Raw genomic sequence first — 115343 nt, forward strand, 5'->3', positions numbered from 1 at the left:
CTGATTTCTGATTGTTGCTGTGCCATGATTAGTTTTCCTCCTTTTTAGTTGATTTTACATTTCTTCTCTTAGCAGCGTATTCTGCAGCATACTTATCCATCTTGAAAGTCAAGAAACGGATTACTCGTTCGTCACGACGGTAGTTAACTTCCAGCTTCTCGATTACAGACGGTTCTGCTTTGAATTCAATCAGCTGATAAAAACCTGTAGATTTTTTCTGAATTGGGTAAGCCAACTTCTTCAATCCCCAGTTTTCTTCATTGATGATCTCCGCACCTTCCTGAGTCAGGATAGCTTTGAACTTCTCTACCGCTTCCTTCATCTGAACATCAGACAAAACGGGAGTTAAAATGAAAACGGTTTCGTATTGATTCATACTATTCGTTAATTAAATTATTAATAATGATTTTTATTTGCGCGGCAAAGGTACGACTTTTAAACCAAGAAACCAAAGTTTCTCAACGATTTATGCAATAAAGATTCTTAAAAATAAGGAATATTCTCCCTGAAGCGGTATTTTCCGCTTTTAATCTACCTGAAATATCGTATATTTGCAAAGTTGTTTAAACAATAATTACATGATAGAACAATTCAACTTTGACATCCAACTGATTTTTGCCATCCTAAATGGAAAGGTATCTGCTGCCATCAACCGTAAGTTAATCCGTAACTTCCGGCTGAACGACATGGAAATCACGCCTGAACAATGGACCGTACTACTCTACCTTTGGGAAAAAGACGGGGTAACCCAACAAGAATTATGCAATGCAACCTTCAAAGATAAACCGAGCATGACCCGATTGATTGATAATATGGAAAAACAGCACCTGGTCATACGGGTACCTGATAAGAAAGACCGACGAACCAACAAAATCCACTTGACGGACAACGGAAAGAAACTGGAAGAAAAAGCACGGTTCATCGCCAATAAGACCTTAAAAGAAGCATTGCATGGACTCACGCTCGAAGAACTGAGGGTGAGCCAGGAAGTACTCCGTAAAATATTCACCAATACCAAGGATTAAAAACAGCTTTTCCAACCACTTTAAGCAGGCAAGAAGTCTAAAAATCATTACATTTGTCAAGCTTTTATAAAAGCTACTATATATCTGCTTGAATTTCCGTTTTTTTTCACGAAATAATTTTTTGGATAGAAGAATTATGCTTTAATTTGTAACCATGAATAAATAAACCATAAAAAGAAGACACACATGAAAAGCTTATTACAGAATTTAGGAGTGATATTGGTCATCATTGGTGCTGTAATTCTCATTGCATGCTATGCAGTGGGCGACGTAAACAACAACGCCGTATTAGGAGGTTCCTTGGCACTTGTTGTGATAGGATTGATTGTTTACATCGTCATGAACAAGAGAATTACAGACTGAGATATGTCAGTACACAAACAGCAATAAAAAAGCCTGAATCAAAAAATTCAGGCTTTTTTATTGTATAACTGTTCAATCTACGGATTATTCACCTTCCGGCGTAATCAGTTTATATCCTTTTCCATGGATATTAATAATCTCAATTGAATCATCTTCCTTCAAATGCTTACGCAACTTGGTGATATACACATCCATACTTCTTGCATTGAAATAATTGTCATCAATCCAGATTGTCTTTAAAGCAAAGTCACGCTGCAGAATTTCATTGGCATGTGCACAAAGCAGCCCTAACAGTTCAGACTCTTTCGTAGTCAATTTTGTCTGTTTGTCACCAATAGACAGAATCTGTTTCTGCGTATCAAATGTAAAGCGACCAATCTTATATACCGTACTTTCACGATTACGTTTGCCACGCACACGACGCAAAATCGCTTCAATACGGAAAGTCAACTCTTCCATACTGAAAGGTTTTGTAATATAATCATCCGCTCCAATCTTAAAACCTTCCAGGATATCTTCCTTCAAGGTTTTTGCCGTCAAGAAAATAATAGGAACTTCTGAATTAGCCTGACGAATCTCCTGCGCTAAAGTAAATCCGTCCTTTTTCGGCATCATCACATCTGTTACAACCAAATCATATTTACTTTTCAAGAAAGCTTTAAAACCAGCCTCTCCATCCGGAAAAAGGTCAGCATTGTAACCCTTTGCCTGTAAATATTCTCTCAAAAGCATGCCAAGATTCTCATCATCTTCGCATAACAAAATACGCAATTTGTCGTCCATATCTTATTCTTCTTTAAATAGTGGTATCGTAATTATAAACTTAGTCCCTACATTCAGTTCACTTTCAGCCCGGATAGCCCCCTTGTGATCGGTAATAATCTTTTTCACATAAGCCAGTCCCAGTCCGAACCCTTTCACATCGTGCAAGTTTCCCGTATGCACACGGTAGAACTTATCAAATATCTTCTTTAAATTTTCTTTCTTAATGCCAATGCCATTATCCTCAATGGATATACACAACTTACCGGTTTCATTCCATGTCCGAATTTTCAAAGCGATATCCCGGTCCGGACTCTTGTATTTCACTGCATTATCCAGCAAGTTGAAGATTACATTCGTAAAATGCATCTCATCCACAAAAATCACAGGATCTTCAGCATTTAATTCCGCATCCAGCGTACCGTTATTCTTTTCCACCTTCAACCGGAACGTATTGACCACCCCGTTAATCAGTTCATGGGCATCAATCTCTTTCTTCTTCAACGTCACGCTCTGCCGTTCAAACATGGACATCTGCAGCACTTTTTCTACCTGAAACCGCAGACGCTTGGTTTCATCATTAATGACTCCGGAAATATGCTTGAACATGACAGGCGACTTACCGACCGCAGGATCATTCAGCATCTGTGCTGCCAACGAAATGGTTGAAATCGGCGTCTTGAACTCATGAGTCATGTTGTTGATAAAATCATTCTTTATTTCTGTCAGACGTTTCTGGCGGAAAATGATATAGATGGTGAAAATAAAAGTAATCAGCAACACCACCGTAAAAATGATGGAAGGAATCATGAATTTCACCGAACTGAAAATATAGTTATCCAACGTCGGGAAAAAGATGTTCACAAAACCCATCTTAGCCGGAGGATCTTTCTCAAAAATCAATCGGGAATAAATCTTTTCATCATCATGCACATAATCCGAACAACGATAGACTTCTTTTCCATCCCGGTCTGTCACCGAAAAATGATAAGGAATGTCAATCCCGTTATTAAACAATTCTGTTTTCAAGAAATGATCCAGCTGCTTGAAGTTTATTCTTTCCTTCAGTGGTTTGTCACTCGCCGTGTAAAGAATATTATACACCACTTCATCCAGCAGCGCACGCTGATACACATAACGCTCCTTCAAGACTTCCTGCAAAGCACGTGAAGTCTGCGGAATCGTTCTCCCAGTAGAAATCATCACCTTCGGCACATTAGCCGGACGGTTCATGATGGTTTTCAGCTCAAATGTAGAATAAGTAGAACCGTCGGGAGCCGTAATGGTGTATTGATGATGCTCCACTACATTTTCTCCCGCATCGTTTCCCTCCTGATACCGCTTTGACAGGAGGGCTGCCCGTTCTTGCGCCGCCACATCTTTTTCAAGATACTTCTTTGTCTCTACCAGTTCCAGGTTATGCACGGCTTTACCCAGGCTGCGATTCACATTTTCCTCAAACTGACTGCGACGCATCTTGACCATCTCTTCAATATAGCTCACCTGCAAATAAAGCAAGCTTAAAAAAGACAGTCCCATTACCACTCCTAATATCCAAATAGTAGATTTTTTCATATGGGCAAATTTAACAACCTCCTGAATACGGCACCAGCCACTTAACAAGCTTTAAGCAGGGGTTTGTCGTATATTAACCGAAATTCGGATTTTACTTTATAAAACATTCATCATCCTCACTTTTTCACACACGCACATTGCAAAAATAATAAAACATTAGATTAATAACAAATAAACAAGCCAGTTTGTTTAAGCTAAGTTAAACAAAAAAATGCCGTGTTTTTAAGAAACACGGCATTTTTATCTACAAAAATCACAACTAGCAATTATGCTTCGTCTTTTTCCTGTTCTTCAAATTCTTTCATCAACTTAGTCTGTACATCCGTCGGAACCAGTTCGTAGCTGGCGAACTTCATGATAAAGGAAGCCCGGCCACCCGTCAATGAACTCAATGCCGTCGAATAGTTCGACATTTCCTTCAAAGGAACTTTGGCACTCAGTTTTTCATAACCTTTTTCGCTGGTCATGCCCATAATCATACCACGGCGTCCTTGCATATCACTCATCACGTCACCAAGCTTGTCACTGGGTACAAATACTTCCACATCATAAATCGGTTCCAGAATCTTCGGACCGGCATTTTTGAAGGCTTCACTGAAGGCGTGACGACCTGCCAACATGAAGGAAATTTCATTGGAGTCTACCGGATGCATCTTTCCATCATATACGATAACCCGTACGTCACGTGCATAAGAACCAGTCAGCGGACCTTGCTCCATACGGCTCATGATACCTTTCAGAATAGCCGGCATGAAACGGGTATCAATGGCACCACCAACCACACTGTTGACAAATACCAGTTTACCACCCCATTCAAGGTCGATGACTTCCGTACTCTTCACATTCATCTTGTATTCCTGTCCGTTGAACTTATACGTTTCCGGAGCCGGCATGCCTTCATAATAAGGTTCTACAATCAGATGTACTTCACCAAACTGTCCGGCACCACCCGACTGTTTCTTATGACGATAGTCAGCCCGTGCAGCCTTAGTGATGGTTTCGCGATAAGGAATCTTCGGTTCATAGAACTGTACTTGCAATTTTTCATTGTTTTCCAGACGCCATTTCAACGTACGCAAGTGGAATTCTCCCTGCCCGTGTACCAGAATCTGACGCAATTCCTTCGACTGTTCCACTACCCAAGTCGGGTCTTCTTCCCGCATACGGTTCAATACCGCCATCATTTTTTCCGTATCGGCCTCATTGACCGGCTTGATGGCTCTGGTATATTTCGGATTCGGATACTTGATGAAGTTGAATCGGTTTTCGCAATCCTTACTGTTCAGGGTATTTCCAGTCTTCACATCTTTCAGTTTCACCGTACACCCGATATCTCCTGCACGCAGTTCATCCACCTTCTCACGGGTCGCACCTGCGCAGACATACAGCTGGGCCATACGTTCCTTCGAGCCACGGTCGGCATTGTTCAAGTCATCCCCTTCGTGTACCACACCACTCATGACTTTGAAATACTGCACGTCACCGATATGGGGTTCTACGGCAGTCTTGAAGAAATAAAGAGAGGTCGGACCATTCGGATCAGGAGGTACAGGTACACCACGAGTATTGTGTACCACAGGCATTTCGTTCACGAACGGAACCACATTACCCAGGAATTCCATCAAACGACGGACACCCATGTCTTTTCCGGCACACACGCAGAATACCGGGAACATTCCTCTGGCAGCCAGTCCCTTACGAATTCCTTCACGCATTTCATCTTCGGTCAGTGATTCTGCCTCAAAGAATTTCTCCATCAGACTTTCATCGTGTTCGGCAGCAGCTTCCACCAAAGTCTTATGCCATTCCTGTGCTTTTTCCATTTCCTCTGCCGGAATATCTTCAATGGTAGGAGCTCCACCATCCGGTCCCCAGGAATATTTTTTCATTAAAAGTACATCAATCAACGAATTGAAGCCAGGTCCTGTACTCAGCGGATACTGAACCGGGACAACCTTAGAGCCATAATTTTCTTTCAACTGTTCGAGTACATGGTCAAAATCACATTTTTCACTATCCAGCTGGTTCACCAGGAAAATCACCGGCTTACCTAATTTCTCGGTATAGCGGAAGTGGTTCTGAGTACCTACTTCCGGACCATATTGCCCGTTCAGCAACAGGATGGCAGTATCAGTCACATTCAATGCCGTAATGGCAGCACCCACGAAGTCATCACTTCCCGGACAGTCTATAATATTCAGTTTCTTTCCATTCCATTCTACATGAAACACAGTAGAGAATACTGAATACCCGTATTCCTGCTCTACCGGGAAATAATCACTCACCGTATTCTTGGCAGTAATTCTTCCACGACGTTTTATAATACCACTCTCATAGAGCAAGGCTTCTGTGAGAGTGGTTTTACCTGAGCCATCATTACCGAGAAGGGCAATGTTCTTAATTTCGTTTGTCTGATATACTTTCATGGTATTTCAAGATTTAGTTTAGTAACAAAAGGATATGCGTTTCATATCTCTTATTTTTTAACGAAGTGCAAATTAGAGATTATAATTCAGAAAAGCAATAAAAAGTTTCGTGTTACTAAACTATGTTTTCAGACATACTTCGCCGAAAGTTTTTCTTCCTTCCCACAAATTATCCGTATCTTTACACCCACAAAACGTACGCTTACAACACACAATCATGGCTGGAATCTATCTTCACATCCCCTTCTGCAAACGACGCTGTATCTACTGCGACTTCTTTTCTACGACCGAAAATGAAAAGAAAGAGGCCTATATCCAGGCGCTTTCCAAAGAACTGGAACTCCGAAAAGAATACCTCGGGGGAGAAACCATAGATACCATTTACTTGGGAGGCGGTACCCCGTCCCAATTAGAAAAAAAGGATTTTATCCGATTGTTCGACTATATATATAAGGTATATCCGGTAAATCCCCAAGCCGAAATCACGCTGGAGGCTAACCCGGACGATTTGACACCAGAATATGTGACCATGCTCCGCACCCTTCCGTTCAACCGTCTGAGCATGGGCATGCAGACTTTCAAAGAAGAAACACTCCGCCTGCTTCACAGACGGCACACCGCCGTACAGGCTCAACAGGCTTACCAGCGCTGCCGGGAAGCCGGATTTCAGAACATCAGCATCGACCTGATGTACGGTCTGCCGGGAGAAACATTGGAAGACTGGCAGAAAGACCTGCAAACGGCCATAGACATGTACCCGGAACACATTTCTGCCTATCACCTGATTTATGAAGAAGGTACCCCCTTATGGAAACTGAAAGAAGCGCACAAAGTGGAAGAAACGGACGAAGATTTAAGTGTTACCTTGTTCAAGGAACTGATTCATACCTTGAAAGCCCATGGGTATGAGCATTATGAGATTTCCAACTTCTGCCGGCCTGGATATTATTCGCGTCACAATTCCAGCTACTGGACCGGGAAAAAATACTTAGGATGCGGTCCGTCAGCCCACTCTTACGACGGGATTTCCCGGCAATGGAATGTAGCTTCCCTTTCCCAATATATACAAGGAATACAACAAGGAACTCCCTTCCAGGAAAAAGAAGAGCTCGACCTCTATACCCGCTACAACGACTTTGTCATCACCCGCCTGCGTACAGCTTACGGAATCCCGACCGATACATTGAAAAACACATTTGGAGAAACGCTATACAACTACTGCATGCAGATGGCTGCTCCACATCTACAGCAAGGCCTGCTCACCTGCGACCAACACATCCTGAAATTGACCGAAAGTGGCATATTTATCTCCGATGGAATTATGAGCGACCTACTTTGGGTAGATGATTAAATTATTTTAACAGTCTTCGCATAGGGATTTTTCTATATGCTTGCGTTTTCATAGTGAAACCCCTAAAAACAAATGTCATGGAAACTCAAAAAGTAATTCTGCCTTTCTTTTATGCGTTGTTCCTTCCGGACTTTCCTCAGGAAAACAAGTCCGATTCCCGCCTGACGGAAAACGATGAAAAATCACACTCCCAACCAACCCATTCTACACCTCAAATCACGTTGGAAAAGAAATAAATCACACAAGACAACTTCTTATTCATTCAAACTTACCAAAAAAATCCCGGAAGAAGACGGAAGTACCACTTCCACCTCATTCCGGGATTCCTCTTATTGCTTAATAAACGTATAAAGTCCCCTTATTTGGCCAGACTGTACACGATGTCCATAATCTGTTTGCCCAGTTCTTCGGCAGCTTCCATGGTAGAAGCTTCTGAGTATACACGGATAATCGGTTCTGTATTGCTCTTGCGGAGGTGTACCCACTTGTCAGGGAAATCAATCTTCACGCCATCGATGTCATTGATTTCTTCGTTCTTGTACAATTCTTTCACCTTCGCTAAAATAGCATCCACATCGGTTTCCGGAGTCAAATCAATACGATTCTTGGCAATGAAATAGTTCGGATAAGTGGCACGCAGTTCGCTCACCTTCTTTCCTTCATGTGCCAGATGACTCAGGAACAAAGCGATACCTACCAAGGCATCCCGTCCGTAATGAGATTCCGGATAAATCACGCCGCCGTTTCCTTCTCCACCAATCACGGCATGAGTGGCTTTCATCTTGGCTACCACATTGACTTCACCCACTGCAGAAGCATTGTATTCCATGCCATACTTGCGGGTTACGTCACGCAGCGCACGGGTTGAACTCAAGTTGGATACCGTATTGCCCGGTGTATGTTTCAACACATAATCGGCTACAGTAACCAAGGTATATTCTTCTCCGTACATGGCTCCATTCTCACAGATAATAGCCAGACGGTCTACATCCGGGTCTACTACGAAGGCTACGTCACACGTTCCTTTCTTCATCAATCCCATGATGTCGCCCAAGTTCTTTTCCAACGGTTCCGGATTGTGCTGGAAATCACCTGTCGGTTCGCAGTACAACTTTTCTACGTGCTGTACGCCCAGCTGTGCCAGTAACTGAGGAAGAATGATACCTCCCACTGAGTTTACACAGTCGATAGCCACGCGGAAGTTAGCCTTACGAATAGCCTCCACGTCCACCAACTTCAAAGCCAGCACACTGTCGATGTGTTTCTGGTTGTATGTATTGTCTTCACGGTATTTACCGAGATGGTCTACATCGGCAAATTCAAATTCTTCGGCAGCCGCAATACGCAGCACTTCGTTTCCTTCTGCCGCATTCAGGAACTCTCCATGTTCATTCAACAGCTTCAGGGCATTCCATTGTCTTGGATTATGGCTGGCAGTCAGAATGATACCACCGCAGGCACCTTCCATGGTCACCGCCAGTTCTGTGGTCGGAGTAGAAGCCAATCCAATGTTGACCACATCGAATCCCATCCCCATCAATGTACCACAAACTACATTTTTCACCATCTCTCCGGAAATACGTGCATCACGACCTACTACAATTTTATTGCTCTTGATGGTCGTAGTTTTCCGAATCAATGTGGCATAGGCGGAAGTGAATTTCACAATGTCCAACGGATTCAATCCTTCACCGGCATGGCCGCCTATTGTACCACGAATGCCGGAAATAGATTTAATTAATGTCATAAATAAAAGGTTTTAATTATTTAGGTTATCTTGTCATGTTATAGGTTAGTTCATAAAAACAAGGATACACCGATTGAGTAGCCGAAGATGTTCCTTCGCTATGGGGCACAATCAGTCTCACACGGGCAATCTTGTCAGAATTATTTGTCCGGCTCGGCTTCAGGTAACGCAACGGAATCAGCCAGCCTGAAGGAACTGCTACCGTGCCATACGTACCATACATGCTGTAAGAATCACCGCGGGTAAAAGAAGCGGAATAAGATTCACCGCTGATGGTCAGCTTAAAGTCTTCGCCATTAATGGTATAAGAAGGATTGGCCACGTGCATATTGGCCAGCAGCGTATCACCTGCTGTCATGCCCAAATCAGATCTTGTCTGAAGCGCCACTTCTACAAAACGAGCCACCATGTCGTACGTACCGTTTCCCAGCACTTCTTTTCCCGGCCCCCGGTTGTCCACATGCATATAGACTCCGCTTTCATCCAGCAACACATATTCATTTTCTTTTGTGGTAGAATCCTGAGCCGCAAATTCAGCTTCCGAAATGACCTTGATGTCATTTTCCAAAATATACTTGTTAATGGCATCGGCCTCTTCTTCCTTCATCTCAGCGTAAGTCTTTCCGTTGTTACAACTCTGCAAAGCAAGCATTATCAGGCCCGTTACAGCCAAAAGCAAATAGTTCTTTTTCATATCATCTGTATCAATTTACGAAGGCAAATGTAGTAAAATGTCTTCAAAACATCCTTTCTCTTTTACCCAAATATGTATAATATTGTCAAGTATAAGTTATTTACACTAATTTTTCAACAGCAAGCTTTCATATTTTACCAGTGCCTGCTTAAACAAATCAATGGCTTCATCCATGCTGCCATAGAACTCTCCTCCCGAGGCGTTCAAATGTCCGCCACCGTTAAAAAATTCCGCAGCCACTTTGTTACAGGGGAATGCCCCTACCGAACGCAGTGATACTTTTATCATGTTTTTATCAGTATCTTCCCGTAAGAATACGGAGAAGCAGATACCTTTCATCTGAAGCGGCATATTCACAAAACCTTCCGTATCTCCCTTCACATACTGGAATTTACTTTGTTCCGCTTTCGATAAGCAAATCAGTGCCGAACGGAATTGCGGATACACCTGCATCTTCTCATACAGCACATAACCCATCAGACGCAGACGACCTTCGGAGTAAGTATTGAACACTTTCCGGTAGATTTCGTCTTTATCGATTCCTTTTGAAAGCAACTCACCGATAATGAAGTAAATCTCCCGGTTATTGGAATTGTAGGTAAAACCTCCTGTATCCGTCATCATTCCAGTATAGATACATTCAGCTCCCTCCAAGGTTATGTCATCAAAACATCCCAAACGACAAATCAGGCGGAAAATCAGTTCGGAAGTCGAAGAGATTTCCGGATGAGAAATAGTGATCCGGCAGAAAGGTTCCGGATTCAAGTGATGGTCAATCATCACCTTCCGGGCCGGTGCTTCCCGTACTGCATCCGCCATCTGGTCAATTCGCGACAAAGCATTAAAATCCAAGCAACAGATAACATCGGCTTCCGCAATCAATTTATTGGCAAACTCCGTATATTTGTCATAACGGATAATATCTTTAGCTCCTGGCATCCAACGTAAAAAATCAGGAAAGGCATTCGGTACAATCACGTTGACTGTTTTCTCATGTACAGACAGGAAATGATACAGGCCCAATGAAGAGCCCAATGCATCACCGTCGGGAGATACATGCGTAACAATCACGATTTTATCAGCCCGGTCAAAATAGGTTTCCACCTTGTCGATGTTCGCCTGAAGAATCACTTTTGACAACATATTCTTTTTCTTAAGCTTATACTGTTTTTGAAGCAGCAAAAGTACAAATTTATTTTCAGAAACTACAGTACTATGGAATAAGAACCTCGCGCAGAAAGGTCAGTATAAGATATTTTAAGTAATTGGCATTCTTTTATCCACATTTCCCGGTAACCTTCACTCAGGGAAGCATCCAGAACAACCCGACGGATAGCAAACAATTTACGGAGATGCGATGGCCGACCTTTGAATCCTTTGCAGACATACACATAATCCAACGGCAGACGCCGCGAAGCTTCACACGCACTCCAACGCCCGTCTTTCAAGACTCCGATATGCAAGGAGCCGATGTGCATCAGCCCGGAATCGGAACGATGGACGGCCACTGTATATCCTCGACGGGTATATACCTCCGCACGGGAAAAATACAAATGGGTAGAATCCGGATGTACACTGTCCAGCCAGCCCCACACGGCAAACAGATTGCAAATCACCCCCAATGAAATCCAGTGCCAGGCTCTGCGCTCACGGCCGGCCGTCCACAACCCATACAGGCAAACCAAGATTCCAACCAACAAAAAAGCTTGTTCCGCAGACAAATACACCGACGTAATCTGAGAACCCGACAGGCTCTGCACCCCTCTCATCGCTGTATTGAGCAGCTGTGTAGCCAGGTCCAGCAATGTTACTGCGCCGCTTCCCACCCAAGGCACCCAAGAAAGAGCCAAAGCCCCCAATGCCAGTATCAGGATACACATGGCCAACGGAGAAACAATCAGATTGGCCAGCAGAAAATACGTCGGGAAAGTACCAAAATAGCAAAGGACAAAAGGCAAGGTACCTAACTGCGCCGACACCGACAAGCAGAGCAGATTCCACCCATAACGGAACAGCCGGTTCTGTATCTGTAATAAGTGTGCACACAGCGGATAAAATGCCAGGATGGAAAAGACGGCTGCAAACGACAACTGGAAACTGAGGTCGAACAAAAAGAACGGGTTGTAGCACAACATCAAGAAGGCGGCCAGCACCAGCGAATGAAAGCCCGAGAAACGCTCTTCCGTACATAAAGAAGCCAAGGCATACAAACTGAACATCACCACAGCCCGCATCACCGAGGAACTCAACCCTGAAATGAAAGCGAATCCCCACAACAAAGCGACCACCAGCAACATCCGTACCTGCCGTCCGTACCTCCAGTACGTCAGCGGATACAACACAAGCAAAAGGAATCCCGAAAGAATGCCCACGTGCAGTCCGGACAAAGCCAGCACATGACTGGCCCCTGCTACACTATATACCTGCTTCAAATCCGCACTCAACTCACTCTTGTCTCCAATGGTCAGGGCTGAAATCACAGCTTGCACGTCTTCCTCCAAGTGCCAGCTCCGGTAAATTTCCACGACCTTCTGCTGGCAGACTTGGGCCTGCTGCATCCACGTCAGCGTATGAGGACGGCCCGTACACCTCCAGTTACCGGCATACGCCAATCCCGTTCCACTGATGCCTTTCCGCATCAGATATTCCCCATAATCAAATCCCGTCAGTTCTTTTTCCGAGAGAGGACGAGCAATCTTCGCATAAAAACAAAGCGTATCGCCACAGGCCAACGGTTCCATCAAAGAATCCGGCAACCACGACAACAGGATACGGCGGCCCACCCGCTGCCATTGTTTTCCACCGAGGTGCCTCCCTTCCACATACACTTCCGCCCGCAAGGTTTTTCCCTTCACTTCGGGTACCGTCTCCACGATTCCTTGGTAAACCTGCGCTTCCTCCTCCCATGCATACCCTACACTGTCCCGCTGGTGCATCACCAAAAGGCCTCCCAATATGAAAAAAGCCAGTCCGACTATTCCTCCGAAAAGCCAACGCCATCGCCAGGAAAATCCAGGGAGCAGCACTGCACACAACAAAAGGCACCCTACTCCCAAGCCTGTCCAGAAAGGCCATACGATGCCCTCCGGCAAGCACCTGTCGAATACAAAAATTCCGGTTGCCATACAGAAGGTCAACCGGAACAAAGGGTATACGATCCAAGAAGATGAAGTTTTCAATCTTTATTCTGCATTTTTCAACTGATGAATGGCCTCACACATATCCGGTGCACGAAAGACTGAACTTCCGGCCACCAGCACGTCGGCACCCGCCTTTTTCAACAAAGGTGCATTCTGCACATTGACTCCTCCGTCCACTTCAATCAGAGCCGATGCCTGACAACGGGCAATCATTTCACGCAGCTGTGCGATTTTCTTGAAGGTATTCGGTATGAATTTCTGCCCGCCGAATCCGGGGTTTACGCTCATCAGCAACACCATGTCTACATCCATGATGATGTCTTCCAGCATAGCAACCGGAGTAGCCGGATTCAGGGTCACCCCTGCCTTCATTCCTGCTTCCTTGATTTGCTGTATCACCCGATGCAAATGCGGACATGCCTCATAATGCACATTCATCATCATGGCTCCCAAAGCTTTCACCTCCGGAATGAACTTTTCTGGCTGCACAATCATCAGATGCACATCCAAAGGCTTCTGGCTAAGCTCTGCCACATATTTCAAGACCGGAAAGCCAAATGAAATATTAGGCACAAACACACCGTCCATAATATCCAAATGCAGCCAGTCGGCCTCACTTTGGTTGATTTTTTCCAGGTCACTCTTCAAATCCGCAAAATTTGCAGACAGCAAAGAAGGAGCTACTTTCATATCTTTCATTGATTTATTTTACTAATCCCACTTATCTTTACAAAGGTAGTCATATCTTTTAATAAATCAAGAAGAAAACCTTATTTAGTCAGATTCACACGCAGTCCCAGCTGCAGGTTGAAATTAAACGGATGCTCTTTCCTGATGGTCTCCACCCCACTATGGTCATCAAAATAATAGGCCACTCCCGGTTCCAGATAAAGCCCTAACCGGGAAGTAAAATTCACCTGAGCACCCACCGCGGCAGCCACCGACCATTGCAGCGGTTTATCATCCAACGAAACATTTTCAGTCACGTGGTTTCCTCCATTGGTCACTGTCACCCTTTCCAATTTTCCTGATACACATTTTTCCACAGCTCCTCCTGCCGACGCATAGATTGAAAGCCAGTTATTTTTCCAAATGGAACGATGCAGTCTTACCGGAATCCCAATATAATGCAATTTCTGAGTTTCTTCTACATACGACTTAGCACCTGAATGAATGTCAGAAGATAGCAGCGTATAATTCAGTCCGGTCTCCAATGCCCAGTCCTCATGAAAATACCAAGCCACCGAGAAACCGACCGTCACCGGCATGTGATGTTTCACACTGGTCTGAGGAGACTGAATCGCATTTTCCAGCAGCACCTGACTGTAAGCCAGTCCACTGTTTTCTGACGGAGAAATAGGCGAAGCAGAAATGGTGCGATAAGCAGAGCGTGACACAAAGCTACCCATTCCGTCAAAAGTATTCAATGCGCTGTAGGGCGTATTTCCCGCCCCCACTCCGATAGAGAAGCCTGAAGACTGGGTTGCTTTTTTCTTTGCAGCCACGGCATTCTGTTTCATGCGTTTTTGGTCGGCCACCCGTTGTTGCTGCAATTGTTGATTACGGCTTTGCGTGGTCTGTACCGTCGCCCTACTCTGTTCAGGTTCCTCTTCTATCGCCTCAGCCGGCTGTTCATTTTCCACCGCAGGCACTGCCTCAACCGACAAAAGGTCGACCGGTTCCGGTATCTGTTCCACTTCTTCTCCCACACTTCTTCGCAGGGAGGCAGACGGCACAGCATGAATGGAGACCGGTTGTACGGAAGGTTGCGCCCCACCGCTTTCCAGCCCAAACGCATCCGCCATCTGTTCCTCGACCCTCACCGGTTCAGTTTCCGGCAAAGGTGTCTTTTCCACTTCTACCGCCAGCTCCTGCCGCTGGAAATCAGCCTTCGGCGAAGACCAGAACCAATAGGTCAAAGAGGATACGAGCAGCACCAACACTGCAGCGGCAGCTGCTACTTGCCAACGTCTCCATATAGGAATCACCTTGGGAGTCTGCCGCACCTCCAGTTCCTCGGCCAGCGTATCCCACAGGCCTTCGGGGAGAGGTTCGGTATATCCCTCCATCCGGTTACGTAAATGCTCAGTCCACTCTTTCTCGTTCTTCATGCCTATAAACTCTTTCTATATTCATTTATTTTTTTCGCCAGCAAAGTCTTTGCACGATAATACTGCGAAGAAGATGTATGTTCGGTAATACCCAGCATCTGTGCAATCTCCTTGTGGCTTTTCTCTTCAAACACGTATAAGTTGAATACCGTACGATACCCGTCGGGAAGTTCCGCAATCATTTTCATCAATACCGACCGAGGGATGTCATTCATACCTTCCTCCGCCTCTTCCGTATCAGGAAGCTGTTCCATCAGTACTTCCTGCTGGGCCAGCTGGTTCTGTTTCCGCAAAGCACCCAATGCTTCGTTCACCATCACACGTGACAGCCACGCCTTCAATGACCCGTTACCCTGATAAGTGAACTGACCGATGGATTGAAAAATCCGAATAAATCCATCATGCAGCACATCCTCCGCTGCGTCCCGGTTACCCATATAACGGAGACAAATGGCCATCAGGGAGCCTCCATACCGCTCATACAACTCCTTGCGAGCCTGATTGTCGGCCTGCTTGCATTTCGATGCCAATTCTTCTTCCGTCATATCCAGCTTATCGTGCTTTGGTTAATAAATGATGAACACACAAAAATACTGCACCTTTTCTAAATAAATTCCTCATGAAATCGTTTTTTAACGAAAAGAAAAGATACAACGTATAAAACAAAAAAGGTGGCAGGATGTGTCTAACTGCCACCTTCTATTTTCTTGCGATTTTTTCTATTCAACAAAAGAATCTTCCACATGGCGATACCCACGCAGGAAATCGGCCACGTCCATCCGTTTCTTTCCGGCCAGCTGCAACGACAACACCCGCAGGAAACCGTCAGTCGAAGCAATGTGGAAATAGGTTTTCTTGTCTGTCACCACCGTGCCCGGTTTCAAGGTATGCGGCGTGAAAAGTTTTTCGGTCTCAAATATCTTCAACGACACCGGAGCGGCCTCGCCCTGATGCAGTTCTGTCCATGCGGCAGGATACGGAGAAAGTCCGCGCACAAAGTCGTACACTTTCTTCACTCCGGCAGTCCAATCAATACGGCAGGTCTCCTTGAAGATCTTCGGAGCCGGGCGCAATTCTTCTGCCTTAGCCAGCTGCTCTTGCGGTGTAGTCTTGACCTTGCCCTCCAGAATGGCATCCACGGTTTTCACTACCAGGTCACCACCCAGTTTCATCAGCTTGTCGTATACCACCTCCACATTGTCGGTATCGGCAATCGGGATACGTACCTGATCGATAATTTCACCGGTATCGATTTCATGTTTCAGGAAAAAGGTCGTAATTCCGGTTTCAGTCTCTCCGTTGATGACCGCCCAGTTAATCGGAGCAGCTCCACGATACTGCGGTAACAAAGAGGCATGCAGGTTGAACGTTCCTAAACGTGGCATGTTCCATACCACTTCCGGCAGCATACGGAAAGCCACCACAATCTGCAAGTCGGCCTTCAAGGCTCTCAGTTCTTCCAGAAACTCTTCGTTTTTCAGTTTTTCCGGCTGGAGCACCTTCAACCCCTGCGATACGGCATACTGCTTCACCGGACTCGCCTGAAGCACGCTGCCATGCCGTCCCATCGGTTTGTCGGGCATCGTTATGACTCCCACCACCTGATAGCCTCCCTCCACCAGCCGCTTCAAACTTTCCACGGCAAATTCGGGAGTACCCATATATACGATTCGTAAGTCTTTCTTTTCCATATTTCTTGTTGTTGTTTATTCTGCTGAAAAGTCCACCATCACCTGACGGTAGGTCGACAGGATGCGTGACTTGGACACAAAGCCAATGTATTTACCCTCTTCATCCACTACCGGAAGATTCCAGGAGCCAGTCTTGTCAAACTTGTCCATCACTTCTTCCATGGAGTCCGTAGTAATGATACGTGCCTTGGGAGCCACCATGAAATTCTCCACATGGTATTTATGATACAGTTCCTGACGGAAGATGATGTTACGAATGTCGTTCAGAATCACCACCCCGAGCAGTTCGTTGTGCACATCCACCACCGGAAACAGGTTACGAGCGGATTTTGAAATGGCTTTCACCATCTCGGCCAAGTCCATATCCGGACGCACCACTTGGAAATCGGTTTCAATCACGCTTTCCATGCTCATCATAGTCAGGGCCGCCTTGTCCTTGTGATGGGTAATCAGCTCGCCGCTCTTGGCCAGACGCATGGAGTAAATACTGTGCGGCTCAAATACAATGATGGTCAAATAAGAGCAGACGGACACAATCATCAATGGCAAGAACAAATCGTAACCTCCGGTCAGTTCGGCAATCAGGAAGATGCCGGTGAGCGGTGCATGCATGACACCCGACATCAGTCCGGCCATTCCCATCAGGGCGAAGTTCTTTTCCGGAATATACGTACCGCCCAAACCGGATTCATTGCAGACATAGGAAAAGACAAAGCCGGCGATACATCCTAAAAACAAACTCGGTGCGAAAATACCACCACAACCGCCACCTCCGTTGGTGGCACTGGAAGCAAATACCTTGAACAGGATGATCAAAATCAGGTAAAGCACCAGCAAATGCGAGTTGCCGTAGAACAGAGAGTTGTTCATCACCGTATCCCAGTCGGCCGAAGAAGTTCCGTTGAGCAACAATGAAATGGTATCGTATCCTTCACCGTAAAGCGGCGGGAACAGGAAAATCAAGATACTCAGCATCGCCCCACCGATGACAAACTTCACGTACGGATTGCTGTAACGGCGGAAAATGTTCTCAATCCAGTTCATGGAGCGGGTGAAATACCAGGCTACCAGTCCGCAGAAAATACCCAGTGCAATGGCGTAAGGAATACGCTCCAAAGAGAATGGATAGTCCAGGTGAAACTGGAACATGGCCTCCGTACCCGTCAGCAGGTACGACACGGAAGCAGCTGTCACACTCGTAATCAGCAACGGCAGCAGCGAAGCCATGGTCAGATCAATCATCAGCACCTCCAACGTAAACACGACGCCCGCAATCGGCGCCTTGAAAATGCCCGAAACGGCTCCAGCGGCTCCACACCCTACCAGCAGCATCAGCGTCTTGTGGTCCATACGGAAAATGCTACCCAAATTCGAACCGATGGCAGAACCCGTCAGCACAATCGGCGCCTCGGCTCCTACAGATCCACCACAACCGATGGTGATAGCCGATGCAAAAATAGACGACCACACATTGTGCCGCTTGATACGGCTCTGCTTGCGCGAAATGGCATACAAGATTTTAGTCACACCGTGGCTGATGTCATCGCGCACCACTTTACGGATGAACAGTCCGGTCAGGAAGATACCTACTACCGGATAGACCAAATACAGCCAGTTTACCCCCGTGGAATCGAAATTCTCCGTCAAGAACTCCTTGATGTATTCCACCAGAAATTTCAGCAAAAAAGCGGCCAAAGCCGTAAAGATTCCTACCAGGAAACTTAAAATCAAGACGAACTGCTTATCTTTTATGTGTTTCTCCCTCCAATGAAGAAATCCCTGCAGCAGTCCGTTTTTCTCATCTACCACTTTCATGAAAGGAAGTATTTATTCTCTAATAATCTTTACTACGCCCCCTTTGCCCAGCTTGATGATGCTGGACGGTTTCGGATGTCCGGTTTCCTCCCGGCGATAATCCACCACATAATCCACCGCCTGCTTGATTTCCTCGCTGATTTCACTGAACACCGCGGGAGCCGGCTGTCCGCTGATATTGGCCGAAGTAGAAACGATGGCCTTGCGGAAACGGAAACACAGCTGTTTGGAAAACTCTTCCGAAGTGACGCGGATGCCCACACTTCCATCGGCCGCAATCAAATTGGGAGCCAGGTTGCGTGCCCCATCGTAAATGATGGTCAGCGGCTTGGTCGTCATTTCAATCAAGTCCCAAGCCACTGAAGGCACATCCTGTACATAAAAATCCACTTTTACCGGACTGTCCACCAACACCAGCATGGCTTTGCTGTCGGCACGCTGCTTGATTTCAAACACACGCTTCACCGCCTCCTCGTTCGTGGCATCGCATCCTATCCCCCACACGGTATCCGTCGGGTAGAGAATCACCCCTCCCTTCTGCATCACCTCGCAGGCTTTCTTAATTTCATCTTTCATCATAATATCTTTCGTTTTTGTGGTCAAAAAGTCACTAAATGCGATTTTACAAACAGCAAAAATACAAATGATTTTTAGGATATCCCAAGAATGTTTTGTTTTTTTGCAGAAAAGCTATCAGCCCTTCCATGAATACCGAACGGAAAATCATCCACATAGACATGGACGCTTTCTATGCGTCGGTCGAACAGCGCGACCATCCGGAACTGAGAGGAAAGCCCATTGCAGTGGGACATGCGGAAAAACGGGGCGTAGTGGCGGCTGCCAGCTATGAGGCCCGCAAATTCGGGGTACGTTCGGCCATGTCGTCCCAGAAAGCGAAGAAACTGTGCCCACAACTGATTTTCGTGGAGGGCCGGATGGAGGTGTACAAAAGCGTATCGGCACAGATACACGAGATTTTCCACGAATATACCGACCTCATCGAACCCATCTCGCTGGATGAAGCTTTTCTGGATGTCACGAACAACAAGAAAGGAATTCCCCTGGCGGTGGACATTGCCCGGGAAATCAAGCAGCGTATCCGCCAGGAACTTCATTTAGTAGCTTCAGCCGGCGTATCTTACAATAAATTTTTAGCTAAAATCGCGTCCGACTACCGGAAACCCGACGGCCTCTGCACCATCCATCCCAACCAGGCAGAAGAATTTATCCGTCATCTGCCCATCGAAGCTTTCTGGGGAGTAGGCCCTATCACGGCCAAAAAGATGCACACGCTGGGCATCTACAACGGAGACACCCTCCGTCAATGTTCCTTGGAAATGCTGCAACGGCAATTTGGAAAGAACGGCCTCATCTATTTCAATTTCGCCCGCGGAATTGACGAGCGGCCCGTGGAAGCCGTCCGCATTCGTAAGTCCATCGGCTGCGAACACACGCTGGAAAAAGATATTTCGGCCGAGATGGCCCTCATTATCGAGCTGTATCACGTGGCGCGTGAACTCATCGAGCGGCTGAAAGCCAAAGATTTCAAGGGAAACACCCTCACCTTGAAGGTGAAATTCGACGATTTTTCCCAAATCACCCGCAGTGTCAGTGTCAAGCACCCCCTGCAACGTCTGGAAGAGATTCTTCCTTTGGCCAAACGGTTGCTGAAGGGGGTGGACCACAGCCAGCACGCCATCCGCCTGGTGGGATTGTCGGTGTCCAACCCAAAAGAGAATTCAACCGAAGAGCTCCCGTCACATTTCGAGCCCATACAGTTAAGCCTGGATTTTAAAGAAGAATGATACTTTAAGTATACCCAATATAAGTCTCCAAGCCCGACAAACCGACAAAAGTTATCACAACAACGTGTTTCTAATAAAAGCCTCGCGCTTGGCCTGCCTCAAAAGAGACAAAGCCAAGCGCGAGAAAATCATACTATCAAGCTGTTATTTAAGATTTACCTTCAGCTTCTTCATAGCCCCAAGTCTGTTTAAGCAGTTCATCCGCATTCAAAACAGTCACATCTACCGGCCACAACAACTTATAAGTTTCATTACTTTTCAATACCGGAGTGGCGGTGCCACCGTTCTGGGAAGGATAACCTGCTTCAGCAGAAAAAGCCAACGGGTTATTATTCGCGTCATGCAAACGGACGATATCAAACCAACGGGTACCTTCTCCCACAAATTCTTTGTCACGTTCGTGCAGGATGGCCAACTCATTTTGAGCATACGAACCGTCTGTATACGCATATTCAGGACCGTATGCATTTCCATAAGCACGCTGACGAATCTGATTGATATAGCTTGCACAAGTACCATTCAAACCATTTTCCACCTCGGCCATCATCAGCAATACATCAGCATAACGGAACATAATGACATCCGAATCATAATAACGGGTTCCATCACTATCCAGATGTCCTCTCATTTTCAGCATAGAAACACCCATTTCCCGTGTAGCAGGGTCTGCCGTGGTGTAATATTCAAAGAAGGTAGCTGCCCGACGGGTATCCTCTTTGTCGAATGTCCGTACGAAACTTTCTTTATATTCGTAACGCAACAAACCTGAGTTGGCTGATTCCAAGGGGTCTGTGTGGTACAAATTACCATCCTCATCATACATCTGTCCAATGAACAGTCCCGGTGAATAAAGGAAATAATCGCCCCACCCTGAGTTCGTGGCTTCATTTTTATCGAAGTGCATGGTCAGGATGATTTCCTTATTACGCTTATTATTGTATGAAAAAATATCACCAAAGTTGTTTTCCAGTTCAAATTGTCCACTTGAAATGATGTCTTGCAATGCCTGACGGGCAATCTGCAAATCGGCCTGCCCTGTGGCAGTATGCGCTCCGGAATAATCATTGGTATTCACCTTGGCAGACCACAAATAAATTTGTGCCTTTAAGAACAAAGTGGAGAAACGCGACCAGGTGGCACGATCCAATTTATCATTTGAACCAAAAGCGGTTTCCGATTTACCAATCTCGTCTTTCAAGAATTGCATGGTCTTTTCTGCCGTGGCACGCTCCATATACATGCTGCTCGGATCCACACTACCGTCCAACAATTTCACCTCTGTTTCCAAAGGAACCCCACCATAGGTACGGTAAAGCATGAAATAATAATATGCACGCATGCCATACGCCTGACCTAAATAGAAATTACGTGAACTTTCACTCAGGAACGTACATCCATTTTCTACCTCTTGAATAAAATGGTTCAACTGAAGCAACTTGTTGTAATAGCCATTCCAATTAGTGATACCTGTACTGGTAGTCGTCAAGGCACTGGTTACAATGGTAGCCCTATCCAGTGAGGTACCTAATGAAGAAGTACCATCCCTCAACGTACCCCCACGAAGTTCACCTAACACCACAGGCGATGTATAATCGTCTCTCAAAAGTTTGTGCAGTCCATTCATAAACGTGGCAACCTGTTCTTCATTCTGCCAATAGTTACCTGTTGCGGCGTAGTCAATCGGAGTCAAATCCAATTCATTACATCCCGTCAGAAAGGCTGTTGCCATAAAAAGTGAGAATATAAATTTTTTCATCTTGTTGTCAATTAGGAGTTAGAAACTTACATTAAGTCCGAATATAACGGAACGCGGCAAGGCATATGAACCATAAGAGCTGGCTCCATATTCTGGAGTAGCCATATTCTTAGCCGGAGTGAGATAACCCAGGTTCTGTCCGGAAACGGAAACCTGTACATTCGTCATTTTCAGTTTGTTTATCCACTGCTTAGGCAAGCTGTAAGACAAGCTAATCTCACGAATTGCCAGATAATTACCTTTGTAAATGAACATAGATGATTCACGGGCATAATTACGCTTACCAAGCTGGTCGGCATAACCGTACATAGGATACTGACCGCCAGGATTATCAGTAGACCAAGTATCAAATACCAAATCTACCGTATTATAAGTTCCCTGCATGTTACCCATAATCCACGGAGTACGATAGTCTATGACAGAATGTCCCAATGCATAGTCGAAGCGTGCATTTAACGCAAGTCCTTTCCAAGTGAATGTGGTGTTGATACCACCCGTCCATTTCGGAATCGTATTGCCGACTTTCACCTTGTCAAAATCATCAATCACGCCATCGCCATTCACATCTTTCCACTTCACGTCACCGGGCTGTATAGGCAAACCAGCCGATTTTTCCGCATCACTCAATGCAGCCCAAGCGTCCGGACCATAAAGCGGCTTATTGTTTGAGCCATTGTTTCCCGTAGAACGGTCAACCAGATTACCCGGAATTTCATCATAGCTTTGATAAATACCTTCGGCCTGGAATGCGTAAATATCACCAGGAGACTGTCCTTCCTGATAACCGCCTACCCACATGGTCTCAGTTCCGTTACCTGTATACACTTCCACTGCATTCTGGCGGTTGCGCAGAAGTCCGTTATACGGCAAGGTGATGATTTTATTTTTATTGAAGGCACCGTTCAGGTCAACATCCCATTTGAAATCACCTGAGTTGATAATGCTGGCATGTACTTCAAATTCAAAACCTTGGTTCTGGATTTCACCGTTATTAGACAAATACTGACTCACACCTACATGAGAAGGCAAAGGAATGTAAGCCAATTTATCTTTCGTACGACGGTTGTAATAGGCCATACTCACTGTATAACGGTTATCCAAGAAACCTAAATCGAGACCTACTTCAAACGTATAGGATTTCTCCCAACGCAATCCCGGATTAGGCAACGTACTCAGCAAAATAGCGGTAGAACCATTATAATTCGTCTGGGTTCCATAAGCTCCCTGTAAAGTATAGTTGCCGATATAATTGGTATCCAAGTTACCGTTGGCACCATAACTTGCACGCAGTTTACTATAGGTCAATACATTTGACCATTTTTCCATAAATTCTTCCTTACTGAGGACCCAACCGGCAGAAATACCTGGGAACAATCCCCAACGATTGTCTTTGGCCAAACGTGAATAACCATCTTCACGCAATACACCAGACACCAGATACTTTCCTTTATAGTCATAATCCACTTTTCCGAAGAAAGACAGAATACGGTTCTGATTGTGCCAAGAGTCGATGTCACGTCCGGTCTGCAATGTAAGTGCCAGATCCTGGAAGTCATCCGTAGGAGCTCCATAACCGGAAGCGAAGAATCCCTTATTTTCGGCAGTATAATATTCCGTACCGGCCATGATATTCAACGAATGCTTGTCTTTGAACGTATGATTATACGTAGCAACCGCATTATAAGTCTGATTCAAGTTGCGGTCGTACTGATCGGAAGAATAGCGGGTGCGATACCATGTATTCGGTCCTGTCAGATAATCGCGGTTGAAGTTCTCATATTTGGTATCTTCATAGTACCAGCTTCCTGTCAGCTTCAGGTCAAGTCCTTTCAAGATATGAATCGTAAAAGCTTGTGAGATGGAGAACTTGTCGGTATTATTATCCCTGTCCAGATACGGCTGAATCAACAATTGGTTGGCATCACGTGTACCACGGGTACCAATCAGCCATTCCCCGTTCGGATTCGTACCACGGAAGGTAGGCGGCACGGTCAATACACGGTTAAAGTAATCTTCGGAAGAAACCGTATCTGCCAGACCATACCACGTGTTATGCGAGAAGTTAAACGAAGAATTGGAAGTCAACCAGGAACGAAGCTTGTAGTCGGCATTGAACGTAAACGTAAAACGCTTGTACCAGTTTCCTACCACATTACCATCCGAGTTATTGTAACCGATACTGGAGAAATAAGTACCTTTTTCGTTACCACCCGACAATTCCAACGTATAATCTTGCGTAATGGCAGGAGAAACAATATTCACGTCAGACATCTGGAAATCCTTGAAAATGATCTTATCCCCATAAACCGGGTCTGTCATGGTTTCCCAGCCTTGATCCAACAGGAAAGCCAGATCGTCCGTATAAATCATCGGACTCCAGTTGGCATTAGTCACCAGATTACCATCGGCAGGCGTACCGTCGGCATTAAAATAAATATTACCGGTACCATAAGGCTGTGCACCCGACAAAGAACTCATATTAATGATACCCTGCGAATTGCCTTTTGAGTCTGTCCAGATATTGGAAGAACGCTGGTAAGCCGTACGCTGCCACCACAAATAGTCGCGTGCTCCAAGGAAATTATAATTATTATGGTAATAGTTGACACCCACTTTGGCCTTCACATTGATGCTGGTATGACCTTCCTTACCACGCTTGGTGGTAATCAAAATCACACCGTTGGCAGCACGGGCACCGTAAATGGCAGTGGCACCGGCATCCTTCATCACTTCCATAGATTCAATGTCCGAAGGATTGATGTCGGCCATAGAACGCTGTACCCCATCCACGATAACCAATGGAGAACCACTTCCGTCCAAGCTGGTACCACCACGCAGAATAATAGTAGGAGTCGCACCCGGGTCACCACTGGTCTGACGCACACTCAAACCCGCAACAGCACCTGACAAGGCTTGCGCCGGATTGGAGTGCAAACCGGAGCTCAACACTTCAGAGTCCACTTTCGAAATAGAGTTGGTCACTTTAGAACGCTGCATACGTCCACCATAAGCAGTCACCACTACTTCATCCAAAATAGCCACATCCTCAGTGAGGGTGACGTTCAAAGGTTGCCCTGTCCATTTCACCTCTTTAGTGGCATAACCGATGTAACTGATAGAAATGAGATCGCCAGAATTGACATTTGAGAGGGTGAAATTACCATCGATATCAGTGATAACGCCATTCGTCGTACCTTTTACGACCACAGAGGCACCGATGATTGCTTCGCCATTGGCATCCTTTACTACACCGGTACATGTTCCGGCCTGTTGTACCACATTCATACCATCCACCTTCATTTCGAAAGGCGTTGCATTAGCTGCTCCTACAGACAAAGCGCCCAAGGCCAGCATCATGGCAATAGATTTATAATTCTTATACATAAGTTTGATTTTTGTTTAGATTTTTAAGGTTATAGATATACGGATGATTGAGCCCCGTAAAACTAAAGATGGGATAAAGAAATAGAACTAAAATATCATAGGCATTCATTTAAGGTTACGAACTAAAGGTTTATCTTTTACAAAGGTACCAAAATACTTATAATAAAAAAATAATATCTCCATTTTTTATTAAAATATTTGAAGAAATAAGGCAAATACAGGCCGTGCAGTATATAAACTCAGGCAAATCATGCCCAATCGGTATATAAATCCTGGGGATTTAACGCCTTTACGTTTCAAATCGAACGCCTTTACGTTTTTCCCCAAACGCACTTGCGCTTTACCTGAAATGCGCTTGCGCTTCAATCCGAACGCACTTACGTTTTTGGACAGCTAAAAAACTCCACTGACCACCCCAGCCTTGACGGGTTGACGGGTTGGCACCGGTTTTTCTAAACTTCCTATACACAGGTGTGGAAAAATATAAAAGTTGTATTTTTCCACACCCACTATATAGAAGTTATAAAAATGCCTGCCAACCCCGACAACCCCGACAAAAAAGGCCCGGAAACGGCATAAAAAAAGCGGTGCGCATTTTCTGCCACCGCTCTCTTTTTACATTTATTAAATATCAATGTGTATGCACAATCTCTGTAGGCGCCTGCTCAGCATTTCGCTTTTCGGTCTGTGTCACCACGTTGCGAGCCAAGTCCATAAAGGCCATGCCGGTGATGGAGTTCTCATCAAGGGCAGCCGGTGTTCCTGCATCGCCGCTTTCACAAATGCTCTGTACGATAGGAATCTGTCCCAGCAAAGGTACGTGCAGTTCTTCTGCCAGACGTTTGGTACCTTCCTTGCCGAACAGGTAATACTTGTGGTCCGGAAGTTCGGCCGGAGTGAACCAAGCCATGTTTTCTACCAAGCCGAGGATAGGCACGTTCACCTTGTCGTTGGTGTACATGTTGATGCCCTTGCGTGCATCGGCCAAAGCCACCTGCTGCGGGGTGCTGACAATCACCGCTCCCGTAATGGCCAGGGTCTGGAGCAAAGTCAGGTGGATGTCACTGGTGCCCGGAGGGGTATCCAACACGAAATAATCCAGTTCGCCCCAGTTGGCATCGGCTACCAGCTGTTTCAGCGCGTTGCTGGCCATACCGCCACGCCACAGCGTAGCCTGGTCAGGGTCTACAAAGAAACCGATGGAAAGCAGTTTGATGCCGTATTTCTCGACCGGTACAATCAGGTCGCGGCCGTTCACTTCTTCTGCATACGGACGGGCATCTTCCACCTGAAACATTTTCGGAACGGAAGGGCCGAAGATATCCGCATCGAGCAGACCTACCTTGTAGCCTAATTTCGCCAAAGCCACGGCCAGGTTGGCAGCCACTGTCGACTTACCGACCCCTCCTTTACCGGAAGACACGGCAATCACATTCTTCACCTGCGGCAGCATCTTGCCCGGTTCGGGACGTGCGGCCTGCTTGCTCTCAGTGGCAATGGTCACTTCCACGTCCTTTGACACATAGGTATGAATGGCGGTCTCAGCCGATTTGACGACTGATTTCATGAAAGGGTCGGTAGGCTTCTCGAAAATCAGCGAGAAACTTACCTTCATCCCGTCAATGCGAAGATTGTCGGCCACCATCTCCGCTTCTACAATATTTTTTCCGTTGCCCGGATAACGCACCGTAGCCAGTGCGTCCATAATCAATTTCGGATAAAGTGTCATATCTTTTCTGTTTTGAATCATTTGCTTGTTTTCAATCCGCTTCGCTTGCTCCGGTTATAGCTCCGGTAATCGTCCAGCTCGATTTCCACGTCAGGTTCCTGAAGTTCTCCCTCCTGCGGCAGACGGAACTGGATGTACTTGATGTTCAGTCCGCGGTCGAGCCACTGCTGTTCGTAATAAGTGCGGATGCTCAGGATGTCATCGTCCATGCCGGAGTGATACAAATCGTCGGTGATGAATTCCACCGGGAAACGGTTGGCCTCCACCATATACTTGGTGTAGGTGAACATGAAATTACTGTCCGTCTTGAGGTGTACCAACCCGTCCGGAATCAGGAAACGGCGGTAACGATTCATGAAATAAGTGGAAGTCAAGCGTTTGGTAGCCTTTTTCATCTGCGGGTCTGAGAAAGTCAGCCAGATTTCGCTCACCTCACCCGGGGCAAAGAAGCGGTCGATGATTTCGATGTTGGTACGCAGAAAAGCCACATTCTTCAAGCCTTCGTGTAAGGCCTCGGTGGCTCCCGTCCACATGCGGGCTCCCTTGATGTCCACTCCGATGAAGTTCTTGCCCGGATAGCGTCGTGCCAGCCCTACGGTGTATTCCCCGCGTCCGCACCCTAACTCCAGGACAATCGGATTCTCGTTCTTGAAGAAATCCTTATTCCAGTTTCCTTTCATGTCGAAAGGCACCTCATCCACCACCGAGTACGGATATTCAAACACATGCGGATATTCCGCCATATCTGCGAATTTCGCTAATTTTCCTTTTCCCATATTTTTCGTGAAACGTTTCCTTAATGCCCGCAAAGGTAAAGTTTTTCGATGGAACACACAACTTTACCCTCAATTACCCGAAAGAATCGGGAAACGAAACCGGCAAACGGCGTTTATACAGGAAAAAGGAAATCCATGAACCTCAAAATACAATTTATCCTCCTCCTGCTTTTGCTGACCTTCAGCTGCAGCAAAGAAACTTCAGAAAAGGCATTCCTTCCCTGGCACATTGAAGGAGCAGCCATCACTCCCTTTTCTGCCTCCTCACGCACTTACACGACCGAACAAGAGAATATCCCTGCAGGCAGCAGCCTCACCCTCTACATTCAAGGAGGACTACAGGCCGAAGCTGTAGAACTCTCCTACAACGGTACCCGGTGGGAAGGCAACGGTCTGCCGAAATGGGAAAACACGTCGCAAAAAGCAACCCTCACCGCCTTCTGCCCTCCCTTTTACCGGGACCAGTCGGTTTTCTATCAGGAAGGACAATTGCGCGACCAACTCATCGCCCAGGAGGAATGTACCTACGGAGAAAACATCCATCTATCTTTCCGGCATCTGTTCGCCCAAATCCGATTTACCGTATCTTCCCGTCTGAATCAACAACTCAGCCAGATAGAGTTCATTCCTTCCGTCTCCGTGGCAGATATCCATCCAGAAACGGGAGAAGTCATCTGCCAGCCCATCTCCACGACGATCTGCATGGAGAAAAGCAAGGACCGAGAATACACCTTCCTGCTTCCTCCTGCCACCCTGTCCATTCAGATACGGATTCACACGACCGCAGGCACCGTCTACGAAAGCACCTTGGAAAACTATCCCTTCCAATCCGGTCATACCTATACCTGCCCCATCAAGATTGCGGGAGAGACCTTAGGCATCTCCTCTGTGGAAGACTTTATTGCCTTCACCCATTTAATTAACGGAGAAGCCTATGGCCAGCGGACCTTGGAAGAATTTGGCGAAAAGACGGGAGAAACCATGACCTATTACCTGAATGAAGACCTGAGCTTTACCCCAGAGGAAGCGGCCCGCGTACAAATGATTGGAGAATATGGCACGGCAGCCAGCTCAGAGAAAAGGCTGTTCAACGACACGTTCGACGGACAAGGACACAGCCTCACCAACCTGCGCTTTACCCAACCTTATAATTACCCTTACTACGCCGCACTTTTCAGCGGAGTGTCTGCCACTGGCGTGGTAAAAAACCTGACTCTCAACCAAGCCATTTACAACAAAAGTTCCGACACGAAGAATGCAGCCTTTCTGGTCGGATTCAACCAGGGAGAAATCAATCATTGCACGCTGCAAGACTGCACCATCGAAAATATAAAAGAGAATAGTGAATTCGGGTGTCTCACGGCTTTTAATGAAGGGACCATTGTAAACTGCCATGTAGACCGCCTTGAACTGAAAACGGATCAGCCCAAAATAGTAAATACCTTAACTCGCTATAACCAAGGAGGCAGCATTTTGAACTGTGCCGCCACCGACTGCTTGCTCAACAAGATAACCGCCCAATGCGGACTGCTCTGCAACGTCTGCGATGACGGGACCATACAAAACTGCTACATCAAGGCCAAGGACGGTATCAACTACTCCAACTTCCATCCCATATGCCTGAATACAAAGGGAACCAGCACTCTGCGGTGCTGCTACTATTCACCAGGCTTTATACAAGCTCCCGTAGGATCCCCCACTGGGACCCTTCACACCGATTCCATTATAAAATACGCCAACACCACCGAGGATCAGGAGCTCCTGCTGAAAATACTCAACCAATGGATACTCGGTAGCGGGAAGCGTCTCTTTCCCCATCTTACTTTCTGTCATTGGGAAAAAGGGGAAACCTTGCCTGCCGTACTGGTATCCCCATAATTTTTCTAAAAATAAAAGATGGTATCTATAAATGTTGTATTTTTGCGCCAAATGCAAAAACCGGAATCATGAATAATAAGAAACTGATTATCGCGATTATCATATTGGCTGTCATTGCAGCCATAGTATCGTTCTTTGCCGTAAACGAAGCGCGCAAGAACAAAGAAATGAGCCAGCTTTTTGAGGTGGAAAAACAAGAAATGGAAAATGAATACAGTACGTTTGCCACCCAGTACGACGAGCTCCAGGTACAGATTAACAACGACTCCCTGCGCGAGAAACTGGAAAGTGAAAAGCTGAAGACACAGCGTCTGCTGGAAGAACTCCGCCAGGTGAAGACCAGCGATGCAGCCGAAATCATGCGATTGAAGAAAGAACTGAAGACCGTGCGCGCCGTATTACGGAGCTACGTGATGCAGATTGACTCCCTAAACAAGATCAACGCGGCCCTGATGCAGGAAAATCAGGAAGTAAAGACCAAATATTCAGCAGCTACCGCGCAAATCTCCAACCTGTCGCAGGAAAAAAAGAGCCTGAACGAGAAAGTGACCTTAGCTGCACAACTGGATGCAACCAACATCCGGGTACAGACCCTGAACAAACGAGGACGGGAAACCGACCGGGTGAAGAACATCAAAAAGATTGCCATCTCGTTCACCATTGTCAAGAACATCACGGCGCAGACCGGCAACAAGACCCTCTACCTGCGCATTGCCAAACCGGACAACGAAGTGCTGACCAAGAGCGCCAGCAACCAGTTCAAGTACGAAGACAGAAACATCGCTTACTCTATCAAGAAATACATTGAATACACAGGTGAGGAACAGACAGTTACTGTATACTGGGACGTAGAAGAATTCTTAGCAGCCGGTACTTATCAGGTGTATATCTTTGCCGACGGCAACATGATCGGACAGGGTTCATTCAGAATGAAATAATTCGGGAAACATGAGAACACGTGTCCACTTTCTGATATACAGCTGCCTCGCATTGATGGGCCTGCTGTCTTCCTGCGGCGAAGACCGTTCGGGGGAATATTACGCCTTGATTGCTTCCAAAACATGGATTTACGACGTGATGCAGGAGAACTATCTCTTTTACGAGGACATCCCGGCGGAAGAAAAGCTGGACTTTTTCAAAAAGCCTGCAGAATTCTTGGCTTCGGCTGTATCTTCAAAAGACCAGAAAAACGGGTATGTGTTTTCTCATGTAGATTCGGTTTTATCCCGTGCCACCAGTACTTACCCCTGCTTCGGAATGGAAGCGACCTTGGTACGTACGGAAACGGGGACACACGCCCTGCGTGTCTTATATATCCAGCCCGATTCTCCGGCACAGGAAGCTGGATTGAAACGGGGAGACTGGATCATTGCTGCCGACAACCGGACAATCTCCGCCAACGACTATTCTACCTATGTCTCTCAGCCTAAGAAAGCCTATAGTTTTACATTGGGAAAATACAATCCGTATCCCGAAAATGTGGATGACCCGGAATTCAACTACATTGAATTTGATACGCTCGGTACGGTACAGATGCCGGCTCCCCGTTATGTAGAGGAAAAAGACGTACTCAAGACAGGTATCGTCTCTTCCGGAAGCCGGAAAGCCTTCTACCTGCTCTACAACGAATTCGACGAGAATACGGATTTGCTGAAAGAAGTCCTCTCGCAGATGAGCGGACAACAGTTTGACGACGTGATTCTGGACCTGCGCTACAACCCGGGAGGCTACGTCAGCACCTCGCAACTGCTCAGTACAGCCTTGGCTCCTGCCACTGCCATGGGACAACCTTTCCTGCACATGACCTACAACGATAAGCTCAACAAGACAGAAACGCTGAATTTCGACGCCAGTCTGCTGCCGGGAGGAACCAGCCTCTCCTATCAAAACCTGTATGTCATCACTTCCGGCAATACGGCCTCGGCCTCGGAAATCGTCATCAACTGCCTGAAGCCTTACATGGAAGGACGCTTATTCCAAGTAGGAATGCCGACGTATGGAAAGAATGTAGCCCAGCAGCTGTTTACCGATGAAGGAGCTCCAGGAATCGAACTGTGGCTCACCACGACTTACCTGAGCAACTCGCAAGGATACTACGATTATTTTACCAACGGACTTCAGCCCGATTTTGAAGCCGAAGAAAATTACGAGAGTGACTTGGGCGATTTAGGCTCCGACACTGACCCGCTCATGCAACCGGTTCTGTACAGAATGGCTCACGGAAATTTCCCAACCACTACCACAGAAACAGAGGCCACTACGCTCAGCCGCAGCCGTCAGACCTGCCGGATACAGGTGCTGGTGGACCCCATTGCCCGTAAACCACGTCTCAGCCTGATTAAATAAAGAAAACAGATTTCCTCACTTCTTACAAATAAAGCTAATTTACCATTTCTTTTCAACAAAATGCTTTGACGATTTGTTGTAATGTCATACATTTGCACCGTTGCATAAGCAACCAAATATAAAGTCAGCATCAGCAATGAAAAGAATTACAAGTTTACTCTTACTGCTCAGTACAATTCTCAGCAGTCACGCCCAGCAGGTACTTACCCTGGACAGCTGCCGGGCACTTGCCCTGGCCAATAACAAAGAGTTACGGATTTCACAAGAGAAGGTAAATGCCGCCCACTATGAGAAGAAAGCTGCCTTTACCAATTATCTGCCCAAGATTGACCTTACAGGGGGCTACATGCGTACGCAGAAAGAAATCTCCCTGCTAAGTGACGCGCAGAAACAAACCCTCGGAAACTTGGGTACGACTGTCGGCGGACAGCTCCAGCAAGGTATGCAGTCGGCTGAATTTCAAGCAGCCATGCAGCAACTGGCAGCCCAAAACCCTGGACTTGCTGCCGGCTTGCAAGGACTCCTTCCCGGAGCGGTATCCGGACTCACCTCCGGACTGAACAGCATCGGCCAAAGTCTGGTAGACGCCTTCCATACGGATACGCGTAACCTGACCATCGGAGCGGCTACCCTCACCCAACCTCTGTTCATGGGAGGAAAAATCATTGCCTACAACAAAATCACCAAATATGCTGAACGCCTGGCCGAATCACAGCACGCCACCGGCATGCAGGACCTGATTCTACAGACCGACCAAGTGTACTGGCAAATCATCTCGCTCGTCAACAAGAAAAAGCTGGCCGAAAACTTCCTGGAACTGGTACAGAAACTGGACTCGGATGTAGACAAGATGATTGCCGAAGGCGTAGCCACCAAGGCCGACGGGCTTAGCGTAAAAGTGAAAGTCAACGAAGCCGAGATGATGCTGACACAAGTGGACAACGGACTGAACTTGTCGAAGATGCTGCTGTGCCAGCTGTGCGGACTCCCGCTCGACAGCCAATTCCAACTGGCCGACGAAAGCATGAAAGACCTGCCGTTGCCCAACACCTATACCGAAGCGAACGTCAGCACGGCCCTGAGCAACCGCGAAGAGCTGAAGAGTCTGGAACTGGCTTCGGAAATCTATCGTCAGAAAGTCAACATCGCCCGTTCGGAGTTCCTTCCGTCGGTAGCCCTGACTGCCAATTACCTGGTGACCAACCCGTCGCTGGTCAACGGATTTGAAAACAAATTCCGCGGCATGTGGGCAGCCGGAGTCATCGTGAAAATTCCGGTGTTCCACTGGGGAGAAGGTATATATAAGGTGAAAGCTGCCAAAGCGGAAGCCAACATCGCCCGCTACAAACTGGAAGACGTCAAGGAGAAAGTGGAACTGCAAGTCACCCAGAACTCCTACAAGGTAAACGAATCGACCAAGAAACTGGCACTGGCCGAAAAGAACATGGAAAAAGCAGAAGAAAACCTGCGCTATGCCAACTTAGGATTTAAAGAAGGGGTAATCCCGACCAGCAACGTACTGGAAGCACAGACCGCCTGGTTCTCGGCCCAGTCTGGCAAAATCGACGCACAAATAGACGTCAAAATGAGTGAATTGTATCTGAATAAATCAATGGGAATTTTAAAATAACACAACAATATGGAAAAGACACAACGCAACAATATCATGCTGGCTTTCTTCACACTGTTAGCCGTGATTGTGATCGTGAGTATCATCGGATTCTTCACCCTGGGAAAAGGTCCTGAAATCATCCAGGGACAAGCGGAAGCCACAGAATACCGGGTATCCAGCAAGGTGCCGGGACGTGTTTTGAAGTTTTTTGTCAGCGAAGGAGACAAGGTAAAGGCAGGCGACACGCTCGCCATCCTCGAAGCGCCCGACGTCATGGCCAAACTGTCGCAGGCACAGGCAGCCGAACAGGCAGCTCAGGCACTGAACGAAAAGGCCCTGCGCGGTACCCGCAGTGAACAGTTGCAGGCCGCCTATGAAATGTGGCAGAAAGCCAAAGCCGGACTGGATATTGCCGAGAAATCCTACAACCGTGTGAACCGCCTCTATGAAGAAGGGGTGATGACGGCGCAGAAAAGAGACGAAGCCAAAGCACAATATGAGGCTATGAAAGCTACCGAACGTGCCGCCAATGCCCAGTACACCATGGCCAAGAACGGTGCCCAGTGGGAAGACAAAGCCATGGCAGCCGCTCAGGTGGAACGTGCCAAAGGAGCCGTAGCCGAAGTTTCTTCTTACGTATCGGAAACTTACCTGACCGCTGCAGCCGACGGCGAAATCTCAGAGATTTTCCCGAAAGTCGGTGAGCTGGTAGGTACCGGTGCCCCCATCATGAACGTGGCCCAGCTGGACGACATGTGGTTGACCTTCAACGTACGAGAAGACTTTCTGAAAGACTTTACCGTAGGGAACAAAATCAAAGCGTATGTACCGGCCTTAGAAAAAGAGGTGGAACTTCAGGTGACCGTTATGAAAGACTTAGGAACTTACGCAGCTTGGAAGGCGACCAAGACCACCGGTCAGTTCGACCTGAAAACATTTGAAGTAAAGGCAAAACCCGTACAGACGGTAGAAAACCTGCGTCCGGGCATGTCTGCCATCATTGAAAAGTAAAAATTACCATGTCGAAAACCACCTGTCAATGTTTTCTCCGGATTGTACGACGGGAAATCCTTCGTATAGCCACCAAACCCATGTACCTGTTCTGCATGGTCATCGCTCCCGTATTCTGTTTCCTGTTCTTCACGACGCTAATGGGAAACGGGCTGCCGACCAATCTGCCGGCAGGGGTGGTGGACCTCGACAACACCGCCACGACACGCAGCATTATCCGCAACCTGGATGCCTTCCAGCAGACCCAGATTGTGGCACACTATCCGAGTGTGACGGAAGCACGACAAGCCATACAACGAGGAGAAATCTATTCATTCTACTATATTCCGAAAGGAACCACCGAGGAGGCTCTGGCTCAACGACAACCTAAAGTATCGTTCTATATCAACTATTCTTACCTGATAGCGGGATCTCTGCTCTACAAAGACCAGCGCACCATGTCGGAACTGGCCTCTGCCGCCATCGGACAGGCCACCCTGTTGGCCAAAGGAGCCACGGAAGACCAAGCACTGGCCTTCCTGCAGCCCGTGGTGATTTCCACGCACGCCCTGAACAATCCGTGGCTGAACTACTCGGTGTATCTGTGCAACACCCTGTTTCCGGGTATCCTGATGCTGCTGATTTTCCTGACCACCGTGTATACCATCGGTACGGAACTCAAGGAAAACACGGCCAAAGAGCTGATGCAAATGGCCGACAACTCCATTGTTACGGCACTGACTGGAAAGCTGTTTCCACAAACGGTGACCTTCTTCATCATGGCCACCTTCTACAACGTATACCTGTATGGCTTCCTGCACTATCCGTGCAACAGCGGAATCTTTCCGATGCTACTGGCCGGACTGCTGCTGGTACTGGCCTCACAAGCCTTCGGAGTCTTTCTCTTCGGGCTATTCGGTTCCCTGCGACTGGCACTGAGTGCGGCTTCCCTCTGGGGAGTCATCTCGTTCTCCATATCGGGATTCACCTTCCCGGTGATGGCCATGCACCCCACCCTGCAGGCGTTGTCCGTACTGTTCCCCTTACGACACTATTTTCTGATTTACGTAAACCTGGCGCTGAACGGCTACCCGATTATCTACGCCTGGCATGCGGTAACAGCCTTGCTGCTGTTCATGCTGCTGCCTTTCTTCATCCTGAAGAAACTGCGCACCGCCATGCTCCATTACGTCTATATACCTTAATACACTTGCAGTCATGAAAAAAGAATCATTACGACAAACCATACGACAAGGCTTTTCAGGACTCTTCCACATTTGCGCACAAGAACTGAAAGCGGTCTTCAAGGACCAGGGAGTGCTGATATTCTTCCTGCTGGTTCCTCTGGCTTATCCGCTGGTGTATGCGTTCATTTACACCAACGAAGTAGTACGTGAGGTACCGGTAGCCGTGATTGACCACAGCAATACCGCCCTGAGCCGGGAATTCATCCGCTCCATCGATGCCAGTGCCGACGTGCATATCCAATCCCACTGCGCCGACCTGGAAGAAGGCAAGACCCTGCTGAAAGAGACCAAGGTATACGGGCTTGTCTACATTCCGGAAAGCTTCGGCAAGGACATTGCTTCCGGAAAGCAGACCACCGTGAGCGTGTATTGTGACATGAGCGGTATGCTGTACTACAAAGCCTTGGTGTTGGCCAGTACCAATGCCTCGCTGACGCTCAACAAACAAATCCAGATCAAACGCCTGGGGAATACCACCGAGCGACAAGATGAAGTCAGTACAGCCCCCATCGAATACGAAGATATCTCGCTGTTCAATCCACAGGACGGATTTGCCAGCTTCCTGCTTCCGGCCGTATTGATGCTGATTATCCAGCAGACCTTACTCTTGGGAGTCGGACTCTCAGCCGGTACTGCCCGCGAAAACAACCGTTTCCGCGACTTAGTGCCCATCAGTCGGCAATACCAGGGAACGATACGCATTGTAGGGGGAAAAGCCCTGGCCTATTTCCTTGTATATGCCATTGTGACAGCCTACATCCTGTGTCTGGTGCCAAAGATGTTCAGTCTGGTACAGATAGCCCAGCCTTCTACCCTGTTAGCATTTGCCGTGCCTTACGTGCTGGCTTGTATCTTCTTTGCCATGACCTGCTCCATCTTCATTCATCACAGAGAATCGTGCATGATGATTTATGTATTTACCTCGGTACCTTTGCTGTTTATCTCCGGTATATCCTGGCCGGGAGCAGCCGTGCCTGCCTTCTGGAAGGGCTTCTCTTATCTGTTCCCTTCCACCTTCGGCATCAATGGTTTCGTGCGAATCAACAACATGGGAGCCACACTACCCGAAGTGCTGTTCGAGTACAAGGCTCTCTGGATACAGACACTGGTTTATTTCTTTACCACCTGCCTCGTCTATCGCCGGCAAATCATCTTGAGCCGCCAGCATGCCTTGGAACGTCTGCGTATGTGTAAACTGCGCAAACTGGCCTCAAAGGCTTCACACGAACTTTAAACGAATCTTCTCATCCCTATTATCCGGTTTTGTATCGTTTGCAAAGCCGGATAATTTATTTTTATTAACGTCTGAGTACGAGTGAATACTATAGAATACTTGTAGCTTTGCGAATATTTACGAATGTAGTTATGAAACAGCTTATTTATTATATACTGGCCGGACTTGCTCTTCTTCAGGTGACTGCCTTGAAACTGCAAGCCACGATACTTCAAGAGCAAACACAACGCTTCCGCATTACCGTACTCAACACCGCAGGTGAGCCTCAGCAGGGCATTATCCTGAGAGTGGTCGGATACAGCAACGAATATATCAGCGACGAACAGGGACTGATTGATTTTGAGCAAATGACCGACAAGAACTACGCGCGTACTGCCAATTTCTATCTCCCTACGGACCGCAACAAATCACTCAAATCTTTGAGACTGGACCAAGCCGCACAAGACACGATTATCCGCATAGACCGTCCGGAGGATTTGGTAAGGTTCAAACAAAGCGGAAAAACTTTCACAGCGAAAGGCATACTGAAAGAGGGGGGAAGACCTATTCCGCATGCAGAAATCAGCGTACAAGGTACAGGCAGACACACCTTCTCCAATAAAAACGGAGAATTCACCATCGAAGCAGACTATAGCCACGTAATTATGGTCCGGGCAGAAAGCATGGAAAACAAATACCTCGACAGTGAGGCCTTTCTGCAACAGCCCGACCAGCCCTTGGAAATACACATGGTAAAGAAGGGAGCCGACCGGATTTATCACGTGGTAGAAACCATGCCGGAATACCAGGGCGGTATGAAGGCGTTTTTCAATTATGTCAAACGGAAAGCCCGTACGACCGAACTGGCAGAAAAGACCCAAAAGGAAGGAGCCGTCATGATTCAGTTTGTGGTAGAAAAAGATGGCAGCATCACTTCCCCCAGTATCGTCAGAGGACTGGATGCCCGACTGGATACGGCTGCACTGGATGCAATCAGGGTGATGCCCGACTGGATTCCGGCAAAAGACCACGGCATTCCGGTACGCTGCAAATATTCCGTACCGGTACCGTTCAAGCGCCCTCAACCGGCCAAGCCAGCTTCTACACCGAAAGCTCCCAAAAAGCCAGTCGTTCCCCAAGACAGCCTCAAGCAACTCCAACCCATTCCGGTGGATTCGCTCCAACGGGATACCACGCTACAAACTGTACCACCTGCTCTGACAGACTCTTTGACGACAGATTCATTGCAGAAAGATACGACCCTGGTAGCACCGACCGACAGTCTCACGCTCAAACAGGCAGTACCGTCGTCCACCACCTCAGAGGCTGTAGAAGCAAAGCCCAAGAAACGGAACTTCCTGGTACGCTTCTTCCGCTGGCTTTTCGGCATAAAGGATAAAGAAACTCCAGCACAGAAGCCGGAAGAGCCACAGGAACCGGAAGAGCCACAGGAGGAACTTTCGCCTTCGGAGCCTGACCCTGCTCCTCCAATTGCAGAAGAAAAAACAGATGTAAAACAAAAATAAGACAGTCATGAAAAAACTTTTCGTACTTTTTTATGCGCTGCTGTGCCTGATCAGTGTACAGGCACAAAAGGTGACCTTGCAAGACGTAGCCAACGGCACCTATCGCGCACAAAGTATACATGGATTGAAACCGATGCTGGATGGCGAGCACTACACGCAAATCAGCAAGGACCACAAGCGTATCGTCAAATATTCGTTTAAAACAGGTAAGGAAGTAGCAACCATCTTCGACGTAGCTACGGCCCGAAATCATACACTCAAAAGCTTCGACGACTACATCATGTCGCCCGATGAGAGCTTGATTCTGATTCAAACGGAAACGAAGCCCATCTACCGGCGTTCTTTCACGGCCGTGTACTATCTGTACAACGTGAAAAACCGTACCCTCGACCCACTTTCGAACAACGGTCCGCAACAAGTACCTCTCTTCTCACCTGACAGCCACCAGATTGCATTCGTACGCAACAACAACATCTACCTGATCAAACTGCTTTTCGGCAACAGCGAATCGCAGGTAACCAAAGACGGAGAGTACAACAAGGTACTGAACGGTATCCCCGACTGGGTGTATGAAGAAGAATTCGGCTTCAACCGTGCCTTCGACTTCAGCGCCGACAGCCGCATGATTGCCTACATCCGTTTCGATGAAAGCCAAGTGCCGATGTTCTCCTTCCCATGGTACAAGGGCATGGCACCGGAAAAGAAAGAATATGCCACTTATCCGGGAAGCTATAACTACAAATATCCGAAAGCCGGTGTATCCAACTCCAAAGTCAGCGTTCATACGTTCGACATCAAGAGTCACGTCACCCGTAAGATGGAACTTCCCATTGATTCCGACGGATACGTACCCCGCATCAAATTTACCAGCGACCCCGAGAAACTGGCCATCATGACCCTGAACCGTCACCAGAATCGATTCGATATTTACATGGCCAATCCGCGCAGTGCCATCTGCAAAGTGGCTATCCGCGACGAAGCAGAACAATACATCAAGGAACAGGCGTATTCGGACATTGTTTTCTATCCGGAACACATCGTCCTGATGAGCGAACGCGACGGATACAACCATCTCTACCTCTATACTATCGGAGGAAATTTAGTAAAACAAATCACCAAAGGCAACTTTGAAGTGAAGGAGTTCTTAGGATGGGACCAGAAGGCCAACGTGTTCTACTACACCAGCAACGAAGGAAGTCCGTTGCGCACGGCAGTGTATAAAATCGATGGAAAGGGCAAAAAAACCAAACTGTCTACACGTACCGGTACCAATAGTGCCCTATTCAGCAAGAACCTGAACTATTACATCAACACGTATTCCAGCGCCCAAACGCCGACTCTCATCACCTTAAACAACAACAAGGGACAGGAAATGGTGACTTTGCTCGACAACAAAGAGCTGAAAAGCAAAATCGCCCAGCTGAACATGCCTACCAAAGAATTCTTTACCTTCAAGACCAAAGAAGGCGTGGAACTGAACGGCTGGATGATGAAACCTGCCAACTTTAACCCGTCTAAGAAATATCCGGTCATCATGCACCAATATAGTGGCCCGGGCTCACAGCAGGTACTCGACAAATGGGGCATCGGCAGTTTCAGCGACGGTGGCATGTTCGAAGCCGTAATGTGTGACAAAGGTTACATCATGGTCTGCGTAGACGGACGAGGCACCGGAGGTAGAGGTGCTGCCTTCGAGAAATGTACCTACCTCTCTATCGGTGTGAAAGAAGCCATCGACCAGGCAGAAGCAGCCAAATATCTTTCTACCCTGCCTTACATTGACGGAAGCCGTATCGGTATCTGGGGATGGAGCTACGGAGGCTACAACACCCTGATGTCCATGAGTGAAGGTTCAGGCGCCTTCAAGGCCGGTGTAGCCATTGCTGCCCCCTCCGACTGGCGGTTCTATGATACGGTCTACACCGAACGCTTCATGCGTACCCCGAAAGAAAACGGCGACGGATACAACAGTTCTTCTGCCATCAACCGGGTACATCAGCTGAAAGGTAGACTGCTGCTCATCCATGGAAGTGCCGACGACAATGTACATTTCCAGAACTTCATGGAATACAACGAAGCATTGATTCAGGCCAACATCCAGTTTGAAACACAGATTTATACCAACCGTAACCACAGCATCTTCGGAGGAAATACTCGCAATCACTTAATGAACAGAGTGGCAAATTTCTTCCTGCAAAACTTATAATGAACCCATCTAACGGATGACACTGGAAAAATACTTCCCGCGTCATCCGTTTTTTCTCTTTGTAATCTATCTTAACCACTATGACACACCTCAAAAAACCCGAATGGTTGAAAATACAGATTGGCACCAATGCCCGATACACCGAGACCAAACGCATCGTCGATACCCATAAACTTCACACCATCTGCAGCAGCGGACGTTGTCCGAACTTAGGAGAATGCTGGGGAAAGGGAACTGCTACCTTCATGATTGGAGGAGCCATATGCACCCGTTCCTGCAAATTCTGCAACACCCTCACGGGAAAACCTCTCCCATTAGACCCGGAAGAACCGAAACATGTGGCAGAATCAATTCAGCTCATGAAACTCAACCATGCGGTCATCACCTCGGTCGACCGCGATGACCTGCAAGATTTAGGAGCCGCCCACTGGGCAGCTACCCTCCGTACCATCCGGGAGTTGTGTCCGGGAACCACCATTGAAGCCCTGATACCCGACTTCCAAGGCCATGCCGATCTGTTGCAGCAAGTCATCGACACCCGTCCGGATATCTTATCGCACAATATGGAAACCGTCCGCCGTATCAGTCCGCTGGTACGAAGCGTGGCCAACTACGACACCAGCCTGAAGGTCATCCGCCAGATTTCAGAGAATGGATTGAAGGCCAAGTCGGGCATCATGGTCGGACTCGGAGAAACGCCCGCTGAAGTAGAAGAAACCATGGACGATCTGCTGGAGAATGGTTGCCGTATCCTGACCATCGGACAATACCTGCAACCCTCGGCCAAACATTATCCTGTGGCTGAATATATCCACCCCGACCAGTTTAAAAAGTATCAGGAAATCGGTGAAGCAAAAGGATTTGAAATCGTGGAAAGCGGACCATTGGTACGGTCTTCCTATCATGCTGAAAAACATCTGCGGAAATCTTGAACAATTCACTTTTTTCAATTGTTCAAAATTTATAACAGGTATTCTTCAGCTATGAATCTATTGCTTAAATACAAGGACAAAATCGTTTCATTCGGACTGCTTCCTACCATCATCACGCTGATAGGGATTCATATTTTCCCTACCACTACCATGTTAGGAATCGGACTGGGAATCAGCCTTGCCGGTGTACTCTACGATGTGCTGCGCCTGAAAGCGCTCAATTTTTTCCTTCTGCAAGGTACCATTGGCATCGGTACCTGCTTCCTGCTAAGGCTGTTTACCGGATACGAATACATTCCTCACAACAGCCTGACACCCACCCTTGAATTCATGTTGCTGGTATGTGCTTTCATCCACGTAACTGCTCCTGAACTATACCGTAACTTCCTGAGAAAGTTCCACCTCAACTTCACTTTCTCCTACCTGCTGGAGGCTAAACTGATTGTCGTTCTTTCCAGCATCCATCTGATTGTCTTGTTTGCGCTGCAGCACGAACTGATTCCTTTCTCTCCGGAACACAACTTTGGCATCATTTACCTGATTCCAACCCTCATCTATCTGCTTTGCCTGGTCATCAATATCATCGGCATACAAATTGCCGCCACCCAGTCACCACAGGAACCACACATCATCCGGATTATTCCCATCTGCAACGGAAAGGTCTACCTCACGCCTCACACGGCGCAACCTTCCATCTGGGATGCTCCTATCCAATCGTTGTTTGAAGGTCCCTTACGCAAAAGCCAGCAACATGCCAAACACCTCCTCAAACAGCAATCCTTCAGCAAAAAGGCGAAAGCTCTGCACAAGAAAATCCACCCGCGCCTGATTCTCAGCTACCGGACGCAAGGAAGTCTGCCTGCCTTCATACAGCTGTACATTCTTCCGGTCGGCCAGGAAAACGAGTTTCCCTTTTCCGGAGGACAATTCTTCACCTGCGAAGACATCAAGAAAAGTCCCACGTGCTTCAGTCAGGAACTGATGATTGAGTGTGAACGCCTGCAACTTGTGGCGCAAGTGTGGAAAGAATTCGAATAAAAAGAAAAGATTATTTATAAATCAAGAAGATGCAAGGAATCTTGTTCAAATCGGGCAGATGTCCTTTCCATTCCTTCACAGTCTTGGTCCTGATATACTCTCCTTCGCACGTGATATTGGCAGCGATACACAGCTTCGTCTGCGGACGACAGGTCTTCAGAATCTCTTCCAACATCTTATGATTGCGGTACGGAGTCTCGATAAACAGCTGGGTCTGATTCTCGCTGTACACGCGAGCTTCCAACTCTTTCAACCGACGGACACGATCGGCCGGTTCGATGGGCAAATACCCGTGAAAAGCAAAACTCTGTCCGTTAAATCCAGAACCCATGACCGACAGAATAATGGAAGAAGGCCCCACCAGAGGCACCACCTTCAGGTTCCGACGCTGAGCTATCGCCACCACATCCGCTCCCGGATCGGCCACAGCCGGACAACCCGCTTCAGAAATCACTCCCATGGCGTTTCCTTGAGCCAACGGTGTCAGATAACCTGCAATATCCTCGGGAGAAGTATGCTTGTTCAACGGATAAAAAGTCAGTTCATCAATATTGATGGCCGCATCCACCTTTTTCAAAAAGCGACGTGCCGAACGTACATCTTCCACAATAAAATACTTGATACCCACGATGATTTCCCGGTTGTAAGAGGGCAACACTTTTTCAATGGCCGTGTCTCCCAAGGTGACAGGCAGCAAATACAATGCAACTTCCATAAGGAATCTTCCAATCTATTAGTTTAATCTTCTATGATGCTGGCACTATCCGTATTCTCCAGCAAATTCTTCATTCCTATTTCCGGATGATTTTTCATATATTTTTCGACTTTCTTCATACCCAGCCATATCCCTAAGAAGGGAGGTATAGTCTGTCCCTTGAATGAAAGTCCGGTGTTCGACGAAATAAAAGAACGGATTACCATCGGGTCGGTAGCTTCCATGTAATGATTTTGCTCCATTCCTTCCCATAGTTCGTCCTCGTATTCTTCACACCATTCGATTTCTTCCGGAGAATAACCTAACGCTATTTCTCCATCGACCTCCCCCTCCAGGATTGTCTCTACAACCCAGGCAATTTTTCCCCGGTATAACAGGATGTCCATCAACGAACGGTGGCCTTCCATCCACGGAAAAGGATACTGCCCCAGCAGATAAAAGGTAAAACAATCGGGCACAATATCATCCGGCGACATCGAACGGCGCTGGTTCGCATAATAATATCGCTTATAAAGCGGATATTCCGTCCCCATGTATTTGTCCAGGCTGATACCCAGCACACTGTCGCTCACCACAATCGACTGGTTCAAGGCAGAAATCTGTGTATACACCTTCGGTATCTGCAAGTCAGGCATTTCCCTTTTCAGGTTCTTGAAGCCCCGTGTCAATCGCTTCTCAAACGGAGACATATCCTTGAACTTCTCTTCCACATCCTCCATGAGATGTACCAAGATAGAATCTGAAAAGTAAGCGCAAAGACGCTCATTAATATCGGGCGTATTTACAGCCCCCAAATCCAGCACATCCTCTATCAGCAAGCGGGTTTCCTGGGCAAACTCCGTGTTCATCCGCTGCAAGGAAAAGAAACTGTTCTGTACGGTAGCCTCATACTGAAGGCGGTCATATCGGGCTATTTTTATTCCTGTAAACGAAAAATCGCCTTGCTGCTCATCAGAATGACAAGCAGACAAGACGATTATACTCAGTAATATAAAAATAAACCGATACATTTACATTTAATGATTATCCATAAATGATATGACCATCCGCATCCTTATATTCATCCAATCCTTTCTCATAAGTAGCCATGGCACGCAAACTCATTCCTACGCTGGAGAAACCTCCATCGTGGAACAGATTCTGCATCGTCACCTTACGAGTCAAATCAGAGAACATCACAATACAGTAATCAGCACATTCATCGGCTGAAGCATTGCCCAGCGGAGACATGCGGTTGGCAAAGTCAAACAACTTGTCCATACCCTTCACACCAGAGCCGGCTGTCGTCATGGTCGGTGACTGGGAAATGGTATTGATACGCACATGATGTTCACGGCCATAGATATAACCGAAGCTACGTGCGATAGATTCCAGCAAAGCTTTGGCATCGGCCATGTCATTGTAGCCATAGAATGTACGCTGTGCAGCCACATAACTCAAAGCCAGAATAGAACCATACTCATTGATGGCATCCAATTTCTTGGCAGACTGAATCATCTTGTGGAATGATACGGCAGAAATATCCAACGTTTTTGCCAGCATATCATAGTCCAAATCATCGTATGTACGTTTTTTACGAACATTTGGAGACATACCGATAGAATGAAGCACAAAGTCAATCTTTCCACCCAAAACCTCCATTGAACGTTTGAATACATTTTCCAAATCTGCTACGCAGGTGGCATCAGCGGGAATCACTTCACAGTTCAATTTTTTCGCCAAATCAGATACCTGTCCCATACGTACTGCTACAGGGGTATTAGATAATGTAATGACAGCACCTTCTTCTACAGCCTTTTCTGCTACTTTCCATGCGATAGACTGTTCATTCAAGGCACCAAAAATAATACCTCTTTTTCCTTTCAGCAAATTATAACTCATATTATTTTCAATTATAAATTCGGCGCAAAGATACAAACTTTATTTACATTATTTACATTTCTCTCGCCAAATTATTGAATCAGATACCAATCTGAGAATTTTTTCTGATACAAAAATCCATAAAATACATGCGTATATAACACAGAATCATTATTTTTGCAATTGAATAAAAAAGGTTTTTCATAATATTATTTAGGTTAGAATTAGATGTATTATCTTTCTGCATGCCTTCTGCGAAGACCGCATTCTCAGAGAGATAATCGTAAAAAAACAGCCTTGGCAGGTTTCATTCCGCCAAGGCTGTTTTTCTATTTCAAGATAACGGATTAATTTTCCTTTACTTCCCATCCCAGTGCACTGGCTCCCAATACAGCCGCATCAGCGTCTTTCAACTGAGAGAGCAACAGTTTGGTCTTTCCGGCATAAATCTTCAGCACGTTTTCATCAATTGCCTTCTGAATCGGCTTCATGATGTAATCGCCAGATTTGGCCAGACCACCGAACAGGATGATGGCTTCCGGGCTGGAGAAGGCAATGAAGTTAGCCAACGCTTCTCCTAAGATACGTCCGGTAAATTCAAAAATATCCTGTGCCAGCTTGTCGCCCTTCACGGCTGCATCGTATACATCCTTCGACTGGATTTCATCTGCCGGAATGTTACGCAACAAACTGGGTTCCGTACGCTGTACGAGGAACTCACGTGCCGTACGGGCTACACCGGTAGCCGAGCAGTAAGTTTCCAGACAACCTTTACGTCCGCAACCGCATGCACGACCGTTACGGTCTACAATTACGTGTCCCAATTCACCGGCAAAGCCATCATGACCATACACCAGCTGTCCGTTGACCACGATACCGCTTCCTACGCCTGTACCTAAAGTAATCATGATAAAATCCTTCATACCACGAGCCGCACCATATGTCATTTCCCCGATAGCTGCCGCATTCGCATCGTTGGTCAAGGCAGTAGGAATACCCAACTGTTCTTCAAACATGGAAGCCAACGGAATAATACCTTTCCACGGCAGGTTTGGAGCAAATTCAATGGTACCACTGTAGTAGTTACCATTCGGCGCACCTACTCCCATACCTTTTACCTTTTCAGCTCCGCCAAACTGTGAAAGCAACGGAAGGAGCTTTTTACATACTGCATCGACGTAATCTTCGATATTATCATATTGCTGAGTCTTGACAGAATCAGAAGCCAACACGTTACCACGTGAGTCAACCACACCGAAAACGGTGTTTGTTCCGCCAATGTCCATACCTACTACATAAGGTTTTTCCATGTTGATTGTCATGACATTTCTCTATTTAGGGTTAATTATCTATGGACAAAAGTAAATAATCAGTAAAAACAGAACAAATTTTTCACCCATTATTTTTGAATACGTACCACTTTTTCTACATTTGTGAAATAGTAGTAAAAATGTATTAACACAAACCAAATGATTACACTTAAAAACATTCACAAAACTTACAACAACGGTACTCCCCTTCATGTGCTCAAAGGCATCAACCTGCACATCGACAAAGGAGAATTCGTCTCCATCATGGGAGCATCCGGTTCCGGGAAATCCACCTTATTGAATATTCTTGGAATATTGGACAATTACGATTCAGGCGAATACTACCTGAACAATGTACTCATCAAAGACCTCAGTGAAACCAGAGCCGCTGAATACCGCAACCGGATGATCGGCTTTATTTTCCAGTCATTCAACCTCATTTCGTTCAAGGACGCCATGGAGAATGTGGCTCTTCCTCTTTTCTATCAGGGAGTCAGCCGCAAGAAACGCAACCTGCTGGCCATGGAGTACCTCGACAAGCTGGGACTGAAAGAATGGGCGCACCACATGCCCAATGAAATGTCGGGCGGACAGAAACAGCGTGTGGCCATTGCAAGAGCCTTGATATCCAAGCCGGAAATCATCCTGGCCGATGAACCGACTGGAGCTTTGGACAGCAAGACCTCGGTAGAAGTCATGAACATCCTGAAAGAGTTGCACGACCAAGACGGACTGACCATCGTCGTGGTTACCCATGAAAGCGGGGTAGCCAACCAGACCAACAAGATTATCCACATCAAAGATGGAGTGATAGAACGCATTGAAGATAATATGGACCATCATGCTTCTCCGTTCGGACAAAACGGATTCATGAAATAAATTTCCACTGCCATGACAGAACTGATACACGAAATCTACGGAACCATCATGCGCAACAAGTTGCGCACGCTGTTGACCGGTTTCTCCGTGGCGTGGGGAATCTTCATGCTGATTGTCCTACTCGGAGCAGGCAACGGCCTCATCCATGCATTTGAGAACCAGTCGGAAGGTATGCTCATGAACTCCATGAAAATCTATCCGGGCATAACTTCAGAACCTTATAAAGGAATGAAAGAAGGACGCAGTATCTACCTGAAAGAAAGTGACCGGGAACTGACGGCTTCCTCTTTCCCCGACCATATCTTGGAAACAGGTGCCTCCGTCAGCAAGAGCGATGTCACCCTTACCTACGGCAAAGAGGCCCTCAGCATCGAGCTGGACGGGGTACTTCCCAATTATCCTTCCCTCGAAGCCATCAAGATAAAGGAAGGGCGCTTCATCAACAAACGCGACATAGAAGAAAAGCGGAAAGTCATTGTCCTCCACGAAAAGACGGTCAAGAACCTATTCCCACATACCGCTCCTATAGGGAAGTACCTCAACGCACAAGGGGTTTCCTATCAAGTAGTGGGCATCTACAAAGACCAGAACAGTTTCTCTCCTTCGGCACTGGTACCTTTCACCACCCTGCAAACCATCTATCAAAAAGGAGACAGCATCGACGACATCACGTTCACCACCCAAGGACTGGCCAATGAAGCGTTGAACGAAGAATTCGAAGCCGACTACCGCTGCACGTTGGGCCTGAAAAAACAATTCTCTCCCACCGACGACGGAGCCATCTGGATATGGAACCGTTTCACCCAGTACCTTCAGCAACAGACGGCCACCCAAATTCTGCACACCGCCATCTGGGTAATCGGTATCTTTACCTTGCTGAGCGGCATTGTGGGAGTGAGCAACATCATGCTTATCACCGTCCGTGAACGGACCCACGAGTTCGGCATCCGCAAGGCACTGGGGGCCAAACCAATGTCCATCCTCTGGCTGATTATTTCAGAAAGTGTGGCCATCACGACTTTCTTCGGCTACATCGGCATGGTGGCGGGTATTGCCGTCACGGAATACATGAACCAGGTGGCCGGAAAACAGACCATGGACATGGGGGTATTCTCCATGACCTTCTTCGAGAACCCGACGGTCGACCTATCCATTGCCATTGAGGCGACCCTGACCTTAGTTATCGCCGGTACACTGGCCGGACTTTTCCCCGCACGAAAAGCCGCCAGAATCCGACCCATTGAAGCACTTAGAGCAGACTAACCATGAGACGATTTGACTTAGATACATGGGAAGAAATTCTTCTCACCATCACCCGCAACAAAACCCGGAGTTTCCTGACGGCTTTCGGTATCTTCTGGGGAATATTCATGCTGATAGCCCTGATGGGAGGGGCGAAAGGCCTTCAACAGTTGCTTTCGCGCCAGTTTGAGGGTTTTGCCACCAACTCCGGTTTCCTGGGCGCCAACAAGACCAGCAAAGCTTATAAAGGATTCCAACAGGGAAGATACTGGGATTTGGAAAACAAAGACGTAGAACGGGTCCGGAAACAGGTCAACGAACTGGAAACCGTGACTGCCACCCTGGCCAAATGGGGCATCAACGCCATCTACAACGAGAATAAAATCTCGGGAACGCTGAAAGGACTGTATCCCGAGTACCAAAAGATTGAAGAACCGAACATCGTATTCGGACGTTTCATCAACGACATTGATATCCGCGACCAACGGAAAGTGTGTGTCATCGGGAAGCGTATCTACGAGAGCCTCTTCCCGGGAGGAGAAGACCCCTGCGGAAAATTCATCGAGGTCAACGGCATCTACTACCGGATTATCGGGGTCAGCATGGCCGTAGGAAACATCTCCATACAAGGCCAATCGGAAACCTCAGTAGTTATTCCATTTACTACCATGCAGCAGAACTACAACTTCGGACAGAAAGTACAGTTGCTCTGCTACACGGCCCGCAAAGGCTATTCCATTGGAGAAGTAGAAAAGAAAGTGGAACAGGTGGTCAAGCAGGCTCACCTGATTCATCCCGACGACGGACAGGCCGTGATTCTGGTCAATGCGGAAGCCATGTTCAGCATGGTAGACAACCTGTTCTCGGGCATTAAGATTTTAGGCTGGATGGTTGGCCTCGGCACATTGCTGGCCGGAGCCATCGGCGTGAGCAACATCATGATGGTCACCGTCAAGGAGCGAACCACTGAAATCGGTATCCGGCGTGCCATCGGAGCCCGTCCCAACGATATTCTGTCACAGATTTTATCGGAAAGCATGGTCCTGACCATCCTGGCAGGCATGGCCGGCATCACCTTTGCCGTCTTCCTCCTGAACCTGACAGAAATGGGCACCTCTACTCCCACTGAGCCCACGAATTTCCAGATCAGTTTCTGGCAAGCCATCGGAGCTTGCGTACTTCTGCTCGTATTAGGGCTGCTGGCCGGATTGGCACCTGCCTATCGGGCCATGAGCATCAAACCGATTGAGGCCATACGCGACGAATAAATAAAGCCACAAAACAAACAAAAAAAAACAAAGTTCATTATGAAAAAGTACATCAAAATCATCTCACTGGTGCTGATTGCACTGATTTTCATCGGCACCTTCGTGTTCCTGTATCAAAAATCACAGCCGAAAGAAACGGCTTACGAAATTCTCCATTCACAGACCACGGATTTGGTGCAAACCACCGTAGCCACCGGAAAAATTGAACCGCGCGACGAAGTACAAATCAAGCCGCAAATCTCCGGCATCATCTCCGAAGTATACAAGGAGGCCGGCCAAACGGTGAAGAAAGGTGAAATCATTGCCAAGGTCAAGGTTATTCCCGAACTGGGTTCCCTCAATTCGGCCGAAAGCCGTGTCCGTCTGGCCGAAATCAACGGCCGACAGGCAGAGACCGACCTGGAACGTATGGAGAAACTCTATAAAAGCAAGCTGGTAAGCAGCGAGGAATACGAAAAGACCTTGCTGGCTGCCAAACAGGCCCGCGAAGAATTACAGGCCGCCAAAGACAACCTGCAGATTGTCAAGGAAGGTATCACCAAGAGCAGTGCTTCTTTCAGCAGTACCCTGATTCGTTCTACCATCGACGGACTGATTTTGGACGTGCCCATCAAGGTGGGAAACTCGGTCATCATGAGTAACACGTTCAACGACGGAACCACCATTGCCACCGTAGCCGACATGAGCGACCTCATCTTCCGCGGCAATGTGGACGAAACCGAAGTGGGACGTATCCGCGAAGGTATCCCTGTGAAAATCACTTTGGGCGCCTTGCAGAACATGGAATTCGATGCCGTACTGGAATACATCTCTCCGAAAAGCGTGGAAAACAACGGGGCCAACCAGTTTGAAATCAAGGCAGCCATCACGGTGCCCGACAGCGTGACCATCCGCTCCGGATACAGTGCCAACGCAGAAATCGAACTCCAGCGGGCAGACCATGCCCTGACCGTACCGGAAAGTGCTGTTGAATTTAGCGGCGACTCTACCTTCGTCTATGTACTGACCGACAGCGTACCTACCCAGAAATTCATCCGCCGCCAGGTACAGACCGGCATCAGCGACGGGGTAAACATTGAAATCAAAAGCGGACTGAAATCCAACGAATCAGTCAGAGGACTCAAAAAAGAAATGTAAGCCATGAAAAGAAACCTGAAATCACTGGCCGTACTGACTTTCAGTCTTCTGGCCACCCATGCCCTTCAGGCACAGGAAGCATGGGATCTCACCCGTTGCATTGAATATGCCGTTGCCCACAACCTGACCGTCAAGCAGCAGGAAGCTGCCCGCGACAAAAGCGAAGTGGAACTGAACACTGCCAAATGGAGCCGCCTGCCCGACCTGAACGGAAGTGCGTCTCACTCCTTCAACTTCGGACGAAGCCTCCAGGCCAACAATACCTACCAGAGTATCAATACCCAGAACACAGGCTTCAACCTGAGTACCAGCGTGCCTTTGTTTACCGGCATGCAGATTCCGAACAACATCGCCCTTTCCAAACTGAACCTGCAAGCGGCCACGGAAGACTTGAACAAGGCCAAAGAGGATATCAGTATCCAAGTGACCTCGGCCTACCTGCAAGTACTCTTCAACGAAGAGTTGGTCAAGATTGCCCGCCAGCAGGTGGAGTTGAGTCAGGAAATGCTCACCCAGAAAGAAGCCTACTTCCAGAACGGGAAAGCTTCGGAAGCGGAATTGTACGAGGCCAAGTCACGCGTGGCACAAGACCAGCTTTCACTGGTACAGACCGAGAACGATTACCGTCTGTCTCTACTCGACCTCAGCCAGCTGCTGGAACTGCCTTCGCCCGAGGACTTCCGGATTGTCAGTCCCGATATCCAGCCCGAACAACTGTTCGGTACCCTGACCTCGCCGACCGACATCTACAACCAGGCCCTGCTCATCAAGCCTTCCATCAAGGCCGCACAGTACCGCCTGCAAGGCGCGGCCCGCAGCATCCGCATTGCCCAAAGTGCCTATTATCCCCAACTCAGTTTCGGGGCCGGCCTGGGCACCAGCTACTATAAAATGTCGGGCCGGGAGAATGCCAGTTTCCATTCCCAGCTGAAAGACAACTTCAGCCAATACGTGGGACTTTCGCTGAGCATCCCTATCTTCAACCGACTGAGTACCCGCAACCGCGTCCGCACGGCACGCCTGGAACAAACCACCCTGAACTGGCAACTGGAAGAAAGCAAGAAAGCGCTCTACAAGGAAATCCAGCAGGCCTACTACAATGCGGTCAATGCCGAAAGCAAGTACCAGAGCAGCCAGACAGCCGACGAAGCCGCAGAAGCTTCCTTCAAGCTGATGAAGGAAAAATATGCCAACGGAAAGGCCAATGCCACGGAATACAACGAAGCGCGCACCAACTGGATGAAAGCCGTGTCCGACTGCGTACAAGCGAAATACGACTACCTGTTCCGCACCAAGATTCTGGATTTCTACCAAGGCATTCCGCTTACATTGGACAAAGCGAAATAATCACTGATTTTCAACCGATTACATTTTACGTTTCAAACGCAGGGGCCACACAGAAAAAACGCAAGTACGTTTCAACTTAAACGCCCTTGCGTTTGAAGTAAAATGTACTTGCGTTTTATGTCAAACGTCCTTGCGTTTCAGTCCAAACGCAAAGGCGTTTTTTTAACCGAATAAATCGGGAATCATTTCCGGCAGATAACCGCTTCGGATTCTCCACTCCTGCGGATACAGATTATTGGCCCGGTTGCCGATGTTCTTGGCAAATCCCAACACACTGCCCCGGTAAGTCAACGTGACATAGCCTTTTGGCACCTCCGGCGGAAGCACGACCGCCTCTTTCCTCAAATACGCGATGGCCTGCTCATAAGTCAACTCCGCCTGCGGGAACGTATCCCGCTGAAACGCCGTACTCATGGCCAGCGTATGCGAAGGCTGCCAATCCTTTCCTTTCCATTCTCCGAGCGTGATTCCGGCATGCAACACCTTGAGCCGGCTCTTCAACAGTTCATACACCTCTCCATAGGCGGCTGGAAAAGCTACCGCTTCCGTATTTTCCACCTTCAGTGCATATTTTTCCGCCTCACATATCCAGTTCTGCATCTCCCGCGGCACCTGAAGCACCTGCGTTTTTCCTCCTTTACCTTTCTTGGCCGATTTACCCGACGGTTTTACCCGGGCACATTCCCGGTCTTCTTCCGACGTTTTCCGCAGTACGGCGAGGAACAACCCTTCTCCCGTCGTCTTATGCGGCAGGAAACGATACACCGGAAACTCCTCCTCTGTCAGGTTCCCAGTAATGTGCCACTCCGGCTGTACTTCCAACGGCAAGACCTCGGCTCCCAGTTCGCGGGCAATCCACGCCACATTGTCCTCATTTTCCTCCCGGTTGTAAGTACACGTACTGTATATCAGTAAACCTCCCGTTTTCAGACAGGGCCATATATCCCGCAAGATACGCCGCTGACGCTGCCAGCAGGTATCCACATTGTCAATGCTCCATTCCTGCACCGCCACTTCATCCTTTCGGAACATTCCTTCTCCCGAACAGGGCACATCGGTCAGCATCACGTCGAAGAGCGGCCCAAGTTCCATAAAGTCAGCCGGATCATTGTTCGTCACGATCACCTCCGGATGCCCCCACTTGATCAGGTTTTCGGCCAGTACCTGAGACCTATTGCGCATCACCTCATTGGCCACTAACAGACTGCCTTCCGGCAACACGGACCGGGCCAGCGTAGATTTGCCCCCGGGAGCCGCACACAAGTCGAGCATCACCACCGGTTCGTGCACATACTGGCGGAGTGCCTGTGCCAGAAACATGGACGAAGCCTCCTGCACATAATAACATCCGGCATGAAACAACGGGTCGAACGTGAACGACGGCCGTCCGGACAAATAATATCCTTCCGGACACCAGGGTACAGGCGTACTGTCGGCAGGAACGGAGGAACACTTATCCTGATTGATACGGATACTGACCGGCGTTTCCTTTTCCAAGGCTTCCGTCAAAGCAGCAAAGTCAGCCTCTCCCAACAACCGGCGGATACGGATGACAAAATCAGCAGGTAAATTCATGACTTTCGCAAAATTTGTTATGCCGGCAAAAATAAAAAAATTTAGCTACCTTTGCAAAAAACAAAAAATCCAATCATGAAACAATATCTTGACTTGTTGCACCGCATCCGTACAGAAGGCGTACGCAAAGACGACCGTACCGGCACAGGCACAATCAGCGTGTTCGGGCACCAGATGCGCTTCAACCTGGAAGACGGCTTCCCGCTTGTCACCACCAAAAAACTCCACCTGAAATCCATCATCTACGAACTGCTGTGGTTCCTCAAAGGAGATACCAACGTGAAATACCTGCAGGAACACGGGGTCAGAATCTGGAACGAATGGGCCGATGAGAACGGCGATTTAGGCCACATCTACGGCTATCAGTGGCGCTCCTGGCCCGGATACGACGGCAAATTCATCGACCAGATTTCGGAAGCGGTGGAAACCATCAAGCATAATCCGGATTCCCGACGCATCATCGTCAGTGCCTGGAACGTAGGCGACTTAAATAATATGAACCTTCCTCCTTGCCATGCGTTTTTTCAGTTCTATGTAGCCAACGGACGGTTGAGCCTGCAAATGTACCAGCGCAGTGCAGACACCTTCTTAGGCGTACCGTTCAACATCGCCTCGTATGCCTTACTGCTACAGATGATGGCACAGGTCACCGGACTGAAAGCAGGTGATTTCATCCACACGCTCGGCGATGCCCACATCTACCTGAACCACCTGGAACAAGTTGATTTACAGCTCACCCGCACTCCACGCCCCTTGCCTACCATGAAAATCAATCCGGACGTGAAGGACATCTTCAGCTTCCAATACGAAGACTTCCAGCTGGAAAACTACGACCCGTGGCCGCACATTGCGGGAAAAGTATCCGTATAACCCACTCTAAAGAACAGAAATATGACCTTATCCATCATTGCCGCCATCAATCAGAAACGAGGCATCGGCTATCAGAACAAACTGCTTTACTGGCTGCCTAACGACCTGAAGCGCTTCAAGGCACTCACCACCGGACATACCATTCTCATGGGACGTCACACCTTTGAATCCTTACCCAAAGGCGCACTTCCCAACCGGAGAAATGTGGTGCTGAGCAGACAAGATTTACACTTTGAAGGAGCTGAATGCTTCCACACGCTGGAAGAAGCCCTGAAATCGTGCAAGGAGGAAGAAGAAGTATTTGTCATCGGAGGAGCCATGCTCTACACGGAGGCCCTCCCGCTGGCCGATCGTCTCTATCTGACCGAAGTGGAAGACGACCAGGTGCCCGCCGACACCTTCTTCCCAGAAATCGACCACAATGTATGGCAAGAAAAAAGTAGAGAATGCCATCCGATGGACGAAAAGCATCTCTACTCTTATAGTTTCGTTGACTACGAACGTACACAAAAATAAGTGTCACGCATCAATCGTCGTCATTCGCCAGGTCCATAATTGGCATCTGGCGTTTGATGGCTTCACGGAAAGAAATGATGGTTTCCGAACGTGACAAGCCCAGCGGTTGAAGTTTGTCATGAATAATCTCCAGCAGGTGATGATTGTTTTTCGCATAAATTTTGATAAACAAGTCATACTGTCCGGTCGTAAAATGACATTCCACCACTTCCGGAATGTGCTTCAATGCCTCCGTGACGGAATCAAACTGTTCCGGATCTTTCAAATACAAACCGATATAGGCACAAGTTTCATAGCCTATCTTTTCCGGATCAATGATGAATTCTGAACCCTTCAGAATTCCTAAGTTCGTCAACTTTTGAATTCGCTGATGAATAGCGGCTCCCGATACATTACACGCGCGTGCCACTTCCAAGAAGGGAATACGTGCGTTGCCTGCAATCATGCGCAGGATCTGTTCGTCTAAGGTGTCTAATTGATGATGTCCCATCTTCTATGTTTTTGTATTCATGCAAAGGTAATACATTTTCTTTATATAATCTCAATATTTATAACCTTTACTTGATTTTTAACATGAAATTTATAGAAATACAAGGGTTTATCTTCAGCTTACACTTTTTAAGTTCCGCCCGCCATATGCTGCGGACAGCAGACGCATCTTGTCTCAGAACTGGAACAAAGCAGTGAATACAATACGGTTGTTCTTCACCAGATGTGTATCGGTCACACGGGCCTTTGCGGTATAATCTCCATACCAGGCACCGGTCCAGGTATATTCTGCACCAATCTTCCAGTTCGGACGATTGTAAGTGAATTCCGCACCTAAGGTATTCAACTGATCAATATCGGTTCCCGTACCCAGCACGCCGGTCACCTCTTTCGAAGCTCCCAAGTTCTTCAAGTATCCGGCAAAGATACCGCCACGGAACGTACTTCCGTACATCATGTTCACCCAAGTATGAGATACGCGTAAAGGAGTATATTCCTGTTCTCCCGTACGAGAATCGGCAGACACTATACCATATCCTCCAATCGTACTGGTCTGTGTCAGGTTAGAGCCTAATACACCTTTGGCCGCCAGCAAAAAACGCTGGTGAGTATATTTCACATGAGCCTCGGCCGAAACTCCCGTAATACGTTCACTCACCTTGTAGGTTTTTCCATTATATACCGACTGTGTACGCGGCGTAATGGAAGAAACGTGTACGCCTGCACCGGCCAGCAAGCCCGGACGTTTGTAGTCCATGCCCAAATAAAATTCCGGGGTACATCCGTTCTTGATGAAGCTCTGGTTTTTCTGTGTAGCCGTTGCTCCCGCTTCATTGGAAGACGGACCGACAGACAAATACTGCGACTGCCATACGGCAGCAGCCGTCAACACGAAATGTTTTTCCGTCAAACGGTAACGTACCTGCGGTGCACGGCTGAAAGGCTGATAAGGAGCCCCCATATTCAGGTTCAAGATATCAGGCGACACATCTCCGTACAAAGGATGCCAGGTCTGCCCCACCAGCAACGCAGATTTTCCCCAATCGAGGTTGAAATACGCATGACGGATACGAATCAGCGAGTAGGTCGTTCCTGAACCACGGAAGTCGATTTCCACCTTTGCCGAGGTCTTGGCCTTACCGAACATGAGTCCGGTCACATCCACTCCCAACCGAGTATATAAGGTATAGAAATTACCGTCGGGCTTTGCATTCATATCCTTTCCATCCGCATCGGGGGCCACATCCTTTGGATACATATAAAAAAGTCCGTCCACAGTCTCCGAATTGGAACGGCTGTTATAAAACAAATCTGTACGTACCTGGCCATAAAACTTATAGCCAAAATCTTTCTTCTGTGCCATCATCCCTGCCGAGACCGTCATCATGGCACACATTAAAAAGAAACTCTTTTTCATTTGAAATCACTTTTATCCTTAACCGGCTGCAAAAGTAGCCATAATCTGCAGAACAGCCAAACAAAAATCCTTACAAGGAACGCACCCGGCGGAACCAGCAGATAAACCAGACTGCCGCAATCAGCGTACAGACTCCACCAATGGTGTAGGAAATTTCTCCTCCCAATGAAAAGCCTTCGGGAGCGATAAACAAATAGGTAGAGCAGACACTCGTCATGAACAAGGCCGGTATCAGGGTCACCCAATAATTTTTCCGGGTTCCCACCAGATAAGCCGTAATGGCCCACAACGTGAAGACAGACAGCGTCTGGTTGCACCAGGCAAAATAGCGCCAGATAACTTTGAAACCTTCTGCATCGCCAAAACTGTAAATCAGCAAGGCCACCGTCACCACAAAAATGGGAATACTGATGACCAGCCGTTTCCCGATGGAGCGCTGTTCCACATGGAAGAAGTCGGCGACAATCAGACGGGCCGAACGAAGGGCCGTATCGCCACTCGTAATCGGAGCTGCCACAATACCTAAAATGGCCAGGATACCTCCAAAGGCGCCCAACCAATCCTTGGAAATGTCGGTGGCCACCTTGGCTCCCGAATAGGCCACTCCCGTCACCTTATCCACAATACCGTTTTCCTGAAAGAAATACGTGGCAGCGGCGGCCCAAATCAGAGCCACAATGCCTTCGGTCACCATCGCCCCGTAGAACACCGGACGACAATGTTTCTCATTGGTAATGCAGCGAGCCATCAAAGGCGACTGTGTGGCATGGAAACCACTGATTGCCCCACAGGCAATGGAAATGAACATCATCGGGAATATCGGATTTTTCTCGTATTTCGTGCCGAAGCCTTCCCACATTTCCGGAAGCTCCGGACTTTTCACATACAACATCACTAAAATACCTACCGCCATAAACAACAAGGCAAACGCAAACAACGGATAGATGCGTCCGATAATCTTGTCGATGGGAAGCATGGTGGCCAGGATGTAATACAGAAAAATGACCACCACCCAGAAATACACATCCAAGGAAGCCGGCGTCATCCCCGCTAAGAGTTCAGCCGGACCGGACACAAACACGGCTCCTACCAGAATCATCAGCAAGACGGTGAATACGCAAGCGACGTTTTTGGTCCGTACCCCCAAATAACGGCCGATAATCTCCGGCAAACTTTCTCCGTTGTTCCGCAACGACAATGCGCCGGACAGAAAATCATGTACCGCACCGGCAAAGATGGTACCGAACACAATCCACAGATAAGAAGCCGTGCCGAACTGTGCACCCATGATGGCCCCGAAAATGGGACCTAAACCGGCAATATTCAAAAACTGAATCATAAAAATTTTCCACGTAGGAAGTGGAATGAAATCAACCCCGTCTGTCATAGTCAGTGCCGGAGTTTTTCGGGCAGAATCAGGTGCAAACAACGTATTTATGTATTTTCCATATCCCCAATATCCTACCACCAGTAAAACTAATGCGATAGTAAATGTTACCATAGATTTCGGTTTATCTCTTATTTCGTGGCAAAAGTAATAAAAAGAAATAAAATGCAAGATATAACGATAAATTTTATCACCCGAAGAAATAATATCCTTCTATAAAGAAATAAAAGTGTCCTATTTAAAGAACATAAAAAAGCCTCGAAACAGCCTAATTAGAAAACTGTATTTTCAATTTGCCTCTGCGAACAGCTTTGATTATATTTGCGGAAATTTTAATCAGACATGCGAATTCTCATCACTTTGCTATTGATAAGCAGCTTTCTTTTCGCACAGGCACAGCCCAAAGAAGAAATCCGTGCCACGTGGCTGACCACGCTGGGAGGAATGGACTGGCCCACCCGAAAAGCCAATTCCCCCAAAGGTATCGAAGCCCAAAAACAAGAACTCATCCAACAGCTGGACGCGTTGCAGGCGGCCCATTTCAACACCGTACTTTTCCAGACCCGGCTTCGGGGGGATGTGATTTATCCGTCTGCGTATGAAACCTTTGCGGAAAGCCTAACCGGCCATACAGGAAAAAATCCCGGATACGACCCCTTGCAATTTGCCATCGAAGAATGTCACAAGCGGGGCCTTGAGTTCCATGCCTGGCTAGTATGTATTCCTATCGGCAACAAACGGCAGGTTGGCCTGTTAGGGAAGAACTGCGTCATCAAAAAGCAGCCCAAGCTTTGCAAACAGTTCAACGGAAGCTGGTACCTCGACCCCGGCAATCCAGGTACGGCCGAATACCTTAGTCAGATAGCCAAGGAAATCGTTTCACGCTATGATGTGGACGGTATTCATCTGGACTATATCCGCTACCCGGAGCAAGGGGAAAAGTTTCCCGACAAAGACACGTACCGCAAATACGGGAAGAAACAAGACCTGAAACAATGGAGAAGAGACAACATCACGCACATTGTCCGGCGAATTTATACGGAAGTCAAGCGACTGAAACCCTGGGTCAAAGTAAGCAGTTCCCCCATCGGAAAGTTCAATGACACCCGACGCTATTCCTCCTTCGGATGGAACGCCTATGAAACGGTCTATCAGGATGCCCAGAAATGGTTGAACGAGGGCATTCAGGATGCCCTTTTCCCGATGATGTATTTCCAGGGAAACCATTTTTATCCCTTTGCCCTCGACTGGAAGGAAAACAAGCACGACCGATGGATTGTACCGGGACTGGGCATTTATTTCCTTCATCCGAAAGAACAGAATTGGCAAATCGATGAGATTATCCGTCAGATTTATTTCACCCGACGCATCGGGCTGGACGGACAGGCTTATTTCCGCAACAAGTTCATGCTCGGCAATACCAAAGGAATACTGGACGAACTGAAAGGCAATTTCTATGCTTACCCGGCCGTGGTTCCGCCTATGCGATGGGCTTCACAGACTGCTCCCGCTTCGCCCACCGCCCCCAGCGTGAAACTGCAAGGAGAGAATATCCAAATGACCTGGAAAGCCTCTGAAAGCCAGCCGGGAGGAATCTACTATCGCGTGTATGCTTCCGACACATATCCCGTCGATACCGAGAAAGCCCAAAATCTGATTCTCTCACGGACCGACAGTTGCCAGTACACGTTCACTCCTAGCCCGTCACAAAAAGGAGGTATCTACTGGGCCGTGACGGCTATCAACCGCTTTGGATTTGAAAGTGCCCCTTTGGCGTTGAATGCCCCTGCCAAAGACGAGCCTTCCATCTTATACGGACGACTCCCCGTACTTCCGAAAGGCTATACCCTGATTGTCAGTGAAGCGACAGGAATTGAGATTCTCCGGACTACCCAGCCCGAGAAAGACATTCCTCAGAAAATCGGCAAAGGATTCTTCCGGCTGAGCTTACTGGCACCCGATGGAAGCATCACCCCGGCAGGTGTCACCGTATACTGATGCATTTTATTCCGAAACGCATGGTAATAAAAGGAATATTCACTAAATTTGCACATTCAATTGAAACAAACAAACTTACTATACTCATGAGCAATCAACGATACATGCAGCGCGGCGTATCTGCATCAAAAGAAGATGTACACAACGCCATCAAGAACATTGACAAAGGTATTTTCCCGAATGCATTCTGTAAAATTATTCCTGATATTTTGGGAGGTGACCCGGAATACTGCAACATCATGCATGCCGACGGAGCCGGTACCAAATCTTCTTTGGCGTATTTGTACTGGAAAGAAACCGGCGACTTGTCTGTATGGAAGGGCATCGCACAGGATGCTCTGATTATGAACATCGATGACTTGTTGTGCGTAGGTGCGGTAGACAACATCCTGGTATCTTCTACCATCGGACGCAACAAGCTGCTTGTACCGGGTGAAGTGATTTCAGCCATCATCAACGGCACAGACGAACTGCTGGCCGAACTCCGAGAAATGGGCGTGGGTGTGTATGCCACCGGTGGAGAAACTGCCGATGTAGGCGACTTGGTCCGCACCATCATCGTGGACAGTACGGTAACTTGCCGTATGAAACGTGCAGATGTCATCAACAATGCCAATATCCGCCCGGGGGATGTGATTGTGGGTCTGGCTTCTTACGGCCAGGCTACGTATGAGAAAGAATACAACGGCGGTATGGGCAGCAACGGTCTGACCAGCGCCCGTCACGATGTATTCAGCAAATACTTAGCAGAGAAATATCCGGAAAGCTATGACCATGCTGTACCTGAAGAACTGGTTTACAGCGGCAAACTGAAGCTGACAGATGCGGTAGAAGGTTCTCCGCTGGATGCCGGCAAACTGGTGCTGTCTCCGACCCGTACCTATGCTCCGGTAGTCAAGAAACTGCTGGATGCCCTGCGTCCGCAAATCCACGGTATGGTCCACTGCTCAGGCGGCGCCCAGACAAAAGTGCTGCACTTCGTAGGCGACAACTGCCGGGTCATCAAAGACAACCTCTTCCCTGTGCCTCCTTTGTTCCGCACCATCAAGGAACAGAGCGGTACCGAATGGGACGAAATGTACAAAGTGTTCAACATGGGACACCGTCTGGAAGTCTACCTGTCACCGGAACATGCAGAGCAGGTAATTGAAATCAGCAAGTCGTTCAACATCGATGCACAAATTATCGGACGCATCGAAGAAAGTGACCACAAGGAACTGATTATCCGTTCTGAATTCGGAGAATTCAAATACTAACCAGCTACCTCTTACGATTGTATGAAACCGCAAGAAAAATAAGGATGTCTTATCGGCATCAGATTACTCGTTGTATGGGCTGTCTTTTTCTATCTTGGCATTGAAATGGACGCTCCTTTTCTCAAAATGATAAGTTTTGGACTCTCAGGTTTTGTCATTTCCTTTGTATTTGGGAAATACTTTGGGACTAAAGAGTTTAAATGGAAAGCCCGAAGAGTCTTGCCGCTCATCTTGCTCGGTTTCATATTGTTGGTTTTCTTTACCTGGATGGCCTATGGCAGGTTATGGTAAGCCAAGACCAATCTCATCACTCAACTGTATAAGCATTCCATTAGAATGGCAGAAAACAATACATTACTGGAAAAATTAGACGGTTTGGTATCACGTTTCGAGGAAGTATCGACCTTGATTACAGACCCGAACGTGATAGCCGACCAGAAACGATACGTCAAACTGACCAAAGAATACAAGGAACTGGGCGACCTGATGGCTGCCCGCAAGGAATACCTGCAATGCCTTAACGGGCTGGAGGAAGCCAAAATGATGATGGGCGAAAGCGACCCGGAAATGAAGGAAATGGCCCGCGAAGAAGCGGCAGCCTGCGAAGCCCGTATCCCTCAGCTGGAAGAAGAAATCAAACTGTTACTTATCCCGGCCGACCCGCAGGATGACCGCAACGCCATCCTGGAAATCCGTGGAGGTACGGGAGGCGATGAAGCCGCCATCTTTGCCGGTGACTTGTTCCGCATGTATTCCAAATACTGTGAACGCAAAGGCTGGAAACTGGAAGTATCCAGTGCCAACGAAGGAGCTGCCGGAGGTTTCAAGGAAATCATCTGCTCCATCACCGGAGAGAAAGTATACGGAACCTTGAAATACGAATCGGGCGTACACCGCGTGCAGCGTGTACCGGCCACCGAAACCCAGGGACGTGTACACACTTCCGCTGCCTCCGTAGCCGTACTGCCCGAAGCGGAACCATTTGACGTGGAAATCAACGAAGGCGAAATCAAATGGGATACTTTCCGAAGCGGAGGTGCCGGAGGACAGAACGTGAACAAGGTAGAATCGGGTGTCCGCCTGCGTTACAACTGGAAGAACCCCAACACGGGTATTGTGGAAGAAATCCTCATCGAATGTACGGAAACCCGTGACCAACCGAAGAACAAGGAACGCGCCCTGAGCCGTCTGCGTACCTTCATCTACGACAAGGAACACCAGAAGTACATTGATGACATCGCTTCCAAACGAAAGACCATGGTGAGTACCGGTGACCGTTCGGCCAAAATCCGTACGTACAACTACCCGCAGGGACGTATCACCGACCATCGCATCAACTACACCATCTACAATTTAGCGGCATTCATGGACGGCGACATCCAGGACTGCATCGACCACCTGATTGTGGCCGAAAATGCGGAACGGTTGAAAGAAAGCGAATTATAAATAAAGGTGTATCATTTTACCCCTTACCGTGAACAATAAAGTCACATTATTAATAAAAGAATTATGAACAAACAGGAATTATTTGAAAACATCAAAAAGAAAAAATCTTTTTTGTGTGTAGGACTGGATACCGACATCAAGAAAATTCCGGAACACCTTCTGAAGGAAGAAGATCCGATTTTCACTTTCAATAAAGCTATCATCGATGCCACTGCCCCTTACTGTATCGCCTATAAACCCAACTTGGCTTTCTATGAAAGCATGGGTGTAAAAGGATGGATCGCTTTCGAAAAGACAGTGGAATACATCAAGAAAAACTATCCTGACCAGTTCATCATCGCCGATGCCAAACGTGGGGATATCGGTAATACCTCGGCCATGTATGCCCGTACCTTCTTTGAAGAACTGAACATCGACTCTGTAACAGTAGCTCCCTACATGGGCGAAGACAGTGTGACTCCGTTCCTCACCTACGAAGGCAAATGGGTCATCCTGCTGGCACTGACTTCCAACAAAGGTTCACACGACTTCCAGCTGACAGAAGACAAAGAAGGCGAACGTCTGTTCGAGAAAGTATTGCGCAAATCACAGGAATGGGCCAACGACCAGAACATGATGTACGTGGTAGGTGCCACTCAAGGACGCATGTTTGAAGACATCCGTAAAATCATCCCCCATCACTTCCTGCTGGTACCGGGTATCGGTGCACAGGGTGGTTCACTGGAAGAAGTCTGCAAATATGGCATGACCAAGGAATGCGGACTGATTGTCAACTCCAGCCGTGCCATCATCTATGCCGACAAGACTGAAAACTTTGCCAAAGTAGCTGGCGAAGAAGCTCACAAAGTACAGCAGCAGATGGAAAAACAGCTGGCAAATATCCTCTAAAATTCTGTTTTTACCCCATTTTCAAGAAGCATAAAGACTCCTGCTTGTGCATGCAGTCTTTATGCTTCTTTTGTATCCTTCCACCATAAAAAATCTAAAAATAGGCCTGTCAGGGAGGTTTAGTCTTAAAATCAGCAGACATATCCGGCAAATAATTGGCATTTTTCACGGATATATAAAAAAAAAACACGTAATTTGCATAATTAAGTAGTAAGTATGCTTTTTCAAGCAGCAAAGATTTGAAAAACAACCAGGAAAACAAAGGAACAAAAGAAATCAAATATGGAGTTCTCAGCTAAACAAATTGCGGAATATATCCAAGGAACCATCGTTGGAGATGAAAATGCCAAAGTACATACCTTCGCCAAAATTGAAGAGGGCGTACCGGGAGCATTATCCTTTCTATCCAATCCTAAATACACTCATTACATCTACGAAACAAAATCAACCATTGTATTGGTAAACAAGGACTTTCATCCGGAGCATGAAATCAAGGCTACCTTAATAAAGGTAGACGATGCCTACGAAAGTCTGGCCAAGCTGATGACGCTTTATGAAATGAGTATGCCCAAAAAGAAAGGAATCAGCTCATTAGCTTCCATTGCTGAAAATGTGAAAATCGGAAAAGATGTCTACATCGGTCCTTTTGCCTGCATTGAAGAAGGAGCTGAAATCGGTGACAACGCATACATACATCCGCAAGTAACGGTGGGAAGTCATGCCAAGATTGGAGCAAACACCATTCTTTATCCACATGTTACCGTTTACCACGACTGCCACATCGGCAACAACTGTATCCTGCATGCGGGAGCGGTCATCGGTGCCGACGGATTCGGCTTTGCTCCGGCACCGGAAGGATATGAGAAGATTCCTCAGATTGGCATTGTCATCATTGAAGATAACGTAGAAATAGGTGCCAACACGTGTGTAGACCGCGCTACAATGGGAGCTACGCTCGTTCACCAGGGTGTCAAGCTGGACAACCTCATCCAAGTGGCACACAATGTAGAAATAGGCAAGAATACCGTCATGGCTTCGCAGGTAGGAGTAGCCGGATCGGCCAAAATCGGTGAATGGTGTATGTTCGGCGGACAGGTAGGTGTGGCAGGACACATCAAAGTGGGCGACCACGTCACAGTCGGCGCACAGTCCGGCATTCCGGGAAATACCAAATCACACTCCACGCTGATGGGATACCCGGCCATCGACCCGAAACAGTTTGCACGCTCTGCCGCTATCTACAAGAAACTTCCGGATATGTACGTAGAACTCGGACGTTTGCAGAAAGAAATTGAAGAATTAAAAAAACAACTAAATAAATAAACCCATGTTGAAACAACAAACCTTAAAAGGCAGCTTTTCGCTCAACGGAAAAGGACTTCACACTGGAGTGAAACTTACCGTTACGTTCAATCCTGCCCCAGAGCACCACGGGTATAAAATACAGCGAATCGATTTGGACGACCAGCCGATTCTGGATGCGGTAGCCGAAAACGTAGTGGATACTACCCGAGGCACAGTTTTAGCAAAAAACGGGGTAAAAGTTAGTACCGTAGAACATGCACTGGCAGCCTTGTATGCAGCAGGTATCGACAACTGTCTGATTCAGGTCAACGGGCCGGAATTCCCAATCCTGGACGGTAGCGCCAAGGCTTATGTGGAATGTATCAAGCGAGTAGGCATCGAAGAACAAGCTGCTCCGAAAGACTATTACATCATCAAGTCAAAGATTGAATTCCGTGACGAAGAAACGGGTTCCTCCATCATCGTATTGCCGGATGACAAGTTCAGCGTCAATACATTAATTTCTTACGACTCCAAAATTCTGACCAACCAATATGCCACGTTGGAGAATATGAATGACTTCCCTACGGAAGTGGCTTGTGCACGCACGTTCGTATTCGTCCGCGAAATCGAGCCGCTGCTGAATGCCGGACTGATTAAGGGAGGAGACTTGGACAACGCCATCGTCATCTACGAAAAACAGATGACGCAGGAAAACTTTGACAAGCTGGCCGATGTGATGGGCGTGCCTCACATGGATGCAAGCCACCTGGGATACATCAACCATATTCCATTGGTATGGCCGAATGAACCTGCCCGTCATAAGCTGCTGGATATTATCGGTGACTTGGCCCTCGTAGGTAAACCCATCAAAGGACGCATCATCGCGACCCGTCCGGGACATACCATCAACAACAAGTTCGCCCGTCAGTTGCGGAAAGAAATCCGTCTGCATGAAATTCAGGCACCGATTTATAACTGCAACGAAGAACCGCTGATGGATGTAAACCGCATCCGGGAACTGCTTCCTCACCGCTATCCGTTCCAACTCGTCGACAAAGTCATCGCCATCGGTGCCAATTACATTGTCGGCATCAAAAATGTCACTTCCAACGAGCCGTTCTTCCAGGGACATTTCCCGCAGGAACCGGTCATGCCGGGAGTACTGCAAATTGAAGCCATGGCACAGGTAGGAGGCTTACTGGTGCTCAATTCAGTAGACGAGCCTGAAAGATATTCTACTTATTTCCTGAAAATAGATAATGTGAAATTCCGCCAAAAAGTAGTGCCGGGCGATACCCTGATTTTCAGAGTTGAACTGATGGCGCCCATTCGCCGCGGCATATCAACCATGAAGGGATATATTTTCGTGGGAGAAAAGATTGTCTGCGAAGCTGAATTTATGGCACAAATTGTAAAAAACAAGTAACATGATCAGCCCTTTAGCATATATAGACCCCGAAGCTAAAATCGGAGAAAACGTAGAAATAGGTCCTTTTGTCTTTATTGACAAAAACGTGGTGATTGGTGACAATAACGTCATCATGCCCAATGCTAACATTTTATATGGTTCCCGTATCGGAAACGGAAACCGTATTTTCCCGGGTGCCGTCATCGGTGCCATTCCGCAAGACCTGAAATTTCATGGAGAAGAAACCACTGCGGAAATCGGTGACAACAATACCATCCGCGAGAATGTGACCATCAACCGAGGCACAGCTGCCAAAGGCAAAACCATCGTCGGCAACAACAACCTCCTGATGGAAGGCGTACACGTGGCCCATGATACCCTTGTAGGAAGCGGATGCATCATCGGCAACCAGACCAAAATGGCCGGAGAAGTCATCATTGATGACAATGCCATCGTCAGCGCTTCGGTACTGATGCACCAGTTCTGCCGGGTAGGCGGTTACGTCATGATTCAGGGAGGCTGCCGTTTCAGCAAGGACATTCCTCCTTTCATCATTGCCGGAAGAGACCCTATCGCCTATTGCGGTATCAACATTGTCGGTCTGCGACGCAGAGGATTCTCCAACGAACTGATTGAGAATATTCATAACGCGTATCGCATTATCTACAACAGTGGGAAAATGGTAAGCGATGCCCTCGAAGAAATCCGCAAGGAAGTTCCGATGAGCAAAGAAATAGAATATATCATTTCATTTGTAGAAAACTCACAACGAGGCATCATCCGATAAAAAAGATTTTGTATATTTACCACATCAACCAAAGACAAACAAAAAATGGTATACAAATTTAGAATCATATCTGACGAAGTCGACGATTTCCTGAGAGAAATCAAAATCGACTCTGAAGCTTCCTTCTATGACCTGCACGAAGCTATCTTGAAGTCAACCGGATACAAGGACGATCAAATGACTTCTTTCTTTATCTGCGACGATGACTGGGAAAAAGAAACTGAAATCACGCTGGAAGACATGGGTGCAGGCAGTTCGGAAGAAGATACCTACGTGATGAAAGATACCCGTCTCAGCGAACTGCTGGAAGACGAAAAGCAGAAACTGCTGTATGTCTTTGACCCCTTGGCAGAACGCGTATTCTTCATTGAATTGTCGGAAATCATTACCGGAAAAGACTTGGACAAGGCAGTATGCTCCCGCAAAACTGGAGAAGCTCCGAAACAGACCATCGACTTCGACGAACAGATGAATACCAATGCCGCCCTCGACTTGGATGAGAATTTCTACGGAGACCAGGAATACGACATGGAAGATTTCGATCCGGAAGGTTTCGACATCAACGAAGGAAGCGGAAATCCTTACGACGAAGACAAATACTAATCGTCTTGATTTTCCATACTCAACACAATATTACAAGAATGTCATCCTGGGCCTTGGTTCAGAATGACATTTCTTTTTTCCCTAAGACCCATCACTCATGAAAAAGCCCGTCCTCATTGTACTTATCGGCCCTACAGGAGTAGGAAAGACAGAATTAAGCCTTTCCATTGCAGAGCACTACCACACCTCGATTATCTCCTCCGATTCGCGTCAGCTCTACAAAGACCTGAAAATCGGTACTGCTGCCCCCACTCCTGCACAATTGGCGAGAGTGCCTCACTATTTTGTCGGGACACTGGAACTGACCGACTATTACAGCGCGGCCCAGTATGAAACGGAAGTACTGAAAAAGTTGGACGAGTTGTTCCAAACGCACCCCGTAGTAGTCATGACCGGCGGCTCCATGATGTACGTGGATGCCGTGTGCAAAGGTATTGATGACATTCCGACTGTGGACAAGGAAACCCGCGAACTGATGATTCACCGCTATGAGACGGAAGGACTGGAGGCGCTCTGTGCCGAATTGCGGCTGCTTGACCCGGAATACTACCGAATTGTGGACCTGAAAAACCCCAAAAGAGTGATTCATGCATTGGAAATCTGCTACATGACGGGAAAAACCTATACTTCTTTCCGCACCCGTACGCAGAAGGAACGTCCTTTCCAGATTGTCAAAGTCGGACTGACCCGCGACCGGGAAGAGCTGTATCAGCGCATCAACCAGCGTGTGGACGAAATGATGAAAGAAGGCTTGTTAGAAGAAGCCAAACGAGTATATCCTTACAAACAGCTTAATTCACTGAATACCGTAGGCTATAAGGAAATCTTCAAATACCTGGACGGGGAATGGGAACTTCCGTTTGCCATCGAGAAAATCAAACAGAATTCACGCATTTACTCCCGGAAACAAATGACCTGGTTCAAGAGGGATTCCGAAATTACCTGGTTCCACCCGGAACAGAAAGAGGAAGTCCTGCGGTTCTTGGACAGCCAGGTCAACCTTGACTGACTTCGGAACTGTCTTCATCGGTCAACAAAAACTCCTTGCGGAACATCTCCACAAACAAGAGGAAGAGGGATACCATCAACGGTCCGAAAATAATGCCCATGAAACCAAAGAGAGGAAGACCGGCCACCACCCCGAAAATTGTAATCAAAGGATGCACATCGGCCATCTTCTTCTGCAAGATGAAACGAATCAGGTTATCACACTGAGCCACAATCAGTCCCCCATACCCTAACATAATCAAGGCACTCACCCAATTGCCCACAATCAAAAAATACACCGTAATCGGCCCCCACACCAGGACAGTACCCACAATGGGAATTACCGAAGCAAAAGCCGTCAGCATGGCACTCAGGAACGGATTGGGCGCATCGCAAATCAAGTATCCTCCCAAAGAGATAAGCCCCTGGATAATGGCCAGCAACGGAATGCCGATAGCATTGGAGCGCACCATCAGCTGCACTTTTTTCAGTACTTCAATCTTGTTTTCGGCCTTGAAAGGAAGCAAAGTGGAAATATAATGTTCCATGTTTTTGCCCTCATACAGCATGAAAAACATCAGCATGATAGCCACGCAGAGATTGACCAGCAAGTCACTAACCCCACTCATCACCGACTGTCCGATGGAAGAAGCCTGCGACACCAGGAAAGAAAGGCTCTTCTCCGACATCACATCAAACCCTGTCCGGTCTTTGATGAAGTCTACCACTTCCCCTATCGGCCGGATAATGGCCTCCGTATCAAAATGCATCTTGGAAACCTGGCTGACCAACGCCCAAGCAAACAAGGAAAGTGGAATCAGGATAAACAGGGTCACCCCGATGGTCACCAGCCACACCGCCAACGCCCGTTTCATTTTCGTCTGCAGCCAGAACGTAAAATTACGCAACAACAGGTAGAGCGTAAATCCACCTAAAATACCGTTCATGAAAGGCTGTGCCTGACGGAACAGCAGGTATCCCAAGCCAAGGATAAACACGACCAGCGAGTATTTCCAATATCTTTCCTTCATAGGCTTTTCGCGATTAATTTTCCTTTTCTTCCTCCTGTGGAATCCGGAAAGCCGTGTAAAGCTCCAGCACCGCAGAAATGGTCAGGCAGACAATCCATTCGTTCCGTTTCCAAAGCAACATCACTACGCCTGTCAGCACCAGCAACATCGCACCGAGAAGCTGTTGGCGTCGCAAACGACGGATTACCACACTACTACCCTTATATTCTGACACCAGCTGCACATAGGCAAACAGACAGGCACCCACCAGATACACATACGGCGCCCACTCCAGTCTCAAAAACTGAAGCACCAGTCCGATAAACAACACTACGGCACCTGCCACAGCCAGTTTGTCTTTCATCTTCGCATTCATTTACTTGTCTTCCTCAAAAATAAAAATATCCTCGTTTTCCTTTTTCATCAGGTACTTTTCGCGAGCCACTTTCTCTAACGCTTCCTTGTTCGAGGTAATCTCCTTCAGCATCTTGCTGTCTTCCTCATACTGCTTCCGGTAGCGCTCAATCTCCGTATTCAGCTGATGAATCTCCCGCTTGTGAGCCACACGGCGTATCAGACTGTTCTCGTCCAATACCCCGATAATCAACAGAAAAATACCCACGGTGACCATGTATTTATGCCTTCCGATAAAAGCCCAGATATTAGCCAGTTTACCCATAAAAATTCCTACTTTATTACCTTGCAAAGATAGAAATTATTTCGCAGCAAGTCCATGACAAGAAAGAGATTTTATGTACATTTGCAGAAATATCAAGGAATCAAAAACGAATCAACTCATGGAAAATTATATCGTATCGGCACGCAAATACCGCCCGTCTACGTTCGACACCGTGGTGGGACAACGTGCATTGACCACGACCCTGAAAAATGCCATTGCCAACCATAAACTGGCGCACGCCTACCTGTTCTGCGGTCCGCGAGGAGTAGGAAAAACCACCTGCGCCCGTATCTTTGCCAAGACCATCAACTGCCTGCATCCCACGGCAGAAGGAGAGGCTTGCAACGAATGTGAATCGTGCAAGGCATTCAACGAGCAGCGTTCCTATAATATCCATGAGCTGGATGCTGCTTCCAACAACTCGGTAGAAGACATCCGTTCGCTGATTGAACAGGTGCGTATTCCGCCCCAGATTGGTAAATACAAGGTGTACATCATCGATGAGGTGCACATGCTGTCTACGGCGGCTTTCAATGCTTTCCTGAAAACTCTGGAAGAACCGCCCCAGCACGCCATCTTCATCCTGGCCACCACAGAGAAGCATAAGATTCTGCCCACCATTCTCAGCCGGTGCCAGATTTATGACTTCAACCGCATCACGGTCAGCGACACGGTGGAACATTTGGAAAACGTGGCCCGTAAAGAGCACATCGAAGCCGAACCGGAAGCCTTGAACGTGATTGCACAGAAAGCCGACGGAGGTATGCGTGACGCCCTCTCCATCTTCGACCAGGTGGTGAGCTTCACCAACGGACACATCACCTACCAGAGTGTGATTGAGAACCTGAATGTACTGGACTGCGAATATTATTTCAAACTGACCGATTTCTTTTTGGAAAATAAAGTATCCGACTGTCTGCTGACTTTCAACGACATTCTCCGGAAGGGATTCGACGGCAACCATTTCATCACCGGACTGACGTCTCATTTCCGCGACCTGTTAGTGAGCCGCGACCCGGCCACCCTGCAACTGCTGGAAACGGGGACTTCCATCCGCGAACGATACCAGGCACAGGCACAGAAATGCACGCCGCAGTTTCTGTACAAGGCCATGAAGCTGTGCAACGACTGCGACCTGAATTACCGCCAGAGCAAAAACAAACGCCTGCTGGTGGAACTAACACTGATTCAGCTGGCACAGCTGACAGCCGAACCAGAAGACACGGGCAGTGGGCGTAGCCCTAAGAAACAATTATCTCCCGTTTTCCACACCGCACAAGCCGGTCAGCCCGCGGCACAGCAGACCCACACGGCTCCAACTGCCACAGCCACTCCGGTAACTCAACCGGCTCCGCAGCCTCAACCTGCTCAACCGGCTCCACAGGCACAGCCTTATACGACCACTTTAAAGCAGGCAGAGGTGCCCTACACCAAGGCCAGTCCGCTTCCGAAAACGGCAACCGAAAAAAAAGCACCGGTCTTCAAAGCTGGAAGTTTGGGGATGTCTATCCGGAAAGCGCAGGCTCAACCTGCTGCACCGGCTTCACAACCTGCCGCACAGCAAACTTCTGTGTCACCTGCGACCGACAACTGGGAAGACTATATTTTCAATGAAAAAGATTTAGGCTACTACTGGCGTGAGTTTGCCAGTCTGCTACCCAAGGAAGAAGCAGCCAATGCCGGACGTATGAGAAACATGCACCCGCATCTGCTGGCCGACCAGCATACCTTTGAAGTGGCTGTAGACAATGGCATGGTCCAGAAATACATGCAGCAGCTGGCTCCTCAGATAGAAGCCCACTTGCAAAAGAAGCTACACAACCGCAAAATCAAGATGACCACGCGGGTGAGCGAAGCCAATGAAAACGTACGGGCCTACAGCCACGTAGAGCGTTTCCAAATGATGAGCAAAAAGAATCCCAGCCTGCTGAAACTCAAGGAGGCTTTGGGATTGGAACTCTCTTAAAAACTCATTTCATCCACATAACAACGGGCGGAGAAACCCCAAAATCAGTTTCTCCGCCCGTTATCTTTTATCTTTCAGCCACTTTTGGCTTACAAGTCATGATTCTTCATCCGATACTCAGCCAGTTCCTCATACTTCGTGCCCGGACGGCCGTAGTTGCAGTACGGATAGATGGAAATCCCCCCACGTGGCGTAAAGATTCCCGTCACTTCAATGTATTTCGGATCCATCAGCTTGATCAGATCCTTCATGATGATGTTCACACAGTCCTCGTGAAAGTCACCATGGTTACGGAAGCTGAACAAATACAGTTTCAGACTCTTGCTTTCCACCATCTTTACATCCGGCAGGTAGCTGATACGGATTTCCGCAAAGTCCGGCTGTCCTGTAATCGGACAGAGGCTGGTGAACTCCGGACAGTTGAAACGTACCCAATAGTCATTCTCCGGATGCTTGTTCACAAATGCTTCCAGCACTTCCGGTGCATAATCCTGTTTATATACGGTTTTCTTGTTGCCCAACAAGGTCAGTTCGTCTTTTCTTTCCATAAATTACTTGTTTTGTTTTGAAGCCAAATATTTTTCCAATCCCTCACGACGCAGCTTGCAAGCCGGACAATGTCCACAACCGTCACCCGGAATGCCGTTGTAGCATGTCAGCGTCTCGTTCCGCACCAAATCCAGCACACCCAGCTCGTCGGCCAGAGCCCATGTCTGCGCCTTGTCAATCCACATCAGCGGCGTATGAATCACGAACTGCTCGTCCATGGCCAGGTTCAGCGTCACGTTGAGCGACTTGATAAACGAGTCGCGACAATCCGGATAACCACTGAAGTCCGTTTGTGAAACTCCGGTCACCAAGTGGAAGATTCCCCGTTCACGGGCATATACCGCCGCAATGCTCAGGAAAAACAGGTTCCGTCCCGGCACAAACGTATTCGGGAAAGAATCTTTCGGTTTCACTTCGTCCATGTGGATGGAAGTATCCGTCAGCGAGTTTTTGCCCAGGTGTCCGATGAACGACACATCCATCACGTCAAACTCCACGCCTGCCTTCTCTGCAATCTTGCGTGCCAGTTCCACTTCTTTTTCATGCTTCTGTCCGTAGAGGAAACTCAGTGCATGTACCTTCTTAAAATGCTTTTTTGCCCAGAAAAGACAGGTCGTAGAGTCCTGTCCGCCGCTGAATACGACAAGGGCCTCGTTCTGATTCATCATATCCTTTAAATTTCCTTGATTTTTAATACATTGTATGAGATGTGCTCGTCATAGACATCCGTATCATCCACCCGCTTGATGTATTTCACCACGCGTACGGTTACCGGCAGCACAATTACCTCATACAGGGTTTTGAGTACCACCTGTACCACCATCATCTTGGCCAGTTCACTCACCGGCATCAGTCCCCCGAACGCCAGCGGGAAAAAAATCAGTGAATCGGCTCCCTCACCGGCTACGGTCGACAAGATGGCACGGGCCGAAAAGTTCTTTCCATGGGAAGCCACTTTCATGCGGCTCATCACATACGCATTGATAAACGAACCTACTAAGAAGGCCGCCAAACTGGCAACAGCAATACGCGGTGCCATACCGAACACGAAGTTGAAGCTCTCTTCCCCCTCCCAGAACGGAGCGGCAGGAAGGGCTACGGCCAGCTGTCCCATGGCTACCACCATGAAATTCATCAGGAATCCCATCCAGATAATCAGACGTGCCTTGCGAAAACCCCATACTTCGGCAATACAGTCATTAATAATATAAGAAATCGGAAAAACAATGAGTCCGGCAGTCACGGAAATCGGACCTAATTGTACGACTTTGGTTTCTAACAGATTGGCCGCCACCAGGCAGACACAAAACACAATGCCCAAAACCATAAAAGGCACTGATACGAGATTTTCTTTCTTCATCGCTCCTGTTTTTTACGTGGTGTTCTAGAATACACGACCGCTATTCACGGCATCGCATGTAAATGTTCTCTTTTAATCGGGCGCAAAGATACAAAGAATTTTCGGGACCGCCATGCAGTTTCCCTCACTTAATCACCTCATCCTGTTCTATAAACATCCAAACGCCAGTCTGTTTAACTTGTATCGTCCTTGAAAATTCTCTGTTCCACACTGCGGGATTTGTATCCCACACTGTGAAATATGTATCCCACACTGTGGTTTTTATATCCCACACTGTGGGACAGAGAAATCTCTTCGGAGAAAGACCTTAAATGCAAGGAGAAAAACAAATAAAAATCGTACCTTTGTACATCATGTAGCTAAACTCATTCTATAGACAATGGTTCAAATACAGATTCATCAAAACACCTGCATACGTTGCAAAAAATGCGTCAGAATATGTCCTTCGGCGCTGTTCACCTTCCGTGAAGACAAAGGCATAGAGGTAAATACCGAAAACTGCATCAGTTGCGGACAGTGCGTGGCTGTTTGCCCGACAAACTCCATCGTCCATTCCGATTTTCCACCGGAGAAAGTCCACTCCTTCGACCGGAACCAATTGCCTACTGCCGACCAGGTGGAACTGCTGATGCGTTCCCGCCGCTCCAACCGGGCGTTTTCCAAAGAACGGATTCCCGAAGAAGCCTTACAACGTATCATTGAAGCGGCTCACCGCGCTCCGACGGCCACTAACGCCCAGGAAGTCAAGATGGTACTGATTACCCGACCGGAAACATTGACGGAAATCAGCCGCCTCACCCTCGGTACGTTCATATCCATTGTACGTACGGTGGAAAATCCCTTGGTGAAACTGATACTGAAACCACTCATGCCCTCCAACTACCGTTACATCCCTGTGTTCAAGCAGCTGCAAGAAGAGTTTGACAAAGGAAACGACGGCATTCTTCGCGGGGCTGCGGCAGTCCTCTTCTTCTACACGGAAAAGAAAGCGCGTTTCGGATGTCAGGACTGCAACCTGGCCTACCAGAATGCATCGCTGATGGCAGAAGCCCTCGGCGTGGCCCAGTTCTACACCGGATTTGTATGCACGGCGGCCGGCATGAACCGGAAAAAAGAATTGCAGAAACTGTTAGGTATTGAAGGCTGTACCATCCATGCCGGCATGGCTTTGGGTATGCCTTCCTTCCGCTTCGACAAGTACATTGACAGAAAAGAACTTTCACTGAAAAGAATCGACTAAATATTGAAAGGTCATGACAAAGAATAACCAGCTGAGTGAGAAACTGAATTATACGGGAGCCAGCCATACCCCCACGCACCTGCACCTTTGCACTTACAATGCCGAAAAAGCGGAGTTCTATCAAGGGGCTTCCATGAAAGAACTGGAGCCGCTTATCCAAACCGATGCCATCAACTGGGTCCAGATTCACGGATTGCAGAATACACAGGTGATACAGGAAGTATGCGACTTTTTCCACATCAATTTCCTGACCACGCAGGATATTCTCAACGCCGAACACCTGACCAAAATCGAGGAACACGACACCTACAACGTGGTCATTCTGAAACAGCTGTCGGCACACGAAGAAAACACGTACGTGCCGCAACAACTCTGCATCGTGCAGGGCAGCAATTTCGTGCTCACTTTCATGGAGCACGACAGTGATTTTTTCAATGAAATCCATGCGGCCCTGAAGAACAATACCCTGAAAATCCGGAACCGCCAATCGGACTTCCTACTCAGCGTGGCCCTGAACAGCGTCATGACCAGTTTCATGTCCATCATCTCCCGCATGGAAGATGAACTGGAAGACATGGAAGAATCGCTGCTTTCACCCGAGACTCGGGGCGACCTGAAACTGGAGGACATACAGCCTTACCGAAGAAATGCCCGCCTCATCAAGAAGTGCATCCTTCCGCTGAAGGAACAGATGAATAAACTGTTTCATACGGACAACGTACTGCTCCACAAGGCCAACCGCCCATTCTTTACCGACGTGAACGACCACCTGCAATTCGTGTTGCAAACCCTCGACGGCTGCCGCGATATGATTTCGGCCCTGGTCGACCTTTACCTGTCGAACAACGACCAGCGGATGAACAACATCATGAAACAGCTCACCATCGTATCCACCATCTTCATTCCGCTGACCTTCCTGGCCGGTATCTGGGGGATGAACTTCGAATGGATGCCCGAGCTGGGGTGGAAATACGGGTACCTGATGGCCTGGGGCATCATGCTGGTGACTGGAGTCGCAGTCTACCTGTTTTTCAAACGAAAGAAATGGTACTGATTTATCCACCTCTTTTTAATTTACAGAATTATGCGCAAGAAAGAACTTTACCAGAAAGTCATTGAATATTTTCAGAAAGCCATGCCCGTGGCTGAAACAGAACTGCACTACAACAACCCGTTTGAACTGCTGATAGCCGTTATCCTGAGTGCCCAGTGCACCGACAAGCGGGTGAATATGATTACCCCTCCTCTCTTCCACGACTTTCCTACACCGGAAGCCTTGGCCGCTACGACCCCGGAAGTAATATTCGAATACATCCGCAGCGTCAGCTACCCGAACAACAAGGCCAAACACCTGGTAGGCATGGCCCAGATGCTGGTACGCGACTTTCACAGCACCGTACCCGACACACTGGAGGAACTGGTGAAACTGCCGGGCGTAGGACGCAAGACCGCCAACGTCATCCAAAGCGTGGTATTCCACAAGGCAGCCATGGCCGTAGACACCCATGTGTTCCGTGTGAGCCACCGCATCGGACTGGTTCCGCGCTCTTGTACCACTCCGCTGGCCACCGAAAAAGAGCTGGTGAAATACATTCCCGAAAACCTGATTCCTACCGCACACCATTGGCTGATTCTGCACGGACGCTACGTCTGCACGGCTCGCGCCCCCAAATGTGAAAGCTGCGGGCTTAACGGGATATGCAAGGAATCGCTGAAAGCCATCTAATCAAATAAAAAACGGCATGCAAACTCCTTCTCTGCATGCCGCTTTTATTTCAAATCTTTCTAAAATCAGGTCAGGTAATCCAACTCTTTCCGCATACTCATCAGTTCTTCCCGGATACGCTTCAGGCGTTCTACCACATTGGCAGTCTGCAAGGTTTCTTCCCGGTTCTGTTTCAACCGTTGTTTAGCCCCTGCCAGGGTCATCCCTTTTTCCTTTACAAGGTGATACACCAGCCGAATGTTTTCGATGTCTTCCTTCCGGTACTGACGGACATTCCCTCCCGTCTTTTTAGGAGAAATCATCGGAAACTCCTTTTCCCAGTAACGCAGCAGCGATTCATTGACATCAAACATCTTTGCCACTTCACTGATGGAATAATATAGTTTTAACTCTTTTTCTGCTTTCAACGCCATACAATACCTTCTTTTTTAATCAAATACCCTACCATGGTTTGCTGCCAGTTCTACCATCTTCTCATAATCGTCTGCATTCAAGTCCATGAAATAATAGTTTACAGGATTCACAATCTTTCCTTTGACACGAACTTCATAATGCAAATGAGGCCCCGTACTTTTACCCGTAGAACCGACCTCACCGATGACCTCACCGCGGGCTACATTCTGCCCTACCCGCACCTCAATCTTATTCAGATGGGCATAACGGGTGACGTATCCGAAACCATGGTCGATGATGATACAGTTACCATAGAGGCCATCCCATCCGGCCTGTCTCACCCGTCCGTTACCGGTAGCATAGACTGGTGTACCTATATTGGCCGAGAAGTCCATACCGGCATGAAATTTCACAGTCTTATAGATTGGGTCCACCCGCATACCATAGCCCGAAGCTGTCTGCTTCAGATTTTTATTGGAAACCGGTTGTATGGCAGGAATACACGCCAACATTTTATCGTGCTGCTTGCAAAGCGCAACGACCTCATCGAACGACTTCGACTGTGCATAAATCTTCTGTTCCAAATCATCCATCTTCTGCGAAGTATGAATCACCAAATGACTGTTGGCCATATCCATCAATTCTTTGTAGCGTTCATTATTCACCGTAGCCGAACGCTGTTCGTCAGGCAGCGGATCCGCCTGCATCATGACCCGATAAATGTTATCATCACGCTGCTGCAAACGTTGCATGACCCCTTCAGCTTCATCCAAACGGGAAGATAAAATAGTATACTGTGACAAAAGCCGGGAATTCTCCGTACGCAGGTCTTTTTCCGAAGGTGACCCGAAAATCCACAACAACAGGATGAAGCTTCCGGCTCCTAATCCCATTCCCACAAACAGCTGGCGCAGATAGCTTAAAGCCCGCTGTCGCATGGTCGGATAAATACGGTCGTAAGTACGTGTTTTTGGATTATAAATATAATAGACTTTACGCATGTCGTTCGATTTTGGAAAAATTTAAGCAACGAAACATCAAGTTTTTGCACCAAACATACAGACAAAAATAATAAAACCAATTATCTTTGCAAATCAATTTTGAGAATATTAACTACAAGACAATATAACGACTATGTTGACAGCAAATGAAATCCGCGACTCATTCGTCAAATTCTTTGAGTCGAAAGGACATCAGATTGTGCCTTCTGCACCGATGGTCATCAAAGACGACCCTACGCTGATGTTCACCAATGCCGGTATGAACCAGTTCAAGGATATCATACTTGGCAACCATCCTGCTAAATACAAACGTGTAACCGACTCACAGAAATGTTTGCGTGTGAGCGGAAAGCATAATGACCTGGAAGAAGTAGGTCACGATACGTACCACCACACCATGTTCGAAATGTTGGGTAACTGGTCGTTCGGAGACTACTTCAAGAAAGAAGTAATTGGCTGGGCTTACGAATACTTGGTAGAGGTACTGAAACTGGACCCGAAAGACTTGTATGTCACCGTATTTGAAGGAAGCCCTGAAGAAGGTCTTTCCCGTGACGATGAAGCTGCCGGCTACTGGGCACAGTATTTCCCTGCAGACCACATCATCAACGGTAACAAGCACGATAATTTCTGGGAAATGGGCGATACAGGTCCCTGCGGCCCGTGTTCTGAAATCCACATCGATTCTCGTTCTGCGGAAGAAAAAGCAGCCGTTCCGGGACGCGAGCTGGTAAACAAAGACCATCCGCAGGTCATCGAAATCTGGAACCTTGTGTTCATGCAATACAACCGCAAGGCAGACGGAACCCTGGAACCACTTCCTGCCAAAGTAATCGATACCGGTATGGGATTTGAACGTCTGGTACGTACACTGCAAGGAAAAACTTCCAACTACGATACAGACATCTTCCAGCCCATCATCAAAGTAATCGGTGACTTGTCTGGCAAAAAGTATGGCGACGATCCGAAAGTGGATGTAGCCATGCGTGTGGTAGCCGACCACATCCGTACCATTGCCTTCTCTATTACCGACGGACAGTTGCCGTCTAATGCCAAGGCTGGTTACGTCATCCGTCGTATCCTGCGCCGTGCCGTACGTTATGCTTATACTTTCTTAGGACAGAAACAGGCCTTCATGTACAAACTGGTACCTGTACTGGTGGAAAACATGGGTACTGCTTATCCGGAACTGAAAGCACAGCAGCCGTTGATTGAAAAAGTAATCAAGGAAGAAGAAGAATCCTTCCTCCGCACGCTGGAAACAGGTATCCGTCTGCTCGACAAGATTATGAACGACACAAAAGCTGCCGGAAAGACTGAAATCAGCGGAGTAGATGCCTTTACATTATACGATACCTTCGGATTCCCGTTCGACTTGACCGAGCTGATTCTCCGTGAAAACGGTCTGACAGCCGACGTGAAAGGTTTCGAAGCAGAAATGCAGAAACAGAAACAGCGTGCACGTAACGCAGCTGCTGTAGAAACAGGTGACTGGGTAACCTTGAAGGAAGGTGAAACCAAATTCGTAGGCTACGACTACACAGAATATGAAACCAGCATCTTGCGTTACCGCCAGATCAAACAGAAAAACCAGACCCTCTATCAGATTGTACTGAGTGAAACTCCGTTCTATGCAGAAAGTGGTGGTCAGGTAGGTGATACCGGTGTACTGGTCAGCGAATTTGAAACTATCGACATCATCGATACCAAGAAAGAAAACAACCTTCCGATTCATATTGCCAAGAAATTGCCGGAACACTTGGATGCCCCGATGATGGCCTGCGTAGATACCGACAAACGTGCAGCTTGTGCAGCCAACCACTCTTGCACGCACTTGCTGGATGAAGCCCTCCGTCAGGTGCTGGGTACCCACGTAGAACAGAAAGGTTCTTTGGTGACACCAGACTCTCTGCGTTTCGACTTCTCTCACTTCCAGAAAGTGACTCCGGAACAGCTGCGTGAAGTGGAACACCTGGTAAATGCCAAGATTCGTGAAAACGTGCCTTTGACTGAATACCGCAACCTGCCGATTGAAAAAGCCAAGGAACTGGGTGCTATCGCCCTGTTCGGTGAAAAATACGGTGACGAAGTACGTGTCGTACAGTTCGGTTCATCTATCGAATTCTGTGGAGGTACACATGTATCAGCTACCGGAAAGATTGGTATGGTGAAAATCTTGTCAGAAAGCTCTGTAGCTGCAGGTGTACGCCGTATTGAAGCGGTTACCGGTGCCAAGGTAGAAGAAATGTTCGATACCGTACAAGATACATTCAACGACCTGAAAGCGTTGTTCAATAATGCCCCTGATCTGAAGGCTGCCATTACCAAGTACATCGATGAAAATGCCGGCTTGAAGAAACAGGTAGAAGAATTCATGAAGGAGAAAGAGGCCTCTGTAAAGAACAAGCTGATTGAAAATGCCAAAGAAGTCAACGGCGTGAAAGTTATTCAAGCCGTTCTTCCGATGCCGGCCGATGCAGTGAAGAACATTGCCTTCCAATTGAAAGGACAGTTCGCTGAAAACTTGTTTGTGGTAATTGGTAGCGTATTCGAAAACAAACCGCTGCTGACTGTCACCATGAGCGATGATCAAGTGAAAGCCGGACTGAATGCCGGACAGCTGGTTCGCGAAGCTGCCAAACTGATTCAGGGTGGTGGTGGTGGCCAACCTCACTTTGCAACTGCCGGAGGTAAGAATCCGGATGGTCTAGCCGCTGCAGTGGACAAAGTGACTGAACTGGCCGGATTCTAATCCTGCTACACAAAAAATAGCAACTCTATTTACCATAAATCCTCCTTATCCCTCCAGAATGGGCGGTAAGGAGGATTTTTTATGCCCACCTCCCTCTATCCAACCAAAGTTTGGTAAAATTGAACTTTCCATACTGCCGTTTTTTTCGTACTTTTGCAGCTGTTCTATTCGATCAAACAGACAACCATGCCCCAAGATAAATTCACCCTTATGACCACGGCACCGGTACCACGCCTTATCCGTGGACTGGCCATTCCGACCATCATCAGTATGCTGGTCACCTCTTTCTATGTCATGGCCGATACGTACTTTGTCGGAAAAATCAATACACAGTCTACCGCGGCTGTAGGTATCTCCTTTTCCATCATGGCCATTATCCAGGCATTCGGTTTCTTTTGTGGACATGGTTCGGGCAACTTTATCTCCCGGCGGTTGGGAGCTCGCGACTACCGGAGTGCGGAAAGAATGGCGGCCACCGGTTTCTTCTGTGCCTTTTTTATCGGCTTTCTGATTGCCCTTTTCGGATTGCTTTTTCTGGAACCGATTTGCATAGCCTTAGGGTCTACCCCTACCATCCTGCCCTACGCCAAGACGTATCTGGGCATTATCCTGTTAGGAGCTCCTTTCATGGCTTCTTCCTTGGTACTGAATAACCAGATGCGTTTTCAGGGAAATGCCGTATATGCTATGATTGGAATTACAGTGGGAGCTTTCTTGAACATTGCCCTTGACCCACTGTTGATTTTCGTATTCGATATGGGTATTGCGGGAGCGGCTTGGTCTACCTTCATCAGTCAGGTATGCAGCTTTACCATCCTGATGTTCATGGATCGTAAAGGCGAAAACATCCGTATCAACTACCGCTATTTTACGCCCACTCCAGCTTATCTGAAAGAGATTGTCTACGGAGGAAGCCCTTCCCTGTGCCGGCAAGGACTGGCCAGTATTTCTACCATCCTGCTGAACGTATCCGCAGGTAACTTCGGGGATGCTGCCATTGCCGGAATGTCTATCGTCACCCGTATCTGCATGTTCATCAATGCTTTTGTGATTGGTTTCGGACAAGGTTTCCAACCAGTTTGCGGATTCAACTATGGAGCTGGTCTGAACCGCCGGGTACTTCAGGGATTCAAATACTGTGTGAAAGTAGGTCTCATCTTCCTGGCCATCTGTTCCATCATCGGTTTTATTTATTCGCCGGAAATCGTATCCTGGTTCCGGAAAGAAGACCCGCAAGTCATCGCGGTAGGAGCTGATGCCTTGCGCTGGCAGCTTATTACCCTTCCACTAGGTGCATGGGTTATTCTGTGCAACATGCTTCTGCAAACCATTCGCCAACCCAAACGGGCCGTGGCCTTATCGTCTGCCCGCCAGGGACTGTTCTTCATTCCGCTGATACTGGTTCTTCCGTATTTTCTGCAACTGCAAGGAGTGGAGATGTGTCAGGCCGTATCCGATTTGTGTTCGTTCCTGATGTCACTCCCGTTGACCATTCCGGTATTGAAAACCCTTCGAACGGATCGACAGCCTCTTTCGAAACTCCCCTCCTAAACAATCGCTCATCCGTTCTCCTCCCGATAATCCTTGGGAGTTATTCCTGTCATACGCCGGAAATACTTGCAAAAGAACGAAGCATTGGGAAAATTCAGTTCGTCAGCTATCTGATACACCAGCTTGTCGGTGTGGCATAACATCAGTTTAGCTTCCTGCATCACAGCCTCATTGACCCAGTCCATCACCGTCCGCCCACTGGCTTGCCGCACCAATGTACTCAAATAGCGGGAGGTCAGACATAAACGGTCGGCATAAAACGCACAGCTCCGTTCATGGACGGCATATTTGTTGACTAATTCCAAAAAGCGATTGAACACTTCCTCCTGACGGCTACGCTTCTGTTTGCCCGCTTCCCATTCACGCCCTCTGAAACCGTCCGTCTGGTGAAAGACAAGAGAAATCAGGCTTTGTACGGATTCCTTTGGAAACGGCCGGTCGTGGACCACCTCCCACAACAAGGCAAAAATCTGTTCCATCCGCTGACTCTCCTGTTCCGTCAGTGAAAGGTGAAGAAACAGTCTGCCTTGTAAATAGACCTGCAACAAATCTTCTTTCTGCCAGCTTTCCATCAGACTGTTGGAAAAAGCCAACATCGCTAAATCCAAATCAGACGACACGTATAGAAATTCGAATACGGTTCCAGGAGACACTACCAAAAAATCCCCCGCCTTAAACTCCAGTTCACGCAAGTTGATACGCAACCGAAGCGTACCGGCACGAAAATACACCACCCGCCCCTCCGTCAGACGGTAGGGCTGTCCCTCCACAGACAAGAAACGGACCACATCGGCTATCCCATGAATGGAACGGAGCAATCCCAGTTCCGGAATCAGAAAACGATAGGCATTGTGACTTTCTCCTACCCGCTCACGCATTTGCCTCAAGGCCAGCAATAACAGACGATTCGATTTCATTTTACAGACACAATTTCCTGCAAAGATAATATTTCACTCGATTTCAGGGCTATATACAGGCGATTATCGAACAAAAAGAACATTCCGTCACACATATAGGACCGAAAGATATCATAAAATCCCTATATCTTTGTCTTATTACCTCAACAAAGATTGAATGCGTATGCTACGAATGTTTCTCTTCTTGTGCGTATGGGGCTTCAGTCACATCGTCCATGCACAAGTCACATTGGAAGATTGCCGCCAAAAAGCCCGTGAGAATTACCCACAAAGCCGGCAATACGACCTGCTCCGCCTTTCGGAAGAATATACCTTATCGAATGCAGGAAAAGGCAACTTGCCACAGATTAGTTTGAGTGGAAAAATCTCTTATCAAAGTGAAGCCACCACCTTCCCTTTTGACATCCCCGGACTTGGCAGCAAAGGATTGCCCAAAGACCAATACCAGGCAATGATTGAAGTCAGACAAAACCTGTGGGACGGAGGAAAAATCAGAAACCAGAAAGCCCAGATTCAGGCCGCGACAGAGGAAAGCGAACGACAGCTCGACAACAGTCTGTATGCACTGGAAGAAAGAGTGGATCAGGTTTTCTTCGGCATTCTCTTACTCGACGAACAACTGTCACAACACACACTGCTCGAGGAAGAACTGGCCCGGAGCCTGAAAGATGTGCAATCCTACCGCACCAACGGCACAGCCAATGACGCCGATGTGGATGCCGTGCAAGTAGAAATCCTGCAAACCCGCCAGCAGCGCATCCAACTGGAAAGTAACCGCAATGCTTACCTGCGTATGTTGTCCCTGCTGACAGGAGAAGAATTTCCACCACACACGCACCTCCAACGGCCTGAGGCTGTCTTGGAAACGACCGGCATCGTCAACCGTCCTGAACTCCGATGGTACGAGGCACAGGAACAGAGTGTTTCTGTACAACGAAAAGGTTTACAGACCGGTTATCTTCCCTCTTTCAGCCTCTTCGCACAAGGAGCCTACGGCAATCCGGGACTGGACATTCTTAAAGACAAGTTCAGGGCCTACTATCTGGTCGGTGCCCGCTTTACGTGGAATTTCGGAAGTCTGTACACCCTGAAAAACGACCGGAAAAAGCTGGATAACCAGCTCCAAAAAATCCAAAGTGAACGCGATTTGTTTCTGTTTCATACCCACCTTCAGCTGGCGGAAGAGGACGGCACCATCCAGACCCTCCGGCAACAGATGAAAGAGGACGAAGAGATTATCCGGCTGCGGAAAAACATCCGGCTTTCTGCCGAGGCCAAAGTGGCCAACGGTACACTGAGTGTCAGTGACTTGCTGAAAGAAATCACGGCCGAGAACCTGGCCCGGCAGGCAAAAGTACTCCACGAAATCCAACTGCTCATGCACCTGCACCAGCGAAAACACCTCACCAACTAATTTTTTTTCCAACCGTTCAAAATATTCCGAATATGAAAACAAAATATGGATTCCTCCTCTTTGCAGTATACTGTCTCACCGCCTGTGGAGAGAAAGACAACTTTGATGCGACCGGTACTTTTGAAGCAACCGAAATTGTGGTCTCTTCCGAAACCACCGGAAAACTGTTCTACCTGAATGCTGAAGAAGGGATGCACTTTACCCAAGGCACTGAAGTGGGGCTGGTGGACACCGTACAGCTCTACCTGAAAAAGCGTCAGCTGGAAGCACAGATGAAATCCGTGGAAAACCAACGCCCCGACATTCACCGGCAGATTGCCGCCACCAAGGAACAAATCGCTACCGCACAACGGGAACGCAACCGGGTGGAAAACCTGCTGAAAGCACAGGCAGCCAACCGCAAACAGCTGGATGACTGGGACGCCCAGCTGGCGGTACTCAACCGGCAACTGGAGGCACAGGTATCTTCTTTAGGGAACACCACTGCCAGCCTGACGGAACAAAGCTCATCGGTAGCCATCCAAGTAGCACAAATCGAAGACCAACTCAAGAAATGCCATATCACCGCCCCGATAAGCGGAACGGTTCTGGCCAAATATGCCGAACCGGGAGAACTGGCTACCCTCGGAAAACCGCTGTTCAAGATAGCCGACACGGAACACATCTTCCTGCGGGCCTACGTCACCTCCCGGCAACTGGCCTCCGTAAAATTAGGAAGTGAGGTCACGGTATTTGCCGACTTTGGCGATGCACAACGGAACACCTACCCCGGCAAAGTGACCTGGATTTCCGAAGAAGCCGAATTCACCCCAAAAACCATCCTGACCGACGACGAACGTGCCAACCAGGTCTATGCCGTCAAGATTGCCGTCCACAACGACGGCCACATCAAACTGGGTATGTACGGCGAAGTCAAATTCTGAAAGGAGGGCACAAATGGAAACCCTTATTGAAGTCAGCCACGTAAGCAAAAGCTACGGAAAGGTACAGGCCCTGCGCGACGTATCTTTCCAGGTGAAACAAGGCGAACTGTTCGGACTCATCGGTCCCGACGGCTCCGGAAAGAGTACGCTCTTCCGCATCCTGACGACTCTACTGAAGCCGGACCAAGGAACGGCTCATGTACTGCATGCCGACGTACTGGCCGACTTCCGCACCATCCGGCGAAGCGTAGGCTACATGCCGGGACGTTTCTCCTTGTACCAAGACCTGACCGTGGAAGAAAACCTGCGTTTCTTTGCCACCGTCTTTCACACCACCGTAGAAGAGAACTACGAACGGATTCGGCCGATTTACGAACAGATTGCTCCGTTCAAAGACCGGCGAGCCGGTGCCCTGTCGGGAGGCATGAAGCAAAAGTTAGCATTGTGCTGCGCGCTGGTCCATGCTCCCCAAATCCTGTTTCTCGATGAGCCGACCACCGGAGTAGACCCTGTATCCCGTCGGGAATTCTGGGAAATGCTGGCCCGTCTCCGTCAGGAAGGCATCACCCTCGTGGTATCCACCCCTTTTATGGACGAAGCCCGACGATGCGACCGCGTAGCCTTCCTGTATGAAGGAGAAATCAAGGGTATCGACCGCCCGGAAACTATCCTGACCCGATTCAGCGACATTCTGTGTCCTCCCGGACTGGAACGAAAAGCGGCAGTCGAAAACGCCGCCCCCCTCATCCAGGTAGACAATCTGGTCAAACGGTTCGGCACTTTTACCGCCGTCGACCACATCTCTTTCTCGGTACAGCGGGGAGAGATTTTCGGCTTCTTAGGAGCCAACGGAGCCGGAAAGACCACTGCTATGCGCATTCTCTGCGGCCTCAGCCTACCTTCCGAAGGGAAAGCGGAGGTGATGGGATTCGATGTCCGGACACAGAGCGAGGAAATAAAACGACGAATCGGCTACATGAGCCAGAAGTTTTCGCTGTATGAAGACCTGACGGTCCGCGAGAATCTCCGACTGTTCGGAGGTATTTACGGGGTCAGTGCCAAAGAAATTGCGATCCGCACCGAAGAGACCTTGCGGCGTATCGGCCTCTACGAGGAACAACATACCTTGGTCCGTTCCCTGCCCTTAGGCTGGAAACAGCGACTGGCCTTCTCGGTAGCCATTTTCCACCGCCCGGAACTGGTTTTTCTGGATGAACCGACCGGAGGCGTGGACCCGGCCACCCGCCGCCAGTTCTGGGAACTGATTTATCAGGCTGCCGACCAGGGAATCACCATTTTCGTCACCACGCATTATATGGACGAAGCAGAATATTGCGACCGCATTTCCATGATGGTGGACGGACACATCCGCGCCCTGGATACTCCCGACGGACTGAAAGCCCGCTTCCATGCCCGAGACATGGACGAAGTGTTTCAGAAACTGGCCCGCGAAGCCCAACGGGGAGACGCGGCTTTTACTCACGCTCAAACCGAACGACCATGAAACAGTTTATCGCTTTTGTCAGAAAAGAATTCCATCACATCCTGCGCGACCGGCGCACCATGCTGATACTGATAGGCATGCCGATTATACAGATTATCCTTTTCGGTTTTGCCATCTCTACCGAGGTGCGCAATGTCCAGACTGCCGTATTGACTCCCTCCCTTCAGACGGATGTACGGAAATTGGTAGAGCAACTGGATGCCAGCGAGTATTTCACGGTGAAATATGTCGTCCAGTCGCCCGATGAGATTGAGCGGCTGTTCCGGCGCAACCAGATAGAGCTGGCCGTCATTTTCCCGTCCGACCTGCACCGGTTCCGCTTCAATTCTTCACAGATACAAATTTTAGCCGATGCCACGGAGCCCAATCTGGCAGTCACCCGGAGTACATATGCCCAAACTATCCTCCGACAAGCCCTGCAAACCATCCGGCCCGCTGACGCTTTCTCCTCCAAAGGAGGAACGGAAGGGATGCCGATTGTGGCCTACAACAAACTGCTCTACAATCCGCAAATGAAGAGTGCCTACAACTTCGTACCGGGGGTTATGGGACTGATTCTGATGCTGATTTGCGCCATGATGACTTCCATCTCCATCGTCCGCGAAAAAGAGACCGGTACAATGGAAGTGCTGCTGGTCTCCCCTGTCAATCCGCTGTTTGTCATTCTGTCGAAATCCGTACCCTATTTCGTGCTCTCCCTGCTCAACCTGACTACCATCCTGCTGCTTTCGGTCTTTGTGCTCGACGTACCGATAGCCGGAAGTCTGACGGCCCTGTTAGGAGTTTCCCTGCTGTTCATCTTCGTATCGCTGGCACTGGGACTACTGATTTCCTGCGTCACGCATACCCAGGTGGCAGCCCTGCTGGTCTCGGCCATGGTCCTGCTCATCCCGACCATTATCCTGTCGGGCATTATCTACCCGGTGGAAAGTATGCCGGGCATCCTTCAGGCCATTTCCTGCCTCATCCCGGCACGCTGGTACGTGGCAGCAGTCCGACGACTGATGATTGAAGGTGTGCCCTTTGTCTACGTGTGGAAGGAAGTGGCCGTGTTGTGCCTCATGGCCGTAGTCCTGATTGCAGCCACCACCCGCAAATTCAAGAACCGACTGGAATAAACCGCAAGCTTATGATGTTACGCTACCTAATAGAAAAAGAATTCAAACAACTGAAACGCAACCGTTTCCTGCCCCGCCTCATCCTGCTGTTTCCCTGCGTGATGATGCTGGTGATGCCTTGGGCCGCCACACTGGAAATCGAGGACCTGCGCATTGCCGTCATTGACCACGACCAAAGTCCCTCGTCCCAACGGCTGGTACACCGCATCGAGGCTTCCCGTTACTTCCAGCTGACTGCCCTGCCTGCTTCTTACGCACAAGGCCTGAACGCCATTGAAAAAGACCAGGTGGACATGCTGCTGGAAATCCCCCGAGGATTTGAGAAAGACCAGGCCCGCGGCGTCAGTCCTTCCACCCTGATTGCCGTCAATACGGTCAACGGTACCAAGGGAGTACTAGGCAGCACCTACCTGCAACAAATTCTCAATCCGCAGCCCTCACCCGCCTCCGTGCGCTACCAGTTCAATCCGTACCTCAACTACAAGGTGTTCATGGTACCTGCCCTGATGACCATGATACTGGTACTGCTCTGCGGCTTCCTGCCGGCCCTGAACGTGGTCAGCGAGAAAGAAGCAGGTACCATCGAGCAAATCAATGTCAGTCCGGTGAGCCGTTTCACCTTTACCCTCGCCAAACTGCTGCCCTACTGGGCCATCGGATTTGTGGTACTGAACCTGTGCATGCTGCTGGCCTGGCTGGTCTACGGACTGACACCCGAAGGAAACATCCTCACCATCTATCTGGCCACGCTGATTTTCGCACTGGTCATGTCGGGGCTGGGCTTGGTCATCTCCAATTACTCTTCCACCTTACAGCAAGCCATGTTCGTCATGTGGTTCTGCATGCTGATTTTCATTCTGATGAGCGGATTGTTCACTCCTATCAGCAGCATGCCGGAATGGGCACAATACATCACGTACCTCAATCCGCTGCGCTACTTCATGGAAATCATGCGCATGGTCTATCTGAAGGGCAGCCACATCGGTGACATCGGCTTCCAGCTCTCCATGCTCTCCACCTTTGCCGTTCTGCTATATGTTTGGGCCATCCGCAGCTACCGCAAGCAGCAATAAGCTGTTCGAGACTTGACTTCTTATCTTGACACGAACGTGCAACGACCTCATCACGTTCGTGTCAAGGTCTCGTCACGTCCGTGTCTACCTCTCGTCACGTTCGTGTCGAGGTATTTCCGCAAAGGAATTTCCCTAAAAATGCCCCTTGCAAGGTCCAGAATTGTAAGTCAGTTATTTCCACCTTACAGAATTATTCAGTAACTTTGCCCGAATCTCTTTTACATAGGACCCATTTGAATATGAGCGAAGATACTTTTGACAAGGACGAAAAGGAAACGGCAAACCTGCCTGAAAAAGAAGAACACTCTGACTACAAACCTGTATCGACCACCGACGAGGCGGTGAAGCACCAGCTGAGCGGCATGTACCAGAACTGGTTTCTGGACTATGCTTCGTACGTGATTCTGGAGCGCGCCGTACCGCACATCAACGACGGACTGAAGCCGGTGCAGCGACGCATTCTCCACTCCATGAAACGCCTGGACGACGGACGCTACAACAAGGTGGCCAACATCGTGGGACACACCATGCAGTTCCATCCGCACGGAGATGCTTCCATTGGAGACGCCCTTGTACAATTGGGACAGAAAGACCTGCTCATCGACTGCCAGGGAAACTGGGGTAACATCCTGACGGGCGACAGCGCAGCGGCTCCCCGTTACATCGAAGCCCGGCTGTCCAAATTCGCCCTCGACGTGGTGTTCAACCCGAAAACCACGGAGTGGCAGGCCTCCTACGACGGAAGAAACCGGGAACCAGTCACCCTGCCGGTGAAATTCCCGTTACTGCTGGCTCAGGGGGTAGAAGGTATCGCCGTGGGACTTTCTTCCAAAATTCTTCCCCATAACTTCAACGAATTGTGCGATGCAGCCATTGCCTACCTGCACGGAGAGGACTTTCAGCTCTATCCGGACTTCCAGACAGGGGGCTCCATCGATGTATCGCGCTACAACGACGGCGAAAGAGGAGGCGTGGTACGCGTACGGGCCAAGATTTCCAAACTCGACAACAAGACCCTATGCATCAGTGAGATTCCCTATGGGAAGACTACCTCTTCTCTGATTGATTCCATTCTGAAGGCCATCGAAAAGGGAAAAATCAAGGTCCGGAAAGTAGACGACAACACGGCCGGAAAGGTGGAGATTCTGGTACATCTGACGCCGGGTGTATCGTCCGACAAGACACTGGATGCCTTGTATGCCTTTACGGACTGCGAGGTGAACATCTCGCCCAACTGTTGTGTCATCGACAACAAGAAACCACATTTCCTCTCGGTGAGCAAAGTGCTGAAGAAATCGGTCGACAACACACTGGCCTTGCTCCGGAAAGAACTGGAAATACAACGGGACGAAACGCTGGAAACCTTGCATTTTGCGTCCTTGGAGAAAATCTTCATCGAAGAGCGGATTTACAAGGACAAGCAATTTGAACAGGCAGAATCCATGGATGCGGCCTGCGAACACATTGACGAACGGTTGACTCCGTTTTATCCGCAGTTCGTGCGCGAAGTGACGAAAGAAGATATCCTCAAACTGATGGAAATCAAGATGGCGCGTATCCTCAAGTTCAACAAGGACAAGGCGGACGAGTTCATCGCCCGTCTGAAAGCCCAGCTGGAGGAGATTGACAACCACTTGGCACACATCACGGAATATACCATCGACTGGTATCAGCACCTGAAAGAGAAATACGGCAAGAATTTCCCACGCCGTACGGAAATCCGCAACTTCGACACCATCGTGGCTACCAAAGTGGCGGAAGCCAACGAAAAGCTGTACATCAACCGGGAGGAAGGCTTCATCGGTACGGGACTGAAAAAAGACGAGTATGTGTGCAACTGTTCCGACATCGACGATGTGATTATCTTCTACAAAGACGGAAAATACAAGATTGTCCGTGTGTCCGACAAGCTGTTTGTCGGAAAGAACATCCTATATGTCAACGTATTCAAAAAGAACGACAAACGCACCATCTACAACGTCATTTACCGTGACGGAAAGGATGGGTATTATTATATCAAACGCTTCAATGTGACCTCCATCATCCGCGACCGGGAGTACGACGTGACACAAGGTACCCCAGGCTCCAAGATTGTGTATTTCACGGCCAACCCCAACGGAGAAGCGGAAGTCATCCGGGTCATCCTGCGTCCGACACCTCGCATCAAGAAACCGACCTTCGAGAAAGATTTCAGTACCATCCACATCAAGGGCAAGCAGTCGATGGGTAACCTGCTCACCAAAGCCGAGGTACACAAAATCAGCCTGAAACAGAAAGGCGGTTCCACACTCGGCGGCAGAAAGGTATGGTTCGACCACGACGTGCTACGACTCAACTACGACGGCAGAGGACAGTATCTGGGTGAATTCCAAAGCGACGAAAGCATTCTGGTGATTCAGAAGAACGGAGAATTCTATACGACCAACTTCGACCTGAGCAACCATTACGATCCGGATATCCTTTGCATCGAGAAGTTCAATCCCGACAAGGTATGGACGGCTGTACTTTATGATGCCGACCAGCAGAACTATCCGTACCTGAAACGGTTCACTTTCGAAGCGACCAACAAGAAACAGAATTTCCTGGGCGACAACAAGCATACACAGCTTATCCTGCTGACCTGTCAGGTGTACCCGCGCATCCAAGTCGATTTTGGCGGACACGACAGCTTCCGGGATTCTCTTGTCTTGGAAGCCAGCGACTTTGTGGGCGTCAAGAGCTTCAAGGCCAAAGGTAAGCGTCTGACGACTTATACTATTGACCGGATTACCGAGCTGGAACCGACCCGCATGCCGGAGCCGGAACCGGAAGAACCGGAAAAGGAAGAGGAAGACGGAGCTGAAGAAGAGGATATCCAAGAAGACGACGGACAAATGAAACTCTTTTAACCGCATGAAACGAATTTTCTTTCTACTTTGTACCTGCCTGTCTGTCCTCGTACTCCACGCACAGGAGGACAGTCTGCGTGCCACCCGCTACGTGATGCGTTCCGTACTCTACGGAGCAGGCGTGAGCAACGTGCTCGACACGTATCTTTCCCCACTGGAATACAAAGGACCTGAAGTGCGTATCCTGCGCGAAAATATGCGCATGACCCGTCTGATGAACGGAAACGTATCGGCACAGAATCTGTTGCAGGCCCATGTGTCGTACACTCACAATCCCAGCAAGACAGGCTATATGTATGCCGGACTGTTGAACTGGAGTTATGCTCTCCATTATCAGTTCCGGCTCAACGAGCAACTAAAACTGCTGGCCGGCCCGACAATTGACCTGAACGGGGGATTCGTGTACAATACGCGTAATTCAAACAACCCGGCACAGGGCAAGGCATACGGCAGTCTGGGCATCTCCGGCATAGCCATCTACAAGTTCCATATCGGCAATTATCCGCTGGTGGCGCGTTACCAGGCCAATCTTCCATTATTAGGAGCCATGTTCTCGCCCGAATTCGGACAGTCATACTACGAAATGTTCTCCTTGGGGCACAAGGGAAAGAACGTACTGTTTACTTCCCTTCACAACAGTCCGTCCCTCCGCCAGATGGTGACCCTCGATTTCCCTATCCGGAAGGTCACGATGCGTGTAGCCTATGTCTGCGACCTCCAGCAGGCCAAGGTCAACCACCTGAAATACCACACTTACTCACATGATTTCATGATTGGCTTCGTGAAGAATTTCTACTTGCTGAAAGGCAAGAACCGAATCACCATGCCTTCAAACGTTACTCCCTACTGATATGAAGAAAATATATCATTTCCGCTTATATGGCCTCCTGCTGGTGCTGGCTTGCACCTTATTCTCTTCGTGTATCCGCGAAGACATACAGGGCAATACGCCGGAAGCCAACTTCGAATCGCTCTGGAAAATCATCGACGAACAATACTGCTTTCTGGATTATAAAAAAGAAGTGTATGGCTTGGACTGGGATGAAGTGCACACCCGCTATGCGGAACGAATCTCCCCGTCGATGAGTTCAGAAGCACTTTTCGAAGTCCTTTCGGATATGGTCAATGAACTGAAAGACGGCCATGTGAACCTGAGTAGTTCCTTAGGTACCTCACAATACCGGGAATGGTTTGATGCCTACCCGCGCAATTTCAGCGACAGCATCCAAAGCAATTACCTCGGAAAGGATTATATCAACACCTCCGGACTCACCTATCAGATTTTAGACAACAACATCGGCTATGTATACTGTGAGAGTTTCTCGGACGGCATCGGTGACGGAAATCTGGACCAAATGCTGAAGAAGCTGGAAATCTGCGACGGATTGATTATCGACGTGCGCAATAACGGAGGAGGCAGCCTGACTACCGCCCAAAAGCTGGCTGCCCGGTTTACCAATGAAAAGATATTGGTGGGCTACATCAGTCACAAAACGGGACCCGGCCACAATGACTTTTCCGACCCGAAACCGGTGTATCAGGAACCGTCCAACAGCATCCGCTGGCAGAAAAAGGCCGTGGTGCTGACCAACCGACGCTCCTACAGTGCCACCAACGACTTTGTCAATACCATGCGACAGTTTCCCAACGTCACTACTTTAGGTGACAAAACCGGAGGAGGTTCCGGTCTGCCATTCAGTTCCGAAATCCCCAACGGATGGTCCATTCGCTTCTCAGCCAGTCCCATGTTCGACCCAGACATGAACCAGTTGGAGTTCGGTATCGACCCAGATGTAAAAGTGGATATGACCAGCGAAGACATGCAGCGGGGAAAAGATACACTCATTGAAACCGCCATCAAATTGTTAAAGAATTAACCCATAGATTTGGAGAATAGGGAAATTATTTCTACCTTTGCCTCCGCAAATGCAGAAATCGTTTTCTGTATGCGCGCCTGTGGCGTAATTGGTAGCCGCGCCAGACTTAGGATCTGGTGTCGTGAGACGTGTAGGTTCGAGTCCTATCAGGCGCACATAGTAAAAATGGATTTAATAAACACGCGTTTATTAAATCCATTTTATTTTGTATTCACCCATAAATCATGCAGACCACTCGCACGAAAGACCTCACTTCGGGAAATATCACCCAAAGCATGCTTTGTCTGGCTTATCCGCTTATCCTCGGGAACCTACTCCAGCAGGGATATAACATCGCGGATACCCTGATTATCGGACAGGTATTAGGTGCCAACGCCTTAGCTGCCGTAGGATCTTCCTACACACTCATGGTGTTTATCACCTCTATCTTTATCGGTTTGTGCATGGGATGCAGTGCCTTGTTCTCCATGCGCTACGGAGCTAAAGATTATGAACTCCTGAAACGCACCCAAGCGGCCTCTCTACTCATTACGGGCATCGCTACCTTCCTCATTTTCACTTTCTCCATCAGCTGCATCCGCCCGATTATCCAATGGCTGCAAACCCCGGAAGAGTTACAGGGAATGACGTATGACTACCTGAAAATTACCTTTATCGGCATCTGGTTTGTCTACCTGTATAATTATTATGCCTACCTCTTGCGGGCATTAGGCAATTCCTTTACCCCCTTAGTCTATCTGGCAATCTCCGTCGTTTTGAACATCGGACTCGACCTGCTGTTTATCCTTCGACTCGGCTACGGTATCGCAGGAGCAGCCACAGCCACGGTCCTTTCACAAGCCGTTTCCGCCATCGGACTTTGGCTATACTGCTGGAGAAAAATTCCGGAAACACGACTTACACGAAAAGATTTCAAGATAAACCATCCCCTCGTCAAGCAAGTATTTTCGTATGCCTCGCTGACGTGCATACAGCAATCGGTCATGAACTTCGGGATTCTGATGGTACAGGGGCTGGTCAACAGTTTCGGCACCTCCGTCATGGCCGCCTTCACCGCAGCCGTTAAAATTGATTCCTTTGCTTACATGCCCGTACAGGATTTCGGTAATGCCTTCTCTACTTTCACCGCCCAAAACTACGGAGCCGGCAGAAAAGAACGTATTCTGCAAGGATTCAAGAAAGCTTTCTGGATGACTTCACTCTTCTGCCTATTCCTCTCAGCGCTTATCTTCCTGGCAGCTCCCTGGCTAATGCAGATTTTCATTTCATCAGACGAAAAAGAAATTATCCGGATTGGAGTAGAATATCTTCGGGTAGAAGGCAGTTTCTACATAGGTATCGGTTATCTGTTTCTATGGTATGGCTTTTACCGAGCTGTATGCAAGCCGGAAATGTCCATCATCCTGACCATTCTGTCCTTGGGAACCCGTGTAGCCCTGGCCTACCTTTTGGCATCCATTCCTTCTATTGGTGTACACGGTATCTGGTGGTCCATTCCTATCGGCTGGGCATTGGCGGATATCTACGGACAAGTATATTACTGGAAAAAGAAGCGGTCCTTACTTGTCCCTCCCACTGTTTCACAATAAAAAGGGCATAACCTTATCTGACGCTCCCATCAAAATAAGAAAACAAGACCCGTTTACCATATCTACCATACCCAGCATTCGCCCATTTTTCTTTTTTCAGGAAAACGCTCCTTTTTTCTCTTTCCTTTTCAAAGAAGAGAAGACACAGAGTTACTTGCCCTTCAATTCATCTTTCCCAAAGAAATATAACCCCCTCACACCGCAAACACCTACAGAACTCAATAGGCCAACTCAAAAGGCCCACTCAATAAAGCATAAAAAAAGGCCGCCTCTAAAGAGACAGCCTTTTCTTGTAAGTATGAAAAACTATTACTGACGCTGAGTAGCTGAATAGTTGATCTTCAAAGCGTATGCCTGACGAAGAGCCTGTTTTACTTCTGTTACGATACCCATCTTGGTATTTGCATCGACCTTCAGGGAAACAGTCATAAACGGTTTGTCTTCCTCTTTCATGTTTTCACGTTCCTGATAGATGTAGTCTTGTACTTCTGAAGATTCTGCGAACTTGTCGTTCAACTGAATACGGTCGGTAGTACCCATCTTTTTCTGGAACTCCGGCATCGGCTTACCGATGTAGATGAAAGACACCAGAGACTTCTTTTCAAGCTTTTCCAATTCTGTGGCAGCAGGCACCTTGAACTGAACCTTCAACGTAACTTCACGCATGGTTGTTACAATCATGAAGAAGAACAACATGGTAAAGATAAGGTCAGGCAAAGAAGAGGTGTTCAATTCCGGCATCTCGCGCTTACCACTCTTATTAAATTTTCCCATGATTAGTTTCCTCCATATTTTTTAGGTTCTGCTTCAGAAATCTTCTGTGGATAATAGTCCATGATAGCATCCTTCTGCTCTTCAGAACATTCAGAGAACTCCTTACCAAACTGAGCTTTAGCCAGTTCATTACGTAATTCGTTGTAAGCAGCTACCAATTCGTTCTGAACCTGAAGATAAGCATCATAGCTAGTACCAACGTCGTTCTGTACAGAAATTACATGTTTTTCAGTAATCATTACATCACCAAAGAAAGGAAGGGTCTTCGGATGTTTTTCCGGCAAGTTTGGATCATCCTTCGGGTTTGCAATGAATTCTTTAGCCTTTTCTCTTAATTGCTTAATATCAGACCATTCTCCACCAACCATCAACTGGTCGTCTTTGTTCAAACGAACCTGGAGAACGTTTCTTTCCTTTACAATAATATCATCTTTCTGATCTTTGTTTTCGGGTGGAGGCGGCAAACGTCTCGCCAAACCACGGTCAGTATCCATTGATGTTGTAATAAGGAAGAAAATAAGCAACATGAAGGCAATATCGGCCGTAGAACTTGAGTTAATTCCAGGCACTGCTCTTTTCTTTTTTGCCATTTGACTTACTCCTTATATTTTAATTAAACTTCAATGATGATATTATTTCTTCAAAATTCCAGACAAGTTGATCAATGTACCAAGGGCAGCCAAGCCGAACAGTACATAAGTAGAGTACAGCAGCATGTCTGTTACCTTCAACATAGTGACATTGGTATATTCTGTACCGCCACCCATAACAACTGTTTCAGAAGAACCGAGGTTATAAGTCACAATCAGCAATACAACCAACAGAATCAATCCAATCAATGATTTGATAGCTCCTTTCGGATTATCTTTCAACGCTCCGCCAAACTGTGCAATAGCTCCTACAAGAGTTGCAATTACAGTTACCGCAAACATACCATACATCAGGTACATCAGGGCCGGAGTGTTAGCCGGTTCAACCAAACCAGCTGCATTTGTTTCGCTGTATCCTACTCCGTAGAACATGCCCAGCACTACGATAATCAGTGCGATGCATACGTAAAATACGTAGTATGATACTTTATATGATAATTTAGCCATTGTTCTTATTATTTTTTGTATTTCAAGTTGTACTTCATGATCATATCAAGCAATGTGATAGAAGAATCTTCCATCTGGCTTGTAATAGCTTCAATCTTAGACAGGATATAGTTGTAGAATACCTGCAGAATCAAAGCAACGATCAAACCGAAGATAGTAGTAATCAAGGCCACTTTCATACCACCTGCAACAACTGTCGGAGAAATATCACCAGCCTGCTGGATCTGGTCGAACGCCATAACCATACCGATTACAGTACCCAAGAATCCCAGAGACGGAGCCATCGCGATGAACAATGTGATCCAAGAGCATCCTTTTTCAAGGTAACCAGCCTGAACACCACCGTAAGAAACAACTGAACGTTCAACTACGTCCAAGCCTTCGTCGATTCTCATCAAACCCTGATAGCAGATAGAAGCAACAGGACCACGAGTGTTACGGCAGATAGTCTTAGCACCTTCTACATCACCTTTTTCCAAAGCTGCTTCAACTTTAGCCATCAATTTCTTAACGTCAACTTCAGCCAAGCTCAAGTAAATGATACGTTCGATACAGAAAGCCAAACCAAGTACCAATGCGATAGCAACCAATGACATGAAGCCAGCGTCACCTTCGATAAACTTAGTTTTCAACTCTTTGTGCATACTTCCTTCTTCAACTGTAGCAGGAGCAGCTTCATCTGTTGCAGCAGGTGCAACCTGTTCTGTTTGTTCTGGAGCTGCTGTAGCTGTAGAATCCTGAGCCATAGCTGTCTGAGTCATTCCAAATGAGAGGACTCCCATCACTGCAAGAATTGCAAATAACTTTTTCATTGTGTGTCTAATTTTTAAGATTAATTAATTAATAGTTTGTTAATTGTTTTTCTCTTTTATTGCGGAGAGAACGGGATTCGAACCCGTGATACGCTTTTGGCGTATACACGCTTTCCAGGCGTGCCTCTTCAACCACTCGAGCACCTCTCCTTTTTTCTAATATCGGGAACAATTTTCAGCTACCCGAACCCCTTTGGTTTATTTCAGTCACAAATGTATTCTTTTTTTTCGTCTTACATAACATCCAAACTGCAAAAGTTTTCATTTAGACCTGAAATTAATAAACTTTAAAAACTTTTCTCCGTATTTGTGAAGACTTTTAAAGCATTTTCCGTGGTTTGGGCCGCAATTTCCGACAAAGGTATGCCATAAATTTCGGAAAGACGTTCGGCCACCTTTACCAAATAGGCGCTTTCATTCCGCTTTCCACGATAAGGTACCGGCGCCAAATAAGGAGAATCGGTTTCGAGCACGACACGCTTCAAAGGCACATTCTTCAAGACCTCCGGAAGGGTACTTTTCTTGAAAGTTACCACACCGTTGATGCCCAGCATGAACGACTCATATTCCAACAGCTGGGAGGCATCCTCCACTGAACCGGTAAAGCTGTGAAAAATTCCTCGTAAGGCTGTTTGCTTGTAGGCGGCCAGAATCTCCAACAGCTCCGGATAGGCTTCCCGGCAATGGATAATCAAAGGTAAATTGTAGTCCAAGGCCCAATTCACCTGTTCCTCGAAGGCAGTCATCTGTTCCTTACGGAAAGTCTTGTCCCAATACAAATCGATTCCCACCTCACCGATACCATAGAAATGATGCGGGTCAGCTGTCAGATACTGTTTCACCGTCTGCAACCGTGCCTTCCAGTTCTCATCGACCGAAGTCGGATGAAAACCAATCATCGGAAAGCAGCAGTCATGTGCATCACACAGCGCCAGCATGGCCTCCACCGTGGTATCGTCAATGTTCGGCATGAACAGGCGGGTCACGCCCGCCTCTACCGCCCGAATCACCGCCAACTCACGGTCTTCCTCAAATTCCTCAGTATACAGATGCGTATGGGTATCAATCAGTGCATTCATCTTTCTTACAGTTTACGATCCATCAAACGGCAGACAAAAGCCTTCAGTTCTTCCTTACGGGCCGGTTCTACGTCCACCTGCTCCAGTAAATCCAATCCTTCCTTATAATACGCATCAATGCGGGCATTACAAATAGCCGCTACTCCTACCTTATTATACAAGGCTGTTACGGACTTAATCTTTTCTTCCGGCGCATAATCTTCTACATGCAGCCATCCCAGCAATGCTTCCTTATCTTCTTCCTGTGCCTGCGCCAATGCCGTAATGAGCATAAAGGTTTTCTTGTTGCAGAGAATGTCCCCTCCGATTTTCTTGCCGAATACAGCCGGATCACCATACACATCAAGGTAATCGTCCTGCAATTGAAAAGCCAGTCCCATCTTCACCCCGAAGTCATACAGAAGTTCCGCATCCTTTTCGGGTGCACCTCCCAGGATAGCTCCGATTTTCAGGGCGGCGGCCAACAGCACAGAGGTCTTCAGACGAATCATTTCAAGGTATTGTTCTACCGTCACATCCGTCAATTCTTCAAACTCCATATCCCATTGCTGTCCTTCGCAAACTTCCAATGCGGTACGGCTGAACACCTCCATCACCTTTCCCACATATTCTGCCGGACATTGCTGCATCATGAACTGATAAGACAGAATCAGCATGGCATCTCCCGAAAGGATGGCCGTGTTCTCGTTCCACCGCTTATGTACAGTCGGTTTATTACGCCGCATGTCGGCCTTGTCCATCAAATCATCATGCAAAAGCGTGAAGTTATGATAGGTTTCAATGCCGGCAGCCTGCGGAAATATGCGTTCCACATCGTCCTTGTACAAATTATAAGCCAACAGCATCAACACCGGACGCAGGCGTTTTCCGCCCAGTCCCAACACATACTCTATCGGTTCATACAAACCCATCGGTTTCCGCTTATAAGAAAGCTGTCCGATGTACTCATGGATTTGCTGCAACAATTGTTCGCTTGTATATTGTTTCATGGGAATAAGTTTTAAAAAGGAGAAAAAAGAAAGGCTGCAAAAATGCAGCCTTTACTTCAATTTATAGTATCATTAGATTACTGCAACTTAAAGGTTACAGGCACGGTGTATTTCACACGTACAGCTTTACCACGCTGCTTACCTGGTTTCCATTTCGGCATCATCTTGATCACGCGGAGTGCTTCTTTATCCAAGTACGGGTCTACACTACGCATAACAACCGGGTCTACGATAGAACCATCCTGGTTCACAACGAACTGAATGATTACACGTCCCTGTACACCGTTTTCCTGTGCGATAGTCGGATACTTGATGTTCTTGCTGATGAACTTCAAACATTCAGCCATACCACCCGGGAATTCCGGCATCTCTTCTACAACCTGGAAAATCTGCTGTTCTTCCGGTTCTTCTTCTTCTACTTCAACCGGTACATACTTGATTTCTACGGCCTGATTGTTTTCCTCACTTGACTGGATAGTAGATTCTTCTACATTTGCATCATTTTCTGCAATCTGCAATACTTCTTCTACTTTCGGTGCTTCGGGAGGAGGTGGAGCTTGTTTCTGTTCCTCCTGTTCAGTGATAGGAATCATTTCTTCCTCAAAAGTCGGTTCGGTGATACCGGTATCGGTAGTGACTTGTTTATCACGTTCTGTCCATTCGAACGCCACAAACATCGCTGCCAAGATCAGTACGAAACCTACCAACATCCACGTGGTCTTTTTGCCCTCGAGGTCCGCTTTCGGCGATTTCTTGACTTCCATAAATGTGTTTATTAAAAGGTTAATATTCTATACGCGACAAAGGTAACACAAATCCTCAAAAATTCGCCTTTCCGAAGTAAAAATTATGTAAAACAATGCATTTTTTTATTTCGCACCTGAATTTAATAGAAAATTCCACGTCTAATTCTCTGTTTCACACTGTGGAATATAAAAACCACAGTGTGGGATATATATTTCACAGTGTGGGATACAAATTCCACAATGCGAGACAGAGAATATAAAAAAACAATCTACTCTATGCAATAAGGGCTTTTAAGGTTTATGTCCAGACCCTTTTCTACCTTATTATATATGAAAGGAATACTAAAAACTTTACGCAAAAACATCCACATACAAAGGATTTGCACTATCTTTGCCCTAGTTCAATCCATTTTATTGCAACCAAATCATGAAAAAAATAATCATTGCCATCGACGGGTTCTCTTCCTGCGGGAAAAGTACCATGGCTAAAGATTTAGCCAAAGAAATCGGTTACATTTATATAGATAGCGGTGCCATGTACCGGGCTGTCACGCTTTATTGCCTGGAGAACAAGCTGTTCAATGCCGACGGAAGCATCCAAGAAGAAGCCCTGCGCCAGCAGATGGACCAGATTCACATTTCGTTCCAGCTCAATCCGGACACCCAGCGCCCAATGACCTTCCTTAACGGGAAAAATGTGGAAGACCGTATCCGCACCATGGAGGTTTCCTCTCATGTGAGTCCGGTAGCCGCTCTTGGTTTCGTACGTGAAGCGCTCGTACATCAGCAGCAGGAAATGGGCAAGGAAAAAGGCATTGTCATGGACGGACGCGACATCGGTACGGCCGTATTCCCGAATGCCGAACTGAAGATCTTTGTGACCGCTTCCGCACAAATTCGTGCCCAGCGCCGCTACGAGGAACTCAAGGCCAAAGGACAGGAGACCTCCTTCGATGAAATCTTGCACAACGTGGAAGAACGCGACCGCATTGACCAAAGCCGGGCAGTGAGTCCGCTGCGCAAGGCCGATGATGCCATCCTGTTGGACAACAGCGAAATGACAATTCCCGAACAGAAAGAATGGTTAAAGAAACAATTTGAAAAAGCCACTCATGCATCACATTGAAATAGATAAAGAGTCCGGATTCTGCTTCGGAGTAACCACAGCCATCTCCAAGGCAGAAGAAGAATTGGCAAAAGGAGAAACCCTGTATTGTCTGGGGGATATTGTACACAACGGCCAGGAGTGTGAACGCCTGAAGAGACTGGGACTGATTACCATCAACCACGAAGAGTTTGCCCGCCTGCACAATGTCAAGGTATTGCTGCGTGCCCACGGCGAACCGCCCGAGACCTACGAACTGGCCCGCAAAAACCAGATTGAAATCATTGATGCTACCTGTCCGGTAGTTTTACGGTTACAGAAAAGAATCAAGCAGGAGTATGACACGACTCCCAGCGACCGGGAACGGCAGATTGTCATCTATGGAAAGAACGGCCATGCAGAAGTACTGGGACTGGTAGGCCAGACACAAGGAAAAGCCATCGTCATTGAGAAGCTGGAAGAGGTGAACAAACTCGACATGACGAAAGACATCCGGCTGTATTCACAGACCACCAAATCACTGGATGAGTTCCGCCAGATTGTGTCCTACATTGAGGAACACATCTCACCGGAAGCCACCTTCCAGTATTTCGATACCATCTGCCGGCAGGTAGCCAACCGTATGCCCCACATCCGGGAGTTTGCGGCCAGCCATGACCTGATTTTCTTCGTCTGCGGACACAAAAGTTCCAATGGAAAAATCCTCTTTCAAGAATGTAAGAAAGTCAACCCCAACTCCTATCAGATTGACAAACCGGAAGAGATTGACAAAAGCATTTTGTCACATGCACATTCCATTGGAATCTGTGGAGCCACCTCTACCCCCAAATGGCTGATGGAAGCGTGTAAAAAAGTTATAATGAACGAAGAATAAGAGAAAAAACCGTCAATAAATAGCAACAGTTTTTGTACTTTTGCCTCATAAAAATCAAACTAACAACTAACAATTATGGGAACTATTAAATGTATCGGTATTCTAACCTCCGGAGGAGATGCACCAGGCATGAATGCCGCAATCAGAGCCGTCACCCGTTCAGCTATCTACAACGGGCTGAAAGTAAAAGGTATTTATAGAGGCTACAAAGGATTGATCACAGGTGAAATCAAGGAGTTTAAGACTGAAAATGTCAGTAATATCATACAATTAGGAGGTACAATCCTGAAAACTGCACGTTGTCAGGAGTTCCGCACCCCGGAAGGTCGTCAAATCGCTTACGAAACCATGCAGCGTGAAGGTATCGATGCCCTCATCATCATTGGTGGAGATGGTTCTTTGACCGGTGCCCGCCTGCTGGCACAAGAATTTGATGTACCTTGTATCGGACTTCCCGGTACCATCGACAATGACTTGTTTGGTACAGATACCACCATCGGTTATGACACTGCCCTGAACACCATTCTGGATGCAGTGGACAAGATTCGTGATACCGCGACTTCTCATGAACGTCTGTTCTTCGTAGAAGTAATGGGACGTGATGCCGGCTTCCTGGCATTGAACGGCGCCATTGCTGCCGGAGCAGAAGCAGCTATCATTCCGGAATTCAACACAGAAGTAGACCAGCTGGAAGAATTCATCAACAACGGGTTCCGTAAATCAAAAAGCAGTTCCATCGTATTGGTAGCCGAAAGTGAAATCACAGGAGGGGCCATGCACTATGCAGAACGTGTGAAGAACGAATATCCGCAGTATGATGTACGTGTCACTATCTTAGGACACTTGCAGCGTGGTGGACGTCCGACCGCTCACGACCGTATCATCGCCAGCCGTATGGGTGTAGCCAGCATCCAGGCTTTGATGGAAGGCCAGCGCAACGTGATGATCGGTATCGAAAACGACCAGATTGTATACGTACCGTTTACCAAGGCCATCAAGAACGACAAGCCGATTGACCGTGAACTGGTGAACGTATTGCATGAATTGTCTATCTGATTTTTCACTCACATCACACATAAAAAAACCTCCTTTTCGGGCGTACCCGGGAAGGAGGTTTCTTTTTGGTATTTCAATTTGCAACTCACTTGCGGCGAAGTTTCCGACGCGAACGCTTGTAATGGCTCCGTTTGTAACGCAACCAGCGGCGACGAATCTGCCAGGCGCTCAGGCCGACAAACACCAGCAGAATCAGAATGACCAGCCCACTGTTCAGATTGTCTCCTTTCACGCGCGACCAGATTTCCAGTACGTCCACTGTCTTGTCGCCAAAGTCGCGTATCATGGCACAACGGGCTATCACCGACTTATCGGGATACTGGGTGTTGCGTAATTTCACGTGACGGGCTTCCGGCCCGAAGAAATAGCTGGCATCTACTTCCTTGTCCAGCGTGGAGTCAATGCAGGCTTCCATAATTTCCGGAGCAGCAATGGAACTGACATAGCCGTTTTCTTCCATATTACGCAAGGCAATGTCCGGACGGCACAGGAAATTGATGAAATAACTGGCCGCTTTCGGATTCTTCGCATACTTGGGAATCGCCCAGCCATCGTACCACACGTTACTTCCTTCCTCCGGCACAGTGTATCCCAAATCAACCCCTACTTCCGCAGCCTCCTCAATAGCCCACTGGGCATCGCCGCTCCAGGTCATGTTCATCCAAGCCTTGCCCTTGGTCATCATCTCTTTTCCAAAATCGGCTTCCCAACCTGCCACATTGGGTTTCAGCAGTTTCAGGTACTTTTCCACCGAATCCATAGAGGCCGGTGAATAATCGTTCATCAAGCTGGCCACACTGCGGGTACTGTCTTTCAAATCTTCGCGATGGGCATACAGCAAAGCCATGCCATACGCATCACGGTAGGAATCCTTCATCAAGATTTTTCCTGCATACCGCTTGTCCCATAGACAACCCCAGGAATGCAAATCTTGAGCAGAGACATATTTCTTGTTATACAACAGCCCAGCCGTACCCCACATGTAGCAAACCGCATACCGGTTGGCCGAGGGTTTACCCGGTATCGTCAATTTGTCAATCTGCTGGCGGATATAGGGAGCCACCCCTTTCATATAATTAGGCGAATGCGCAAAAACGGTATCGATGGGCAGCAGGAGTCCCTTGTGCAACATACGTTCGATGATATACTCCGACGGACAAACTACGTCAAAATCTTCATGCCCCTTTTCAATCTTTGTCAGCATGATTTCATTGATATCGAAAGTCTGATACACAATACGGATATCCTCACCCGTCTGTTCCTTATAATATTGCTGGAAATCCTCCAATACTCCCTCGCCGATGTAATCGGCCCAGTTGTACACCTTCAGCACATTCTCGCGCGACTCATCCGTATTGTAACAGCTTGTCAGCAGGCAACACATGCAGAGCAAGGCCCACCAGTTCCACCTTTTCATCTTCTGTTTCATTTGTTCTTTGCTTTGTCGGCTCTACGGTTAATAATGATAAGCAATACCAGAATCACCACAAAAATGAGGGCAGACAACGGACGAAGCTCCGGAGTCAGTCCTCCCTTTCGGGCATCTGCGTAAATATAAGTAGAAAGGGTTTCCAGTCCCTGGTTACCGATAGTGAATACCGTCACGGCAAAATCATCAATGGAGATGGTCAGCGCCAGCAGAAAACCGCTGATCATTCCCGGACGGATTTCCGGAATAATCACCTTCCACAGGGCCTGCATGGGAGTAGCCCCCAAATCGAGCGCCGCCTCATACAGATTCGGATTCATCTGCTTCAAGCGCGGCAATACGCTCAACACCACATAGGGCGTACAGAAAGTGATGTGTGCCAGCACCACGGTCGTGAAACCTTGGGTAATGCCCAATGACACGAAAAGCAGGAACAAGGAAATACCGGTAATGATATCTCCGTTCAAAATCGGAATGGTATTGATGAATCCCATGGCTTTTCGGCTCCGGGCCTTCAAGTTGTAAATACCGATGGCGGCCACACTGCCCAACAAGGTAGAAACCGTGGCCGCAATGAAAGCGATGGCTACCGTATTGACCAACGCATTCATCAGGGAATGATGGGCACTCGTATTACACAGCGAGCGATACAGGTTGAACGAAAAGCCGGTCCAGTTACCCAACACCTTGGCTTCGGTGAACGAATAAATCACAATAATCAAAATCGGAGCATACAGCATCAGCAACAACACCCACAGATAGGTCTGCATCAAAATCTTCTTTACCATACCTGTCCTCCTTTCTCCGAATCATTCTTATCGTCGGCACTAAACAAAGAGGTGGCGGCAATCAAGAAGAGCATAATCAGTGATAGTGCCGCTCCGTAATTCCACAAGCTGTTGTTGATATTCTCCTGAATGGTGGTACCAAACAGTTTGATGTTGTTCATGGTAAGTAGTTCCGCAATGGCAAAAGTCGAAATGGTAGGCATGAACACCATCATGATGCCGCTCACTACCCCCGGCATGGACAACGGAAGAACCACCTTCCAGAACACCTGGAACGAGTTGGCTCCCAAGTCTTGCGCTGCCTCCACATAGCTGGGATCCATTTTCTGAAGCGTATTGTAAATGGGATAAATCATAAACGGAATAAAGTTGTAAATCATTCCGAAAATCAAGGCTCCTTCGCCCAACGGAAGACTGGCAAAATCGAACAAAGCCACTGTAGCCAGCGTACGTATCAGGATGTTAATCCACATGGGAAGGATGAACAGCATAATCAGCGTACGGGAATAGCTGGAACGACTCCGGCTCAGAATCCACGCCGCCGGATAACCTAACACAATACAGCCAATGGTCGTCAGCAAGGCAATGCCAATGGAATACACAAAGGTGTTAACGGCTTCCGGATGTGCCAGAAACTTTCGGAAGTTATCCAAGGTAATCCGGCCCATATCGTCCGTGAAGGCATAAATCACAATCAGGACCAACGGAATTATCACGAAGATGATTGAAAAAATCAGGTAAGGCAAAGTCCAGCTTCGCCGTGACAGAAAAAACAAACGCAACTTGTTCATCGTTCCTCCTGTTTTACACGTACCCGGATGTCTTTCGGAGCGATGGATATGCCCACGTGGTCTCCGTCATCCCATACGTCATTGGTATCGACAAATACATTTTCATCCCAATCCGACCAGACGGTCAGGTGATAATGGTTTCCTTTATAAAGAATGAATTTCACTTCTCCTGTCAACGTACCGTCTTCGGCATCGTCCTGCAAGTCAATCTTGTCAAAATCCACTTCTACCTGCACTTCACCTAAAGGAACTTTCTGCAAGTCGACCGGTGCACATTCGAAGGTACAACCCAGGAACTCCACGTGCGTTTCATCCAGCAATTTTCCATCGAAGGTGTTGCACAACCGTTCTTTTTTCATAATATGGATGTCATGAGGCTTCACCAGCAAGCCGACTTCCATACCGGCCTCAAATGCATGATAATCCTGCACCACGAACTCATAGTCCTGGCACAGCACCACCATTTCATAATGCACTCCCTTGAAAATGCACGATTGTACCACACCGCGAAGCTGTGCCATATCCGATACCGGAAAAATATACAAGTCTTCCGGACGAATTACCACATCCACCGGAGTCTGCTCTCCGAAACCTTCATCCACACATTCAAAGTCGCGGTCACAGAAATGCACCAGCTTGTCTTTCACCATCACCCCGTTCAGGATGTTGCTTTCGCCAATAAAATCGGCCACGAACGAATTGATGGGTTCATTGTAAATATCGGTAGGAGTACCAATCTGCTGGATACGTCCCTCGCTCATCACCACGATGGTATCGCTCAGGGTCAAGGCTTCCTCCTGGTCGTGGGTGACATACACGAAAGTAATGCCCAATGACTTGTGCATCTCCTTCAGCTCCATCTGCATGTCCTTGCGCATCTTCAGGTCGAGGGCTGCCAACGGTTCATCCAGCAACAGCACCTCCGGTTCGTTCACGATGGCACGGGCAATGGCCACACGCTGCTGCTGTCCGCCAGAAAGCGAATTCACGTCACGATACTCATAGTCGGTCATACCCACCATTTTCAAGGCAGCCTTGACCTTTTTCAGCACTACGTCTTTCGGAAGTTTCTTCAGTTTCAATCCGAAAGCAATGTTGTCATACACATTCAGATGGGGAAACAATGCGTACTTCTGGAACACGGTATTCACCGGACGCTTGTGAGGCGGAGTCTGGGTAATCTCTTTACTCGCAATGCAGATGACTCCTTCCGAAGCTGTCTGGAAACCGGCAATCAGGCGCAGCAAGGTCGTCTTGCCGCAACCTGAAGGTCCCAGTATGGTTACAAACTCTCCTTTTTTAATGGACAGGTTGATGTTATCCAAGGCCGTTTTTTCACCAAAAAACTTCGATACGCCCTTTACCTCTATAATCGGTTTGGTTTCACTTTGCATGATTTCTTAAAATTGGTCCGCAAAGTTACATATTAATTCATTGTACAGGATGATATCTCCGGCTTTTCTTCTTTATTTTTATTCAAGCCACAAAGAATTGTAAAAGAATCTACATATTTATGCAATATTTTTATTTCAAACCCGCGAAATAGAGTTCCAGCAGCTTCCTCGCCGCAGAGAAAGAAGTGGATTTTCCGTCCAGCACTTCCTGTTCCTGCAAAGGTAACAGAGAAGCAATCTGCGGATTCTGGTAGAAGCTGTCACGCAGATGCTCGTTGATGGTTTCATACATCCAGTACTTGGCCTGTTCGTTCCGCCGACGTTCAAAATATCCGTTCTTGCGAACAAAATCAATGTAGGCGTAAATCATGTCCCAGATTTCCTTGATACCGATATTGTAAAAACCGGAATAAGTCAGCACTTGAGGGGTCCACCCAGACTCCGGAGCCGGGAAAAGATGAAGGGCGTTGCGGAAATGAGTAGCTGCTAACTTGGCTTTCTCAATGTTATTCCCATCAGCCTTGTTAATGACAATGCCGTCGGCCATCTCCATAATACCTCGCTTAATGCCTTGCAACTCGTCTCCCGTACCCGCCAACTGAATCAACAGGAAGAAATCGACCATGGAATGGACGGCCGTTTCACTCTGCCCTACTCCGACCGTTTCCACAAAGATTTTGTCAAACCCTGCGGCCTCGCACAAAATGATAGTCTCACGGGTTTTACGGGCTACTCCTCCTAACGAACCTGCAGAAGGACTCGGACGGATAAAGGATTTGGGATGTACAGACAGTTTCTCCATGCGGGTCTTGTCACCCAGGATACTTCCTTTGGAACGCTCACTACTGGGGTCGATGGCCAGCACGGCCAGTTTGCCTCCAGTTTCTTCCAGTACATGCAAGCCAAATACGTCAATCGACGTACTCTTTCCTGCACCCGGCACCCCACTGATGCCGATGCGGATGGAATTACCGGAATAAGGCAGACATTTTTCAATGACCTCCTGCGCCAAGGCCTGATGCTCCGGTTTTACACTCTCCACCAGCGTCACGGCCTGACTCAACATGGTCACATCGCCTTTTACGATACCTTCCACATACTCCGCAGCTGTGTACTGGCGACGTTTGGGTTTCTTTCTCAGTTTCAGATAAGGATTAACAATGGAGGGCTGTTCCACTCCTTGGTTTACAGTTAACCCCTTATAAGCTTCGTTGTTTTCGGGGTGTTCCATATATATTTTATTTATCCGACGATTTCAGCCGGGCTTTCACACGGATGGTAATCATCGGTTGGTTAGGATCGTTGGTTATCATCAAGACACGCGGAGTTCCTTTCACGCGAGACAGGTTATGGGTCAGCACGGTAATCTTCATTTTCGTAGATTCTCCCGGTTTCAGTTCCCTCTTGTTCAGCTTCACGGCCAGTGCCATGCTGAACACCTGCATATCCTGAATGTTCAAGTTTGATTTACCCGTATTTGATATGACTATAGTCTGCGACTTCTTCTGATTGGGTTTCAAATCCACAAACTGCAATTCCTTGGCCGACAAGGTAATCTGCGGCGGATTGTTTTTCTGCTGTTCCGTCAGTTTGGAGAAATCGGGCAATAAAGCCACAGATACAGGAATTTCATTCTCACTACCCACCTTATCACCCGGGAAACGGGACAGATAGACGGAAGCACGGGTAATACCCAATTTCGGAAGTTTCTCTGAATCCAACGTAACCAAAATTTTACCCGCTTTTCCTCTTCCCAACTTTTCAGGTACTGCCGTAGCTTCCAGATAAGGAGGCAAATGCATCAGTACGGGCGAATACGCCTTATTGGAAGAGTTAGCCACCTGCAGTTCAATTACCGGATGGTCTCCTTTGTTCACCGAATTAAAGTCCAGTTCATCCATGTTCAACCGGATAGCTCCGATGGCATACGGATGAGTAAACGAGAAGTTCTTGGCATCGGCCGTCACTTCTCCGTTAAAATCCAGATAAATAGGCATGGGAGACGCATTACAATACACGCCCACATCCTTATAGAAATGTCCGATAGCTTCTGCATCGAATACCACTGTAATCTTCCCTTTTCCGCCAGCCGGGACCGGTTCTTCTGTCCAAGTAGCCTTGGCACAGCCGCAAGAGGTCGTTACGTTAGAGATAACCAAGGGACTGTCACCCGTATTGGTAAACGAATAAACCACAGTGGCCGGATTTCTCCACAAGACATACCCCAAATCCTTCGTCTGCATGTCAAAAGTAATTTTAGGCTGTGCAAACAAAGAAAAACAGGCAGCCATACACAACAAGAAAAGAGTATATATACGTTTCATTGATTTTATTCTTTCTAAATTACGGAAACAAAGATAAAGAGAAAACAGAAACAAGCAAAATCAAGTCTGAAAATTTATTCCGCCGAGCCTACGACACAAAAAAATCCGGGCAGGAAACACCTGCCCGGAGTAATTTATTCCACTTGAAGGACCTCTCCTTTTGTATGACTTCCAAATTCCGGTGCATAGACTGACTGGATAGTAGCCGTACCGGCCTGATAAGTCCCGGCACGGTCTATATAGACCTCGTATTCTATCACATACGTACCTTTCCGCAGATGATCCATAAAGAACGAAGTAGAAGCATCTCCCGGTACCCGATAATAGCCCAAGCCATCCTTCCAAACATAACCCGACAACTGCTGCACGGGCTCCATGCAGGCTGCCCGTTCATCCTTCAGACTGACAAAGTCCATATCCCGGTCGGTACGGAAAGTCAGACGAACCGTCAGCCGGTCACCGACGTGCAACGTCGCTTTCCGCTTCAAAGTCTTACCTTTATATATATACTCCCGTGAAACCTTCAAGCCGTCACCTTCAAACGACTGAATCTTGTCCATTTCTTCCAGGTATTGGGTGTAAACCGCTCCCCATCCGGCACCTTTTCCCGTCTGGCTGACCGTCAGTGTCTTTTCCTCCGCAGCTTTTCCGGTCCAGATCTGACGGATGTAGCCCAGTCCGTCGTCAGGAGTCTCCAGTCGGATATCTGTACCCTTTGCCTCCATCTTTCCGGTTTCTTTCAACGCCATTCCATCCGACAACAGGGCATAAAGGGCATCTGCCGTAGCCAGCGGCGTACTCCAGCACTGCACCTGCTTCTGTTTCAACAACCAGTGTTTCATCTCGTTCAGCATCGTTTCATCCTTCTCTATCTGTTGAATGGCTTCCATGGCAGCCACCTGCGTCGGGATTCGATATCCATTCCAAGCATACAAAGCTTTAGAAGTATCGAAATAACGGCCCATCTCCGGGGTAGTCACCGTGTATTCCTTGATGGAATGTACCAAAATTTCAGCCTGCTGTTTCTTGCCCTGTGCCTGCAGAATACGGGCAATCATGGCCTTTTCATAAATGGTGTATTCACTGGAACGGTCTTCCAGTTTCGCTACCATGTATGCCTTGGCTGACGGCTGCACCCTGTCCGAGGCTGCCTTATCCAATGACACGATATACAAATATCTCACAGCCAAACCACTGGGCAACAGTTTTCCCTTTGTTCTCAATTCATTCTCCTTCAATTGCCGATATTCCTCACAGAAAGCTCCTTCCAGATAGTTCAAGGCTTTCAGGTACATATCCGATACCCGTACATCCAATCCTACCTGCATAGATTTCAGACGAGCCAATAATTCTGTCACCTGGGTGGTCACCATCCGGCTGCCCTGCATACCACCAAACCAGCTCCAGCTTCCATCCGTTTTTTGCAAGGTAGCCAATTTCTGTACGGTCTGCTCCATGCGATACTTCATCGTGTTCAAGTCAAACAGCAAGCCAATCCGCTGCCGTTGTTCCTGCTCACTGGCAGCCTCAGCCAGCCAAGGAGTTTCAGCCAGCAACAGATTCTTTACTTCCGGCTTTTTCTCCAACTCACTCCACAAGGTTTCTTTCTTCACGCCTTGTTTCCGCCACGCATCAAACACCGTCTGAATCTGCGGATTCAGTTCCACAATCTTCTGTGCCAGCGTCTGAGCATAATAAGCCGCAGCCCAAGAGAACGCATCGTCCTGTTGTGGAGTTCCTACCACCGGAAGAGCCTGTACGGCGTACCATATCGGCGTAGAGGTCAATTCAATGGTCAATCTGCGGTTTTCGACGGTCTTGCTCTGCCCGTTGAACATCTTCTCCAAGTTCACTTGCTGGGACTGTCCCGCTTCTACCTGCAACGACTGGGTTTCAGTGACCCACTGCTTATCGGTCAGGACCGGCAGATAATGCTGTTCTCCGTCACTGAACTCACCGGCTTCTGCCTGCATCCGGCAAATCAGGACCTCACAATCTGTATCTACTGGAAAGGCAAAGCGTACACTACCCGTCTCTCCGACCTTTACCTGAAAGTTCTGGGCCGACTGATAGACCATGCTTCCATCTATTGGGTTCACCAGTTCCAGCTTAACCTTCCCTTCCACTTCTTCGGGTGACAAGTTCACCAACGAAGCTGCCAGCGAGGCCTCATCGCCCTGACGAAGGAAACGAGGCAAGTTCGGCTGAACCATAAACGGTTTTTCGGTACGGGTTTCAGCCTGCATCAGTCCATAATCCATGTCGCGAGTATGGGCAAATCCCTGGAACTTCCATTGAGTCAACGCATCCGGAACGGTAAAGACCAACCGTACAGTACCAGTGGAATCGGTACGCAAATCCGGATAGAAGAAAGCAGTCTCTGCGAAATTCTCTCGTAAAGTCAGATTCGGCTCTATCTCTATATTCACTGTTTCCGACTGAAGTTCCACACGCGGTATCCCATCATTTTGGGAGAATCCCTCTTCCGCCAAAGCCACATCCTCTTTCATCATCACATTTGGTGCTACTGCAGCTGCCTTCATCATGATTCCCGTTCCTCGAACCATTAACCCGTTGCGGGTAAAACTTCTGTACTGCCTCAAGGAAGGAATCCACAAGCTACTGTATAACTGCCAGTTATCCGGCACATAAACCGATGACAACGAATAAGTATAAAATGGAGAATAAGCCATTGCTACGCTGTTCACCTGCTGGATAAACGGTATTACCGAAGGCGTATAGCGG

Annotated in this window: 99 protein-coding genes and 2 tRNA genes (1 of these 101 running past the window's edge); 51 read left to right on the forward strand and 50 right to left on the reverse strand. The window is 47.9% G+C overall.

The window, feature by feature from the left end:
• Positions 1–28: 28 nt before the first annotated feature.
• Entirely contained in the window at positions 29–376 is a 348-nt protein-coding gene (rpsF, locus tag RDP42_RS00590; protein WP_007563184.1) for a 30S ribosomal protein S6, read from the reverse strand.
• A gap of 202 nt (positions 377–578) precedes the next feature.
• On the opposite strand from rpsF, the gene RDP42_RS00595 reads away from it, so the two are divergent.
• On the forward strand, positions 579–1025 hold the full coding sequence (locus tag RDP42_RS00595) for a MarR family winged helix-turn-helix transcriptional regulator (protein ID WP_204474773.1): 447 nt from the start codon (positions 579–581) through the stop codon (positions 1023–1025).
• Between the two features lie 186 nt (positions 1026–1211).
• Positions 1212–1388, forward strand: a complete 177-nt coding sequence (locus RDP42_RS00600; protein WP_308762106.1) for a hypothetical protein — start codon at positions 1212–1214, stop codon at positions 1386–1388.
• An 84-nt stretch (positions 1389–1472) separates the two neighbouring features.
• Here the strand turns inward: RDP42_RS00600 and RDP42_RS00605 are convergent, their stop codons facing one another.
• The 3 genes from RDP42_RS00605 to RDP42_RS00615 all read right to left on the reverse strand — a co-directional run bounded on the left by RDP42_RS00605 (position 1473) and on the right by RDP42_RS00615 (position 6151).
• Positions 1473–2171: a response regulator transcription factor gene (locus RDP42_RS00605; protein WP_308762107.1), complete on the reverse strand. Its 699-nt coding sequence runs from the start codon at positions 2169–2171 to the stop codon at positions 1473–1475.
• 3 nt (positions 2172–2174) lie between these two features.
• A complete protein-coding gene (locus RDP42_RS00610; RefSeq protein ID WP_308762108.1) occupies positions 2175–3725 on the reverse strand; it encodes a HAMP domain-containing sensor histidine kinase in 1551 nt (516 codons plus the stop codon).
• A 266-nt stretch (positions 3726–3991) separates the two neighbouring features.
• Positions 3992–6151: an elongation factor G gene (locus tag RDP42_RS00615; protein ID WP_308762109.1), complete on the reverse strand. Its 2160-nt coding sequence runs from the start codon at positions 6149–6151 to the stop codon at positions 3992–3994.
• 217 nt (positions 6152–6368) lie between these two features.
• Here RDP42_RS00615 and hemW point away from each other — a divergent pair, with 217 nt between their 5' ends.
• The gene (hemW, locus tag RDP42_RS00620) at positions 6369–7502 is read left to right on the forward strand and encodes a radical SAM family heme chaperone HemW (RefSeq protein WP_308762110.1); all 1134 of its coding nucleotides are present in this window, start codon (positions 6369–6371) and stop codon (positions 7500–7502) included.
• A gap of 77 nt (positions 7503–7579) precedes the next feature.
• On the forward strand, positions 7580–7738 hold the full coding sequence (locus RDP42_RS00625; RefSeq protein WP_303911687.1) for a hypothetical protein: 159 nt from the start codon (positions 7580–7582) through the stop codon (positions 7736–7738).
• 122 nt (positions 7739–7860) lie between these two features.
• Here the strand turns inward: RDP42_RS00625 and glmM are convergent, their stop codons facing one another.
• From glmM to RDP42_RS00675, 10 genes are all read right to left on the reverse strand, one after another.
• Positions 7861–9249, reverse strand: coding sequence for a phosphoglucosamine mutase (gene glmM, locus RDP42_RS00630; protein ID WP_204474760.1), 1389 nt, complete (start codon positions 9247–9249; stop codon positions 7861–7863).
• 25 nt (positions 9250–9274) lie between these two features.
• On the reverse strand, positions 9275–9943 hold the full coding sequence (locus RDP42_RS00635) for a DUF4827 domain-containing protein (RefSeq protein ID WP_308762111.1): 669 nt from the start codon (positions 9941–9943) through the stop codon (positions 9275–9277).
• Between the two features lie 105 nt (positions 9944–10048).
• Positions 10049–11086, reverse strand: coding sequence for a DHH family phosphoesterase (locus tag RDP42_RS00640; protein WP_308762112.1), 1038 nt, complete (start codon positions 11084–11086; stop codon positions 10049–10051).
• A 62-nt stretch (positions 11087–11148) separates the two neighbouring features.
• A complete protein-coding gene (locus tag RDP42_RS00645) occupies positions 11149–13068 on the reverse strand; it encodes a ComEC/Rec2 family competence protein (RefSeq protein ID WP_308762113.1) in 1920 nt (639 codons plus the stop codon).
• A 57-nt stretch (positions 13069–13125) separates the two neighbouring features.
• Positions 13126–13782 (reverse strand): ribulose-phosphate 3-epimerase, encoded by a 657-nt coding sequence (gene rpe, locus RDP42_RS00650; protein ID WP_308762114.1) that lies wholly within the window; start codon positions 13780–13782, stop codon positions 13126–13128.
• A gap of 71 nt (positions 13783–13853) precedes the next feature.
• Positions 13854–15194: a porin family protein gene (locus RDP42_RS00655; protein ID WP_308762115.1), complete on the reverse strand. Its 1341-nt coding sequence runs from the start codon at positions 15192–15194 to the stop codon at positions 13854–13856.
• Positions 15195–15196: 2 nt separating this feature from the next.
• Entirely contained in the window at positions 15197–15739 is a 543-nt protein-coding gene (locus RDP42_RS00660; RefSeq protein ID WP_308762116.1) for a sigma-70 family RNA polymerase sigma factor, read from the reverse strand.
• Positions 15740–15913: 174 nt separating this feature from the next.
• Positions 15914–16885, reverse strand: coding sequence for a methionyl-tRNA formyltransferase (gene fmt / locus RDP42_RS00665; protein WP_204474747.1), 972 nt, complete (start codon positions 16883–16885; stop codon positions 15914–15916).
• Positions 16886–16900: 15 nt separating this feature from the next.
• Positions 16901–18700 (reverse strand): chloride channel protein, encoded by a 1800-nt coding sequence (locus RDP42_RS00670; RefSeq protein WP_308762117.1) that lies wholly within the window; start codon positions 18698–18700, stop codon positions 16901–16903.
• 12 nt (positions 18701–18712) lie between these two features.
• Complete coding sequence (locus tag RDP42_RS00675) at positions 18713–19276, reverse strand: L-threonylcarbamoyladenylate synthase (RefSeq protein WP_148329364.1); 564 nt, start codon at positions 19274–19276, stop codon at positions 18713–18715.
• A gap of 128 nt (positions 19277–19404) precedes the next feature.
• Between RDP42_RS00675 and dinB the strand changes: the two genes are divergently transcribed.
• On the forward strand, positions 19405–20505 hold the full coding sequence (gene dinB, locus RDP42_RS00680) for a DNA polymerase IV (protein WP_308762118.1): 1101 nt from the start codon (positions 19405–19407) through the stop codon (positions 20503–20505).
• 148 nt (positions 20506–20653) lie between these two features.
• Here dinB and RDP42_RS00685 read toward each other — a convergent pair whose 3' ends face one another.
• From RDP42_RS00685 to trmB, 4 genes are all read right to left on the reverse strand, one after another.
• Positions 20654–22261, reverse strand: coding sequence for a RagB/SusD family nutrient uptake outer membrane protein (locus RDP42_RS00685; RefSeq protein ID WP_308762119.1), 1608 nt, complete (start codon positions 22259–22261; stop codon positions 20654–20656).
• Between the two features lie 18 nt (positions 22262–22279).
• Complete coding sequence (locus RDP42_RS00690; RefSeq protein ID WP_308762183.1) at positions 22280–25561, reverse strand: TonB-dependent receptor; 3282 nt, start codon at positions 25559–25561, stop codon at positions 22280–22282.
• A gap of 715 nt (positions 25562–26276) precedes the next feature.
• Entirely contained in the window at positions 26277–27374 is a 1098-nt protein-coding gene (locus tag RDP42_RS00695; RefSeq protein ID WP_204474742.1) for an Mrp/NBP35 family ATP-binding protein, read from the reverse strand.
• Positions 27375–27391: 17 nt separating this feature from the next.
• Positions 27392–28150: a tRNA (guanosine(46)-N7)-methyltransferase TrmB gene (gene trmB / locus RDP42_RS00700; protein WP_308762120.1), complete on the reverse strand. Its 759-nt coding sequence runs from the start codon at positions 28148–28150 to the stop codon at positions 27392–27394.
• A gap of 135 nt (positions 28151–28285) precedes the next feature.
• Between trmB and RDP42_RS00705 the strand changes: the two genes are divergently transcribed.
• The 11 genes from RDP42_RS00705 to RDP42_RS00755 all read left to right on the forward strand — a co-directional run bounded on the left by RDP42_RS00705 (position 28286) and on the right by RDP42_RS00755 (position 43138).
• Positions 28286–30028 (forward strand): fimbrillin family protein, encoded by a 1743-nt coding sequence (locus RDP42_RS00705; RefSeq protein WP_308762121.1) that lies wholly within the window; start codon positions 28286–28288, stop codon positions 30026–30028.
• Positions 30029–30096: 68 nt separating this feature from the next.
• Positions 30097–30966, forward strand: coding sequence for a hypothetical protein (locus tag RDP42_RS00710; protein WP_308762122.1), 870 nt, complete (start codon positions 30097–30099; stop codon positions 30964–30966).
• 10 nt (positions 30967–30976) lie between these two features.
• Positions 30977–32374, forward strand: a complete 1398-nt coding sequence (locus tag RDP42_RS00715) for a S41 family peptidase (RefSeq protein WP_308762123.1) — start codon at positions 30977–30979, stop codon at positions 32372–32374.
• A 136-nt stretch (positions 32375–32510) separates the two neighbouring features.
• Positions 32511–34004, forward strand: a complete 1494-nt coding sequence (locus RDP42_RS00720) for a TolC family protein (protein WP_308762124.1) — start codon at positions 32511–32513, stop codon at positions 34002–34004.
• A 9-nt stretch (positions 34005–34013) separates the two neighbouring features.
• A complete protein-coding gene (locus RDP42_RS00725) occupies positions 34014–34997 on the forward strand; it encodes an efflux RND transporter periplasmic adaptor subunit (protein ID WP_308762125.1) in 984 nt (327 codons plus the stop codon).
• A gap of 8 nt (positions 34998–35005) precedes the next feature.
• Complete coding sequence (locus RDP42_RS00730; RefSeq protein ID WP_204478616.1) at positions 35006–36181, forward strand: ABC transporter permease; 1176 nt, start codon at positions 35006–35008, stop codon at positions 36179–36181.
• A 13-nt stretch (positions 36182–36194) separates the two neighbouring features.
• Positions 36195–37457: an ABC transporter permease gene (locus RDP42_RS00735; protein ID WP_308762126.1), complete on the forward strand. Its 1263-nt coding sequence runs from the start codon at positions 36195–36197 to the stop codon at positions 37455–37457.
• Between the two features lie 131 nt (positions 37458–37588).
• Positions 37589–38962 carry a TonB family protein gene (locus RDP42_RS00740; protein ID WP_308762127.1) on the forward strand — a complete coding sequence of 458 codons (1374 nt, stop codon included), beginning with the start codon at positions 37589–37591 and terminating at the stop codon, positions 38960–38962.
• A gap of 7 nt (positions 38963–38969) precedes the next feature.
• A complete protein-coding gene (locus RDP42_RS00745; RefSeq protein ID WP_308762128.1) occupies positions 38970–41168 on the forward strand; it encodes a S9 family peptidase in 2199 nt (732 codons plus the stop codon).
• A gap of 80 nt (positions 41169–41248) precedes the next feature.
• Complete coding sequence (lipA, locus tag RDP42_RS00750) at positions 41249–42100, forward strand: lipoyl synthase (protein ID WP_308762129.1); 852 nt, start codon at positions 41249–41251, stop codon at positions 42098–42100.
• Between the two features lie 51 nt (positions 42101–42151).
• Positions 42152–43138, forward strand: coding sequence for a hypothetical protein (locus tag RDP42_RS00755; protein WP_308762130.1), 987 nt, complete (start codon positions 42152–42154; stop codon positions 43136–43138).
• 10 nt (positions 43139–43148) lie between these two features.
• On the opposite strand, the gene RDP42_RS00760 is transcribed toward RDP42_RS00755, so the two are convergent.
• The 4 genes from RDP42_RS00760 to RDP42_RS00775 all read right to left on the reverse strand — a co-directional run bounded on the left by RDP42_RS00760 (position 43149) and on the right by RDP42_RS00775 (position 47035).
• Entirely contained in the window at positions 43149–43853 is a 705-nt protein-coding gene (locus tag RDP42_RS00760; protein WP_308762131.1) for an SAM-dependent methyltransferase, read from the reverse strand.
• A 23-nt stretch (positions 43854–43876) separates the two neighbouring features.
• Positions 43877–44863 carry a gliding motility lipoprotein GldB gene (locus tag RDP42_RS00765; RefSeq protein ID WP_308762132.1) on the reverse strand — a complete coding sequence of 329 codons (987 nt, stop codon included), beginning with the start codon at positions 44861–44863 and terminating at the stop codon, positions 43877–43879.
• 13 nt (positions 44864–44876) lie between these two features.
• Positions 44877–45734 carry an enoyl-ACP reductase gene (locus tag RDP42_RS00770; protein ID WP_204474691.1) on the reverse strand — a complete coding sequence of 286 codons (858 nt, stop codon included), beginning with the start codon at positions 45732–45734 and terminating at the stop codon, positions 44877–44879.
• Positions 45735–46060: 326 nt separating this feature from the next.
• Complete coding sequence (locus tag RDP42_RS00775; RefSeq protein ID WP_204474690.1) at positions 46061–47035, reverse strand: ROK family protein; 975 nt, start codon at positions 47033–47035, stop codon at positions 46061–46063.
• Positions 47036–47182: 147 nt separating this feature from the next.
• Here RDP42_RS00775 and RDP42_RS00780 point away from each other — a divergent pair, with 147 nt between their 5' ends.
• From RDP42_RS00780 to RDP42_RS00800, 5 genes are read left to right on the forward strand one after another with little or no spacing between them, the layout of a single operon-like run.
• Complete coding sequence (locus RDP42_RS00780; protein ID WP_308762133.1) at positions 47183–47902, forward strand: ABC transporter ATP-binding protein; 720 nt, start codon at positions 47183–47185, stop codon at positions 47900–47902.
• A 12-nt stretch (positions 47903–47914) separates the two neighbouring features.
• Positions 47915–49165: an ABC transporter permease gene (locus RDP42_RS00785; RefSeq protein WP_308762134.1), complete on the forward strand. Its 1251-nt coding sequence runs from the start codon at positions 47915–47917 to the stop codon at positions 49163–49165.
• Between the two features lie 2 nt (positions 49166–49167).
• A complete protein-coding gene (locus RDP42_RS00790) occupies positions 49168–50412 on the forward strand; it encodes an ABC transporter permease (protein ID WP_308762135.1) in 1245 nt (414 codons plus the stop codon).
• 39 nt (positions 50413–50451) lie between these two features.
• Entirely contained in the window at positions 50452–51549 is a 1098-nt protein-coding gene (locus RDP42_RS00795; RefSeq protein ID WP_308762136.1) for an efflux RND transporter periplasmic adaptor subunit, read from the forward strand.
• Positions 51550–51552: 3 nt separating this feature from the next.
• Positions 51553–52896, forward strand: coding sequence for a TolC family protein (locus RDP42_RS00800; RefSeq protein WP_308762137.1), 1344 nt, complete (start codon positions 51553–51555; stop codon positions 52894–52896).
• A 162-nt stretch (positions 52897–53058) separates the two neighbouring features.
• Here the strand turns inward: RDP42_RS00800 and RDP42_RS00805 are convergent, their stop codons facing one another.
• Positions 53059–54471: an rRNA cytosine-C5-methyltransferase gene (locus tag RDP42_RS00805; protein WP_308762138.1), complete on the reverse strand. Its 1413-nt coding sequence runs from the start codon at positions 54469–54471 to the stop codon at positions 53059–53061.
• A 75-nt stretch (positions 54472–54546) separates the two neighbouring features.
• Here RDP42_RS00805 and RDP42_RS00810 point away from each other — a divergent pair, with 75 nt between their 5' ends.
• Both RDP42_RS00810 and RDP42_RS00815 read left to right on the forward strand, forming a co-directional pair.
• Entirely contained in the window at positions 54547–55341 is a 795-nt protein-coding gene (locus RDP42_RS00810; RefSeq protein ID WP_308762139.1) for a thymidylate synthase, read from the forward strand.
• Positions 55342–55362: 21 nt separating this feature from the next.
• Positions 55363–55857, forward strand: coding sequence for a dihydrofolate reductase (locus tag RDP42_RS00815; RefSeq protein WP_308762140.1), 495 nt, complete (start codon positions 55363–55365; stop codon positions 55855–55857).
• A 10-nt stretch (positions 55858–55867) separates the two neighbouring features.
• Here RDP42_RS00815 and RDP42_RS00820 read toward each other — a convergent pair whose 3' ends face one another.
• The 3 genes from RDP42_RS00820 to RDP42_RS00830 all read right to left on the reverse strand — a co-directional run bounded on the left by RDP42_RS00820 (position 55868) and on the right by RDP42_RS00830 (position 59264).
• Positions 55868–56347, reverse strand: a complete 480-nt coding sequence (locus RDP42_RS00820) for an Lrp/AsnC family transcriptional regulator (RefSeq protein WP_022354822.1) — start codon at positions 56345–56347, stop codon at positions 55868–55870.
• A 174-nt stretch (positions 56348–56521) separates the two neighbouring features.
• Entirely contained in the window at positions 56522–57763 is a 1242-nt protein-coding gene (locus RDP42_RS00825; protein ID WP_308762141.1) for a hypothetical protein, read from the reverse strand.
• Positions 57764–57833: 70 nt separating this feature from the next.
• Positions 57834–59264 carry a carbon starvation CstA family protein gene (locus RDP42_RS00830; protein WP_308762142.1) on the reverse strand — a complete coding sequence of 477 codons (1431 nt, stop codon included), beginning with the start codon at positions 59262–59264 and terminating at the stop codon, positions 57834–57836.
• 228 nt (positions 59265–59492) lie between these two features.
• On the opposite strand from RDP42_RS00830, the gene RDP42_RS00835 reads away from it, so the two are divergent.
• From RDP42_RS00835 to miaA, 9 genes are all read left to right on the forward strand, one after another.
• On the forward strand, positions 59493–61148 hold the full coding sequence (locus RDP42_RS00835; RefSeq protein WP_308762143.1) for a family 10 glycosylhydrolase: 1656 nt from the start codon (positions 59493–59495) through the stop codon (positions 61146–61148).
• 86 nt (positions 61149–61234) lie between these two features.
• Positions 61235–62404 carry an AIR synthase-related protein gene (locus tag RDP42_RS00840; RefSeq protein WP_299171237.1) on the forward strand — a complete coding sequence of 390 codons (1170 nt, stop codon included), beginning with the start codon at positions 61235–61237 and terminating at the stop codon, positions 62402–62404.
• A gap of 336 nt (positions 62405–62740) precedes the next feature.
• Positions 62741–63850 (forward strand): peptide chain release factor 1, encoded by a 1110-nt coding sequence (prfA, locus tag RDP42_RS00845; protein ID WP_204478627.1) that lies wholly within the window; start codon positions 62741–62743, stop codon positions 63848–63850.
• Positions 63851–63913: 63 nt separating this feature from the next.
• Positions 63914–64738 carry an orotidine-5'-phosphate decarboxylase gene (gene pyrF / locus RDP42_RS00850; RefSeq protein WP_308762144.1) on the forward strand — a complete coding sequence of 275 codons (825 nt, stop codon included), beginning with the start codon at positions 63914–63916 and terminating at the stop codon, positions 64736–64738.
• 282 nt (positions 64739–65020) lie between these two features.
• Positions 65021–66061, forward strand: a complete 1041-nt coding sequence (gene lpxD / locus RDP42_RS00855; protein WP_308762145.1) for a UDP-3-O-(3-hydroxymyristoyl)glucosamine N-acyltransferase — start codon at positions 65021–65023, stop codon at positions 66059–66061.
• Positions 66062–66065: 4 nt separating this feature from the next.
• Positions 66066–67451, forward strand: a complete 1386-nt coding sequence (locus RDP42_RS00860) for a bifunctional UDP-3-O-[3-hydroxymyristoyl] N-acetylglucosamine deacetylase/3-hydroxyacyl-ACP dehydratase (RefSeq protein WP_308762146.1) — start codon at positions 66066–66068, stop codon at positions 67449–67451.
• 1 nt (position 67452) lies between these two features.
• On the forward strand, positions 67453–68220 hold the full coding sequence (gene lpxA, locus RDP42_RS00865) for an acyl-ACP--UDP-N-acetylglucosamine O-acyltransferase (protein ID WP_303915051.1): 768 nt from the start codon (positions 67453–67455) through the stop codon (positions 68218–68220).
• Positions 68221–68265: 45 nt separating this feature from the next.
• On the forward strand, positions 68266–68823 hold the full coding sequence (locus tag RDP42_RS00870; RefSeq protein ID WP_204474644.1) for a hypothetical protein: 558 nt from the start codon (positions 68266–68268) through the stop codon (positions 68821–68823).
• A gap of 97 nt (positions 68824–68920) precedes the next feature.
• Complete coding sequence (miaA, locus tag RDP42_RS00875; RefSeq protein ID WP_308762147.1) at positions 68921–69832, forward strand: tRNA (adenosine(37)-N6)-dimethylallyltransferase MiaA; 912 nt, start codon at positions 68921–68923, stop codon at positions 69830–69832.
• On the opposite strand, the gene RDP42_RS00880 is transcribed toward miaA, so the two are convergent.
• From RDP42_RS00880 to RDP42_RS00890, 3 genes are read right to left on the reverse strand one after another with little or no spacing between them, the layout of a single operon-like run.
• Complete coding sequence (locus RDP42_RS00880) at positions 69819–70841, reverse strand: AI-2E family transporter (RefSeq protein ID WP_303915059.1); 1023 nt, start codon at positions 70839–70841, stop codon at positions 69819–69821. The genes miaA and RDP42_RS00880 overlap by 14 nt on opposite strands.
• Positions 70842–70854: 13 nt before the next feature.
• Positions 70855–71184: a hypothetical protein gene (locus RDP42_RS00885; protein WP_374046886.1), complete on the reverse strand. Its 330-nt coding sequence runs from the start codon at positions 71182–71184 to the stop codon at positions 70855–70857.
• A 12-nt stretch (positions 71185–71196) separates the two neighbouring features.
• Positions 71197–71499, reverse strand: coding sequence for a septum formation initiator family protein (locus RDP42_RS00890; RefSeq protein WP_308762148.1), 303 nt, complete (start codon positions 71497–71499; stop codon positions 71197–71199).
• 118 nt (positions 71500–71617) lie between these two features.
• Between RDP42_RS00890 and RDP42_RS00895 the strand changes: the two genes are divergently transcribed.
• The gene (locus RDP42_RS00895; RefSeq protein ID WP_308762149.1) at positions 71618–73465 is read left to right on the forward strand and encodes a DNA polymerase III subunit gamma/tau; all 1848 of its coding nucleotides are present in this window, start codon (positions 71618–71620) and stop codon (positions 73463–73465) included.
• Between the two features lie 89 nt (positions 73466–73554).
• Here the strand turns inward: RDP42_RS00895 and queF are convergent, their stop codons facing one another.
• From queF to RDP42_RS00910, 3 genes are read right to left on the reverse strand one after another with little or no spacing between them, the layout of a single operon-like run.
• Positions 73555–74013, reverse strand: a complete 459-nt coding sequence (queF, locus tag RDP42_RS00900; protein ID WP_022354806.1) for a preQ(1) synthase — start codon at positions 74011–74013, stop codon at positions 73555–73557.
• Positions 74014–74016: 3 nt separating this feature from the next.
• Positions 74017–74679: a 7-cyano-7-deazaguanine synthase QueC gene (queC, locus tag RDP42_RS00905; protein WP_308762184.1), complete on the reverse strand. Its 663-nt coding sequence runs from the start codon at positions 74677–74679 to the stop codon at positions 74017–74019.
• A gap of 8 nt (positions 74680–74687) precedes the next feature.
• Positions 74688–75374, reverse strand: coding sequence for a queuosine precursor transporter (locus tag RDP42_RS00910; RefSeq protein WP_308762150.1), 687 nt, complete (start codon positions 75372–75374; stop codon positions 74688–74690).
• A gap of 379 nt (positions 75375–75753) precedes the next feature.
• Between RDP42_RS00910 and RDP42_RS00915 the strand changes: the two genes are divergently transcribed.
• The 3 genes from RDP42_RS00915 to nth are packed head-to-tail and all read left to right on the forward strand — an operon-like array spanning position 75754 to position 78340.
• Positions 75754–76614 (forward strand): nitroreductase family protein, encoded by an 861-nt coding sequence (locus tag RDP42_RS00915; protein WP_308762151.1) that lies wholly within the window; start codon positions 75754–75756, stop codon positions 76612–76614.
• Positions 76615–76627: 13 nt separating this feature from the next.
• The gene (corA, locus tag RDP42_RS00920; RefSeq protein ID WP_308762152.1) at positions 76628–77668 is read left to right on the forward strand and encodes a magnesium/cobalt transporter CorA; all 1041 of its coding nucleotides are present in this window, start codon (positions 76628–76630) and stop codon (positions 77666–77668) included.
• Between the two features lie 30 nt (positions 77669–77698).
• A complete protein-coding gene (gene nth / locus RDP42_RS00925; protein ID WP_308762153.1) occupies positions 77699–78340 on the forward strand; it encodes an endonuclease III in 642 nt (213 codons plus the stop codon).
• Positions 78341–78405: 65 nt separating this feature from the next.
• On the opposite strand, the gene RDP42_RS00930 is transcribed toward nth, so the two are convergent.
• Positions 78406–78753, reverse strand: coding sequence for a MerR family transcriptional regulator (locus tag RDP42_RS00930; RefSeq protein WP_288353090.1), 348 nt, complete (start codon positions 78751–78753; stop codon positions 78406–78408).
• A gap of 15 nt (positions 78754–78768) precedes the next feature.
• Entirely contained in the window at positions 78769–79734 is a 966-nt protein-coding gene (locus RDP42_RS00935) for a M23 family metallopeptidase (protein WP_072543421.1), read from the reverse strand.
• A 133-nt stretch (positions 79735–79867) separates the two neighbouring features.
• Here RDP42_RS00935 and alaS point away from each other — a divergent pair, with 133 nt between their 5' ends.
• Positions 79868–82486 carry an alanine--tRNA ligase gene (alaS, locus tag RDP42_RS00940; protein ID WP_308762154.1) on the forward strand — a complete coding sequence of 873 codons (2619 nt, stop codon included), beginning with the start codon at positions 79868–79870 and terminating at the stop codon, positions 82484–82486.
• A gap of 186 nt (positions 82487–82672) precedes the next feature.
• Entirely contained in the window at positions 82673–84037 is a 1365-nt protein-coding gene (locus RDP42_RS00945) for an MATE family efflux transporter (RefSeq protein ID WP_308762155.1), read from the forward strand.
• A gap of 8 nt (positions 84038–84045) precedes the next feature.
• Here RDP42_RS00945 and RDP42_RS00950 read toward each other — a convergent pair whose 3' ends face one another.
• Positions 84046–84954, reverse strand: coding sequence for an AraC family transcriptional regulator (locus tag RDP42_RS00950; protein WP_308762156.1), 909 nt, complete (start codon positions 84952–84954; stop codon positions 84046–84048).
• Positions 84955–85117: 163 nt separating this feature from the next.
• On the opposite strand from RDP42_RS00950, the gene RDP42_RS00955 reads away from it, so the two are divergent.
• From RDP42_RS00955 to RDP42_RS01000, 10 genes are all read left to right on the forward strand, one after another.
• Positions 85118–86368, forward strand: a complete 1251-nt coding sequence (locus tag RDP42_RS00955) for a TolC family protein (RefSeq protein WP_374046887.1) — start codon at positions 85118–85120, stop codon at positions 86366–86368.
• Between the two features lie 32 nt (positions 86369–86400).
• On the forward strand, positions 86401–87291 hold the full coding sequence (locus tag RDP42_RS00960; protein ID WP_308762158.1) for an HlyD family efflux transporter periplasmic adaptor subunit: 891 nt from the start codon (positions 86401–86403) through the stop codon (positions 87289–87291).
• Between the two features lie 13 nt (positions 87292–87304).
• On the forward strand, positions 87305–88795 hold the full coding sequence (locus RDP42_RS00965; protein WP_308762159.1) for an ATP-binding cassette domain-containing protein: 1491 nt from the start codon (positions 87305–87307) through the stop codon (positions 88793–88795).
• On the forward strand, positions 88792–89913 hold the full coding sequence (locus RDP42_RS00970; protein ID WP_308762160.1) for an ABC transporter permease: 1122 nt from the start codon (positions 88792–88794) through the stop codon (positions 89911–89913). Before RDP42_RS00965 ends, RDP42_RS00970 begins: the two co-directional genes overlap by 4 nt.
• A gap of 14 nt (positions 89914–89927) precedes the next feature.
• A complete protein-coding gene (locus RDP42_RS00975) occupies positions 89928–90986 on the forward strand; it encodes an ABC transporter permease (RefSeq protein WP_308762185.1) in 1059 nt (352 codons plus the stop codon).
• Between the two features lie 239 nt (positions 90987–91225).
• The gene (locus tag RDP42_RS00980; protein WP_308762161.1) at positions 91226–93874 is read left to right on the forward strand and encodes a DNA gyrase/topoisomerase IV subunit A; all 2649 of its coding nucleotides are present in this window, start codon (positions 91226–91228) and stop codon (positions 93872–93874) included.
• A gap of 4 nt (positions 93875–93878) precedes the next feature.
• On the forward strand, positions 93879–94724 hold the full coding sequence (locus tag RDP42_RS00985) for a DUF3316 domain-containing protein (protein WP_308762162.1): 846 nt from the start codon (positions 93879–93881) through the stop codon (positions 94722–94724).
• Between the two features lies 1 nt (position 94725).
• Entirely contained in the window at positions 94726–95751 is a 1026-nt protein-coding gene (locus RDP42_RS00990) for a S41 family peptidase (RefSeq protein WP_308762163.1), read from the forward strand.
• A gap of 73 nt (positions 95752–95824) precedes the next feature.
• Positions 95825–95906: transfer RNA gene (locus tag RDP42_RS00995), tRNA-Leu, on the forward strand.
• Positions 95907–95975: 69 nt separating this feature from the next.
• The gene (locus RDP42_RS01000) at positions 95976–97340 is read left to right on the forward strand and encodes an MATE family efflux transporter (RefSeq protein ID WP_308762164.1); all 1365 of its coding nucleotides are present in this window, start codon (positions 95976–95978) and stop codon (positions 97338–97340) included.
• A gap of 309 nt (positions 97341–97649) precedes the next feature.
• Here the strand turns inward: RDP42_RS01000 and RDP42_RS01005 are convergent, their stop codons facing one another.
• The 8 genes from RDP42_RS01005 to RDP42_RS01040 all read right to left on the reverse strand — a co-directional run bounded on the left by RDP42_RS01005 (position 97650) and on the right by RDP42_RS01040 (position 102855).
• Complete coding sequence (locus RDP42_RS01005; RefSeq protein ID WP_308762165.1) at positions 97650–98114, reverse strand: biopolymer transporter ExbD; 465 nt, start codon at positions 98112–98114, stop codon at positions 97650–97652.
• Between the two features lie 2 nt (positions 98115–98116).
• Positions 98117–98704: a biopolymer transporter ExbD gene (locus RDP42_RS01010; protein ID WP_308762166.1), complete on the reverse strand. Its 588-nt coding sequence runs from the start codon at positions 98702–98704 to the stop codon at positions 98117–98119.
• A gap of 42 nt (positions 98705–98746) precedes the next feature.
• Positions 98747–99211, reverse strand: coding sequence for a hypothetical protein (locus RDP42_RS01015; RefSeq protein ID WP_303915626.1), 465 nt, complete (start codon positions 99209–99211; stop codon positions 98747–98749).
• Positions 99212–99219: 8 nt separating this feature from the next.
• Complete coding sequence (locus RDP42_RS01020) at positions 99220–100023, reverse strand: MotA/TolQ/ExbB proton channel family protein (RefSeq protein ID WP_308762167.1); 804 nt, start codon at positions 100021–100023, stop codon at positions 99220–99222.
• Between the two features lie 62 nt (positions 100024–100085).
• Positions 100086–100173: transfer RNA gene (locus RDP42_RS01025), tRNA-Ser, on the reverse strand.
• Between the two features lie 137 nt (positions 100174–100310).
• Positions 100311–101102, reverse strand: a complete 792-nt coding sequence (locus RDP42_RS01030) for a TatD family hydrolase (protein WP_308762168.1) — start codon at positions 101100–101102, stop codon at positions 100311–100313.
• A gap of 5 nt (positions 101103–101107) precedes the next feature.
• Positions 101108–102091 (reverse strand): polyprenyl synthetase family protein, encoded by a 984-nt coding sequence (locus tag RDP42_RS01035; protein ID WP_308762169.1) that lies wholly within the window; start codon positions 102089–102091, stop codon positions 101108–101110.
• 77 nt (positions 102092–102168) lie between these two features.
• Positions 102169–102855, reverse strand: coding sequence for a TonB family protein (locus RDP42_RS01040; RefSeq protein WP_308762170.1), 687 nt, complete (start codon positions 102853–102855; stop codon positions 102169–102171).
• A 409-nt stretch (positions 102856–103264) separates the two neighbouring features.
• On the opposite strand from RDP42_RS01040, the gene cmk reads away from it, so the two are divergent.
• The 3 genes from cmk (at position 103265) to pfkA (ending at position 105872) form a co-directional block, all read left to right on the forward strand.
• The gene (gene cmk / locus RDP42_RS01045) at positions 103265–103963 is read left to right on the forward strand and encodes a (d)CMP kinase (protein ID WP_308762171.1); all 699 of its coding nucleotides are present in this window, start codon (positions 103265–103267) and stop codon (positions 103961–103963) included.
• Positions 103950–104816 carry a 4-hydroxy-3-methylbut-2-enyl diphosphate reductase gene (locus tag RDP42_RS01050; RefSeq protein WP_308762172.1) on the forward strand — a complete coding sequence of 289 codons (867 nt, stop codon included), beginning with the start codon at positions 103950–103952 and terminating at the stop codon, positions 104814–104816. The genes cmk and RDP42_RS01050 overlap by 14 nt, the downstream gene beginning before the upstream one ends.
• 75 nt (positions 104817–104891) lie before the next feature.
• The gene (gene pfkA, locus RDP42_RS01055; RefSeq protein ID WP_072543438.1) at positions 104892–105872 is read left to right on the forward strand and encodes a 6-phosphofructokinase; all 981 of its coding nucleotides are present in this window, start codon (positions 104892–104894) and stop codon (positions 105870–105872) included.
• Between the two features lie 85 nt (positions 105873–105957).
• Here the strand turns inward: pfkA and RDP42_RS01060 are convergent, their stop codons facing one another.
• The 7 genes from RDP42_RS01060 to RDP42_RS01090 all read right to left on the reverse strand — a co-directional run.
• Positions 105958–107301 carry an ABC transporter substrate-binding protein gene (locus tag RDP42_RS01060; protein WP_374046889.1) on the reverse strand — a complete coding sequence of 448 codons (1344 nt, stop codon included), beginning with the start codon at positions 107299–107301 and terminating at the stop codon, positions 105958–105960.
• Positions 107298–108089 (reverse strand): ABC transporter permease, encoded by a 792-nt coding sequence (locus RDP42_RS01065; RefSeq protein WP_303915645.1) that lies wholly within the window; start codon positions 108087–108089, stop codon positions 107298–107300. Before RDP42_RS01065 ends, RDP42_RS01060 begins: the two co-directional genes overlap by 4 nt.
• Positions 108083–108880 (reverse strand): ABC transporter permease, encoded by a 798-nt coding sequence (locus tag RDP42_RS01070; protein WP_303915648.1) that lies wholly within the window; start codon positions 108878–108880, stop codon positions 108083–108085. Before RDP42_RS01070 ends, RDP42_RS01065 begins: the two co-directional genes overlap by 7 nt.
• Positions 108877–110274, reverse strand: coding sequence for an ATP-binding cassette domain-containing protein (locus RDP42_RS01075; RefSeq protein ID WP_308762173.1), 1398 nt, complete (start codon positions 110272–110274; stop codon positions 108877–108879). The genes RDP42_RS01070 and RDP42_RS01075 overlap by 4 nt, the downstream gene beginning before the upstream one ends.
• 130 nt (positions 110275–110404) lie before the next feature.
• Complete coding sequence (meaB, locus tag RDP42_RS01080; protein WP_308762174.1) at positions 110405–111505, reverse strand: methylmalonyl Co-A mutase-associated GTPase MeaB; 1101 nt, start codon at positions 111503–111505, stop codon at positions 110405–110407.
• Positions 111506–111512: 7 nt separating this feature from the next.
• Positions 111513–112598 carry a DUF1573 domain-containing protein gene (locus tag RDP42_RS01085; RefSeq protein WP_308762175.1) on the reverse strand — a complete coding sequence of 362 codons (1086 nt, stop codon included), beginning with the start codon at positions 112596–112598 and terminating at the stop codon, positions 111513–111515.
• A 134-nt stretch (positions 112599–112732) separates the two neighbouring features.
• Positions 112733–115343, reverse strand: the 3' portion of a protein-coding gene (locus RDP42_RS01090) for an alpha-2-macroglobulin family protein (protein WP_308762176.1). Its footprint extends 2999 nt past the window's final position; 2611 of the gene's 5610 nt are visible here — the last part of the coding sequence; the start codon falls outside the window, past its right edge — the gene reads right to left on this strand; it ends in the stop codon at positions 112733–112735.

The organism is uncultured Bacteroides sp. (assembly GCF_902472605.1).
Classification (GTDB): Bacteria; Bacteroidota; Bacteroidia; order Bacteroidales; family Bacteroidaceae; genus Phocaeicola.

Coding starts and splice junctions, on each gene's coding strand:
- RDP42_RS00745 (WP_308762128.1), top strand. CDS start 38,970: ATGAAAAAACTTTTCGTACTTTTTTATGCGCTGCTGTGCCTGATCAGT.
- RDP42_RS00830 (WP_308762142.1), bottom strand. CDS start 59,264: ATGGTAACATTTACTATCGCATTAGTTTTACTGGTGGTAGGATATTGG.
- rpe (WP_308762114.1), bottom strand. CDS start 13,782: ATGAAAGATATGAAAGTAGCTCCTTCTTTGCTGTCTGCAAATTTTGCG.
- pyrF (WP_308762144.1), top strand. CDS start 63,914: ATGAACAAACAGGAATTATTTGAAAACATCAAAAAGAAAAAATCTTTT.
- RDP42_RS00955 (WP_374046887.1), top strand. CDS start 85,118: ATGCTACGAATGTTTCTCTTCTTGTGCGTATGGGGCTTCAGTCACATC.
- cmk (WP_308762171.1), top strand. CDS start 103,265: ATGAAAAAAATAATCATTGCCATCGACGGGTTCTCTTCCTGCGGGAAA.
- RDP42_RS01010 (WP_308762166.1), bottom strand. CDS start 98,704: ATGGCAAAAAAGAAAAGAGCAGTGCCTGGAATTAACTCAAGTTCTACG.
- RDP42_RS00685 (WP_308762119.1), bottom strand. CDS start 22,261: ATGAAAAAATTTATATTCTCACTTTTTATGGCAACAGCCTTTCTGACG.
- RDP42_RS00810 (WP_308762139.1), top strand. CDS start 54,547: ATGAAACAATATCTTGACTTGTTGCACCGCATCCGTACAGAAGGCGTA.
- RDP42_RS01005 (WP_308762165.1), bottom strand. CDS start 98,114: ATGGGAAAATTTAATAAGAGTGGTAAGCGCGAGATGCCGGAATTGAAC.
- RDP42_RS01050 (WP_308762172.1), top strand. CDS start 103,950: ATGCATCACATTGAAATAGATAAAGAGTCCGGATTCTGCTTCGGAGTA.
- RDP42_RS00950 (WP_308762156.1), bottom strand. CDS start 84,954: ATGAAATCGAATCGTCTGTTATTGCTGGCCTTGAGGCAAATGCGTGAG.
- RDP42_RS01030 (WP_308762168.1), bottom strand. CDS start 101,102: ATGAATGCACTGATTGATACCCATACGCATCTGTATACTGAGGAATTT.
- RDP42_RS00610 (WP_308762108.1), bottom strand. CDS start 3,725: ATGAAAAAATCTACTATTTGGATATTAGGAGTGGTAATGGGACTGTCT.
- RDP42_RS00635 (WP_308762111.1), bottom strand. CDS start 9,943: ATGAAAAAGAACTATTTGCTTTTGGCTGTAACGGGCCTGATAATGCTT.
- fmt (WP_204474747.1), bottom strand. CDS start 16,885: ATGGAAAAGAAAGACTTACGAATCGTATATATGGGTACTCCCGAATTT.
- miaA (WP_308762147.1), top strand. CDS start 68,921: ATGAAAAAGCCCGTCCTCATTGTACTTATCGGCCCTACAGGAGTAGGA.
- RDP42_RS00710 (WP_308762122.1), top strand. CDS start 30,097: ATGAATAATAAGAAACTGATTATCGCGATTATCATATTGGCTGTCATT.
- RDP42_RS00910 (WP_308762150.1), bottom strand. CDS start 75,374: ATGAAGAAAGAAAATCTCGTATCAGTGCCTTTTATGGTTTTGGGCATT.
- hemW (WP_308762110.1), top strand. CDS start 6,369: ATGGCTGGAATCTATCTTCACATCCCCTTCTGCAAACGACGCTGTATC.
- RDP42_RS00815 (WP_308762140.1), top strand. CDS start 55,363: ATGACCTTATCCATCATTGCCGCCATCAATCAGAAACGAGGCATCGGC.
- RDP42_RS00770 (WP_204474691.1), bottom strand. CDS start 45,734: ATGAGTTATAATTTGCTGAAAGGAAAAAGAGGTATTATTTTTGGTGCC.
- queF (WP_022354806.1), bottom strand. CDS start 74,013: ATGGAAAGAAAAGACGAACTGACCTTGTTGGGCAACAAGAAAACCGTA.
- RDP42_RS00805 (WP_308762138.1), bottom strand. CDS start 54,471: ATGAATTTACCTGCTGATTTTGTCATCCGTATCCGCCGGTTGTTGGGA.
- RDP42_RS00785 (WP_308762134.1), top strand. CDS start 47,915: ATGACAGAACTGATACACGAAATCTACGGAACCATCATGCGCAACAAG.
- RDP42_RS00820 (WP_022354822.1), bottom strand. CDS start 56,347: ATGGGACATCATCAATTAGACACCTTAGACGAACAGATCCTGCGCATG.
- RDP42_RS00975 (WP_308762185.1), top strand. CDS start 89,928: ATGTTACGCTACCTAATAGAAAAAGAATTCAAACAACTGAAACGCAAC.
- RDP42_RS00640 (WP_308762112.1), bottom strand. CDS start 11,086: ATGTTGTCAAAAGTGATTCTTCAGGCGAACATCGACAAGGTGGAAACC.
- RDP42_RS00970 (WP_308762160.1), top strand. CDS start 88,792: ATGAAACAGTTTATCGCTTTTGTCAGAAAAGAATTCCATCACATCCTG.
- RDP42_RS00660 (WP_308762116.1), bottom strand. CDS start 15,739: ATGACGGAAGAAGAATTGGCATCGAAATGCAAGCAGGCCGACAATCAG.
- glmM (WP_204474760.1), bottom strand. CDS start 9,249: ATGACATTAATTAAATCTATTTCCGGCATTCGTGGTACAATAGGCGGC.
- RDP42_RS00735 (WP_308762126.1), top strand. CDS start 36,195: ATGAAAAAAGAATCATTACGACAAACCATACGACAAGGCTTTTCAGGA.
- RDP42_RS00615 (WP_308762109.1), bottom strand. CDS start 6,151: ATGAAAGTATATCAGACAAACGAAATTAAGAACATTGCCCTTCTCGGT.
- RDP42_RS01060 (WP_374046889.1), bottom strand. CDS start 107,301: ATGAAACAGAAGATGAAAAGGTGGAACTGGTGGGCCTTGCTCTGCATG.
- RDP42_RS00605 (WP_308762107.1), bottom strand. CDS start 2,171: ATGGACGACAAATTGCGTATTTTGTTATGCGAAGATGATGAGAATCTT.
- RDP42_RS00870 (WP_204474644.1), top strand. CDS start 68,266: ATGGTATACAAATTTAGAATCATATCTGACGAAGTCGACGATTTCCTG.
- pfkA (WP_072543438.1), top strand. CDS start 104,892: ATGGGAACTATTAAATGTATCGGTATTCTAACCTCCGGAGGAGATGCA.
- RDP42_RS00930 (WP_288353090.1), bottom strand. CDS start 78,753: ATGGCGTTGAAAGCAGAAAAAGAGTTAAAACTATATTATTCCATCAGT.
- RDP42_RS00945 (WP_308762155.1), top strand. CDS start 82,673: ATGCCCCAAGATAAATTCACCCTTATGACCACGGCACCGGTACCACGC.
- RDP42_RS00880 (WP_303915059.1), bottom strand. CDS start 70,841: ATGAAGGAAAGATATTGGAAATACTCGCTGGTCGTGTTTATCCTTGGC.
- RDP42_RS00795 (WP_308762136.1), top strand. CDS start 50,452: ATGAAAAAGTACATCAAAATCATCTCACTGGTGCTGATTGCACTGATT.
- RDP42_RS00790 (WP_308762135.1), top strand. CDS start 49,168: ATGAGACGATTTGACTTAGATACATGGGAAGAAATTCTTCTCACCATC.
- nth (WP_308762153.1), top strand. CDS start 77,699: ATGCGCAAGAAAGAACTTTACCAGAAAGTCATTGAATATTTTCAGAAA.
- RDP42_RS01035 (WP_308762169.1), bottom strand. CDS start 102,091: ATGAAACAATATACAAGCGAACAATTGTTGCAGCAAATCCATGAGTAC.
- dinB (WP_308762118.1), top strand. CDS start 19,405: ATGAATACCGAACGGAAAATCATCCACATAGACATGGACGCTTTCTAT.
- RDP42_RS00675 (WP_148329364.1), bottom strand. CDS start 19,276: ATGAAAGATGAAATTAAGAAAGCCTGCGAGGTGATGCAGAAGGGAGGG.
- RDP42_RS00760 (WP_308762131.1), bottom strand. CDS start 43,853: ATGGAAGTTGCATTGTATTTGCTGCCTGTCACCTTGGGAGACACGGCC.
- RDP42_RS00890 (WP_308762148.1), bottom strand. CDS start 71,499: ATGGGTAAACTGGCTAATATCTGGGCTTTTATCGGAAGGCATAAATAC.
- lipA (WP_308762129.1), top strand. CDS start 41,249: ATGACACACCTCAAAAAACCCGAATGGTTGAAAATACAGATTGGCACC.
- RDP42_RS01075 (WP_308762173.1), bottom strand. CDS start 110,274: ATGCAAAGTGAAACCAAACCGATTATAGAGGTAAAGGGCGTATCGAAG.
- RDP42_RS00695 (WP_204474742.1), bottom strand. CDS start 27,374: ATGACACTTTATCCGAAATTGATTATGGACGCACTGGCTACGGTGCGT.
- RDP42_RS01015 (WP_303915626.1), bottom strand. CDS start 99,211: ATGGCTAAATTATCATATAAAGTATCATACTACGTATTTTACGTATGC.
- RDP42_RS00800 (WP_308762137.1), top strand. CDS start 51,553: ATGAAAAGAAACCTGAAATCACTGGCCGTACTGACTTTCAGTCTTCTG.
- corA (WP_308762152.1), top strand. CDS start 76,628: ATGACAAAGAATAACCAGCTGAGTGAGAAACTGAATTATACGGGAGCC.
- RDP42_RS01020 (WP_308762167.1), bottom strand. CDS start 100,023: ATGAAAAAGTTATTTGCAATTCTTGCAGTGATGGGAGTCCTCTCATTT.
- RDP42_RS00965 (WP_308762159.1), top strand. CDS start 87,305: ATGGAAACCCTTATTGAAGTCAGCCACGTAAGCAAAAGCTACGGAAAG.
- RDP42_RS00985 (WP_308762162.1), top strand. CDS start 93,879: ATGAAACGAATTTTCTTTCTACTTTGTACCTGCCTGTCTGTCCTCGTA.
- RDP42_RS01040 (WP_308762170.1), bottom strand. CDS start 102,855: ATGGAAGTCAAGAAATCGCCGAAAGCGGACCTCGAGGGCAAAAAGACC.
- RDP42_RS00755 (WP_308762130.1), top strand. CDS start 42,152: ATGAATCTATTGCTTAAATACAAGGACAAAATCGTTTCATTCGGACTG.
- lpxD (WP_308762145.1), top strand. CDS start 65,021: ATGGAGTTCTCAGCTAAACAAATTGCGGAATATATCCAAGGAACCATC.
- RDP42_RS00895 (WP_308762149.1), top strand. CDS start 71,618: ATGGAAAATTATATCGTATCGGCACGCAAATACCGCCCGTCTACGTTC.
- RDP42_RS00780 (WP_308762133.1), top strand. CDS start 47,183: ATGATTACACTTAAAAACATTCACAAAACTTACAACAACGGTACTCCC.
- RDP42_RS00915 (WP_308762151.1), top strand. CDS start 75,754: ATGGTTCAAATACAGATTCATCAAAACACCTGCATACGTTGCAAAAAA.
- prfA (WP_204478627.1), top strand. CDS start 62,741: ATGGCAGAAAACAATACATTACTGGAAAAATTAGACGGTTTGGTATCA.
- RDP42_RS00885 (WP_374046886.1), bottom strand. CDS start 71,184: ATGAAAGACAAACTGGCTGTGGCAGGTGCCGTAGTGTTGTTTATCGGA.
- RDP42_RS00730 (WP_204478616.1), top strand. CDS start 35,006: ATGTCGAAAACCACCTGTCAATGTTTTCTCCGGATTGTACGACGGGAA.
- meaB (WP_308762174.1), bottom strand. CDS start 111,505: ATGGAACACCCCGAAAACAACGAAGCTTATAAGGGGTTAACTGTAAAC.
- RDP42_RS00740 (WP_308762127.1), top strand. CDS start 37,589: ATGAAACAGCTTATTTATTATATACTGGCCGGACTTGCTCTTCTTCAG.
- RDP42_RS01065 (WP_303915645.1), bottom strand. CDS start 108,089: ATGGTAAAGAAGATTTTGATGCAGACCTATCTGTGGGTGTTGTTGCTG.
- RDP42_RS00835 (WP_308762143.1), top strand. CDS start 59,493: ATGCGAATTCTCATCACTTTGCTATTGATAAGCAGCTTTCTTTTCGCA.
- RDP42_RS00645 (WP_308762113.1), bottom strand. CDS start 13,068: ATGGCAACCGGAATTTTTGTATTCGACAGGTGCTTGCCGGAGGGCATC.
- RDP42_RS01085 (WP_308762175.1), bottom strand. CDS start 112,598: ATGAAACGTATATATACTCTTTTCTTGTTGTGTATGGCTGCCTGTTTT.
- RDP42_RS00980 (WP_308762161.1), top strand. CDS start 91,226: ATGAGCGAAGATACTTTTGACAAGGACGAAAAGGAAACGGCAAACCTG.
- RDP42_RS00825 (WP_308762141.1), bottom strand. CDS start 57,763: ATGAAAAAGAGTTTCTTTTTAATGTGTGCCATGATGACGGTCTCGGCA.
- RDP42_RS00990 (WP_308762163.1), top strand. CDS start 94,726: ATGAAGAAAATATATCATTTCCGCTTATATGGCCTCCTGCTGGTGCTG.
- RDP42_RS00775 (WP_204474690.1), bottom strand. CDS start 47,035: ATGACAATCAACATGGAAAAACCTTATGTAGTAGGTATGGACATTGGC.
- RDP42_RS00595 (WP_204474773.1), top strand. CDS start 579: ATGATAGAACAATTCAACTTTGACATCCAACTGATTTTTGCCATCCTA.
- RDP42_RS00725 (WP_308762125.1), top strand. CDS start 34,014: ATGGAAAAGACACAACGCAACAATATCATGCTGGCTTTCTTCACACTG.
- RDP42_RS00625 (WP_303911687.1), top strand. CDS start 7,580: ATGGAAACTCAAAAAGTAATTCTGCCTTTCTTTTATGCGTTGTTCCTT.
- rpsF (WP_007563184.1), bottom strand. CDS start 376: ATGAATCAATACGAAACCGTTTTCATTTTAACTCCCGTTTTGTCTGAT.
- RDP42_RS00655 (WP_308762115.1), bottom strand. CDS start 15,194: ATGAAGAACGAGAAAGAGTGGACTGAGCATTTACGTAACCGGATGGAG.
- alaS (WP_308762154.1), top strand. CDS start 79,868: ATGTTGACAGCAAATGAAATCCGCGACTCATTCGTCAAATTCTTTGAG.
- RDP42_RS00860 (WP_308762146.1), top strand. CDS start 66,066: ATGTTGAAACAACAAACCTTAAAAGGCAGCTTTTCGCTCAACGGAAAA.
- trmB (WP_308762120.1), bottom strand. CDS start 28,150: ATGGGAAAAGGAAAATTAGCGAAATTCGCAGATATGGCGGAATATCCG.
- RDP42_RS00715 (WP_308762123.1), top strand. CDS start 30,977: ATGAGAACACGTGTCCACTTTCTGATATACAGCTGCCTCGCATTGATG.
- queC (WP_308762184.1), bottom strand. CDS start 74,679: ATGAATCAGAACGAGGCCCTTGTCGTATTCAGCGGCGGACAGGACTCT.
- RDP42_RS00840 (WP_299171237.1), top strand. CDS start 61,235: ATGAGCAATCAACGATACATGCAGCGCGGCGTATCTGCATCAAAAGAA.
- RDP42_RS00705 (WP_308762121.1), top strand. CDS start 28,286: ATGAACCTCAAAATACAATTTATCCTCCTCCTGCTTTTGCTGACCTTC.
- RDP42_RS01000 (WP_308762164.1), top strand. CDS start 95,976: ATGCAGACCACTCGCACGAAAGACCTCACTTCGGGAAATATCACCCAA.
- RDP42_RS00765 (WP_308762132.1), bottom strand. CDS start 44,863: ATGTATCGGTTTATTTTTATATTACTGAGTATAATCGTCTTGTCTGCT.
- lpxA (WP_303915051.1), top strand. CDS start 67,453: ATGATCAGCCCTTTAGCATATATAGACCCCGAAGCTAAAATCGGAGAA.
- RDP42_RS00670 (WP_308762117.1), bottom strand. CDS start 18,700: ATGAAAGTGGTAGATGAGAAAAACGGACTGCTGCAGGGATTTCTTCAT.
- RDP42_RS00690 (WP_308762183.1), bottom strand. CDS start 25,561: ATGAAGGTGGATGGTATGAATGTGGTACAACAGGCCGGAACATGTACC.
- RDP42_RS00600 (WP_308762106.1), top strand. CDS start 1,212: ATGAAAAGCTTATTACAGAATTTAGGAGTGATATTGGTCATCATTGGT.
- RDP42_RS00935 (WP_072543421.1), bottom strand. CDS start 79,734: ATGCGTAAAGTCTATTATATTTATAATCCAAAAACACGTACTTACGAC.
- RDP42_RS00720 (WP_308762124.1), top strand. CDS start 32,511: ATGAAAAGAATTACAAGTTTACTCTTACTGCTCAGTACAATTCTCAGC.
- RDP42_RS00960 (WP_308762158.1), top strand. CDS start 86,401: ATGAAAACAAAATATGGATTCCTCCTCTTTGCAGTATACTGTCTCACC.
- RDP42_RS01070 (WP_303915648.1), bottom strand. CDS start 108,880: ATGAACAAGTTGCGTTTGTTTTTTCTGTCACGGCGAAGCTGGACTTTG.